Raw genomic sequence first — 113,401 nt, 5'->3', positions numbered from 1 at the left:
CCCGGCGGCGACCATCGGCCAGACCTGCGCGTCGGCGCCGACCGTGAAGTCGATGACGACGGGCTGGTCGTTGATCTCCATGGCCTGCCGGATGACCCGGTCGACGTCGTCCTTCGACTCGACGCGGAGCCCCACGCAGCCCATCGCCTCGGCGAGGAGCTTGAAGTCCGGGATCCGGTGCTTGTGGGTGCCCAGGTCGGTGTTGGAGTAGCGCTGCTCGTAGAACAGCGTCTGCCACTGCCGGACCATGCCGAGGTTGCCGTTGTTGATCACGGCGACCTTGATCGGGATGCCCTCGATCGCGCAGGTGGCCAGCTCCTGGTTGGTCATCTGGAAGCAGCCGTCGCCGTCGATGGCCCACACGACCTTGTCCGGCGCGCCGGCCTTGGCGCCCATCGCGGCCGGGACCGCGTAGCCCATGGTCCCGAGGCCGCCGGAGTTGAGCCAGGTGCGCGGGTTCTCGTACTTGACGAACTGCGCGGCCCACATCTGGTGCTGGCCGACACCCGCCGCGTACAGCGCCTCCGGGCCGGCGATGGCGCCGATCCGCTCGATGACGTACTGCGGCGACAGCGAGCCGTCGTCCGGCCAGTCGTAGCCCAGCGGGAAGGTGCTGCGCCAGTGGTCGAGCTGGGCCCACCAGGCCGTCAGGTCGGCGACCGTGGTCTCGCGCTCGGCCCGCACGGCCTCGACCAGCTCGGCGAGGATCTCCTTGCAGTCGCCGACGATCGGGACGTCCGCCCGCCGGTTCTTGCTGATCTCGGCCGGGTCGATGTCGGCGTGGACGATCTTCGCGTCGGGCGCGAAGGTCGACAGCTGGCCGGTGACCCGGTCGTCGAACCGGGCGCCGAGGGCGATGAGCAGGTCGGCCTTCTGCATGGCGCCGACCGCGGCGACCGTGCCGTGCATGCCGGGCATGCCCACGTGCTGCGGGTGGCTGTCCGGGAACGCCCCGCGCGCCATCAGCGTAGTGACCACCGGGATGTTCGTGAGCTCGGCGAGCTCGCGCAGCTCGGCCGAGGCCTCGGCCTTGAGCACGCCGCCGCCGACGTAGAGCACCGGCTTGCGGGCGCCGGCGACGAGCCGCGCGGCCTCGCGGATCTGCTTGCCGTGCGGCCGGGTGGTCGGCCGGTAGCCGGGCAGCTTGAGCTCCGGCGGCCACGAGAACGTGGTCTGGGCCTGCAGCGCGTCCTTGGAGATGTCCACCAGCACCGGGCCGGGTCGGCCCGTGGCGGCCAGGTGGAACGCCTCGGCGATCGCCCGCGGGATCTCCGCGGCGTCGGTCACCAGCATGTTGTGCTTGGTCACCGGCATGGTGATGCCGGTGATGTCGGCCTCCTGGAACGCGTCCGTGCCGATCAGCGGCCGGGCCACCTGGCCGGTGATGGCCACGACCGGCACCGAGTCCATGTGCGCGTCGGCGAGCGGGGTGATGAGGTTCGTGGCCCCCGGGCCCGAGGTCGCCATGCAGACCCCGACCCTGCCGGTGGCCTGCGCGTACCCGGTCGCGGCGTGCCCCGCGCCCTGCTCGTGCCGGACGAGGACGTGTCGCACGCTCGTCGAGTCCAGCAGCGGGTCGTAGGCCGGCAGGATCGCCCCGCCGGGGATCCCGAAGACGGTGTCGCACCCGATCGACTCGAGCGAGCGCACGAGCGACTGGGCTCCGGTCACCTGCTCCGGGCCGGATCGCGGCCCGGGCACGTCAGCGCGGTTCTCGGGACGCTGGCCGGGGGCGCCGTTCTGGCGGCCCGCGGGCGCTCCTGCGCGTCCCGGCGGCGGTGCCGGTTTGGGTCCCGGGGTGCCGGGACGGGGCGTGGCGGTGGTCATCTGCGCTGCCTCGCTGCTGTCGGTGCCGATGATCGGGGTGTGCCCTGGACATGAAAAAACCCCCGCCGCCTGGGCCAGGCGTGACGAGGGTGGCGCGTCGTTGTCCGAGTACTCGGGAGCTACTCAGGCGTGGACGCGCCTGGCAAGTACGAGAATTCGGAGGGCCGACATGGCGACGACGTTAACACGCACGCAGGAGCGGGCGTCAACCGGCTGGGACGGCCGCTCCCGCATCGTGGGAGAGGCGCCGGTCACGGGACCACACGGGAAGTGTCGGTGGGAGGTGCGACCATGGGGGACGTGAGCGGAGACAAGACCAGCAGGCCCGGCATCGCGGAGGGGCACGTCGCCTCGGCGGACAAGCTCGCCCCGAGGGCGGTGCCCACGCGGCTGTCGTTCCGCCGCTCGCCCCTGGCCCTCGCCGCCGCCGCGTTCTTCCTGGTGGCCGCGATCCCGTTCGCCTTCGGGGCGCCGTGGCTGTGGCTCGTCTACGTGCTGCCGCTCGCGTTCGCGTACTGGATCGTGCGGGTGCGCACGGTGGTCGACGCCGACTCGGTCACCGTTCGTCGTCTCCTCTCCGCGCAGCGCGTACCGTGGGCCGAGATCAGCTCGCTGCGGCTGGGCAAGAAATCCCGGGTCAGCGCGGTGCTGACGGACGGGACCGAGCTACCGCTGCCGACCGTCCACGTCCGCGACCTTCCCGCACTGGCCGCCGTCTCCGGCGGCAGGCTGCCCGACCCGGCACAGACCGAGGCCCGGACGCCGCCGGCCCGGACGCCGTCGGAGCCCCCGTCGACCCCTGAAAGGACCTGACCCCGATGCCGGCCCTCCGTTCGAGAGTCACCACGCACGGCCGCAACGCCGCCGGTGCGCGTTCCCTGTGGCGCGCCACCGGCATGGGCGACGACGACTTCGGCAAGCCGATCGTCGCCATCGCGAACTCCTACACCCAGTTCGTGCCCGGGCACGTGCACCTCAAGGACCTCGGCGACCTCGTCGCCTCGGCGATCCGCGAGGCCGGCGGCGTGCCCCGCGAGTTCAACACCATCGCGGTCGACGACGGCATCGCGATGGGCCACGGCGGCATGCTCTACTCGCTGCCCTCCCGCGAGATCATCTCCGACGCGGTCGAGTACATGGTCAACGGGCACGCGGCCGACGCGCTCGTCTGCATCTCGAACTGCGACAAGATCACCCCGGGCATGCTCAACGCCGCGATGCGGCTCAACATCCCCACCGTCTTCGTGTCCGGCGGGCCGATGGAGGCCGGCAAGGCGGTCGTCGTCGACGGGGTGGCGCACGCCCCCACCGACCTGATCACCGCGATCTCGGCGTCGGCCTCGTCGGCCGTCGACGAGGACGGGCTGTCGATCGTCGAGCGCTCGGCCTGCCCGACCTGCGGCTCCTGCTCCGGCATGTTCACCGCGAACTCGATGAACTGCCTCACCGAGGCGCTCGGGCTCTCGCTGCCCGGCAACGGCTCCACGCTGGCCACGCACGCCGCGCGCCGCGAGCTGTTCCTCGAGGCCGGCCGCACCGTGATGGCGCTGGCCAAGCGCTGGTACGAGAACGACGACGAGTCCGCGCTCCCGCGCAACATCGCCACCCGCGAGGCGTTCGAGAACGCCATGGCGCTCGACGTCGCGATGGGCGGCTCCACCAACACGGTGCTGCACATCCTGGCCGCGGCGCAGGAGGGCGAGATCGACTTCTCGCTCGCCGACATCGACGCGATCTCCCGCCGGGTGCCCTGCCTGGCCAAGGTCTCGCCGAACTCGGACTACCACATGGAGGACGTCCACCGGGCCGGCGGCATCCCCGCCATCCTGGGCGAGCTGTGGCGGGCCGGGCTGCTCAACGAGGGCGTGCACGCGGTCCACTCCCCCTCGCTGGAGCAGTGGCTCTCCGAGTGGGACATCCGCGCGGCCTCGCCGTCCGAGAAGGCCGTCGAGCTGTACCACGCCGCGCCGGGCGGGGTCCGGACCACCGAGGCGTTCTCCACCGAGAACCGCTGGTCGTCGCTGGACACCGACGCCGCCGGCGGCTGCATCCGCGACCGCGCGCACGCCTACACCGCCGACGGCGGGCTCGCCGTGCTGCGCGGCAACCTCTCCGAGGACGGCGCGGTGATCAAGACCGCCGGCATCCCGGAGGACATCTGGCGGTTCGAGGGCCCGGCACGGGTCGTCGAGAGCCAGGAGGAGGCCGTCTCGGTCATCCTCACCAAGCAGATCCAGCCCGGCGACGTCCTCGTGGTCCGCTACGAGGGCCCCGCCGGCGGGCCGGGCATGCAGGAGATGCTGCACCCGACCGCGTTCCTCAAGGGCGCGGGTCTGGGCGCGAAGTGCGCGCTGGTCACCGACGGACGCTTCTCCGGCGGGTCGAGCGGCATCTCCGTCGGGCACGTCGCGCCCGAGGCGGCGGCCGGCGGCGCGATCGGGCTGGTCGAGGACGGGGACCGGATCCTCATCGACGTCCGGGAGCGGACGCTGCAGATCCTGGTCGCCGACGAGGTGCTCGCCGAGCGCCGGGCCAAGATGGACGCCTCCGAGCGGCCGTGGACCCCCAAGGACCGCGACCGCGTGGTCTCCAAGGCCCTCCGCGCCTACGCCGCCATGGCCACCAGCGCGGACACCGGCGCCGTCCGCCACGTGCCGTAACCGCGTCCCGTTCGCATTATGGAACCATAACGCGCATTTCGACCGCTTTCGCGCGCGTTATGGTTCCATAATGCGCATTTCGACCAGCTCCGAGCGCGTTATGGAACCATAATGCGCTCGGGGGTGGCGGAATACACGCGTTATGGCTCCACGATGCTGGCGTAGGTTGCGAGGCATGACGCTTCCTTCGCGGACCCTCGGCTCCCTCACCGTCTCGGCCCAGGGGCTGGGCTGCATGGGCATGAGCCAGAGCTACGGCACCGGGGACGACGCCGAGTCGATCGCCACGATCCACCGCGCGCTCGACCTGGGCGTCACGTTGCTCGACACCGCGAACGTCTACGGCGCCGGGGCCAACGAGGAGCTCGTCGGCCGGGCGATCCGGGACCGCCGCGACGAGGTCGCGCTCGCCACCAAGTTCGGGATCGTCCGCGACGCCGAGGGCCGCCACGGCGCCCGCGGCGACGCCGCCTACGTCAAGCAGTGCTGCGACGAGTCCCTCGCCCGTCTCGGCGTGGACCACATCGACCTCTACTACCAGCACCGGGTCGACCCGGACACGCCGATCGAGGAGACCTGGGGCGCCCTCGCCGAGCTGGTCGCGGCGGGCAAGATCCGGTACGCCGGGATCTCCGAGGCGGGCGCAGCCACCATCCGGGCCGCGCACGCCGTGCACCCGGTCACCGCGCTGCAGAGCGAGTGGTCGCTCTGGACCCGCGACGTCGAGGGCGAGATCGAGTCGACCTGCGCGGAGCTGGGGATCGGGATCGTGCCCTTCTCCCCGCTCGGCCGGGGCTTCCTGACGGGCTCGATCACCTCGACCGCGCAGCTCGGCGAGAAGGACATGCGGGCCGGGCTGCCCCGCTTCAGCGAGGAGAACCTGGCCGCCAACCTCGCGATCGTCGAGACCGTGAAGACGCTGGCGGAGAAGCGCGGCGTCACGGCCGGGCAGCTCGCGCTGGCGTGGGTGCAGGCCAAGGGCGAGCACGTGGTGCCGATCCCGGGCACCAAGCGCCGTACCTACCTGGAGCAGAACGTCGAGGCCGCGACCCTGGAGCTCACGCCGGAGGAGGTCGGCGAGCTCGACGCCGTCGGCGCCGGGGTGGCGGGCGCCCGTTACCCGGAGCACCTCCAGCGCACCGTCGGTCGCTAGGGCTCCGTACGCGGTGGGCCGTGCTCCGGCACCACTCACCCCGCACAGGCGCGGAGCGCAGGACCGAGCCGGCCGAGGGACTCCGCGGCCGTCTCGGTCATCTCCGCGACCCGGTCCGCACCGAGGTGGTCGGCCGCGAACCCGAGGTACTGCACGTGGACATGGGCCCGCGCCCACTCCCGTTCGACGGCCGCGAGGGGGTCGGGCAGGGCGGGTGCCTCGGCGCGGTAGGCGGAGTCGTCGCCGCGGCCCTGGGCCTCGAGGACCGCGAGGTCGAGCCCGGCCGGAGCCGCCCGGGCGTTGCCCCAGTCGATCAGTGCGCCGCCCAGGATGTTGCCGCGGTGCGGGTCGCCGTGGCAGAGCGTGCGGGGCAGCAGGGCGAGCGCCGCCCCGATCCGCGGGTCGTGCGCCCACTCGGCCATCAGCCCGGCCGCACTCGCATACGCGGGCTCGCCGGTGCGGGCGGCACCGCCGCGCAACGGCACGAGGGTCCGCTCGCAGAGCGCGGCCCACCACGCGGCGTCGACCACGGGGATGGTGCGCGGCCGCTTGCGGAACCAGTGCCGGTGCACCCGGGCGAGGGTCCGCCAGACGTCCTCGGGCACCGGGTCGCCTTCGGCCGCGGGCTCCCCGTCGACCCAGGTCAGCACGAGCGGATCCGGGTGGAGCAGGCGCGGTGCGGCCACCCCCTCGACCACCGCGATCGCCCGCAGCGCGGCGACCTCGACCGGGGCCGCCGGCTTGACCACGACCGGCACCACCCGGTCCCCGACCCGCAGGTCGACGCGCTCGACGCCCTGCGCCACGTACCCGCCGGCGAGCGGGGTGCGGCCGACGATCTCCGCCGGGCCGCCCAGCCGTCGTCCGACGGCGGGGAGCCAGGCCGTCACCGCAGGCCGTACAGCACGCCCAGCGCGACCGCCACCCCGACCGCCAGGAACAACACGGCCCATGGCACCGGGCGGCGCTGCCAGGTCCGGCCGCTGTCCAGCGAGATCCGCCCGGCCCCGACGAACAGCAGGGCGGCGACGCCGGCACCGAGCGCGACGTCGAGCTCCAGGGCGTTCGGGGAGTCCGCGGCGAAGAACGGGCTCCCCCACTTGACCACGACCGCGCAGATCTTGACGGCGAGCAGTCCGGCCGCCGCCAGCGGCGTGAACAGCCCGACCACGAGCAGCGCGCCGAGGATCAGCTCGCCGAAGCCGAGCGCCCAGGCCAGCGTCGGGGCCTGCCGGAAGCCGAGGCCGGTCAGGATCGTCGTGGTCTCGCCGATTCCCCGGCCGCCCCACATCCCGAAGACCTTCTGCAGGCCGTGGGCCACGAAGATCCCGCCGACGCCGAGGCGCAGCAGCAGCATGCCGACGTCGGCCCCGCCGCTCCACGCGACCGGTCGTCGGTCGGTCTCCTGCTCCGGGGGCCGGGTCCCGCCGAGCGTGCCGATGTCGAACTGCCTGGTGGGGTCGGTCATGGCGCCGAGGGTATCCGCGCACGGCCCGCCCGAGGCGCCGCCGACCAGCGTGTTCACCAGGTTTCGCCCGGTGGGACCCGGGCATCCGACGGCCATGGCGGACACCAAGGACGGACCCGAGCTGCACCCGGACACCCAGAAGCTGGCCGAGGGCGCCAACTTCGCCGCGGTCGCGACCGTCTTCCCCAGCGGAATGATCCAGAACCACATGATCTGGTGCGGGATCAAGGACGGGAAGCTCGTGCTCAACACCGAGACGCACCGGGCGAAGGCGCGCAACGTCAGGCGGGACCCCCGGATCACGGTGCTGATCCGCGACGAGGACAACCCGTACCGGTACGCCGAGGTCCGCGGGCGCGTCACCGACATGACGACCGGCGACGAGGCACGCACCCACGTCGACGAGCTCTCGCAGAAGTACAACGGCCAGGACTACCCGCCCGACATGATCAAGAGCGAGCGGGTGATCCTCTGGATCACGCCCGAGCGGCAGACCGTCGTCGACCAGCGCAACGACGTCGGCACCGAGGACTGAGCGCCGGCACAGAGCCTGCCGCAGGAGCGGCTCGGGGCGGCCTCAGTAGCCGTTCCTCACCACGTTCGGCGGCTCCTCGCCGCGCGCGAAGTAGCCGAGCTGCTCGCGCATCACGCGAAAGGCGCGGGTCATCGCGGCGGGGACGCTGCCGCCCACGTGCGGGGTCAGCAGCAGCCCCGGTGCCTCCCACAGCGGGTGGCCCGCCGGGAGCGGCTCGGGGTCGGTGACGTCGAGCGCCGCCCGCAGCCGGCCGCTGCGCAGCTCCGCGAGCAGGGCGTCCGTGTCGGCGACGGGCCCGCGCGCGCCGTTGACCAGCACGGCGCCGTCGGGCATCGCGGCGAGGAAGTCCTTGTCGACCAGGCCGCGGGTCTCGTCCGTCAGCGGGACGATCACCACGCAGGCGTCGTGCTGCGGCAGCAGGTCGTGGACCTCGTCGATGCCGTGCACGCCCTCGCGTCGGCGCCGGCCCACCAGCGTGATCGTGACCTCGAACGGCTCGAGCCGGCGCACGAGGTTCTCCGCGACGTCGCCCGCCCCGACGATCAGCACGCGCTTGCCACCGAGCTCGTCGGTGACGTGCTGGCTCCACTCGCCGCGCTCCTGCGCCTGCACGAACCCCGGCAGCTCCCGGTACACCGCGAGGAGCACCGCGACGACCCACTCCGCCGTCGCACCGCCGTGCGCGCCCTTGCCGTCGGAGAGCAGGACGCCGTCGGGCAGCTTCCCGATCCAGGCCTCCGCGCCCGCCGTGAGCAGCTGCACGAGCCGGAGGTTCGGCAGCCGGTCCACGAGCTCCACGACCTTCCCCGTCGCGAGGAAGGGCGGCACCAGGACCTCGGCCTCCTCGGCGCCCGCCGGCAACGGCTGCTTCGGGTCGTACACCAGGGGGCGGAGGTTCGGCAGGTCGGCGAGGGCGTCGGCACCGCGCGGGTGCGGGACCAGGACCACGGTCATGGCGCCGACGCTACTCACCGGCCGCTCACCTCACCGCGCCTAGCCTGATCACGTGCGCCACCGCCCTCCCCGCCTGCGGCTCGCGCTGGTCGCCCTGATCGGCCTGCTCGGGCTCCTGGCGGGCTGCGCGAGCTTCCCGGACGAGGGCCCGCGGAACTGGCAGGAGAAGACGGAGGGGCAGGGCGAGCTGGGCGGCCCACCCTCGGTGCAGGAGGCGCCCGGGAGCGAGCCGGACGACCAGAACGGCGACGGCTCGCCGGATCCCGGCGCCCCGCAGGTCCCGTCGGGCTGCGACGACCCGGATCCCCAGGTCGTCGCCACCTGCCTGGACCCCGTGGGTGCGGTCGCGGTGCTGCCCAACGGCGTGTCCGCGCTGGTCGGTGAACGCGCGACCGGCCGGGTGCTGCGGGTCGAGCGCGGGAAGGACCCGGTGCTGGTCACCACCGTGCCGGTCGACACGGCCGGCGGCGGCGGGCTGACCGGGTTGGTGCTCTCCCCCAGCTACGAGGAGGACCAGCTCGTCTACGCGTACGCGACCACGCCGGAGGACAACCGGGTGCTCCGGCTCGCCCCGAACGAGCCGCCGAAGCCGGTGCTGACCGGGATCCCCAAGGGTCCGTCGGGCAACGGCGGCGCGCTCGGCACCGACGTCGGCAACACGCTGCTCGTCGCCACCGGCAACGCCGGCGACCCCGCCCCGCCGCCCACCGCGCTCAACGGCAAGGTCCTGCGGATCGACACCCTCGGCCGCCCCGCCGCGGCCAACCCGAACCCCGGCTCGCCGGTGCTGAGCACGGGCCTGGCCCAGCCGGGCGGGATCTGCACGGACCCCACCAGCGAGTCGGTGTGGGTGACGGACCGGGCGCCCTCGCGCGACGTGCTGTACCGGGTCGCGCCCGGCCCCCTCGGCCCCGCGGCGTGGACCTGGCCGGACCGGCCCGGCGTCGCGGGCTGCATGACCCAACCGGGCGTGGTCGCGGTCGCGCTGACCGGCGGGGCCGCGCTGTCGGTGCTGCGCCCGGCCGACGACGGCAGCTTCTCCGGCGCCCCCGAGACGCTCCTGATCAACGTCTACGGGCGCCTCAACGCCGCGACGCTCGGCTCGGACGGCCTGCTCTGGCTGGGCACGGTCAACAAGTCGGGCGGCAAGCCCGTGGCCAGCGACGACCGGGTCATCCGCATCCAGCCGCCCAGCGGGGGCGGGGCTTCCCGCGCCTGACCGCCACCGCGTGGGGTCCAGAATCAGTGATCACCGGACGGGCCGGTGTCCCACGAACCGCATCCCGAGCACCGCAGCAGCAAGATCACCAGTTGTGGACGCGGGGCGTCGATTTCCGACCCTTCCCGTCCCCGACCGACGATCATAGGCAGGGAAGTCGAGGAGCACGGGCACGGCAGCTGCGCCGGGGCGTGCGCGGGCTGCGGGTGCCCCACCCTCCGGCAACCGCGCCGATGGGTGGGGCACGCCGTGGACGGCTCGTGCGGGATCAGTGGTGCTCCGACACCGACCGACCACTCACGGGCAGCTCAGCTGCAGCGTTCGATGATCAGCTCGCGGACACGCTTGGCGTCGGCCTGGCCCTTGGTGGCCTTCATGACCGCGCCGACGATCGCGCCGGCGGCCTGGACCTTGCCGCCCTTGATCTTCTCGACGACGTCGGGCTGGGCCGCGAGGGCCTCGTCGACGGCGGCGATGAGGGCGCCGTCGTCGGACACGACCTTCAGGCCGCGGGACTCGACGACCTCGTCCGGCTCGCCCTCGTGGGCCAGCACGCCGTCGACCACCTGGCGGGCGAGCTTGTTGTTGAGGTCGCCGGCGGCCACCAGGGCGATCACCCGGGCGACCTGGGCCGGGGTGATCGGCAGCTCGGCCAGCTCCACGCCGCGGGTGTTGGCCTGCTGGGCCAGGTACGCGACCCACCAGGAGCGGGCCTCGCCGGCGGGCGCGCCCTCGGCGACCGTGGCCTCGATGAGCTCGAGCGCCCCGGCGTTGACCAGGTCGCGCAGCTCCTCGTCCGACAGGCCCCAGGCCTCCTGGATGCGCTTGCGGTGCTCCCAGGGCAGCTCGGGCAGCGTGCCGCGCAGCTCCTCGACCCACTCGGCGCTCGGCGCGATCGGGACCAGGTCGGGCTCCGGGAAGTACCGGTAGTCCTCCGAGGTCTCCTTGCGCCGGCCCGGCCGGGTGGTGCCGGACTGCTCCTCGAAGTGCCGGGTCTCCTGCACGATCACGCCGCCGCCGTCGAGCACGCCGGCCTGGCGCTGCATCTCGTACCGGACGGCCCGCTCGACCGACCGCAGCGAGTTGACGTTCTTGGTCTCGGTGCGGGTGCCCAGCACGCCGGAGCCGGTGGGCGAGAGCGACAGGTTGACGTCGCACCGCATGGAGCCCTGGTCCATCCGGACGTCCGAGACACCGAGCGACTTGATCAGGTCCCGCAGCTGCGTGACGTACGCGCGCGCCACCTCGGGCGCCCGGGCGCCGGTGCCCGGGATCATCTTCGTGACGATCTCGATCAGCGGCACACCGGCCCGGTTGTAGTCGAGCAGCGAGTACTCCGCACCGTGGATCCGGCCGTCCGCCCCGCCGACGTGCAGCGACTTGCCGGTGTCCTCCTCCATGTGCGCGCGCTCGATGCCGACGCGCACGACCTCGCCGTCCTCCAGCGTGACGTCCATCCAGCCGTTCACGGCGATCGGCTCGTCGTACTGCGAGGTCTGGAAGTTCTTGGGCATGTCCGGGTAGAAGTAGTTCTTCCGCGCGAACCGGCCCCACGGCGCGATCGAGCAGTTCAGTGCCAGCCCGATCCGGATCGCCGCCTCGACCGCGGACCGGTTGACCACGGGCAGCGAGCCGGGCAGGCCCAGGCACGTCGGGCAGACCTGGGTGTTGGGCTCGGCGCCGAAGTCGGTCGGGCAGCCGCAGAACATCTTCGTGTTGGTCGACAGCTCGACGTGCACCTCGAGCCCCAGCGTGGGCTCGTAGCCGGCCACGACGTCGTCGAAGTCGACCAGGGCGGGAGCGGTGGTTGTCACTTCGCGACCTCCGGGACGCGGGCGATCAGCGGCCCGCCCTCGTCGGCGTCGCGCGCGGCCTCGACGGCCGCGCCGACGCGGTACATCACGGCCTCGCCCAGCGCGGGCGCCATGACCTGCAGGCCGACCGGCAGGCCGTCCTCCTCCGCCAGCCCCGACGGCACCGACATGCCGGCGACGCCCGCGAGGTTGGTCGGGATGGTGGCGAGGTCGTTGAGGTACATCGCCAGCGGGTCGTCGACCTTCTCGCCGATCGGGAAGGCCGTGGTCGGCGCGGTGGGGCTGACCAGGACGTCCGCCTGCTCGAACGCGGCGGCGAAGTCCCGGCTGATCAGCGTGCGGACCTTCTGCGCCTGCCCGTAGTAGGCGTCGTAGTAGCCCGACGACAGGGCGTAGGTGCCCAGGATGATCCGGCGCTTGGCCTCGGGGCCGAACCCGGCCTCGCGGGTCGCGGCCATGACCTCCTCGGCCGACGCGCCCTTCTCGACGCGCAGGCCGTAGCGCATCGCGTCGAACCGCGCGAGGTTCGACGACACCTCGCTCGGCAGGATCAGGTAGTACGCCGCCAGCCCGTCCTCGAAGTGCGGGCAGGACACCTCGACGACCTCGGCGCCGAGCTTCTCCAGCCGGCGCAGCGCGGCCTCGAACGACGCCCGCACGCCGGGCTGGTAGCCCTCGCCGCCCAGCTCGCGCACCACGCCGACCCGGACGCCGGACAGGTCGCCCTGTGCCCCGATCCGCGCGGCCTCGACGACGGCCGGCACCGGCGCGTCGATCGAGGTGGAGTCGAGCGGGTCGTGACCGCCGATCACCTCGTGCAGCAGCGCCGCGTCGAGCACCGTGCGGGCGCACGGGCCGCCCTGGTCGAGCGAGGACGCGCAGGCCACGAGGCCGTAGCGGGACACCCCGCCGTAGGTCGGCTTGACGCCCACGGTGCCGGTGACGGCGGCGGGCTGGCGGATCGAGCCGCCGGTGTCCGTCCCGATCGCCAGCGGCGCCTCGAACGCGGCGAGCGCGGCCGCGGACCCGCCGCCGGACCCGCCGGGGATCCGGGAGAGGTCCCACGGGTTGCGGGTGGGCCCGTACGCCGAGTGCTCGGTGGAGGAGCCCATGGCGAACTCGTCCATGTTCGTCTTGCCCAGGATCGTGATCCCGGCGGCGCGCAGCCGGGCGGTGAGCGTGGCGTCGTACGGCGGGCGCCAGCCCTCGAGCATCTTCGACCCGCAGGTCGTGGGCATGTCCGTGGTGGTGAACACGTCCTTGAGCGCCAGCGGGACGCCGGCCAGCGGCGACGCGGGCGCGGTGCCCGCCTTGACGGCCTCGTCGACCAGGGCGGCGTTGGCCAGGGCGGCCTCGGCGCCGACGTGCAGGAACGCGTGCACCTCGCCGTCGACCTCGGCGATCCGGTCGAGGTGGGCCTGCGCGGCCTCGACGGCCGAGACCTCACCGGAGTGGATCTTCGCGGCCAGCTCGGCGGCGGTGAGGCGGATCAGGTCGCTCACTGCTCCTCCCCCAGGATCCGGGGCACGCGGAAGCGGCCCTCCTCGGCGGCGGGCGCACACGCGAGCGCCTGCTCCTGGCTCAGCCCGGGGCGCCGGACGTCGGGCCGGAAGACGTTCTGCAGCGGCACCGCGTGCGACGTCGGCGGGATGTCCTCGGCGGCCACCTCGCCCACCCGGGCGACGGCGCCGAGGATGACGTCGAGCTGGCCGGCGAACACGTCGAGCTCGTCGTCCGTGACGGCCAGCCGGGCCAGCCGGGCGAGGTGCGCGACCTCGTCCCGGGAGATGGCCCCCCTGGAATCGGGCCCTGCGACGGCAGGCCCAGAGTCGGCGGGCATGTCCCTCCTCGAGGAGACGGGTGCGGACCCGCAGCGGTACGCCGCGGTCCGTGGAAACTTCGGTCCCGAGCGGGGGCGCGCCTGGGGTCGGTCGGAGGGCACCTCGCCCGCTCGTCCACCAGTCTATTCGCGCCCACCGACACTCCGCCGACGGGTTTCGCCGCCACTGTCAACCCCCTGCGCCTGTCCCCGGCCGCCGCTGGTTTGGCAGGATCGACGGGAGGCGACGCCCCCGGCCGCGGCGGGTGGGCGCCGTCGTGTCGTGCAATCGGTCTCGAAGGAGGCGTGGCGGAGTGTCGTTCCTGCTCCGGGTGGTCCTGCCGGACAAGCCGGGCATCCTGGGCGCGGTCGCCACGGCCCTCGGCGACGCCGGGGCGGACATCCTGGGTGTCGACGTCGTCGAGCGCACGGACGGGCAGGCGGTCGACGACCTGGCCGTCGAGCTGCCGTCGGGGCGCCCCCCGGACGTCCTGATCACCGCGGCCGAGTCGGTGCCCGGGGTCCAGGTGGAGTCCGTGCGGCCGTCCAGCGGGCGGCTGGACACCCACCGCGAGCTCGAGCTGGTCGACGCGATCGCCTCCGACCCCGCGAACGGGCTGGCCCGGCTCGCCGAGGAGGTCCCCCGGTTGTTCCGGGCGGGCTGGGCGATCGTCGCCGTGCGCGAGGAGGGTCGCTCCTACCGGCTGGCCGACTCCTCGGCCGCGCCGGAGACGCGGGCGGGCGACCTGCCGTGGCTGCCGCTGGACAAGGCGATGATCGTCGACCCGGAGGTGCACTGGGTGCCCGAGCCGTGGAGTGCGCTCGACACCGAGCTGGCCGCCGCGCCGTTCGGCTCCTCGCTGCCTGCGAAGGCGCTGGTCGTCGGGCGTCCGGGCGGGCCGGCGTTCCGGCCGTCGGAGCTGGCCCGGCTGGCCCACCTCGCCGGCATCGTCGCGACGGTCCTCGGGTCCTGACGACCATGGACCGGCCCTGGGCGCGCGTCCCGTCGGCCGCCGGGAAGGCGCTGCGCCCCTACGTCGTGGGGGCGACCGACGAGATCATCGCCGAGGTCCGGGCGCAGGTCGCGGAGTACGCGCGGCCGCTGAAGGGCAACTTCGGCAACCGGATCACCCAGGGCGTCACGGTCGCCCTGGACCAGTTCGTCGGGCTGCTGGGCTCGGACACGGAGCTGCCGGACACCCGGATCTACGCCGAGCTGGGCCGCGTCGAGCACCGCGAGGGCCGCACGCTCGCCGCGCTGCAGAGCGCCTACCAGGTCGGCACGCGCACGGTCTGGCGGGCGGTCGGCGAGAGCCCGGTCGCCCGCGCCCTGCCCCCCGATGTGATCTTCGCGCTGGCCGAGGCGCTGTTCTCCTACGTCGAGCAGCTGTCCGCGGCGTCGGTCGCGGGCTGGGCCGAGGAGGAGGCCATGCGGGCCGGGTCCCTGCAGACCCGGCGGCAGGCCCTGGTCGAGGCGATGGTCGCGCGGCCGCCGGTCGAGCCGGCGGAGATCGAGAAGCTGGCCACCGCCGCGGGCTGGACCGTTCCCGCGCGGCTGGCGGCCCTCGTCGTCGACGACGCCGTGGAGGTGGCCGCCCGGGTCCCCGGCGCGGTTGCGGCCGACCTGGACCCCGCCGGGGTCGCGTTCGTGCCCGCGGTGCGCGAGGGGCTCGTCGAGCTGGTGCGGGCCGCGCTGCGGGACCGGGCGGCGGTGCTCGGCCCGGTGGTGCCGGCGGCCGAGGCGCACCGGTCGGCGGCGCGGGCACTGTCGGCCTGGCCGGCGCACGCGGCAGGGCTGCTCGCGCGGGACGGTGAGGCGCTGCTGCGGGCCGATACACACCTCGTCGAGCTGCTGCTGGTCGGGGCGCCCGACCTGGCGGCCGATCTGCGGGAGCGGGTCCTGGGGCCGGTGCAGGACATGCCCTCCGGCGCGGCGGCCCGGGCGCTGGAGACGCTGCGGGCCTGGCTCGACGCGCACGGCGACGTCACCACCGCGGCCGCGGCGCTGCACGTGCACCCGCAGACGGTGCGCTACCGCCTCGCCGGCCTCCGGGAGGTCTACGGCGAGGCGCTCGACGACCCCGTCCGACGCCTCGAGCTCACGGTCGGCCTCCGCGCCCTCGACCCGAAACCCTGACGCACTCCGGAACCATAACGCGCAATTCCAGCGGCCGAATCCGCACTATGGAACCATAACGCGCGATTCCAGGCGTCGAAGCCGCGTTATGGAACCATAACGCGGGAGACTTGGCCGGAAAATCGCGTTATGGTTCCATACTGCGAGGTCAAGCGGCGAGGCGGGCGGGGGCGACGCGGCGGACCGCCTTCCCGATCCGGCTGCGCGGGGTGGGCTTCGCCGCACCGTAGCGCTCGTGGCCGCCGGGGAAGGCCAGCCGGAGGATCTTGCGCCACACCTTCGCGTACTGCTTGGGCAGCGGCCCCGCGTTGTACGGCAGGCCGTAGCGCTCGCAGATGTCCCGCACACGCGGCGCGATCTCGGCGTAGCGGTTGCTGGGCAGGTCGGGGAAGAGGTGGTGCTCGATCTGGTGCGACAGGTTGCCGGTCATCAGGTGCATCGCCTTGCTGCCGGTCAGGTTGGCCGAGCCCAGCATCTGCCGGATGTACCACTCGCCCTGGGTCTCGCCCTCGAGTCGCTCCTCCTCGAAGGTCTCGGTGCCGTCCGGGAAGTGGCCGCAGAAGATCACCGCGTGCGACCAGACGTTGCGCACCGTGTTGGCGGTGAGGTTCGCGACGAGCGTCGACAGCGCCGACGGGCCGGAGAGCAGCGGGAACAGGACGTAGTCCTTGGCCGCCTGCTTGCCGATCTTCCGGAACGTGGCGGCAATCTGCGGCTTGGCCTCGGCCCAGGACTTCTCGCCGCTCTTGATCTTGTCGGTCTCGATGTCGTAGAGCGCGATCCCGTACTCGAAGATCAGCGACAACCCGACGTTCGTGAGCGGCTGCAGCAGGTGCGTGGGCCGCCACTCCTCCTCCGGCGTGATCCGCATGACCGTGTAGCCGAGGTCGCGGTCCTTGCCCCGGATGTTGGTGAAGGTGTGGTGCTCGTAGTTGTGCGAGCGCTTCCAGAACTCGGCCGGGTCGACGTGGTCCCAGTCCCAGGTCGTCGAGTGGATCTTCGGGTCCCGCATCCAGTCCCACTGGCCGTGCAGGATGTTGTGCCCGAGCTCCATGTTCTCGAGGATCTTCGCGACCGACAGCGCGGCCGTGCCGGCGATCCAGGCCGGCGGGAACTTCGAGAACAGCAGCAGGGCGCGGCCGCCGAACTCCAGCCCGCGCTGGGCACGGATCACCGCGTGGATGTAGCGCGCGTCGCGTTCGCCGCGGGAGGCGACGACCTCCTCGCGGATCGCGTCGAGCTCCGCGCCGAGCGCCTCGACCTGTTCGGCCGTGAGGTGCGCGGCGGCGGAGACCTTCTCCTCCCCGGTCCCGGGGACGATCTCGAGGGTGGTCCGGGTGTCGCGACGAAGCATGCGGTGTCTCTCCAGCTCAGCGGGGTCGTGAGTCGCAGGGGTGGGGCGCGCCCACGTCTACAGGTCGAGGGTGATGTCGCCGCTGGGAGCGGAGACGCAGGTGCGGACGGGCCGGCCGGGCTGGTCGGCGGCGTCGATCACCTCGCCGGACTGCAGATCGCGGACGGCGCCGGCCTGCAGCTTGCCGACGCAGGTGTGGCAGATGCCCATCCGGCAGCCGTTCGGCAGCAGGGCGCCGGCGGCCTCGCCGGCCAGCAGGACGGGGGTGTCGGGCTCCGCGTCGGCGACGAGACCGCTGGTGGCGAAGGTGATCCGTCCGCCGGTGCCGGCCGCGCTCCCGACGCGCTTCGGGGCGAACCGCTCGACGTGCAGCAGTTCCGGGTCGCCCGCCCGCTCCCAGTGCGTGGCGAGGGTGTCGAGGAACCCAGCGGGCCCGCAGGCCCAGGTCTCGCGGACGGCCCAGTCCGGCACGGCGTCGGCGAGGGCGTCGGGGGTGAGCCGGCCCTGCCCGGCCGTGTGCCGCTCGACGAGGCGCAGCCCGGTCCGCGCGGCCAGCCCGCGCAGCTCCGGCCCGAACACGACGTCGGCGGGCGTGCGGTCGCAGTGGACCAGGACCGCGCCGCACAGGTCGGCCGGGGCGAGCGCGCGCAGCATGCCCATCACGGGCGTGATGCCGCTGCCGGCGGTGACGAACAGCAGCTTCTCCGGCGTCGGCTCGGGGAGCGTGAACTCCCCCGCCGCCGGGCCGAGCCCGACGACGGTGCCGACGGGGGTGTCGTGGGCGAGGCGGCCGGACAGGACGCCGCCGGGGACCGCGGTGACCGCGACCGACAGCAGCGGATCGCCCGGCCGTGAGGTGACCGAGTAGGTCCGCCAGTGCCAGACGCCCGCGACCTGCAGCCCGATCCCGAGGTACTGGCCGGGCCGGTGCGGGGCGAACGAGGTGCCCGGTCGCAGCACGAGCGTGGTGGTGTCGGGGGTCTCGCGCACCACCTTCACCACGCGGGCGCGCGGCGCGGACCGCGACCACAGCGGGTTCAGGGTGCTCAGGACGTCGTCGGGCACCAAGGGCGTGATCAGCAGCCCGGCGGCGGCACGGACGCGCCGGGCCACGCGACTGTCCCGAAACCGGCTTGCGGAGCTCATGACGTCAACGGTAGAGATCACGGATCGGTCACGACCACGACCACGGCCACGGCGTGCGGCCGGTTTCTGTTGCCCGACCAACAACCTCGACGGACAGGAGTGAAGCCCGGTCCGGGCGGGAACCCCTGGGGTTTCCCGGTCGTTCGCCGCCGCTCAGACGCGGATGGCGAGCGCGGCGCGGACGAGGTCGTCGTTGCCCGTGGCGAGCCAGCCGTCCGGCCGGACCAGGACGTCCTCGAAGCCGATCCGGGTGTCGACGCCCATCCGCAGCGCGTACTCCAGCACCGGCCAGGCGCCGTCCTCCTCGCCGTGCAGCAGCACCGGCACGGGGAGCTGGCCGAGCGCCCGCACGATCCGGACCGCCTCCGCGACCGCGGTCTCCGGGTCCGACACCACGGTCGACTCGGCGAGCACGCGCACGGTCTTCGGCGGCACGCCGCTCTGCCGCAGGGTGACGGCGTCGCCGCTGGTCCACACGCCGAGCTCGACGCCGATGCCCACCGTCGCCGCCGCCCGGCAGACCTCCACCCAGCCCTTCTCGTGGACGTTGACCGAGCAGACGTCGGGCTTGCCCAGGCCGAGCCGGCCCCAGCTGAGCACGGCCTCGATCCGCAGGTTCGGGTCCGGCTGGATCCACCGCCCCGTGGTCACGCCGATCTCGACGCCCGGGGCCTCCTGGCGGATCAGCGCCACCGCGTCGCCCACGTGGACCGGGTCGATCGTCTCGTGGCCGAGCGGGTCCCGCGGGTGGACGTGCACGGAGCCGACGCCGAGGCGGGCGACCGCGCGGGCGTCGCGGGCGAGGTGCCGGGCGAGGACGGGCAGCGCCGGGTGCGCGTCCTCCGGACGCGAACCGTTCAGTACCGCCTGCAGCACCGTGCCCTCCTCCTTCTCCAGGATCCGCACCGCACCCCACGCCGGCACGAGACAGGGCGACGACCGGTCAGGCCCGTGCGGGGAGCGGAAGCCGCGAGCCTAGTCGGCCGCCGCTGCGGGTCCGCGCGGCCGGGCCGGGAGATCCCTCCAAGTGCTGACGCGTGTCACGATCCCGACGCGGCCTCGGCGTGTCGGGTGGCCTCCTCGGGGCCGCGGTCCAGCAGCACCCGGAAGCCTTCCTCGTCGAGCACCGGGACACCGAGCTCGACGGCCTTGTCGTACTTGGAGCCCGGGGCGTCGCCGGCGACGAGGAAGGCCGTCTTCTTCGAGACCGAGCCGGCCGCCCGGCCGCCCCGGGCCATGATCGCCTCCTTGGCCTCGTCCCGGGAGAAGTTCTCCATCGAGCCGGTGATCACGATCGACAGGCCCTCCAGCGTGCGCGGGACCGACTCGTCGACCTCGTCGACCATCTGCACCCCCGCGGCCCGCCACTTCGCGACGACCTCGCGGTGCCAGTCGACGGTGAACCAGTCCCGCACCGCGGCGGCGATCGTGGGGCCCACGCCCTCGACGCCGGCGATCGGCGCCAGCGCGGCGGCGACCGCCTTCGCCTGCGTGCGAGTCGCCGCTTTCTGGGCCTTCTCCGCCTCGGCGGCGAGGGCCTCGGGATCGGCGTCGTCGGTCGAGGTGTCGACAGAGGTCTCGGCAACGGTGTCGGCGGCCCTGTCGGCGGCCGTGTCGGCGGCGCTGTCCGCGGCGTCGGCGGGGACCGCCGGACCGTCGGACGAGTCCGGCTCCTCGGCGGCGGACCCGTCCGACGTGATCTCCACCCCGGCCTTCTCGGTCTCCTCCCACGCCGTGGCCGCGGCCTGCTCGATCGCGTCCATGGAGTGGAACTCGCGGGCCAGCGCCTGCGCGGCGGTGGGCCCGACGTGCCGTATCGACAGGCCGACCAGCACCCGCCACAGCGGCCGGTCCTTGGCCGCCTCCAGGTTCTGCAGCAGCTTGCGGCCGTTGGCCGACAGCGCCCCCGCCTTGGTGCGGAAGAGGTCGACCTGCAGCAGGTCCTCCTCGGTGAGGGCGAACACGTCGCCCTCGTCATGCACCACGCCGGACTTCAGCAGCGCCGTGGCGGCCTCGTAGCCCAGGCCCTCGATGTCGAACGACCCGCGGCCGGCCACGTGGAACAGCCGCTCCCGCAGCTGCGCGGGACAGGACCGGGCATTGGGGCAGCGCTGGTCGACGTCCCCCGCCTTCTGCCGCACCAGCTCCGTGCCGCACTCGGGGCAGTGCGTGGGCATGACGAACGCCCGCTCCTCGCCGGTGCGCACGTCCGTGACCGGGCCGAGCACCTCGGGGATCACGTCGCCCGCCTTGCGGATGACCACGCGGTCGCCGATCAGCACGCCCTTGCGGCGCACCTCGTCCTCGTTGTGCAGCGTGGCCATCGAGACCGTGGACCCCGCCACCAGCACGGGCTCCATGACCGCGAACGGGGTGACCCGCCCCGTCCGCCCGACGTTGACCTGGATGTCGAGGAGCCTGGTGAAGGCTTCCTCCGGCGGGTACTTGTAGGCGATCGCCCAGCGCGGCGCGCGGGAGGTGGCGCCGAGGCGACGCTGCAGGGCCACCTCGTCGACCTTCACGACCACGCCGTCGATCTCGTGCTCGATGTCGTGCCGGTGCTCGCCCCAGTACGCGACGTGCGCCACCACCTCGTCGATCGAGGTGAAGACGGTGGTGCGGGTGGAGACCGGCAGCCCCCACGCCTGCAGCGCCTCGTAGGAGTGCGACTGCGTGACCGGGGTGAAGCCCTTGCGCCGCCCCAGCCCGTGGCAGATCAGCCGCAGGTTGCGGGACGCGGTGACCCGCGGGTCCTTCTGCCGCAGCGAGCCGGCCGCGGTGTTGCGCGGGTTCGCGAAGGGCGGCTTTCCCGCCTCGACGAGCGCGGCGTTGAGCCGCTGGAAGTCCTCGAGCCGGAAGTACACCTCGCCGCGGACCTCGACGAGCTCGGGCACCGGGAACTCCTCGGTGCCGGTGAGCTTCTCGGGCACCTCCTCGAGGGTGCGCATGTTGAGCGTGATGTCCTCGCCCGTGCGTCCGTCCCCCCGGGTGAGCGCCCGGGTGAGCACCCCGTTCTCGTAGAGCAGGTTCACCGCGAGCCCGTCGATCTTCAGCTCGCACAGGTAGTGCAGGTCCGAGCCGACCTCGCGCACGGTGCGCTCCGCCCAGGCGCGCAGGTCCTCCTCGCTGAAGGCGTTGTCCAGGCTGAGCATGCGCTCGAGGTGGTCGTACGCGGTGAACTCGGTGGAGAACTTCCCGCCGACCTTCTGGGTGGGCGAGTCGGGGGTGCGGAGCCCCGGGTGCTCCTCCTCCAGCGCGACCAGCTCGCGCCACAGCGCGTCGAACTGGCCGTCCGAGACCACCGGCGCGTCGAGCACGTAGTAGCGGAACTGGTGGTCCGCGACCTCGGTGGCCAGCGCGGCGTGCCGCTCCCGCACGTCGTCGGGAACGGTGCTGGTCGGGGGGCTCACTGTCCGGTCCGGGCTCACGGGTGGCAGGTTAGTCGGCCCCACCGACAGATCCGTGCGAACTCAGCGTGCGGCGGCCGCCCACTCCCGCAGGGCGGCGGCGCGGATCTTGGTGCCGTTGGTCCCCGAGGTCGTCGGCATCGTCTCGATGACGTGCACCGTCTCCGGCACCTTGAACTTGGCCAGCCCCTCGGCGCACCAGGCCCGCAGCGCGGCCGGGTCCGGCGCGCTGCCCTCCTCGGGCACCACGAAACCGATCGCGACCGTGGCTCCCGAGGCGTCCGGGACGCCGACGACCTTCGCCGTGTGCACGTCCGGGTGGGCGGCCAGCCGGACCTCGATCTCCGCGGGGTCCACGAGGAAGCCGTGCAGCCGCAGGGCGTCGCCCATCCGGCAGACGTAGGCGAACACCCCGTCGTCGACGATCGTGCCCAGGTCGCCGGAGTGGAACCAGCCGTCGCGGGTGAAGGCGCCCGGGACCTCGGCCCCCAGGTAGGCGTCGACCACGTTGGGCCCGCGGAACTGCAGCTCGCCCTCGTGGCCGGGGGCGAGCACCTCCTCGGTGACCGGGTCGGCCACCCGCACCTCGATGCCGGGGTGGACGACGCGTCCGCCGCCGACCCAGCGGCCCGGCTCCGGCTCGTCGTCCGGCCAGTGGGAGGTGAGCGCGAACAGCTCCGACGAGCCGTAGACCCCGGAGGTGAGCGTGCCGAACTCGTCGCGCGCCCAGACGGCCAGCTCGCGGGAGCGGCCCTGGAAGTCCGCCACGCCCCACCAGCGCCAGGCCGAGAGGTCGCGCGGGCGCTCCCGCCACGCCTCGGCCAGCCGCAGCACCAGGTCGTCGCCGCCGACGACGTGCGTGACGCCGAGGGACTCCATGTCGTCGAGCACCGCGTCGGCCGAGAACACCGGCGCGAACACGCAGACCCCGCCGGCGGCCAGCGCGGCCATCGCCGTCTGGTAGCCGAACACCCCGGAGAGCGGCAGGGCGCAGAGCACGGGGTCGCCCTCGGCGATCCCGAGGGTCGCGGCGTCGGCGGCCGCGTGCGCCAGCACGCCGCTCGCGGAGTGCGCCGCGAGCTTGGGCATGCCGGTCGAGCCGGACGTCGTGAACGCCACGGCGAGGTCCGCGGGGTCCGAACCGGGCACCGTGCCGTCGATCGAGCCGTCGGTCAGGGTCGGCACCCACGCGCCGCCGCCGACGTCGGCGCCCGCCGGGTCCGGTGCCTCCCGGCCCGGGCCGGCGACGACCGCGACCGGCGGGGCGGGCCCGTCGCCGATCGCCTCCTTCAGCCGGCCGAGCAGGTCGAGCCCGTGGAAGTCGTGGGCCAGGGCGACGAGCTTCGGCCGGGCGCGCTCGAGGACGTGCCGGACCTCCTCCACGTTGTACCGGGTGTTGATCCCGATGACGTGCGCCCCGCGGGCCGCGACCCCGAACTGCCAGGCCAGCGCGTCGCTCCAGTTGGGCATCCACACGGCGACGCAGTCTCCGGCGCCGACCCCGCGGGTGCGCAGCTCCTCGGCCAGCGCGCCGGTGCGCCGCCACAGCTCGCCGCGGGTCACCGGGATCCGCTCGCCGGCCGGGCCCTTGTCCAGCACGACGACCGGGTCGGGGTCGCGCGCGGCGAGCCGGCCGAGCAGGTCCGGGAGGTCCCGCGGCACCGGGCCCGACGCCGGGAGCGGCGAGACGGGGTGCGGGGCGACGAGCGGCTCGCGCTCCTCGTCCGATCCGTCCGATCCGTTCGCTCCGTCCGCGACCACGCTCATGCCGCCACCTCGCTCCCGAGCTCCGCGAGCCAGCCCGCGAGCACGCCGTCGAAGCCCTCGATCTCCTCCATCGGATAGTGCCCGATCCCGTCGAGGACCGTGCACCGCGCGCCGGGGATCAGCGCGGCCGCCGCCCCGGTGCCGGCGGCCGGGACCCACAGGTCGTCGGCGCCGACGACGAGGTGCGCCGGGCAGGTGACCCCGCCGAGGCGCTCGCGCAGGTCGTGGGTCGTCCAGCCGATCAGGTCCGAGTTCGAGATCGCCGGGTCCTCGCGCCGGTGCATCGTCGCGATCAGCTCCGCCCGCTCCGCCGGCACCGAGCGCCCGACGACGGCGAGCGTCCCCAGGTAGGTCCGGTCCGTCCGGCTCGGGGCGGCGACGTCGGCCAGCTCGCGGCGCAGCCCGCGCTCCGAGGGCGTGCCCCCGGTCCAGGCGTTCGCCGCCATCGCCACGACGCCCGCCAGCCGGTCCGACGCGCGCGCGGCCAGATCCAGGGTGATCTTCCCGCCGATCGAGCAGCCGACGACGTACGGGCGGTCCAACCCCAGGGCGTCGATCAGCTCGAGGCACCAGGCGGCGTAGTCGCCCAGGTCGGTGACCGGGCCACCCGGCGCGGGCTCCGACCGGCCGTGCCCGGGCAGGTCCGGCACCACCACCCGGAAGCCGCGGGCGGCCAGCGCCGGGGCGACGTGGCGCCACTGCACCCCGCTCTGCCCCGCGGTGTGCAGGCACAGCACGGGAGCGTTCCCGCCCGGCCCGTGCTCCTCGACGAACGCCAGCGCGCCCGCGATGTCGACGTACCTCATGCGATCCCCCGGGCCGCGTCGACGATCAGGTGCAGGGCCTTCGTCAGACGCAGGTACTCGTAGCCGTTGCCGCGCATGCCGAACCGGCCGGACATCGCGAAGCGGGTGAACTCGTTGGTCGGGGCCGTGACCAGCTCGGTCCAGGTCAGCTCGTCGGCCTCGACGGTGAAGGTCGGGCCCAGCGCCGCGCGCCCGGCCACCTCGATGACCTTGCCGCGGTAGACCCGCAGGCACACCTCGTGCTCGCCGGCACGCAGCCCGATCGCCCCGTCCCAGGTGGCCAGCGACTCGGCGAAGGCCGGCGGCAGCGCGGCGACCAGCGCCTCGCCCCACGCGACGGTCCCGAACGCCCGGCCCACCGGGTCCGGGCCCGGCCCGGCCGCGTCGACCAGCGCCGACGTGGTGCCCTCCTGCACGGTGCGACCCTGCTCGTCGACCAGCCGCATGTGCCGGGTCACCACCCCGGCGTCGCCCTTGCGGGTGCGGCGGCAGCGCACCACCGTCATCTCCAGGCGGAGGGTGTCCCCGACCCGCACCGGCAGCCGGTAGCTCCAGTGCGTGTCCAGCAGCCCACGGATCGCCGACCCGTGCAGACCGAGGCCCTGCAACAGGCCCATCGCCACCGCGATGCCGAACGGCCCCTGCAGGATCCCGTCCGCCCCCGCGTGCAACGGGTGGTCGTCACCGGAGAGCCGGGTGAACTCCGCCAGGTCGGCGGCGGTGACGGTCCGGGGCGCGCTGGTGAAGCGCTCCCCGACCGTGAACTCCTCGAACCGGCGGCCCGGCCCGGTCCGGGTGTCGGGTCGCAGGACCTGGTCGGTCGTCACGCGAACCCCCTTCGTCGACGACGGTGTGCGGACGGCGGCACGAACGAACGTTCTTGCATGTTCGACGAAACCACCCGGCTGCACCCGTCGTCAAGCGCCGGGACTGCACTAGCCTGGGCGACATGAACGATCGTTCCTCGGTGCTCCTGGTCGCCGACACGGGGCGCGGGAACGAGGCCGCGATCCTCAACGCCGCGCTGGCCGCGTTCGGCGCGCAGGGGTTCAACGGCGCCTCGATGCGCGACGTCGCGAAACGCGCCGGCACCAGCCTGTCGAACCTCTACAACTACTTCCCCTCGAAGTCGCACCTGCTCGCCGAGGTGCTGCGGCACGCCAACACCGAGCTCGAGGCGCGGGTCCGGCGGGCGGTCGCCGACGCGGGCGACGACGCCACCTCCCGGATGCGCGAGGCGGTGCGCGCCTACGTCGGGTTCGTGGTGGACCAGCAGCTCGCGATGCTGGTCTCCACCGCCGAGGTGCGCTACCTGCAGGGCGAGGACCGAGCGCGGCTCGTGGCCGACCGCGACCGCACGCAGGCGATCTTCGGCGCCATCGTGGAGCAGGGCGTGGCGCACGGGGAGTTCCGCACGCCGCACGCCGCCGACGCCGCGCGCGCGATCCTGTCCATGGTCAACGCCGTCGCGACCTGGTACCGACCGGACGGCCGGCTCTCCCGGGGACAGCTCGCCGAGCAGCACGCCCGGTACGCGCTGGCCCTGCTCGAGGCACCGCTGCCGCACGTCTGACACCCCACCCCTTGTCCACCCGGGACACCGCGGTTACGGTAAGAACGATCGTTCGTACCGTCGCTCGCACCCCGCGGGCGACGCAGCCGCACCGTGGCGGAGGTTGCCGACATGTCCCCCGAGAAGCTCGACCGGGGGGAGCACACCGCTCCCCCGCGCATGGGAAGGCTCGCCGCGGCCGCGGTCTTCGCCACCACTCTCGAGTGGTTCGACTTCCTGATCTACGCGACGGCCGCCGCGCTCGTGCTCGGCCACCAGTTCTTCCCCTCGGCCAGCCCGGTCGCCGGCACGCTCGCCTCGTTCGCGACGTTCGCCGTCGGCTTCGTCGCCCGGCCGCTGGGCGGCATCATCGCCGGGCACGTGGGCGACCGGTTCGGCCGCAAGCCCCCGCTCGTCGTCGCGATGCTGGTCATGGGCCTCGCGACCACCGCGATCGGCGTGCTGCCGGGCTACGCCACCATCGGCGTCTGGGCGCCGATCCTGCTCGTGGTCGCGCGGCTGGTGCAGGGCCTGGGCGTCGGCGCGCAGTGGGGCGGCGCCGCGCTGCTGCTCACCGAGCACGCGCCGATCGAGCGCCGCGGGTTCTACGGCAGCCTCGTGCAGACCGGCGCGATCTTCGGCGCCGTGGCCGGCAACGTCTTCTTCCTGGTCATCACCGCCGTGACCACCCCGGAGCAGTTCGACTCGTGGGGCTGGCGGATCCCGTTCCTGTCCGGCCTGGTGCTGGTGCTGATCGGGATCTACGTGCAGCTCAAGATCGAGGACACCCCGGTGTTCCGCGAGCTGCAGCAGCGCTCGGTCGAGTCGAAGCGGGAGGCCGGGCTGCGCAAGGCGCCGCTGGTCCAGGCGGTCCGCCGGTACTGGAAGGAGATCCTGCAGGCCGCGGGCGCCTTCTTCGTGGTCAACGCGACCTTCTACATCCTCATCAGCGGCATGCTCGACTACGCGACCAAGACCGTCGGCATGTCCCGCACCTCGATCCTGTGGTGCGTGATGGGCGCCGGGCTGACCCAGGTCGTCACGATGCCCTTCTTCGGCGGGCTCACCGACCGCATGGGCACCCGCAAGAAGCTGTACCTGACCGGCACCGTGCTGATGGCGCTGTTCGCGTTCCCGATGTTCTGGATGGTGAACACCGGCTCCGTGCCGCTGGTCTTCCTGGCGCTGCTGATCGGCTTCACGATCCACGCCACGATGTACGGCCCGCAGGCCACGCTGTACGCCGAGATGTTCCCGGCCGACGTCCGGTACTCCGGCGCCTCGCTCGGCTACCAGTTCGCGTCGGTGTTCGCGGGCGGGCTCGCGCCGTTCATCATGACCGCGCTGCTGGCCGCGACGGGGGCCTCGTGGTCGGTGTCGCTCTACATCGTCGCGGGCGCGGCGGTCACCTTCATCGCCGTCGCGACGATCAAGGAGCGGTTCCGCCGGGACCTCTACGAGACGTCCGACGCCCCGGTGGCCGTCCCCGCCTCCTGACCCGGGCTCGCACGAACGGCGCTCCCACCCGGTGGGGGCGCCGTTCGCGTGCGGGCGGTCAGCGGCCCGTCTGCTCGGTGCCCGGCAGCTCGTCCGGGTCGGTGAACGCCCGGCCGAGGTCGCGGCTGAGCTCCATCGCCCGCCGTGCCCAGTCCGGGGTGGCCCGGGCCAGGCCGCCGGCCGGTGTCGGGACGGCCAGCTCGGCGAGCCGGGCCCGGTCGAACCCGAGCCGGTCGGCCAGGTCGAAGGCCCGCCGCGCCAGGGTCGCGGTCTCGAGCGGCTCGCCCGGGTCGCGAACGGGGACCAGACCGAGGAAGAGCGGCAGGCCGGCGTCCCACACCTCGCCGACGGCGTCGAGCGCCGCGGGCAGGGCGGTGTCGCCGGAGATCGACGGCCGGGTGGCGTCGATGCCGAGGGCGGCGGCGCCGACGTCGCGCAGGACCCGCAGCGGGGGACGGTCGCCCGGGACCCGCACCGTGACGGGCACCCGCAGCGCCGAGATCATGTCGCGCAACGTGTCCTGGGCCTCCGGCTCGGGCACCGCCCGCACCGTCCCGTAGCCCGACGCCGTGGGCAGGGCACCGGCCAGTACCGCGGCGAGGCGCGGCTCGTCGAGCTGGACGACGACGTGGGCGCCCGTCCGCTCCGCCACCTCCGCGACGTGCGCGCGCAGGCCCTCGGTGAGGCTCACGGCGAACTCCCGGACGGCCCCGCGGTCGGTGAGCACCCGGTGCCCGCTCGCCAGCTCGACCGACGCCGCGAGCGTCCAGGGGCCCACGACCTGCACCTTCACCCAGTCCGGCCGGGTCCGGTCGCAGGCCTCGTCGAGGGCGTCGAGGTCGGCGCGCAGCAGGTCGACGGCGCGGCGGTGGTCCTTGCCCGGGCGTGCGGTGACCCGCCAGGCCGTGGGCACGACCTCCACCGCCAGGTCGACGAGCAGACCCGCGGCCCGGCCGACCGGGTCCGCGCCGACGCCCCGGGCCGGCAGCTCCGGCAGGTGCGGCAGCAGCGGGAACTCCCCCGCGACGGTCGCGGCGGCCTCGCGCGGGTCGGTGCCGGGCAGCGAGCCCACGCCCGTCGCCGCACCCGCGGGCCACCGCTCGGTCGGGCCCTCCTCCTCGGGTTCCTCCGGGGCCGCGCTCACCTGGATGCGCGGCTCGGGGGCGACCGACTCCCCCGGGCGGGCGTCGCCCAGGCCGGCGGCGGCGAGGGCGGCGGCCAACGGGTCGTCCTCGGGTTCGGACTTCTCCTCGCCCAGGCCGGCGGCGGCAAGGAGGGCGGCCAGCGGGTCGTCGGGCGTGCTCACGGGGTCGAGTCTCACACTGCCGCCGGCGGCGTGCCGCGCCGGGCCCGGTATGCCGGGGACAAGGCGGACACGGTGCCGGGACGGGGCGGGGGCGGTGCAGGAACTGCGTACGGACCGGGGTCCTCAGGCCCTGCCCGGCGGCCGGCCGCGCGCCCATGCTCGCCCCGCGCGGGCGGCGCCGCCTCAGGGTTGGGGGACCTCATGGGCACATGGACGGGGATCCGGACGACGCGGCTGCTGGGGGCGGCGACGGCGGTCGCGGCGCTGGTCGGCGGGGTGGTCGCGTGCGCGGCCGGCCCGGCCCCCACCGCGGGCGCCGCGGAGGCCCCCGCCCCGCTCGACGCGACCTGCACGACCCTGGTGAAGATCGACGCCGTGCCCCCGCCCGCCGGTGATCCGTCGACACCCGACCCGGCCGCCGTGCGGGAGTGGGCCGGCCGGATCCTGCCGCTGATCGACTCCGCGGTCACGACTGCGCCCGCGGACGTGTGGCCCTCGCTGACCGCATTGCAGGGCGTGCTGCGGTCGACCGCGGCGACCGGGACCGCGGCCGCGACGGACGCCCCGGTCGTCGCGCGGAGCGTGAACGACTACGAGTCCTGGGCCTACGACCACTGCGGCTACCAGCAGGTCCAGGTCACGGCCACGGAGTACCGGCTCGACGGCGTCCCCGCGACGCTGCACCCGGGTCCGGCGGCGTTCCGGCTGACGAACCGGTCGACGGCGAACCTGTACCACGGTCTGCTGATCGTGCGGCCGAAGGACCAGGCCGTGACCGTCGCGCAGGTCGTGGCGACGGCGCCGGAGCAGCTGGCGCAGCAGGTGGACGTGGTTCCCGGTGCGACGACCGCGGCGCCCGGTCAGCAGGGCGGGATGCTGGTCGACCTGCCCGCGGGGCGCTACCTGGTGCTCTGCCCGCTCGGCAACGGCGACGGGCCGCCGCACCTCATGCGCGGCATGGTCGCCGAGGTGTCGGTGATCTGAACCGGGCTCACGCCGTCGCGGTGATGGTGGCCGAGCCGAGCACGACGTCGCCCCCCGGGTCCTCGCGGTAGAAGGCGACCGCCTGGCCGGGCGCGACCCCCCGGAGCGGCTCGGCGAGCTCGACGCGCACGCTGTCCGCCAGCGGCGTGACCTCGGCGGGTGCCGTGCCGCCGTGCGCCCGGACCTGGACGGTGCACGCGAACGGGCCGCCGGGCGCGGTGCCCGAGCACCAGACCGGGCGCCGGGCCTCGACGGTCCGGACCTCCAGCGCCGACCCGGGCCCGACCGTCACGGTGCCGCTGACCGGCTCGATCCCGAGCACGTACCGGGGGCGCCCGTCGGCGGCGGGCCGGTCGACGCCGAGGCCCTTGCGCTGGCCCACGGTGAAGCCGTGCACCCCGGCGTGGGCGCCGAGGACCTCCCCGGTCACCGCGTCGACGATCTCGCCGGGCCGCTCGCCGAGGCGCTCGCGCAGGAAGCCGCGGGTGTCGCCGTCGGGGATGAAGCAGATGTCGTGGCTGTCCGGCTTGGCCGCGGTGCGCAGCCCGAGCCGGGCGGCCTCTTCCCGGATCGCGGGCTTGCCGGTGTCGCCGACCGGGAACATCGCGTGCGCGAGCTGGTCGGCGCGCAGCACGGCGAGCACGTAGGACTGGTCCTTGCCCGCGTCCGTGGCCCGGCGCAGGACGCCCTGCTCGAGGCGGGCGTAGTGGCCGGTGCACACGGCGTCGAAGCCCAGCGCGAGCGCCCGGTCCAGCACCGCCGCGAACTTGATCTTCTCGTTGCAGCGCAGGCACGGGTTGGGCGTCTCGCCCGCCGCGTAGCTCGCGACGAAGTCCTCGACCACGTCCTCGGCGAACTCCTCCGACAGGTCCCACACGTAGTACGGGATCCCGAGCACGTCGGCGACACGGGCGGCATCGGCGGCGTCCTCGCGCGAGCAGCAGCCCCGGGAGCCGGAGCGCAGCGCGTCGCGCGTGCGGGAGAGCGCCAGGTGGACCCCGACCACCTCGTGCCCGGCCGCGACCGCCCGCGCCGCGGCGACCGAGGAGTCGACGCCGCCGGAGAGCGCCGCGAGAACCCTCATGAGCCCGGCACCCTCACGCGCTGCCGGCGGTTTCCCGCCGGCGCGTGCCGCCCGCGCTGGCCCGGCGGGCCCGCTCGACGACCTGACCGATGACGTCGACGACCGCGGCGACGTCGGCCTCGGTGGTGGTGTGTCCCATGGAGAAGCGCAGCGAACCGCGCGCCACCGCCTCGCTCGCGCCCATGGCCAGCAGGACGTGGCTGGGCTGGGCCACGCCGGAGGTGCACGCCGAGCCGGTGGAGCACTCGATGCCGTGCGCGTCGAGCAGCATGAGCAGGCTGTCGCCCTCGCAGCCGGGGAAGCTGAGGTGCGCGTTGCCCGGCAGGCGCGACGGGCCGCCGTCGATCACCGCCGTGCCCGGGTCGCCGTTGAGCGTGGCGTCGGGGACGACCGCGCGGATCCGGCTCACCAGCTCGTCCCGCAGGCCGGTGAGCACGGCCGCGCGGCGCGGGGCGTCGGCGACCGCCTTCTGCACCGCGGTGGCCAGCCCGAGGACCGCGGGCGTGTCGAGCGTGCCGGAGCGGACGTCGCGCTCCTGACCGCCCCCGTGCAGCAGCGGCACCATCCCGACCTCGCGGCCGAGCAGCAGCGCGCCCGCGCCGTAGGGGCCGCCGAGCTTGTGCCCGGTGAGGGTGAGGGCGTCGACCCCGCTGGCACCGAAGTCGATGGGCAGGATGCCGACGGCCTGCACCGCGTCGGTGTGCATCGGGACGCCGTACCCGTGCGCGACGGCGGCGAGCTCGCGGATCGGGTTGACCGTGCCGACCTCGTTGTTCGCCCACATCACCGAGACCAGCGCGGTGGCCTCGGGGGCCTCCTCGATCGCGGCGCGCAGCACCTCGGGGCGGACACGGCCGGCGGCGTCGACGGGGAGCAGGACCAGCTCGGCGCCCTCGTGCTCGACGAGCCACTCCGCCGACTCGAGCACGGCATGGTGCTCGATGGCCGAGACCAGCACCCGCGTCCGGCGGGCGTCGGCGGCGCGGCGGGCCCAGAAGAGGCCCTTGACCGCCAGGTTGTCGCTCTCCGTGCCGCCCGTGGTGAACACGACCTCCGACGGCCGGGCGCCGACCGCCGCGGCGATGCCCTCGCGGGACTCCTCGACCTCGCGCCGGGCGCGCCGGCCCGCGGAGTGCAACGACGACGCGTTCCCGGTGCGCGCCATGGCCTCTGCCATCACGGCGACGGCCTCGGGCACCATCGGGGTGGTGGCGGCGTGGTCCAGGTACGTCACGGCCGGGACCCCGCTCGACGTCGGGCTCCCGTGGCGGGCGCGGTCTCCTGGTCGCTCATCGCCGTTCAGGGTAGACGCCGGCCCGCGGCCCGGCCCTCCGGCGGGTGGGTACTACGCGGCCGCGACCGCGCGTTCGGCCCGGGCGGCGAGGGTGCGCCGGTCCCCCTCGGGCGCCAGCACGGGCAGCAGGGTGAGCGTGCAGTCCAGGCGCTCCAGCCGCAGGACGCGCAGCAGCGAGTCCCAGAGGGTCTCGTCGCCCACGAACGCGCCGGCGGTGGTGGGCCTGCCGTCGGGCAGCGCGAGGTCGATGCGGACGGGCCGGACCGGGCGGCCGGCGTCGAGCGCGGCCTGGAACGGGGCCCGCCGGAACGGGCCCGACGCCGAGCCGCACCAGGTCGTGCCCTCGGGGAAGACGCCGACGGTGGTGCCGGCGCGCAGGGCGGCCGCCGTGCCCGCGACGACGTCGGGGAGCCCGCGCAGGCCGGCACGGTCGACGAACAGGGCGCCGGTGCGGCGGGCGATCGCGCCGATCAGCGGCCAGTCGGCCACCTCGCGCTTCGCGATCATCCGGACCGGGGCGACGGCGCCGAGCGCCACGACGTCGATCCACGACAGGTGGTTGGCGACCACCAGCACCCCGCCGTGCCCGTCGCCGTGCCCGTAGGTGGTGCCCCGGATCCGGAGGCGGACGCCCGCGGCACGCAGCACGGCCCGGAACAGGCGCGGGTTCGGGCCGAGGAGCAGGACCGGCAGGGCGACGAGCAGGAGTGCCGTCAGCGCGGTGAGCCGGCGCGCCACGCGGAGGCCGGCCCTCCGATCGGCGCGGGGGCCGGCAACCGGGAGGCAGTCGGGCCCGCACGGCGAGCAGGGCGCCCAGGCCGGGCGGTCGGCGAGCGCCGGGAGGCCGGGGTGGGTGGGGTGGAGGGTCCGGAGCGCGGCGGCCGGGAGGGTGACGTCGCCGGCGGGGAGGGGCTCCGGAGGGCGGGGCGCCGCGCGGCGGATCCGCAGGGCCGTGGTCGGCGAGTCCGCGCGCGGCATGGTGCGGCGCGCGGTCCGCTCGCTCACTGCTCGCCCAGGAAGAAGCGGAGGTAGCGCTGGTCGGCGTGCTCGAGGCCGAGCAGGACGAGGAAGTCGGCGCAGCCGAAGGCGGGATCGTGGGCCGGTTCCCCGCACACCCAGGCGCCCAGCCGCAGGTAGCCGCGCAGCAGCGGCGGCAGGGCCGTTTTGCGGTGGCGGGTGGCGGCCTCGGCGTCCCACGGCCGGTGCGGCGTCACGCGGTACTCGGCCGGCGAGAGGTGCGAGGCGAAGACGGTGTCGCGGACCCCGGCGGCCAGCGCGCCGCCGTCGGCGAGCGGGACGCTCGCGCAGCCGGTCAGCCAGCGGTTGCCGGTGAGCAGCATGTACCGGGCGATCCCGGCCCACACCAGCCCCACGACGGCGCCCGCCCGGTGGTCGGGGTGCACACAGGAGCGCCCGGTCTCGACCAGCTCCGCCCGGATGGGGTCGAGGGCGGTGAGGTCGAACTCGCCGTCGGAGTACAGGCCGCCCGCGGCTCGCGCCCGGCGCGGCGGCAGCATCCGGTAGGTGCCGACGACCTCGCCGGTCGCGTCCTCCCGCACCACGAGGTGGTCGCAGAACTCGTCGAACCGGTCGGCGTCGAGGCCGGGACGCGGGCTGTCGAGCTGCGCGCCGAGCTCCCCGGCGAACACCCGGTGGCGGAGCCGCTGGGCGGCCTCGACGTCCGCGGAGTCGGTGGTCAGCAGCAGCGAGTAGCGCGTGGCCGCCGCCTCGGGCGTCCGGACCAGAACCTGGGATGAGGTCACGCATGCTTGGTATCGGCCGGGTCCGAACACGCACGCCATCGGCGGCGTCCCGCGCGTGAAGGCCCGGTGAACCTCGGCGCGGCGTCACACGGTCGGGTGGCGGCCCCGGGAACGGCGGCGGCCCCGCCCCGGGAGTGAGGGGGGCGGGGCCGCGCGCGCAGGTCCGCGCAGATCAGCTCTTGCGCTTGGTGACTTCCTCCTGCAGCTGCGGCGCGACCTTGAACAGGTCGCCCACCACGCCGAAGTCGGCGATCTCGAAGATCGGGGCCTCCGGGTCCTTGTTGACCGCGATGATCGTCTTCGAGGTCTGCATGCCCGCGCGGTGCTGGATCGCACCGGAGATGCCCAGCGCGATGTAGAGCTGCGGGGACACGGTCTTGCCGGTCTGCCCGACCTGGAACTGGTGCGGGTAGAAGCCCGAGTCCACCGCGGCACGCGAGGCGCCCACGGCGGCACCGAGGGAGTCGGCCAGCCCCTCGACCACGGAGAACTGCTCGGCCGACCCCACACCACGACCACCGGAGACAATGACGCTCGCCTCGGTCAGCTCCGGGCGGTCGCCGCCGGTGACCGGCTCGCGCGACTGCACCGTGGCGCTACGACCCGAGGCGGCCGGGACCTCGACGGTCTCCTCGGCACCGGCGCCGTCGGCCTGCTCGACCTCGACCGATCCCGGACGCAGGGTGATCACCGGGTGGGCGGTGTTGGCCTTGGCCTCGGCGATGAACGCCCCACCGAACACCGAGTGGGTCGCGCCCTCCGGAGAGACGCCCACGACGTCGCCGAGCAGCGCGGAGTTGGTGCGGATCGCCAGCCGGCCGGCGATCTCCTTGCCGTCGGCCGACACGCCGATCAGCACCGCCGCCGGGTCCTTGGACTCGACCAGCGAGGCCAGCACCGACACCTGCGGGGTCAGGAAGTCCGACGAGTCGGTCTCCGCCACGTAGATCTTCGCCGCGCCGTGGGCCTTGAGCCCCTCGGACAGCTTCCCGGCGGACCCGGCCGGGCCGACCACGACCGCGGACGGCTCGCCCAGCGCGCGGGCCGCGGTCAGCAGCTCGAACGTGCTCTTCTTGATCTCCCCGTCGAGATGGTCGACGAGGACCAGAACCTCAGCCATGTTCCTTGTGCCTCTTCTCGGAAGTCGTCTCTACGGGGTGGGTCAGATGAGCTTCTGGCCGACCAGGAACGCGGCGATCTTCTGCCCGCCGTCGCCCTCGTCGGTGACCTTCTCGCCCCCGGACTTCGGCGGCTTGGGCTGCGAGGAGGTCACCGTGGACGTGGCGTTGGCCAGCCCGACCTCGGAGGCGTCGATCCCGGCGTCGGCCAGGGTCAGCGTGGTGACCGGCTTCTTCTTCGCCGCCATGATCCCCTTGAACGACGGGTACCGCGGCTCGTTGATCTTCTCGTTCACCGAGACCACCGCGGGCAGCTCGGCGGTCAGCACGGTGACCCCGTCGTCGGTCTCCCGGCGCACCGTGACCGTCGCCCCGTCCACGGTCAGCTCGCGGGCGTGGGTCAGCGAGGGCAGCCCGAGCACGTCGGCCACCATCGCCGGGATCGCCCCGGTCCGCCCGTCCGAGGCCTCGTTCCCGGCCAGGACCAGGTCCACCTCGCCCAGGGTGCCGATCACCTTGGCCAGCGCCTTCGAGGTCTGGATCGCGCACGAGCCGTGCAGCGCCTCGTCCGACAGGTGCACCGCCTTGTCCGCACCCATGCTCAGCGCCTTGCGGATCGCGTCCGTAGCCCGGTCCGGGCCCATGGCCACGACGGTCACCGTGGAGTCGCCGGCCCCGTCGCCTTCCTTGAGCTGCAACGCCGACTCGATGGCGCGCTCGTTGATCTCGTCCAGCACCGCGTCCGTGGCGTCCCGGTCCAGGGTGTGGTCGCCCGAGGACAGTTTCCGCTCGGAGTAGGTGTCCGGCACCTGCTTGACCAGCACGACGATGTTCATCGGACCTCTTCGACCTCCTGCCGGTTGCGCGGCGGCCGCCCCCGCTCCTGCGAGGGGGCACCACGGCGTGTCGCCTGCCAAAACCTGCGTGCGAACCTAGCGTCGGCCCCGGCGGCGTGCGCCGTCGCGACGCGGGCGGGTGACGCCGGGTCGCCCCCGGGCTCCGTCCGCGGCCGGCACGACACCGCCCGGACCACCGGTCCGCCGGCCCCGCGCCGCCCGTGCCGCCCCGTGGATCGGGGCCCGCAGGGGCCGCGGCATGCCGTCTGACCTGGGCCCGATTGTTACCGTGCGGTATCCGAACAGCAAACGGCGCCCGGGGTGAGCCTGCTCACCAGACCCTTCACCAGCAGCGGTTCGGGCCCCGCGGAGTGACATTCCCCGCGTCGGAGCACGGGGCGCGACGGCCCCGTCCGGGGGTCCTGCGGCCCTAGGATCCCCGTGCCGGCCGGCTCCGCGCCGGCGGACGGGGGGACGGGGGTGCGCGCGTGCTGGTGACGGGCTTCGACGACCGCACGGGTCAGGGGTACGTCGTGCGGACCGGCTCCGACCTGGCCTCGGGCGACCGCGAGGAGGGCACCCGCGAGATCACGCACCAGGGCGTGACCGTGCTGCTGACGGACGGGCTCGCCCTCCTCCTCGACGACGCCCTCGCCCACCGCCCCGTCACCCGGCTCGGGTGGGGCGGGCCCGAGGTCCCCCTCACACTCGACGACCACACGTTGCTGGCCTGGCTGAACGAGTGCGTCGGCGGGATCGTCACCGTGTCCGGCGACCCCGGCCCCGACCCCCGGACCGCCCCGTGAGCACCTCCTCCCTCCCGCTGACCGGCGAGCGGACCGTGCCCGGGATCCCGGAGGAGAACTACTGGTTCCGGCGGCACGAGGCGGTGTACGCCGCGCTGGCCCCGCGGTGCGCCGGCGCGACCGTGCTCGAGGCGGGCTGCGGCGAGGGGTACGGCGCGGACCTGCTCGCAGGTGTCGCCGAGCGGGTCCTGGGGCTGGACTACGACGCACTCACGGCGGCGCACGTCGCCCGGCGCTACCCCCGCGTCGGGGTGGCGCGGGCCAACCTCGTCGCCCTGCCCGCCCCGGACGCCCGGTTCGACGCGGTGGTGTCGCTGCAGGTCGTCGAGCACCTGTGGGACCAGGGGCTGTTCCTGCGGGAGTGCCTGCGCGTGCTGCGGCCGGGCGGCCGGGCGCTGGTGTCCACGCCGAACCGGCTCACCTTCTCCCCCGGCCGCGACACCCCGCTCAACCCCTTCCACACCCGCGAGCTCGGGCCCGACGAGCTCGCCGACCTGGTGCGCGAGGCGGGGTTCACCGAGGTCGAGGTGTTCGGCCTGCACCACGGGCCGCGGCTGCGGGAGCTGGACGCGCGGCACGGCGGCTCGCTCGTCGACGCCCAGGTGGCCGTCGCGCTCGGGGGTGGGGCCTGGCCCGCGGACCTGCTCGCCGACGTCGCGTCGGTGACCGTCGACGACTTCCTCCTCACCCCGGACGACCTCGACGCGAGCCTCGACCTGCTGGTGACGGCGAGCCGCCCGTGAGGGGCACCTTCTGCCTGGTCCTGCACAGCCACCTCCCCTGGGTCGCGCACCACGGCCGGTGGCCGGTCGGCGAGGAGTGGCTCTCCCAGGCGTGGGCGCAGGCCTACCTGCCGCTGGCCGACGTGCTGCGCCGGCTCGCCGCGGAGGGCCGGCGGGACCTGCTGACCCTCGGCGTCACGCCCGTCCTGGCCGCGCAGCTCGACGACCCGCACTGCCTGAGCGCAGTACACACCTGGCTGGCGACCTGGCAGCTGCGGGCGCACGAGGCGGCCGGCCGGCTCCCCGAACTGGCCGCGTACGAGCACCGGCGCGCCGCCGCCGCCCTCGCCGAGTTCGAGGCGCACTGGCGCCACGGCGGCTCGCCGGTGTTCCGTTCCCTCGAGGGCGCCGTCGAACTGCTGGGTGGCCCGGCCACGCATCCCTTCGGCCCGCTGCTCGACCCGCGGGTCCGCGAGTTCGCGCTCGGGGCGGGCCTGTCCGACGCCCGGTGGCGGACCGGGGCGCCGCCGGCCGGGATCTGGGCGCCCGAGTGCGGCCACGCGCCCGGGATGGAGCAGGAGTACGCCGCGGCGGGCGTGACCCACTTCCTGGTCGACGGCCCGGCGCTGCACGGCGACACCGCCTTCGCCCGGCCCGTCGGCGACGGGGTGCACTGCCTCGGCCGCGACCTCGAGGTCACCTACCGCGTCTGGTCGCCGCGCAAGGGCTACCCCGGCCACCGCAGCTACCGCGACTTCCACACCTACGACCACGCGTCGGGGCTCAAGCCCGCCCGGGTCACCGGTCCCGACGTGCCGCCGCACGAGAAGGCGCCGTACTCCCCGGCCCGCGCCGCCGCCCAGGTCGAGCGCGACGCCGCGGACTTCGTCGAGGTCGTCGGGGCCCGGCTCGACGCCCTGCGGGAGACGCACGGCCGGCCCGCGCTGACCGTGGCCGCGTTCGACACCGAGCTGTTCGGGCACTGGTGGCACGAGGGCCCGGCCTGGCTGGAGGCCGTGCTGCGGGCGCTGCCCGCGGCCGGGGTGCGGGTGACGACGCTGCGCGGCGCGCTGGCCGACCCGGGTCTGGTCGGGGAGCCGGTCGAGCTGCCGCCCTCGTCCTGGGGTTCGGGCAAGGACTGGCGGGTGTGGGCCGGCGAGGCCGTCACCGATCTCGTTGAGCAGGGCGCACGGGTCCAGGAAGCGCTGCTCACCGCCGTCGGCAAGGGGCGGTCCTTCGCCCGGGACCCGCTCCTCGACGCCCTCGCCGAGCAGGCCCTGCTCGCCCTGTCCAGCGACTGGGCCTTCATGGTCACCACCGGCTCGACGGTCGACTACGCCCGCGGGCGCGCCCACCGGCACGCCGAGCGGGTGTTCGACCTGGCCCGTCTGCTCGACGAGGGCCGGCGCGAGGAGGCCGGCGCGCTCGTCGGCGGCTGGGAGCGGGCGCCCTTCGGGCACGTCGACGCCCGGCGGCTGCGGGTGTGAGCAGGTCCCCGGCTCAGCCCGAGGCCCGTGGATCCGGCTGCAGCGCCTGGTCGCGCAGGTCCGCGAACGAGCCGGCCAGGTAGGTCGAGTACGACGTGTCCGGCGAGTAGCCACCCTGCTCGTACCCACCGGTCAGCCCGACGACCTCCGGGCCGGCCGCGCCGGCGCGCAGCCAGGGGCCGCCGCTGGTCCCGTCCTCCAGCCCCGGGGCGGGCAGCACCAGCTGGGTCGGCGAGAACCGCTGTGTGACGCCGGAGCGGACCGTCGGGCCGTCGTCGGAGTCCGGGTAGCCGAGCGCGCGGACCGGGTCGCCCGCGCCGGGGTCGAAGGCGATCGGGAAGCCTCCGGTGACGTCCTCGACCGGCCCCGCGCCGTCGGCGGGCTCGACGGTCAGGAAGGCGACGTCGAAGTCGGGGTCGGCGTCGGCGAGGAACCGCGGGTCGACGGCGGCGCTCGTCACGGTCCACACGCCGGAGGGTCGGACGCCGTCGTGGTAGCCGGGCACGAACGCCATGCCGGTGCGCGCCGGCGTCCCGTCGCCGGCGGCCACGCAGTGCGCCGCGGTGAGCACGAGGTCCCCCGCGGGGCTGTCGACCACCGAGGCACTGCAGTAGTGGTCGCCGAGGTCGGTCGCCGGTCCGCTGAACAACGCGCCGACGGTGGCGGCCTCGGTCGGGGCGGGCCGTGGGGGCTCGGGGGCCGGGGCCGAGGCAGCAGGCAGAGCGGGCGCCGCGGCGCACCCGGACACGAGGACCACCGTCGTCAGCACGACCAGTGCCCCCGCGATGCCCCGCATACGCCTCCCCGATCGTTCCGGCGTGCAACATCAGCCTAACCGCGACCCTCGGACGGCCGATCACCACCCGGCGGCGGTCACCCGCCGGCCACCACCTGCCAGGATCCACCCCGATGCGTGTGCTGCTGGTGTCGTGGGAGTACCCGCCGGTCGTGGTCGGCGGGCTGGGCCGGCACGTGCACGCGCTGGCGCGCGAGCTCGCCGCGGCCGGGCACGAGCTCGTCGTCCTCACCCGGCAGCCGGCCGGGACGGACGCGGGCACCCACCCCACCACCGACCGGCGCACCGGCGGCATCCGGGTCCTGCGCGCCGCCGAGGACCCGGCGCACCTGGAGTTCGGGCGCGACATGGTGGCCTGGACGCTCGCGATGGGTCACACGCTGGTCCGCGCCGCGCTGACCCGGCTCGGCGGCTGGCGGCCCGACGTCGTGCACGCGCACGACTGGCTCGTCGCCCACCCCGCCACCACGCTGGCCGACGTGCTCGGCGCGCCCCTCGTCACCACCGTGCACGCCACCGAGGCGGGCCGGCACGCGGGCTGGCTCTCGGCCCCGCTGAACCGGCAGGTCCACTCGGTCGAGTGGGCGCTGGCGAACCGCGCCGACGCCGTCATCACCTGCTCGGCGGCGATGCGCGCCGAGGCGGCGCAGCTCTTCGACCTCGAACCCGCCGCGGTCCACGTGGTGCACAACGGTATCGACGCCCGCGGCTGGCGGCTCGGGCGCGAGCGGGCGGCCGCCGTGCGGGCGCGGTACGCGCCCGGGGACGCACCGCTGCTGCTGTTCGTCGGGCGGCTGGAGTACGAGAAGGGCGTGCAGGACCTGCTCGCCGCGCTGCCGCGGATCCGGCGCCGGCACCCCGGCACCCGGCTGCTGGTCGCGGGCACCGGCACCCAGCGCGACTTCCTGCGGTCCGAGGCGCGCCGGCACCGGGTGGGGCGCGCGGCGACCTTCACCGGCCACCTGCCCGACGGCGATCTCGCGGGCCTCCTCGCCGCCGCCGACGCCGTCGTGCTGCCCAGCCGGTACGAGCCGTTCGGGATCGTGGCCCTCGAGGCCGCGGCCGCCGGCGCCACGCTGGTCGCCGCGACCGCGGGCGGGCTCGGCGAGCTGGTCGCCGAGGGCGAGACGGGGTGGTCCTTCCCGCCCGGCGACGTCCCGGCCCTCGCCGGCGCCGTCGACCGCGCGCTCGCCGACCCGCGGGCCGCGGCCGGGCGGGCCCGCGCGGCGCGGGCACGGCTGCGCACCGACTTCTCCTGGCGCGGCATCGCCGCCCGCACCGCCGAGATCTACGCCGCCGCCCCGAACAAGGGTCCGCGGGAGCTGCCACGCCCGAAGATCCCGTCGGGCAACGTGCTCACACCCGCCTGAGCCGCCGCTCCACCGCCGCCCGCTGCTTGCGGGCCATGTCCGCCACCGCCGCCCGCTCGGCCGCCGCGGCCTCGTAGTCCTCCACCCGGTTCCGGACGACGCGGGCGGGCGCACCCACCGCGATCGAGTACTCCGGGATGTCCCCGCGCACGACCGCGTGCGCGCCGAGGACGCTGCCGCGTCCGACCCGCGAGCCGCGCAGCACGGAGACCTTCACCCCCATCCACGTGTCCGGCCCGATCCGGACCGGCGCCTTGACGATGCCCTGGTCCTTGATCGGGACGTGCACGTCCTCGGTCCGGTGGTCGAAGTCGGTCACGTAGACCCAGTCGGCGACGATCGACGCGGCCCCGATCTCGACGTCGAGGTAGCAGTTGACCGTGTTGTTGCGGCCGAGGACCACCTTGTCCCCGATCCGCATCGAGCCCTCGTGGCAGCGCAGCGAGTTGCCGTCGCCGATGTGGACCCAGCGGCCGATCTCCAGCCGCCCGTACCCGGGCCGGGCGACGATCTCGACGTCGCGCCCGAGGAACACCATGCCCCGCAGCACGACGTGCGGGTTCGCGACGCGGAAGCGCAGCAGCCGCCAGTAGCGGACCAGGTACCAGGGTGTCCAGGCGCGGTGCCGGAGCACCCAGCGCAGCGAGGCCACGGTGAGGAAGCGGACCTGCTCCGGGTCGCGGCGCCGGCGGGCCCGGCGCTCCCGGAACGGGGCGCCCCACATCGAGGTCATGGCCGACCCTAAACCGGCGCGCGCGTTTGCCCGGCGACCGGTCCGGGGAAGCACCGCGAGCGATCCGCCCACCCGAGCATCGGAGGTCCCATGACCGAGCGCACCGGCGACGCCCCCGGCGACGAGGGCGCGGACCACGCGCTGACCGGCGACGGGTCCGGCACGGCCCGCGGCGACTACGACCACGACGGCAACCCGCGCACCCCGGGCGACCGCCACGACGCCGGCGCCACCGACGACGCCGCCCGTGAGCTGGACCGCGAGAACGAGAGCGAGCCGACGCGCAGCGAATAGGCACGTCCTAGGGTCGGGGGGTGCCGACGCCGCTGATCCTCGACACCGACCCGGGCGTGGACGACGCCGTGGCCCTCGTCCTCGCCCTGCGCAGCCCCGAGCTCGACGTCCGGGCGGTCACGGCGACCTTCGGCAACGTCGGCCTCGAGCACACCCTGCCCAACGCGCGGCGGCTCGTCGCCCTCGCCGGGCGGCCGGACGTCCCGGTCGCCCGCGGCGCGGGCCGCCCGCTGGTGCACCCGCAGCGCGAACGCGCCGACCACTGGCACGGCGCCGACGGCCTGGGCGGGCGCGCGGGGGCGCTGCCGGACCTGGCCCCGCTCGACCCCCGCCCGGCCGTCGAGCTCATGGCCGACGTGCTGCGCGCCGCCACCGAGCCGGTCACGATCGCGGCGATCGGCCCGCTGACGAACTGCGCGGTGCTGCTCGCCGCCCATCCGGAGCTGACCGACCGCATCGGTCGATTCGTGATCATGGGCGGCTCGCTGCGGGGCGGCAACACCGCGGGTGCCGCGGAGTTCAACGTCTACGCCGATCCCGAGGCCGCGCACCGCGTCCTCACCCAGCCCGAGGTGCCCGTCACGCTCGTGCCGCTGGATCTCACGCTGCGCTGCGTCGCGGACGCGGACTGGGTCGCCGGGCTCGCCGCCGGCGGCCCCACCGGGGCCGTGCTCGCGGAGGTGATCGCGGCCTACCGGCTCGCGTTCCGCGAGCACTACGGCCGGGACGTCGTCGCCCTGCACGACGCCGTCGCGCTGATGGAGGCGATCCGGCCGGGCATCCTGCACACCACCCCGTTGCCACTGCTCGTGGCCTGCGATCTCGGCCCGGCGCGCGGGGTGGTGGTGCCCGACGGCCGCCCGGAGGCGCCCGGCCCCCCGGTCGCCGTCGCGCTGGACGCGGACGTCGAGGCCGTACTGGCCGACATCGCGGTGCGGCTGAAGGACTGACACCCCCGGCTCGATCGCACTCTCGGTGCCCGGACGGGCACGTTCTGCTCCGAAACGGTGATTCCGGGCGGCCGGGCTCCCGGAGCGCGCGTCCGCTCGGCATGATCCTCTTCTCGCGGAAGGGGGCCCGGGTGGAGCTGGCCGTACTCGTCGTCGGGGAGCCGGCCGTCCCCGGGGTCGCGGTGGTCGGCGCCGCCGCGCCGGCCGACGCCCTCGCCGCGGTCCGTGCCCTCCGGCCGCAGGTCGTGCTCGTCGACGCCGACGCCGGGCCCGCCGCGTTGCACGCCGTCGAGACCCTCGCCGCGGAGCTGCCCGAGCTCCCCGTCGTCGGGACGGGCACCGGGCCGGAGCTCGTGCTCGACGTCGTCCGGGCGGGTGCGACGGGGTACGTCCTGCGGAGCGACCCGGCCCTCGTCGAGGTCCTCCGCGCGGCGGCCGCGGGTGGGCCGGCGTTCGGCGAGGGGCTGGCCGAGCGGGCCCTCGACGCGGCCGCCCGTTCCGTCGGGGGCGCGGTGGACGCGGCACCCCGCCTCACCGAGCGGGAGTCCGAGGTGCTGCGGCTGGTGGTCGAGGGGCTCACCGCGCGCCAGATCGCGACCCGCCTCGTGCTGTCGCCGCGCACGGTGGAGAACCACATCCAGCGCACGCTGCGGAAGTTCGACGTGCCGGGGCGGGCCGCGCTCGTCCGGTACGCGATCGAGCACGGCCTCGCGTGAGCCGCCTCCTCGGCGGAGGGGGGTGACGCCCGCATCCGCCGGGCGGAGGTCAGTCGTCCGCGAGCCCCTGCTCGAGGGCGTAGCGGACGAGCTGGGAGCGGTTGTGCAGCTGCAGCTTGCGCAGGGTGTTCTGCACGTGGCTCTCGACGGTGCGGTGCGAGACCACGAGCCGCTCGCCGATCTGCTTCGCGGTGAGGCCCTTCGCGACCTGCCGCAGCACCTCGGTCTCGCGCTCGGTCAGCGCCGGCACCGCGGGCTCGCCCGCCGGGCGTTGCGCGAGGCGGCGGTACTCCCCGAGCACCAGTCCCGCGAGCCCGGGCGTGAAGACCGGGACGCCCCGGGCGGTGCGGTGCACCGCGTCGACCAGCTCCTCGGCGCTCGCCGACTTCACCAGGTAGCCGGTGGCGCCCGCCTTGAGCGCCTCCAGCACGTCCGCGTGCTCGCCGCTCGCCGAGAGCACGAGCACCCTGGTGTCCGGGAGCTTCCCGACGATCCCGGCGATCGCGTCGACCCCGGACGTCTCGCCGAGGTTGAGGTCCATGAGCACGACCTGCGGGCGCACGGCGGGGGCGATCCGGACGGCGGCGCCGGCGTCCGGCGCGGTGGCCACGACCTCGAGGCCGCGTTCGCCCAGGTCCCGGGCCACGCCCTCGCGCCAGATGGGGTGGTCGTCGACCACCATCACGGTCACGCTCACACGCTCTCCCTGCGCTCGTCCGCCCGGGTGGGGATCCGGATCGTCCACTCGGTGCCCCGGCCGGGTCCGGTGTCGAGGTCGAGGGTGCCGCCGAGCCCGGCGACGCGGCCGCGCATCGACTGCGCGACCCCGAGCCGGCCCTGCTCCTCCGCCTCCGCGAGCCGGCCGGCGGGGATGCCCGGGCCGTCGTCGCGCACGCTGATCTCGATCGCGCCGTCGAGCTCCTCGACGAGGACCCATGCCGGCGCCTCGGCGCCGACGTGCCGCTCGACGTTGGCCAGCGCGGCGCGCACCACGGCGTCGAGCTCCCCGACCGTCGCGGCCGGCAGCTCGACGGGGTGCGCCGGTGCCGACACCGTGACCCGGCCCGACGCCGAGGCCCGCAGCGTGGCCGCGAGATCGCGCCGTCCCGCGGCGTCGACCTGGGCGTTGCCGCTGGTCAGCAACGTGCGCAGGGCGACCTCCTGCTCCCCCGCCAGTGCGCCGAGCTCGGCCGCGGCCCCACCCAGTTCCGCCCCGCGGCGCCCGACGTGCGCGAGGACCTGCAGCACGCCGTCGTGCACGGCCCGGGCCAGCCGCTCCCGCTCCGCCGCGGCGGCCTCCTCGGCGACGGCCCGGCGCACCCGTTCGGCGGCCCGGCGCAACACGAGCGAGGCGTAGCCGACGGTGAGCCCGGCGAGCACGAGGATCTGGATGTCGTTGAGCTCGGTCAGGGTGGCCCGGGACTTGGCGAGCACCAGCGCCGCGGAGATCACCGCCGCGGCGACCACCCCGCCCGGGATGCGGTACGCCACCGCGCAGGCGAGCACCGCGCCGGAGGTCCAGATCGAGCCCATGCCGGGGACCGAGGCGTCGAGCTGGGCGTCGGTGACGATCAGCGGCGTGGTGAGCAAGATCCCCGCGCTGACCGCGAGGTCGGCCAGCGCGAGCGGCCCGCGCCGGTCCTCGAACCCGTCGCCGAGATACCCGCGGGCGAGCACCGCGGTCCACACCGTCATCACCGCGAGCACCAGCCCCGCGCCCCATGGCGACGCGTAGTCGGTCATGTGGAACGCCGCCACCCCGAGCACCGTCACCAGCGTGAGCACGCGGTAGACGACGACGCCGCGCCACAGCGGCTCGAGCGGGCGTTCCACGTCGATCAGTGTGGCGGGAACGGGGGCGGCGCGGAACACACGGCCCAGGCTGCCGGCCCGCCGGGCCCCGCCGGATCCGTAGTCCTACGGGGAGTCCTACCGGGCCTTGGTGCCGGAGATCAGGGCGTTGTAGAACCAGGCCCGCGGGACGACCCGGCCGAGCGCGGCGTCGAGCTTCGAGAGCCGCTGCCAGGAGTGGTAGGCGAACATCGCCCAGTTCCAGCCCAGCTTCCCGGGCGGGACGGCCGCCTCGAAGGTCCGCACCGGCCAGCCGAGCATCGCCGCGGTGAGCTCCTCGGTGACGGCGCGAACCTCACGGGCGCCGGCGCGCTCGGCCATCCGCTCCAGCTCGGCCGGGTCGAACGTGTGGATGTCGACGACGGCCTCGAGCGCGGCGGCGCGGCTGGACTCGTCGAGCTCGGCCTGCGGGCGTCGCCACCCCTGCAGCGGGCCGAGCTTCGTGACCGTGGTGGCCGCCTTCCACGTCCACCGGGACAGCCTGCGGGCGTAGGCGTCGCCGACGGTGGTGGGTTCGCCGGCGAACACGAACCGGCCGCCGGGCTCGAGCACCCGCAGCACCTCGCGCAACGCCTGCTCCACGTCGGGGATGTGGTGCAGCACCGCGTGCCCGACGACCAGGTCGAAGGTGTCGTCCGGGTACGGGATGGTCTCGGCGTCGGCCACCTTCCCGTCGACCGGGAGGCCCAGGTGCTCGGCGTTGCGCAGCGCGGCCTGCACCATGCCCGGCGAGAGGTCGGTGACCGACCCCTTCTCCGCGACCCCGGCCTGCATCAGGTTCAGCAGGAAGAAGCCGGTCCCGCAGCCCAGCTCCAGCGCGTGCCCGTACGGGCGGCCGTCCCAGCCGGTGGCCAGCCGGAAGCGGCCGGCGGCGTAGTCGATGCAGCGCTCGTCGTAGCTGATCGACCACTTCTCGTCGTACGTGCCCGCTTCCCAGTCGTGGTAGAGCACGTTGGCCAGCTTCGGGTCCTGCCACGCCGCCTCGACCTGCTCGGCGGTGGCGTGCGGGGTGGGCACCTGGTCCGTACTCATGGGTAGGGACCCTAGCGAGGGCGGGGACGGCCCGGGCGCGACCCCGCGCCCGGGCGGTCCGTCCGCTCAGCCCTGCAGGGCCGCCCTCAGGGTGGCGACGGCCTGGGCGAGCGCGGAGGTCGCCGCCCCGCTGGCGCGCAGGGTGTTCAGCGCGCTGCGCGACCGGCTGCACGCGCTGGTGCGGTCCATGGACGCGTACGCCGCGGCCGGACAGCGCTCCTAGCGCGGCTGCCCGACGACCACCCGCGGCGGCACGGGGACCCGCATCAGGTCCTCGGCGACCACGAGCTCGCCACCGAACACCTCCCGGGCCTCCGCCGCGAACCGCTCCGGTTCGGTGTAGCGCTGGGAGAAGTGCGTGAGCACGAGCGTGCGCACCCCGCAGTCGGCCGCGACGGCGGCGGCCTCGCGAGCGGTGAGGTGGCCGTAGGCGTGCGCGAGGTCGGCGTCCTCGTGCAGGAAGGTCGCCTCGATGACCAGCATGTCCGCGCCGTCGGCCAGGGCGTACACGCCGTCGCAGAGCCGGGTGTCCATGACGAACGCGAACACCTGGCCCGGGCGCGGCGCACTGACCTCCTCCAGCCGCACGCCGTCGAGCTCGCCGCGGGCCTGGAGCTCGCGCACGCGCGGGCCGGTGATGCCGGCGCGGGCGAGGGCCTCGGGCAGCATGCGGCGCCCGTCGGGCTCCACGAGCCGGTAGCCGAAGGCCTCGACGGGGTGCTCCAGGCGTCGGACCTCCAGGGTGCCGAGCTCGTCCCGGGCGACGACACCGTCCCGGTCGTGGGGATGTTCGCGCAGGTCCGCGCGCTCCCGGTAGGAGGTGGCGTACCGGAGCCGGGTGAAGTGCTCCTGGCCCGACGCGGGGAAGTGCGCGTGCACCGGGTGGGGGACGTCGTCGAGGGAGAGCCGCTGCACCACCCCGGGCACGCCGAGGCAGTGGTCGCCGTGCATGTGGGTCAGGCAGATCCGGGTCACGGCGCTCGCGGCGATGCCTGCGAACAGCATCTGGCGCTGGGTGCCTTCACCGGGGTCGAACAGCAACCCGCCGGAGGCGGAGCGTGCGGAGCCGACCATCGACCCGGAGGCGGAGCGTGCGGAGCCGACCATCGACGCCGCTCCCCATCGGAGCAGGTAGCCGTTGTGGTTGCGGGTGCGCGTCGGGGCCTGGCTCGCGGTCCCCAGCACCACCAGCTCGCGCTCCATCTGCACCTCCGGTGCGCGGGTGCGCGGTGCGCGGTGCCCGGCACCACGCACCGCGCACCGCGGCTCAGCGGCCGGTGAAGCTCGCCTTGCCGGGGCCGTTCTCCACGAAGGACTTCATCCCGATCGCGGCGTCGTCGCTGGCGAACACGCCCGCGAACAGCTCCGACTCGATGTCGAGGCCCGTGCGCAGGTCGGTGTCCAGGCCGCCGTCGATCGCCTTCTTCGCGGCGGCGTAGGCCAGGGCCGGCCCGGACGCGAACTGCGAGACGTACTCGACGGACCGGGAGTACACCTCGTCGGCCGGGACGACCTCGTCGACCAGCCCGATCGCCAGCGCCTCCTGGGCGTCGACGAACCGGCCGGTGTAGATGAGGTCCTTGGCGCGCGACGGCCCGATCAGCCGCGCGAGCCGCTGGGTCCCGCCGCCGCCGGGGAAGATGCCGAGCAGGATCTCCGGGAAGCCGAGCTTGGCGTTGTCGCCCGCGATGCGGCGGTCGGCGCCGAGCGCGACCTCGAGGCCACCGCCCAGGGCGTAGCCGGTGACCGCGGCGACCGTCGGCTTCGGGATGATCGAGAGCGCGCCGAGGCCGGCCGAGAGGGCGCGGGCCTGCGGGGCCATGTCCGAGTAGGACATGGTCGCCATCTCCTTGACGTCGGCGCCCGCCGCCAGCGTCTTCTCGCCGCCGTAGACGATCACGGCCCGGACGTCCGCCCTGGTCGCGGCCTCCTGCGCGACCTGCAGCAGCTCCGCCTGGACCTGCCGGTTGAGCGCGTTCATGGGCGGCCGGTCCAGCCGGATCGTGCCCACCCCGTTGTCGACCTCGAGCCTCACGAATTCCGTCACGCCCGGACCCTAACCCGGCGGGCGGGCCCGGTGGCCCGCCCGCTCACCCGACGGCCAGGGCCCCGCCCCTGCGGCGACGTCAGCGAAGCCAGGCGCTGTACCGGCCGCGGCGGCGCTGCACGGCGAGCGGCAGGCCGAAGGTCGCGGTGAGGTTCTCGTCGGTGAGGACGTCGTCGAGCAGCCCGGCGGCGACGACCTTCCCGTCGCGCAGCAGCAGACCGTGCGAGTACCCCGGCGGGATCTCCTCGACGTGGTGCGTGACCAGGACCGACGCCGGCGCCTCGGCGTCGAGCGCGAGGGTCGACAGCCGCGACACGAGGTCCTCGCGGCCGCCGAGGTCGAGACCGGCCGCGGGCTCGTCGAGCAGCAGGAGCTCGGGATCGGTCATCAGGGCGCGCGCGATCAGCACCCGCTTGCGCTCGCCCTCGGAGAGGGTGCGGTACTCGCGGTCGGCGAACCCGGCCATGCCGAGCTGCGCGAGCAGGTGCTCGGCGCGCTCGGTGTCCACCGCGTCGTAGCGCTCCCGCCAGCGGCCGAGCACGCCGTACCCGGCGCTGACCACGACGTCGGACACGACCTCGTCGCCCGGGATCCGGATGCCGAGGTTCGCCGAGGTCAGGCCGATGCGCGGGCGCAGCTCGAACACCGCGACCCGGCCCATCCGCTCGCCGAGGATCTCGACGGTGCCGGCCGTCGGGTGCATCTCGGCGGCGGCGAGGCGCAGCAGGGTGGTCTTGCCGGCGCCGTTGGGACCGAGGACGACCCAGCGCTCGTCGAGCTCGACCTGCCAGTCGACGGAGTCGAGCAGCACGGTCCTGCCGCGGCGGACGGAGACCCCGTCCATGTTGATCACGAGATCGGACAGATCGGGTGTGACGCTCTGCACGGAGGTTTCTGCGCCGGCGGGCGATCCGGGGGAACTCACCCCCTTATCCTCGCCGATCGTGCCTGTCTTCCCGTTGGGTGCCCACGTCGACGAGACCGGGGCGCGCTTCGCCGTCGCCTCGACCAGCGCCGACGCCGTCGAGGTGTGCCTCGTGGACGGTGCGCCCGGGGAGCTGGTCGAGCGGCGGGTGGAGCTGACCGAGCGGACCTTCGGGGTGTGGCACGGGCACGTGCCGGGCGTGCGGCCGGGGCAGCGCTACGGCTTCCGGGTGCACGGCCCGTACCGCCCGTGGGAGGGCCACCGGTTCAACCCGCACAAGATCCTCGTCGACCCGTACGCGCAGCGGATCACCGGCGACGTGACCGACCTGCGGGCCGCTCGCGGCTGGGTCGACGACCCGATGACCGGCCCGGCGAGCACGGTCGACTCGCTCGGCGCGGTGCCGTTGTCCGTGGTCGAGGCGCCCTTCGACGCGCCCCTGCCGCCGCGCCCCGACGTCCCGTGGTCCGAGACGGTCGTCGCCGAGCTGCACGTGAAGGGGTACACGGCGCGGCACCCGGACGTCCCGCCGGAGCTGCGCGGCACGTACCTGGGGCTGGCGCACCCTGCCGTCGTCGACCACCTGCTGCGGATCGGGGTCACCGCCGTCGAGCTGCTGCCGGTGTGCGCGAGCACCTCGGAGCCCGCCCTGCTCGAGCGCGGCGCCCGCAACTACTGGGGCTACTCCACGCTCGGCTTCCTCGCCCCGCACGGCGGCTACGCGAGCACGCCGGGCGCCGAGACCGCCGAGTTCCGGTCCATGGTCGACGCGCTGCACCGGGCGGGCATCGAGGTGATCCTCGACTTCGTCCCGAACCACACGTGCGAGGGCGGCGTCGGCGGCGTGACGCTCTCCTACCGCGGCCTCGACGCCCGCGCCTACTACTCGCTCGGCGGCCTGGGCCACGACGCCGACATCACCGGCACCGGCAACACGCTCGACGCCGGCTCCCCCACCGTGATCCGCCTGGTGTGCGACGCCATGCGGCACTGGGTCACCCGCTACGGCGTGGACGGCTTCCGCATCGACCTCGCCTCGGTGCTCGGCCGGCCGCACTCCGGCCCGTTCGACCCGAACTCCGCGCTGCTCACCGCGATCGCCCAGGACCCCGTGCTGTCGACCTGCAAGCTCATCGCCGAGCCGTGGGACGCCACCGGCGAGGGCTACCGGGTCGGCGGCTTCGGCGTCGCGTGGTCGGAGTGGAACGGCCGTTACCGCGACGCCGTGCGCGACTTCTTCCGCGGCCACGGACACATCGCCGAGCTGGCCTCCCGGGTGACCGGCAGCTCCGACCTGTACGCGCTGTCCGGGCGGCGGCCCTGGGCGTCGGTGAACTTCGTGACCGCGCACGACGGCTTCACCCTGCGTGACCTCGTCTCCTACGAGCGCAAGCACAACGAGGCCAACGGCGAGCAGAACCGCGACGGCACGGACGACAACCGCTCGCAGAACTTCGGCGTGGAGGGCGAGACGTCGTCGCCGGTCGTCCGGGCGCGGCGGCGGGCGACCGCGCGGGCCATGCTCGGCACGCTGCTGCTGTCGATCGGCACGCCGATGGTCCTCGGTGGCGACGAGCGCTGGCGGACCCAGCACGGCAACAACAACGCCTACTGCCTCGACGACGAGACCACCTGGGTCGACTGGTCCCCCGACGCGCTCGACCCGGGGGCGGCCGACGCGATGACCCGGTTCGTCGCACGGGTCGCGGCGATCCGGCGGTCCTCCCCCGCCCTGCACCGCGACCGCTTCCTCCGCGAGGAGGAGGTGCTGTGGTGGCACCCGTCGGGGCGCCAGCTGACCCGCGACGACTGGCACGACGCCCACGCCCGCTCCCTCGGCCTGCTCGCCGGCGAATGGGTGTTCCTGCTGCACGCGGGCACCACGGGTACGGCATGCGTCCTGCCGCGCGGCGGCTCGCCCCTCGTCCCGGTGCTCGACACCACCCAGGAGGACGGGATCCCGGCCACGGCGCGCCCCCTGCGGCCCGGGAGCACCATCACGCTCCCTCCGCACTCCCTCCTGCTCCTGCGACGCATCGCCGGCTGATCGTTCCCGCCGGACGGCCGTACCCGCGGGGCGAACGGCCGAACTTCGGCGCGTCCGAGTTTGTCCCTCCGAGTCCGTCGGGCATCCGCGGCCACCCCGCCGGCCATGGCGGGGCCGCGGCGGCGGATCCGCCGCGCGAGCGCAGGAGGACGTGTGGTGGAAACGGGACGGCACCTCGGCCGCGGGCTCGCGGTCGGGGCACTGGTCGGCGTGACCGGCAGGCTCCTCTTCGCACGCCGGCGGCCCGGCCCGACCTGGCTGATGCCGGTCGCCGCGGCGGGCGCGGCCCTGCTGGGAATGGTGGCGGCGGCGCGGGCGCCCCGCACGAGCGACGAGGAGCGGCACGATGGGTGACGGGACGGGGTCCTCGGACCTGGCCGACATCAGCGGCTACATCATGCTGGGCAGCAAGAAGCTGACGCTGCGCATCCGGGTCGAGGAGACGGGCGAGGCCCAGATCGACGCCGACCTGGCGGGTGAGGGCGGGGACGCCGCCGAGGAGCAGGCCTGGGCGACCGGCCCCGGGTCCGACCAGGACGGTGGGCAGGACCGCGGCGCCGACGGGGAGGCCACCCCGGACGAGCCGGAGGACGAGGTCTCGCCGGACGAGCTCGGGGACGAGGCCGAGGAGCCCGAGGGCGCGGGACGGTCCGACGTGGACAGCGCGCCCGAGGAGACCGACGAGTCCGACCGGTCCGCCGAGGACCTCGGGGACTCCGACGAGGACACGGAGGGCGCCGACGGCGAGGTCGGCGAGGAGGCCGAGTACGACGACGCGGGCGCCGAGGACGAGGGCGACTTCGACGAGGGCGAGGACGCCGACGAGGCCGACGAGGCCGACGAGCTCGAGGACGATGCCGACGAGGGCGACGAGCTCGAGGACGCCGAGGACGCCGAGGACGCCGAGGCAGACGAACTCGCCGACGACGAGTCCGACGAACTCGAGGACGAGGACTCGGAGGAGTTCGACGAGGACGAGGACGAGTACGAGGACGCCGACGAGGGCGACGAACTCGAGGACGATGCCGACGAGGGCGACGAGCTCGAGGACGACGCCGCCACCGACGAAGGCGGGCCCGCCGAGGACGAGGAGGCCGAGTACGACGACGAGGACGCAGACGAGGCCGAGGGCGACGAGCTCGAGGACGACGCCGCCACCGACGAGGGCGAGCCTGCCGAGGACGACGAGGCCGAGTACGACGACGAGGACGCAGACGAGGCCGAGGGCGACGAGCTCGAGGACGACGCCGCCACCGACGAGCGCGAGCCCGCCGAGGACGACGAGGCCGAGTACGACGACGAGGCCGGCGGCGAGGACGAGTACGACGAGGACGAGGACGCCGACGCCGACGCGTACGACGACGCCGACCAGGGCATCGACGACGCCGAGGACGACGACTCCGAGGCGGACGAGGCGGACGAGGCGGACGAGGCGGACGAGGACGACTCGGCCCGCGCCGAGTCGACCGGATCCGAGGACGACGGCGACACCGCCGACGCCGAGGACACCGACGGGGACGGCGCTGTCGATCGGGGCAGCCCGTCCGAGGACGAGCTGCGCGACCTCCTCGTCCATCGCGCCCGCCCCGCGCGCTCCGAGCGGGAGCGGGTGGCGTCGGACCGGGGGGCTCGCGCCTCCCGGACCACCCGCGGGGGGTCGTCGGGGCGGCGCAGCGGGCAGCAGCGCACCGCCCGCCGGCGTGGCGGCGGCGCGGAGGGTGCGAGCTGAGTCCACCGCGACTGGGCCGCCCGGCCGAAGCACGCCTGGGCCGACCGCTCGTTCTCGCTGGTCGGAGTGGACGCCGTCCGCGCGAGCGGGTGTGTCGGCCCGCGCGCTCGGGTACGTGCGCAGCACGCTTCACCGCGAGCGGGCGACGCCGCCCGCCGTCGACGAATGCGGAGGTGGTCCGTGGCCAGGCGCACCAGCGACCGTGATCGCGACTTCGCGCTCAGCCGCGTGATCGCGATCGTCAACGACAAGGGCGGGGTGGGCAAGACCTCCCTCGCCGCGAACCTGGGCGGGCAGTTCGCCGGCGCCGGCTACCGCACCCTGCTCCTCGACCTCAACCGCCAGGCCAACCTCGCCGACGACCTGGGCTATCGCGGCTCGGACATCGACGACGAGGGCGCCGGGCTGCTCGGCGCGATCGTCGCCGGGACACCGCTGCGGCCGGCGGAGGACGTCCGACCGCAGCTCGACGTCGTGTGCGGCGGCGCCCGCCTGGAGGACCTCACCCCGGTCATGGTGTCCCGGCTGCAGCACCACGGGCGCGAGGCGTTCCGGGTGCTGGGCGACGTGCTCGCCCCCGCGGCCGCCGGCTACGAGGTGGTGTTCATCGACTGCCCGCCGGAGTCGACCATCCTCACCGACCTCGCGCTGGCGTCGGCGCGCTGGGTGCTGATGCCCACGAAGTCCGATCTGGGCGGGCTCCTCGGCATGACGCTGGTCGCCGAGCGGTTCGCCCTCGCCCGCGAGATCAACGCCCGGCTCGGGCTGCTCGGTGTGGTGCTGTTCGCGACGGGCAGCCGCGCCCGCGCCGTCCAGGACGAGGCCCTCGCGGCGATCGACGAGGCCTTCGGCGGCTCCTCGCCCCGGTTCGAGACCACCATCCGGCACGCGGAGCGCACCGCCCAGGACGCGCGGCGCCTCGGCAAGCTCGCCCACGAGCTGGAGGTCGAGGCGGCCGCCCAGCCCGCCTGGTGGGAGGAGCTCCGTACGGGCAGCCGCACCCGGCGGATCTCCGCGACGGCCGCGAGCGTCGCGGGCGACTACCGCGCGCTCGGCATCGAGGTGCTCACCGCGCTGCAGGCCGCCGAGGACGCGGAGAAGACCGGGAAGTCCCGGCGTCCCCGTGCCGGGGCACGGCGGAAGGCCCGCGCGTGAACCGGCCGACCCGTGACCTGTCCTCGACGTTCGGGACCGCGGCCGCCGGCCTGCGTCCCGCGCGACGCCGGCGCCGGGCCGCGCGGGGGGACGACCGCGGGGAGACGCGGGCCGGCGCCGGACCACGACGGGACGACAGCGCGAACGACACGACCGACCGGGCCGACGACACCACCGGCCGGCCCGCGGACACCACGACCCCCGACACCGGGACCGCGGCCACCGACGACACCCCCGACGGTCTCACCGACGACGACGGCACCACCGCCGGCACCGACGAACCGGCCGGCACCGAGACGCACGCCGACGCCGACCACACCGACGACACCGACGACACGAGGAGCGGAGCGATCCCCACCGACGACAGGACCGACCACCGCACCCACTCCGACGCGAGCCGGGCGAACGGGCGCTCCCCGGCCCCGGCCGGGAGTCCCGTGGAGCGCAACGGCCGCCCGGAGCCGCGCCGCACCCGCACGCCGGGCCGTTCGGGAGCCCCGGACCGGCGGACTCGCCCACCCCGCCCCCGCTACGGCGAGGTGCGCCTGCGCGACGCCCGGCAACTGGACTTCCTGATCCTCGCCGTCGTCGAGGGCCGGCCGGAGAACGGACGCGTGGTGCACGAGACGCTCCGGAAGCGCAGCGACGGCGTGTTCCAGCCCTCGTTGCAGGGCACGTACCACCGGCTGCACCGGCTGAAGAACGACCGGCTGATCACCCTGGGGCCCGACAGGCGGCACTACCGGCTCACCCCGCTGGGCGAGCGCATCCTGGCCGCCCGCCGCCGCGAGTGGGCGGCCTTCGCGCACGGCGTCGACCGCATCGTGGGGTCCGCCGGCTCCTGACGCGGCAACCCGACCTGACGGCGTCGCACCGATGCGTCGCTCCAGGCGTTCGCAAGGAAGACGTCCGGAGTTCGAACGTTCCGCTGCCGGCCGTGGATCATGGGCGAGCACGGCTGCGCACGGCTGCGCACGGCTGCGCACGGCTGCGCACGGCAAGGACACCGGCGAGACCGATGACCACCCCGCGCTCCCCGGCGTAATCTTCCGACCATGCCGCGTTACGAGTTCCGCTGCCGCGAGTGCACCACGACCTTCGAGGTCGACCGCCCCATGGCCGCGGCCTCGGACCCCGCCGACTGCCCGCACGGCCACAGCGACACCGTCAAGCTGCTCTCGACCGTCTCGCTCGGCGGCCGCGCCGGCGCCGCACCGGCCATGGCCCCGACGGGTGGCGGGGGCGGTTGTTGCGGCGGGGCCTGCGGCTGCGGCTGAACCCGGCACCGGTCCACCGCGGCCGAGCGTCGGGCCGGCGAACCCCGGCCGGCCCGAACCCGGCCGGCCCGAACCCGGCCGACCGACCCGGGTGATCAGCGCGGATCAACGCGGGATCAGGGTGTTCTGCCGCGCCACGATCCACCAGCGCCCCTGCTCCCGCACCAGCACGTAGAGCGCGGACATCGTGTGGTCGAGGTCGATCGGCGCGCCCTCGGCGTCGACGGCGCGGGCCAGCTTGCGCACGAGGGCGACGTCCGGGCGCACGAAGGTGACGTCGTCGATCTCGTAGCGCGCGTACTGGTCCTTCAGGAACCCGGTCACCGCCTGCGCGTGCACCTCGCGCAGCGCGGCGAGGCCGGCGGTCGCGCGCCCGTTCACGCCCACGGCCACGGCGTTCGCGGCGAAGTGCCGGGTCATCAGCTCGGCGTCGTTGGTGTTCAGCCCCGTCTCGACGTCGGCGATCACCTGCCGGAGCGCCGCCAGGTCGGCGGTGTGGTCGGCGTCGTCGGAGAGGGAAGGAGCGGTGTCCACGGAGGTCATGCGGACACCCTCGGACCTCGACCCGACTCGAGGTCAACCCTCCCCGCACGCACGAACGGCACCCTCGCTCACCAGGGATGAGCGCGAGTGCCGTTCGTGCGTGCGGAACTAGCCTAGGCCAGGACGACCTTGCCCAGCTCGGCGGGCGAGGCCAGCAGCCGGTGCTGCGGGAGGACCCGGACGGTGTAGCCCGCCAGCCCGGCGTGCGGCAGCGGGACCACGGCCTCGAAGCGGTCCGCGCCGTCCGTGGCGCCGACGTGCTTCATCGCGACGCGGACCGTGTCGTCGAGCTCGTCCGCCTCGTCCACCCGGCCGACGATCGCCTCGACGATCACGTCGTCGGGCGAGAGCCCGCCGAGGTCGACCGCGGCCCGCACGGTCATGGGCGCCCCGACGACCGGGGTGTCCGGCAGCCCGGAAGCGTCGACCCCGGTGACCTGCACCTTCGTCCACGCGCTGTTCAGCTTCTCGCGGTAGGACGCGATCTCCTTCGCCCCGGCGAAGTCCGCGCCCGTGACCGTGCGGGCGGCCTCGGCGGCCGGCGCGTACCAGTCCTCGACGTACTCCCGGACCATCCGTGTGGCCTGGACCTGGGGGCGCAGCGTCTCCCAGGTGTGCCGGACCAGCGCGGTCCACTTCGGCGGCACGCCCGCGTCGCGCTCGTAGAACGCGGGTGCGACCTGCGTGGCGAGCAGCTCGTAGAGCGCCTGGGCCTCGAGGTCGTCGCGCTTGTGCGGGTCGTCGATGCCGTCGGCGGTGGGGATCGCCCAGCCGTTGCCCCCGTCGTAGAGCTCGTCCCACCAGCCGTCGCGGATGGAGAGGTTGAGCCCGCCGTTGAGCGCCGACTTCATGCCGGAGGTGCCGCAGGCCTCGAGCGGGCGCAGCGGGTTGTTCAGCCACACGTCGCAGCCCCAGTACAGGTAGCGGGCCATCGACATGTCGTAGTCCGGCAGGAACACGATGCGGTGCCGCACCGCGGGGTCGTCGGCGAACCGGACGATCTGCTGGATGAGCGCCTTGCCGCCGTCGTCGGCCGGGTGGGACTTGCCGGCGACGATGAGCTGCACCGGGCGGTGCGGGTCGAGCAGCAGGTCGCGCAGCCGGGCGGGGTCGCGCAGCATCAGCGTGAGCCGCTTGTAGGTCGGCACGCGCCGGGCGAAGCCGACGGTGAGCACGTCCGGGTCGAAGACGTGGTCGGTCCAGCCGAGCTCCGGGGTGGACGCCCCCCGCTCCAGCCAGGCGGCCCGCACGCGGCGGCGGACCTCGTCGACCAGCCGGGCGCGCAGGGCGTTGCGCAGGCCCCACAGCTCGGCGTCGCCGACGTGGTCCAGGGCGGAGGCGGAGCTCGCGGAGCCGGTGCCGGGCTCGCCGATCAGGGCGGCCACGTCCGGGGACTCCCAGGTGTGCCCGTGCACGCCGTTGGTGACCGAGCCGATCGGCACCTCCTCGGCGTCGAACCCGCGCCAGAGGCCGCCGAACATCCCGCGCGAGACCTCGCCGTGCAGCCGCGAGACGCCGTTGGCGCGCTGCGCGAGCCGCAGCCCCATGTGCGCCATGTTGAACATGGCCGGATCGTCCTCGGAGCCCATTGCGAGCAGCCGGTCGGTCGGCAGGCCGGGCAGCAGCGCGTCGGTGAGGTAGCGGCGCACCAGGTCGACCGGGAAGCGGTCGATGCCCGCCGGGACCGGGGTGTGCGTGGTGAACACGGTGCCGGAGCGGACCGCCGCCAGCGCCTGGTCGAAGTCGAGGCCCTTCGCCGAGCGGAGCTCGCGGATGCGCTCGAGACCGAGGAAGCCGGCATGGCCCTCGTTGGTGTGGAAGACCTCGGGCTCCGGGTGCCCGGTCGCGGCACAGTACGCGCGCACCGCCCGCACGCCGCCGACGCCGATCAGGATCTCCTGCTTGATGCGGTGGTCCTGGTCCCCGCCGTAGAGCCGGTCGGTGACGGTCCGCAGGTCGACGTCGTTGGCCTCGATGTCGGCGTCGAGCAGCAGCAGCGGCACCCGGCCGACGGCGGCCTGCCACACCCGCGCGGCGAGCGTGCGGCCCTCGGGCATGGCGACCTCGACGACGACCGGGGTCCCGGCGGTGTCCGTGAGCAGCTGCAGCGGCAGGCCCTGGGGGTCGAGGACGGGGTAGTGCTCGAGCTGCCAGCCGTCGAGGGAGAGCGACTGGCGGAAGTACCCGGACTGGTAGAGCAGCCCGACGCCGATCAGCGGCACCCCGAGGTCCGACGCGGCCTTGAGGTGGTCGCCGGCCAGCACGCCCAGGCCGCCGGAGTAGTTCGGCAGCACCTCGGAGACGCCGAACTCCATGGAGAAGTAGGCGATTCCGGCCGGCAAGCCCTCCTCGCCCTGGTACCAGCGGTCCTCGGTGAGGTAGCGCTCCAGGTCGGCGGCCAGGCCGGCGACGGTCGACACCAGCTCGGCGTCGTCGGCCAGCTCGGTCAGCCGCGCGGTCGGTATCTCGCCGAGCAGGCGCACGGGGTCCTCCCCCGACCGCTCCCACGCGTCGGGGTCGAGCGAGGCGAACAGCTCGCGGGTGGCCGGGTGCCAGCTCCACCGCAGGTTGGTCGCCAGGGTCTGCAGCGGGGCCAGCCGTTCCGGCAGCTGTGCTCGGACGGTGAAGCGGCGGAGGGCTCTCACGGGGGCGGAGACTAGTACGGGATCGGTACGGTGACCGATCCAGCAGCCACCCGCCCGGTACGGCCGCCCGTCGGCGGGGCCGCCCGCCGACCACGATCGGGTGGAGTCGGGCCGCCGCGCGGACGAGTGGCCCCGCAGGCCGCCGGCCCCGCTCGCGGTCACGCTGCGCAGCCGGATCGACCGCTCGCCGCGGACGGGTCGCCGGGCGGTCCCGACCGCTCGGTGAAGAGCGTGTGAACCCCTGCCGCCACGCCCGATCCCGTTACGCGCAGCGGTGGACGGGGTAGGTACGGTTGTGACGCACACGATGGCGGGGCTTCCGTGTGCGCAATCCGACGACGAACGCGGGGGTGCTGTCGATGACCGGTCGGCTCGGGATCGATGACGTCAGTCCCGCGGTGGGCGACGGCCGTCATCCCAGCAAGGCCGTGGTCGGCGAGGTGATCCCCGTCCGCGCCACGGTGTGGCGCGAGGGGCACGACGCCGTCGCCGCCAACGTGGTGTGGAAGCGGCTCGGCTCCACCGCGCAGGCCGAGCACGTGCGGATGCTGCCCGACGGGGTGGGCACGGACCGGTTCGTCGCCACCGTGGTGCCGGACGAGCCGGGCCTGTGGACCTTCCGCGTGGACGCCTGGAGCGACCCGTGGGCCACCTGGCGGCACGCCGTCGAGGCCAAGCTGAAGGCCAACCAGACCGCCGACGAGCTGGCCAACGACCTGGAGTCCGGCGCCCGGCTGCTGCAGCGCGTGGGCCGGCGGCCCAGCGAGCGCGCCAACCGGGACCTGCTCTTCGGCGCCGCCAACGCGCTGCGCGACACGGCGCTGCCGCTGCACGCCCGCGTCGCCCCGGCGCTCTTCCCGGCGGTCCACGCGATCATGACCGAGCGCCCGGTGCGCGAGCTGATCACCCGCGGCCGCACCCAGCAGGTCTACGTCGACCGCGAGCGCGCGCTGTTCGGCTCCTGGTACGAGTTCTTCCCCCGCTCCACCGGCGGGCGGGACGAGACCGGACGCGCGGTGCACGGCTCGTTCGTCACCGCGGCGAAGGAGCTCGACCGGGTCGCCGGGATGGGCTTCGACGTGGTGTACCTGCCGCCGATCCATCCGGTCGGCACGGTGCACCGCAAGGGCCGCAACAACTCCGTGCACGCCGAGCCCGGCGACGTCGGCTCCCCGTGGGCCATCGGCTCCGCCGACGGCGGGCACGACGCGATCGACCCGGAGCTCGGCACGATCGACGACTTCGACTCCTTCGTCGCCCGCGCCAAGGACCTGGGCATGGAGGTCGCGCTCGACTTCGCGCTGCAGTGCGCGCCGGACCACCCGTGGGTCGAGGCCCACCCGGAGTGGTTCACCGTGCGCCCGGACGGGTCGATCGCCTACGCGGAGAACCCGCCGAAGAAGTACCAGGACATCTACCCGATCAACTTCGACAACGACCCCGCCGGGCTCTACGCCGAGGCGCTGCGGGTCGTCCTGCACTGGGTCGAGCACGGGGTCCGGATCTTCCGGGTGGACAACCCGCACACCAAGCCGCCGAACTTCTGGCACTGGCTGATCTGGCAGGTCAAGGCCCGCCATCCGGACGTGCTGTTCCTGGCCGAGGCGTTCACCCGCCCGGCCCGGCTGTTCGGGCTCGCGCGGCTGGGCTTCACCCAGAGCTACACCTACTTCACCTGGCGCACGGAGAAGGAGGAGCTGACCGAGTTCGCGCTCATGCACGCCGAGCGCGCGGACGAGTGCCGGCCCAACCTCTTCGTCAACACCCCGGACATCCTCCACGAGTCGCTGCAGACCGGCGGCCCGGCGATGTTCGCGATCCGTGCCGTGTTGGCCGCGACCATGTCCCCGACCTGGGGCGTGTACTCCGGTTTCGAGCTGTTCGAGGGCACCCCGGTCAAGCCGGGCAGCGAGGAGTACCTCGACTCGGAGAAGTACGAGCTGCGCCCGCGGGACTTCCAGGCCGCGCTCAACGAGGGCCGCTCGCTCGAGCCGTTCCTCGGCCGGCTGAACGAGATCCGGCGCGGCCACCCGGCACTGCAGCAGCTGCGCGAGATCCACTTCCACGAGGTGGACAACCCCGAGCTGCTCGTCTACTCGAAGCGGGACCCGGCGAGCGGCGACGCGGTGATCGTGGTCGTCACGCTCAACTCGCACGAGGTGCGCGAGGGCATGGTCCGCCTCGACATGCCGGAGCTCGGCCTGGGGTGGAACGACGAGTTCACCGTGACCGACGAGATCACCGGGGACATCTTCCGCTGGCAGGAGCGCAACTACGTGCGGCTGCAGCCGCTGGAGAACGTCGCGCACATCCTGCGCGTGCACCGGGGCTGACCCCGCTCCTTCCCGACGACGCCCGTCCCGCAGCCGCGCGGGGCGGGCGTCGTCGCGTCCGGGGGAAGTTCCGGCAAAACCTGATATCACTTTGCTATGGTAGGCATGTCACGAAAGGAGCCCGCCATGTCCGACTCCCCCGCCCTCGCCCCGCCGCCCGACGTTCCCGAGATGCCGCAGCCGCACGTCGAGGAACGCCTGCTCACCGGAGCCGGCGGCTTCGGGATGCTGGCCGTGGTGCTGGTGCTCGTCCTCGGCGGCGTCGCGCTGCTCGCCCTCAGCGGCACGCTCGGCCCCGTCGGCACCGGGCTGGGCGCGTTCGCCCTGGTGGTCGGCCTGATCCTCGCGGGCGGGCTCACCGCCGTGGCGCCCGGCGAGGCCCGCGTGGTGCAGCTGTTCGGCCGCTACCTCGGCACGATCCGCACCAGCGGCTTCCGCTGGCTCAACCCGTTCACCCAGCGGCGCAAGATCTCCACCCGGATCCGCAACCACGAGACCGAGCTGGCCAAGGTCAACGACGCGGACGGCAACCCCATCGAGATCGCCGCGGTCGTCGTCTGGCAGGTCCGCGACACCGCGAAGGCGAGCTTCGAGGTCGACGACTTCGTGGAGTTCGTCGCGATCCAGTCCGAGACGGCGGTCCGGCACATCGCGACCAGCTACCCGTACGACAACCAGGGCGCGCCCGGACTGTCCCTGCGCGACAACGCCGACGAGATCACCGGACGGCTGTCGGCGGAGATCGCGGCGCGGGTCGAGTCGGCCGGCGTCGCCGTGATCGAGTCCCGCATCACCCGACTCTCCTACGCCCCCGAGATCGCCCAGGCGATGCTGCGCCGCCAGCAGGCCGGCGCGGTCGTCGCGGCCCGGGAGAAGATCGTCGAGGGCGCGGTGGGCATGGTCAAGCAGGCCCTCGACCGGCTCAGCGAGCAGGAGGTCGTCGACCTCGACGAGGAGCGCAAGGCCAGCATGGTCAGCAACCTCCTGGTGGTGCTCTGCGGCGACCGCGACACCCAGCCCGTCGTCAACACGGGCTCGCTCTACTCGTAACCGGATGCCCTCCGAGCGCAAGAAGATCCTGTTGCGCCTCGACCCGGCCGTGCACGACGCGCTCGTCCGGTGGGCCGACGACGAACTGCGCAGCACCAACGCCCAGATCGAGTTCCTGCTCCGCCGGGCGCTGGCCGACGCCGGCCGGCTGCCCGGGGCGGCGGCGCCGATGCGCCGGCCCGGACGGCCCCGCCGCGAGGAGCGGGAGACCGGCGAGCAGCCCGAGGCCTGACCCACCCGGTCCCGGAGGAGACCCACTGCTCGCGCTCGTGCTCGCGGAGGTCGCGGCGAGCGGGCGGCCCCGCACCTGGCAGCACTGGGTGCGCCACCGCGCGCGGCACGCCGGAGGCCTCGTGCGCGACCGGCTGGCGGCGTCCCGCCGGATCCGGGTGCAGCAGCGCCGGCTGCTCGGGATCTTCCCCGTCGACGACGTCACGGTGCGGGACACCCGGGCCGGGCGCCGGCTCCTCGACTCCGCCCGGGCCGCCCTGCAGGGCGCCCGGCCCGAGGGGATCGCCGAGGCCGACGCGGCCGCGGCCGCCGGCGCGGCGGCCGCCGGCGGCGGGTGACGCGGCACTCCCGCGGGAACCGGTGGTCCCGACCCGTTCCAGCCTGAGAAACCGGGCCGGCCCGGATAGAGTCCGCAACCGATGAGTGAGACGGTCGAGACGGACAGCGGCGAGCTCGTCGTCAACGAGCCGGAAGCCGAGGACTACGGGCACGCGCGCGCCCTCGAGGTCGACACCCAGTGGTTCAAGACGGCGGTCTTCTACGAGGTGCTCGTCCGCGCGTTCAACGACTCGAACCGGGACGGCTTCGGCGACCTGCGCGGGCTCACCGAGAAGCTGGACTACCTGCAGTGGCTGGGGGTGGACTGCCTCTGGCTGCCGCCCTTCTACGACTCCCCGTTGCGCGACGGCGGGTACGACATCCGCGACTTCCGCGCGGTGCTGCCGGAGTTCGGCACCGTCGAGGACTTCGTGGTGCTCATCGACGAGGCCCACAAGCGCGGGATCCGCGTGATCACGGACCTGGTCATGAACCACACGTCGGACCAGCACCCCTGGTTCGAGGCGTCCCGCCGCGACCCCGAGGGCCCGTACGGGGACTTCTTCGTGTGGTCGGACCACGACACGCGCTACCCCGAGGCCCGGATCATCTTCGTCGACACCGAGTCCTCGAACTGGACCTACGACCCGGTCCGCGGCCAGTTCTACTGGCACCGCTTCTTCTCCCACCAGCCGGACCTCAACTACGACAACCCGGCCGTGCAGGAGGCGATGATCGACGTCCTGCGCTTCTGGCTGGACCTCGGGATCGACGGGTTCCGGCTCGACGCCGTGCCCTACCTGTACGAGCGGGACGGCACGAACTGCGAGAACCTCACCGAGACGCACGCCTTCCTCAAACGCTGCCGCAAGGTGCTGGACGACGAGTACCCGGGCCGGGTCATGCTCGCCGAGGCCAACCAGTGGCCGTCGGACGTCGTGGAGTACTTCGGCGACCCCGAGGTCGGCGGCGACGAGTGCCACATGGCCTTCCACTTCCCGCTGATGCCGCGCATCTTCATGGCGGTGCGCCGGGAGAACCGCTTCCCGATCTCGGAGATCCTGGCCCAGACGCCGCCGATCCCCTCCGGCGCGCAGTGGGGCATCTTCCTGCGCAACCACGACGAGCTCACGCTCGAGATGGTCAGCGACGAAGAGCGCGACTACATGTACGCCGAGTACGCCAAGGACCCGCGGATGAAGGCGAACATCGGCATCCGCCGCCGGCTCGCCCCGCTGCTGGAGAACGACCGCAACCAGCTCGAGCTGTTCACCGCGCTGCTGCTGTCGCTGCCGGGCTCGCCGGTCCTGTACTACGGCGACGAGATCGGCATGGGCGACAACATCTGGCTCGGCGACCGCGACGCCGTCCGCAGCCCCATGCAGTGGACGCCGGACCGCAACGCCGGCTTCTCCATGGCCGACCCCGGCCGGCTCTACCTGCCGGTGATCATGGACCCGGTGTACGGCTACCAGGCGGTGAACGTCGAGGCGCAGTCGAACTCGTCGACCTCGCTGCTGCACTGGACCCGGCACATGATCGAGGTCCGCAAGCGCCACCACGCCTTCGGCCTCGGCGACTTCCACGAGCTCGGCGGGTCCAACCCGTCGGTGCTGGCCTACACCCGCACGCACGGCGACGACACGGTCCTGTGCGTGAACAACATGAGCCGGTTCCCGCAGCCGGTCGAGCTCGACCTCTCGGCCTGGGAGGGGCACATCCCGTGCGAGCTCACCGGCGGGGTGCCGTTCCCGCGGATCGGCCAGCTGCCGTTCCTGCTCACCCTGCCGGGGCACGGCTTCTACTGGTTCGCGATCAAGCCCGCGGAGGACACTGCATGACGGCGCTCGCCGAGGAGCTCCCGGCCCACCTGCCCGACTTCCTGGCCCGCCAGCGCTGGTTCCCGGCGAAGGGCAGGCCCGTCGAGTCCGTCGCGGTCGCCGGTTCCACCACGCTGCTCGGCGAGGGCGAGCTGCTCCTCGACCTGTGCCTGCTGCGGGTCACCTTCGCCGACGGCGGCGCTCCGGAGCACTACCAGCTGCTCGTCGGGCGGCGGTACCAGCCCGCACCGGACCTCGAGTACGCCACGATCGGCGCGGTCGGCGACCTGATCGCCTACGACGCGATGTGGGACCACGAGGCCACGGCCTTCCTGCTCGACTCGATCCGGGAGGGCCGCACGTACGGCGAGGTCCGGTTCGTGCCCGAGCCCGGCGTCGAGATCCCGGCCGGCGTGTCCGGCCGGATCCTCGGGGTGGAGCAGTCCAACACCTCGGTCGCCTACGGGGACAAGAGCATCTTCAAGCTGTTCCGCCGGGTGGCGCCCGGGGTGAACCCGGACCTCGAGCTGCACCGCGCGCTGCGTGCGGAGGGCAGTGAGCAGGTCGCGTCGCTGCAGGGCGCGGTGGAGGGCACGCTCGACGGGCAGCCGGCCACGCTCGGGATGCTGCAGGACTTCCTGTCGAACTCGGCCGAGGGCTGGGCCATGGCGCTGACCAGCGTGCGGGACCTGTTCGCCGAGGGCGACCTGTACGCGAACGAGGTGGGCGGCGACTTCGCCGGCGAGGCCCGGCGGCTCGGCGAGACGGTCGCGGTGGTGCACAAGGAGCTGGCCGCGGCACTGGGGACCGGCACCCGCGACGCGGACGAGCTGCGCGCCGCGCTCATCGCCCGGCTGACCGAGGCCGCGTCGCAGGTGCCGGCGCTGGGCGAGCACGTCGACGGCATCCGCGCGGTGTACGACGCGCTGACCGGGGAGGTCCCCACCCAGCGTGTGCACGGCGACCTGCACCTCGGCCAGACGCTGCGCACCCCGCGCGGCTGGCTGCTGATCGACTTCGAGGGCGAGCCCGCGGCCCCGCTCGCCGAGCGGACCCGGATGGACTCGCCGCTGCGCGACGTCGCCGGCATGCTGCGGTCCTTCGACTACGCCGTCTACCACCAGGTCCTGTCGACGGACGCGGACGAGCACGAGGAGCAGCAGCTCTTCCGCCGCGCCGACGAGTGGGCGGTGCGCAACCGCTCGGCGTTCTGCGACGGCTACGCGTTCGCCGCCGGCCGGGACCCGCGCGCGGAGGCCGCGGTGCTGCGCGCCTACGAGCTGGACAAGGCGGTCTACGAGGTCGTCTACGAGACCCGTTCCCGCCCCACGTGGGCCAGCATCCCGCTCACCTCGATCGCCCGGCTGGTCGAGGAGGCGCAGGAGAAGGGCGCGGACACCACCGACCCGGAGTCCGATCCGCAGGTCTCGCTCTAGTCGCGGCGAGAAAGGCCGTCGGACGAGGTTTGACGAAGGGCCGCAACCCGTTCGGCGGACCACAGTGGGCGCGTTCCGGGCGTCCGCAATAGGGTTCCCGGGTGGCACACGAGGACACCCGCACGATCGACCCCTGCCCCCCGGACCAGGCGACGACCGACAGGCTCCTGGGCGGTGCCCACCACAACCCGCACGGGGTGCTGGGCGCGCACCCGACGGCCGACGGCCGCACCGTCGTCCGCGTGCTGCGCCCGCACGCCGACGAGGTCTGGGTGCTGCGCAACGGTGATGCGGACGACGCACACCCGCTCGTCAAGGTGCACGACGCCGGCCTGTTCTCCGGCGTCGTCGACGGTCCGGGCGGCGACTACCGCATCCGCGTCCGCTACGGCGACCGCGTCGACGTCACGGACGACCCCTACCGCTGGCTGCCGACCCTCGGCGAGGTCGACCTCCACCTGATCGGCGAGGGCCGCCACGAGCGCCTCTGGGACGTGCTCGGCGCGCACGTGCGCACCTACGACACCGCGAACGGCCAGGTCACCGGTACCAGCTTCGCGGTCTGGGCACCCAACGCCCAGGGCGTGCGCGTGACCGGCGACTTCGACGGCTGGGCCGGCTGGGCGCACCCGATGCGCTCGCTCGGCAGCGCGGGCGTCTGGGAGATCTTCGTGCCCGACGTGGGCGTCGGGACGCGGTACAAGTACCGGATCCTGGGCCGCGACGGCGTGTGGCGCGACAAGGCCGACCCGCTCGCCTTCGCCACCGAGGTCCCGCCCGCCACCGCGTCCGTGGTCACCACCCGGGCCCACGAGTGGGGTGACGAGGAGTGGATGGCCGCGCGCGCCGTCCGCCAGCCGCACGCCGAGCCGATGAGCGTCTACGAGCTGCACCTCGGCTCGTGGCGGCAGGGCAACACCTACCGCGAGATCGCCGACCAGCTCGTCGAGTACCTGGACGAGACGGGCTTCACGCACGTCGAGCTGCTCCCGGTGGCCGAGCACCCGTTCGGTGGCTCCTGGGGCTACCAGGTCTCCGGCTACTACGCGCCGACCTCCCGCTTCGGCAGCCCGGACGACTTCCGGTACTTCGTCGACACGCTGCACCAGCACGGCTACGGCGTGATCGTCGACTGGGTGCCCGCGCACTTCCCGCGCGACGAGTGGGCGCTGGCCCGCTTCGACGGGTCCCCGCTCTACGAGCACGCCGACCCGCGCCGCGGCGAGCAGCCGGACTGGGGCACGCTCGTGTTCGACTTCGGCCGCCGGGAGGTGCGCAACTTCCTGGTGGCCAACGCGCTCTACTGGCTCGACGAGTTCCACATCGACGGCCTGCGGGTCGACGCCGTGGCCTCGATGCTCTACCTCGACTACTCCCGCCCGGACGGGCAGTGGCTGCCCAACCAGTACGGCGGACGGGAGAACCTCGAGGCCGTCTCCTTCCTGCAGGAGATGAACGCGACGGTCTACCGGGAGCACCCCGGCGTCGTCACGATCGCCGAGGAGTCCACCGCGTGGCCGGGCGTCACCCGGCCCACCTACATGGGCGGGCTGGGCTTCGGGTTCAAGTGGAACATGGGCTGGATGCACGACACGCTCGACTACATCGGGCGCGATCCCGTGCACCGCAGCTACCACCACAACCAGATGACCTTCTCGTTGATGTACGCCTTCAGCGAGAACTACGTGCTGCCGATCAGCCACGACGAGGTCGTGCACGGCAAGGGCTCGCTGTGGACCCGAATGCCGGGCGACGACTGGAACAAGGCGGCCAACGTCCGCGCGCTGCTCGCCTTCATGTGGGCGCACCCCGGCAAGCAGCTGCTGTTCATGGGCCAGGAGTTCGGCCAGGTCCGCGAGTGGTCCGAGGAGCGCTCGCTCGACTGGGACCTGCTCGCCGACCGGCTGCACGGCGGCATCAAGACCCTCGTCGGCGACCTCAACCGCACCTACCGCGAGCACCCGGCGCTGTGGACCGCGGACCACTCGCCCGAGGGCTTCTCGTGGATCGACGCCAACGACGCCGCCGGCAACGTGCTGAGCTTCCTGCGGCAGGGCACCGACCACGACGGTCGCCCGGCCGTGCTGGCCTGCATCGCCAACTTCTCCGGGCAGCCGAAGGAGAACTACCGCGTGGGCCTGCCGTTCGCCGGCCGCTGGCGCGAGCTCGTCAACACCGACGCGGAGAACTACGGAGGCTCCGGGGTGGGCAACCTCGGCACGGTCGAGGCGGAGCGGAGCGCGTGGCACGGGCGTCCGGCGTCGGCCGTGCTGCGACTGCCCCCGGCGGGCGTGCTGTGGCTGGTCCCGGAGGAGACCGGCGGCCCGGTGCACCCGAAGCGGCCCGTGCAGTCCGCCGCGACCGAGCCGGCCGTCGAGGCGCCGCCCGCCGGTGCCGCGCACACCCCGGACCTGGTACGGGGCGTGCAGCAGGAGGTCGGCCCGGCCGACGAGGACGTCCGGGACGCCTGACCCGGTCGCATCATGGTTCCCTACTGCGGCTCACCCGGCTGCTTTCCCGCGGTAGGGAACCATGATGCGATCAGGAGCCGGGTTTCCTCGCGTCATCGCTCCGTACTGCGGTCGGCGGCGCGGAGCAGCGTGATCCAGTAGGCCAGCAGGACGGCGCAGTAGAGGCTGCGGCCCACGGGCGTCCACGGGTCGTCCGGCGTCCAGAGGTCGCCCCACGAGACCGGGATCAGGGGCAACGTCAGCAGCGCGGCCGCCCAGGCACGGCGCACGCCGCCCGCGGCCGACGCCGCCACCACGACGAGCACGCCCGGCCACAGCAACAGCAGGTAGTTGTGCCAGGAGATCGGCGACATCAGCAGGCTCGCGGCGAGCACGGCCCACGGCGCGGTCCCGGCGGGGTCCACCGCGCCCGCCCGGGTGCGGCGCGCCAGCCACCCCAACGTGCCGATCAGCACGACCGCGCCGAGCACCGTCCCGACGGCCGACGGCAGGCCGAGCCGCAGCGCCTCGCCGGGCAGCGCGGCGTTGTCCAGGACGTCGGGCACGGGCTCGCCGAACCCGATCCGCAGCCACTCCAGGGCGCTCGCGGGGCCGGCCGCCAGCGCCCCCACCCCGGTGGCGACGACGGCGCCGCCGATCCCCGCCCAGAAGGGCCGCCAACGCTGCTGCACGGCCGGGAGCAGCAGGACCGGTGCGAGCGAGGGCTTGAGCGCGACCGTGACGCCGTAGAGCGCGGCGGCGAGCAGCGGGTGCCCGCGGCGCTCGGCGATCCAGCCGGCGACCAGCCCGACCAGCAGCAGCCCGTAGATCTGGCCCAGGTAGAGCGTGCCGTGCAGCGGCGACGACGCGAGCATCGCCAGCGTCGCGGCTGCCGTCCACCACCACGACAGCCGCAGCTCGCGACACACCACCAGCACCGCGCCGGCGATCAGCACGAGGGTGAGCGCGGCGAACACCCGGTACGCCAGCACCACGTCGAGGCCCGCGAGCGGGGCCAGCAACAGGCTGAGCAGGGGCGGGTTGAGGTTGCGCAGCTTCGCCGGCGTCGCGTAGATGTCGCCGCCCTGGGTCAGGGCGACGGCGGAGTGCCAGAAGGTGTCGAAGTCGGCGTGCAGCTCGCGCATGTCCGTCGACGACAGGCCGAGGACGAGCCAGTTGTGGTGCGTGGCGTGCAGGACGGCGGTCAGCGCGAGCGCCGCCACCGCCAGCACGACCGCGCCGACGCGGGCCGCCGGCCACCGCCGGGCCGGGGGCCGCGGCGGATCGGCGACGGGCTGCGGGCTGGTCGTCGACACGGCTGCCGACCGTAGTCGGCCGGGCCCGCGCCGGGCCGCCCGCCCCGCGCTCAGAAGAGCGCGCGGGCCAGGGCGCGACGGGCGGTGCTCACCCGTGGGTCGTCCGCGGGGAACAGCTCGAACAGCCCGACGAGGTGGCTGCGCACCTTCTCCCGGTCGTCGCCGAAGGTCCGGCCGACCGTGGCCACCAGGCGTTGGAAGGCCGACTCGGCCCGGTCCTGGGCGACCTCGGCGTCGGCCGCGGCGAGCTGGGCGTCGAGGTCGTCGGGGGCGGCGTCGGCCCGGTCGATGGCCGACGGGTCGGCCGCCTCGGCGCGGGCCAGGAAGCGGACCTGGGAGAGGGCGGCCTGCGCCATCTCGTTGGCCGGCTCCTGGTCGAGGATCCGCTGGTAGGCGGCCTCGGCCTCGGCGTAGTCCCCACGCTCGAGGGCGTCCTCGGCCTCGGTGAAGCGCGGGTCCTCCGGCTCCTCCTCCGGGACCGCGTCCCCGCCCGCGGCCGCCCGGCGCTCGCCCTCGGCGATCGCCGGCATGCGGTCGCGCAGGGCGTCGAGGATGCGGGCGATCCAGTCCTTGACCTGCGGCTCGGGCAGGGCGCCCTGGAACGCGTCGACCGGCTGGCCGGCGACGACCGCGACCACCATCGGGATCGACTGCACACCGAAGGCCTGCGCGATCCGCTGGTTGGCGTCGACGTCGACCTTCGCGAGGATCCAGGCGCCGCCGCTCGCGTTCGCCAGGCGCTCCAGGACCGGCGAGAGCTGCTTGCACGGCTCGCACCACGTGGCCCAGAGGTCGACGATCACCGGCACCTGCAGCGACGCCTCCAGCACGTCCTGCTGGAAGGTCTGCTCGGTGACGTCGATGACGTACCGGCCGCCGCCCGGCGCACCCGCCGGGGCCCCGCCCGGGGCGCCGCCCTGCGCGGCCGCCGCCTGCTGGCGGGCCGCGGCCTCGGAGCGGGCCTTCAGTGCGGAGAGGTCGACGGCGCCCGCCAACGCGGACGACAGGGCCGCCGTCTGAGCTGCCTGACGAGGATCGGGTCGCGACACGCCATCCATCCTGGCACGATCCTCACCCGCCCCGCCCGGCGCCCGCCCCACCGGCGCGCCGGGGCTCAGCCCGAGCCGGCCGACACGAGCGGGCGCATGCCCATCGGGTTCTGCTCGAGGAAGTCGCCGGCCGCGAGGACCCGCTCCACCAGCGGCCCGGCCAGCTCCACCAGGCGCTCGGCGCGGGCGTCGCCGAGGGCGCGCCAGGCCTCGTCGGCGAGGACGTCCGTGCGCGCCTCGACCTCGGCGCACAGCGCCCGGCCGGCGTCGGTCAGCCCGGTGTCGGCCACGGTCTCCCCGGCGCCCGGCTCGACGAGTCCGCGGTCGGCCAGCCGGGTCCGCGCGGTTTCCCACTCCTCGACGGTCCAGCCGCGCCGCTCGCGCAGCCAGTCGCCGGCCAGGCCCTGGGCGCCCGCGAACAGCACGAGCGCCTCGACGGGGTCGACGCCGGCGCCCACCAGGGCCGCGACGTGGCCGTCGCCGCGCTGCTCGCGCAGGATCGTCTGCGCCTGCCACAGGACGAGGTGCGGCGCGTCGGGCCAGGGCAGGGCGGCGTTGGCCGCGGCGAGGGCCCGGCCGGCCGTCGACGCCGCGGTCGCGGCCGCCCGGGCCAGCTCGGCCGCCTCCGCGATCCCCGCGGTGTCGACGTCGCCGAGCGCGCGACGCAGGGCGGCGTCGACCGCCGCGAGCCGGGCGTCGAGCAGCTGGGCGGGCGTGGCCACGGACCAGATCCCGGGTACGGAACGGGCGACGAAGCCCGGCGCGAAGTTGTAGAACAGCGCGGTCACCACCTCGGCCGGCACCGGGCCGAGGGGCGCGGCCCGCTGGCCGAAGTAGCCGCGCCAGAAGCCGCGCAGCCCCAGCGACTCCCCCGCCTCCCGCGCCTCCGGCGCGAAGTAGGTCACCGCGTGCAACGGCTCCAGGGCCCGCCACATCCGGCGCGCCCGGTGCTCACCGCCGGCGGCCTCCGGGCCGGTCACAGGGGTCGTCCCGGTCGTCATGGCGCCTCCCGTCGTCGATCTCCCCGCGACGGTAGGACGTCCGACCATCCCGGATCCAGGCCTCGAGGTTGCGCCGTTCCGGTGGCGGCGCGCACCCGCGGTTCCCGCCGGGGACGTGCCGATCACCGGACCGGCGGAGCACCAGCGGCGGCGCGCGGTCGTTGGCCCGGGAGAAGAGACGGCACGTCACCGGGCGTGCCCACCGGACGGATCCGCGCCGGGACCGTCCCCCGACCGGAGGATCTGATGAGCCAGGACAACCCCGTCGCCGACCGCCTGCTCGCGGAGGCGCGCAAGAAGACCGCCCGCCAGAAGAGCCCGGCCCTCGGCAAGATCGCGCTGGTCATCGGCATCATCGCGCTCGTCGCCAGCCCCGTCTCGATCGTCGGTTGGGTCGGCGGGCTGGCCGCGATCGGCGTCGGCATCGCCGCGGTGCGCAACCCGGACACCGCGAAGCTCGCCAAGATCGCGATGGGCCTCGGCTTCGCCGCGATCCTCGTCGGGGTGTTCTTCTTCACGCTCAACATCGCCTGACCGGGCCCGCGCGACGGCCGGCGGGGTCCTCCCCGCCGGTCGTCGGCGTTCCCGCCGGCCCCTACAGCCCGGTGAGCACGTCGGCCAGGGCGCCGGGGCGGGTGAGCATCGGGAAGTGCCCACCGGGCAGCTCGCGCACCTCGAAGCCCCGCGCGCCGGCGCGGCGCCGCGAGGTCTCCGGGTTCACCATCCGGTCGTCCGCGCAGATCACCGACACCGTCCGCACGGCCGGCCACGCGGTCAGCGGGGTGACCTCCTTGCCGATCACCCACGCCTGCGGGCGCAGGTCCGCGATCGCCGCCCGGACGGGCTCCGCCGCACCCAGCTCCTCGGCCACCCCGGCGTACAGGGACGCCTCGGCGGTCTCGGGAGACCAGCTCGTCGTCCCGCCCGGGCCGCGCTCCGGGCCCGGTCCGCGACCCGGGGCCATGATCGTGCGGTCCTCGCGGAGCAGGTCGTTGTGCGCCCGCCCGGGCTCGGGCAGCATCGCCGCGACCAGCACCAGGGCGTGCGTGCGCGCCCCGAGCTCCGCGGCGACCAGCGGCGCGGTGAGCCCGCCGAGCGAGTGCCCGACGACCACGACCGGCCCGTCGGCGGGCGCCGCGGCCAACGCCGCCGCGACGTACTCGCCGGCCCCGGCCTCCGGATCGTCGGCGGGCAGGTCCGGAGCCACCGACGCGCGGCCGCGGGCCCGCAGCTCCGCCTGCAGCGGCGCCCAGCTCGACCCGCGGTGCCAGGCCCCGTGGAGGAGCAGGAAGACCGGCTCAGCCATCCGTGCCGAGCGCCTTCTCGATCCGCTCCACCTTCGCGCTGAGCTGCCCGGTGTAGCCGGGACGGATGTCGGCCTTGAGCACGAGGCTCACCCGCGGGGACCGGGCCTGCACGGCCTCGACCGCGCGGCCCACCACGGCCATCGCCTCGTCCCAGGTCTCGGCCTCGATGGTGGTGAACATGGACGTCGTCTCGTTGGGCAGCCCGGACTCCCGGACCACGCGGACGGCCTCGGCGACGGCGTCGCCCACGCTGCCGTCGTCGGACGAGCTGCCGGACGGCGCGATGCTGAACGCTACGAGCATGCCGCCAGCCTGCCCCATGATCTCGGGCCGTGGGTGTCCGCCCTGCTAGCGTGCGTGGTCATGGCCGCGCGCGACCCGCTCCCCTTCGACCCGATCGACCGGGCGGCGGAGCTCTGGGCCGAGCGCATCGGCCCCTCGGACACCATGGCCGCCGTCACGAGCGTGATGCGGGTGCAGCAGATCCTGCTCTCCGCCGTCGACGCCGCGCTCAAGCCGCACAACCTCACCTTCGCCCGCTACGAGGCGCTGGTGCTGCTGAGCTTCTCGCGGGCGAAGAAGCTGCCGATGCGGGTGATGGGCGAGCGGCTGCAGCTGCACCCCACCAGCGTCACGAACATCGTCGACCGGCTGCAGGCCGACGGGCTGGTGCGCCGGACCCCGCACCCCACCGACCGGCGGGCGACGCTGGTCGAGATCACGCCGGACGGGCTGGAGCGGGTGGAGCAGGCCACCAAGTCCGTGACCGCCGTGGACTTCGGACTGGTCGGGCTCGACGCGCAGGGCAAGGCCCTGCTGTTCGACCTGCTCGGCCGCATCCGCGCCGCGTCCGGCGACTTCCGCTGAGCTACAGGCTCTCCAGCAGCTCGTCGGCGGCGCGGTAGGGGTCCAGCTCGCCGGCCACCACCTTCTCGGCCAGCGTCCCGAGCGCGCTGCCGCCGCGGACGTCGCCGAGCCGCGCGCGGACCTTCTCCAGCCCGATCGCCTCGATCTCGCTCTCCGCCCGCCGACGGCGCCGGCGCGGGCCCTCGCCGGAGGACTCCAGCCAGGCCCGGTGCTCGTCGATCGCCGCCGCGACCTTCGCGACGCCCTCGCCGCGGGCGGCGACCGTCCGGCACACCGGGGGCTTCCAGGCGTCGCGCCGCTCGCCGAGCGACATCATGTAGCGCAGGTCGCGCACGGTCTGGTCGGCGCCCTCGCGATCCGCCTTGTTGACCACGAACACGTCCGCGATCTCGAGGATCCCGGCCTTGGCGGCCTGCACGCCGTCGCCCATCCCGGGGGCGAGCAGCACGACCGTGGTGTCGGCGAGCGAGACGACGTCGACCTCGGACTGCCCCACCCCGACCGTCTCGACGAGCACGACGTCGCAGCCCGCGGCGTCGAGCACCCGCAGGGCCTGCGGGGTCGCCCAGGCCAGGCCGCCCAGGTGCCCCCGGGTGGCCATGGACCGGATGAACACGCCCTCGTCGACCGCGTGGTCGCCCATCCGGACCCGGTCGCCGAGCAGCGCACCGCCGGAGAAGGGCGACGACGGGTCGACCGCGAGCACGCCGACCCGCTTGCCCTGCTCGCGGAACGCGGTGACCAGCGCCGACGTGGTGGTGGACTTGCCGACGCCCGGCGAGCCCGTCAGGCCGACGACCTGCGCCCGCCCCGTGTGCGGGGCGAGCAGCGCGGCGACCTCCGGCAGGTCCGCCGAGCCGCTCTCGACGAGGGAGATCAGCCGGGCGACCGCGCGCTGCTGGCCCTCCAGCGCGCGGTCGACCAGCTCCTGCGGGGCCTGTGGGGACCGCCGGGACCGATGGGCCAAGGGATCAGGCCGGGACGCGGAGGATCAGCGCGTCGCCCTGCCCGCCGCCGCCGCACAACGCGGCCGCGCCGACCCCGCCGCCGCGGCGCTTGAGCTCCAGCGCCAGGTGCAGGGTGATCCGGGCGCCGGACATGCCGATCGGGTGGCCGAGCGCGATCGCGCCGCCGTTGACGTTGACCTTCTCCTCGTCGAGGCCCAGCTTGCGGGAGGAGACCAGGCCGACCGCCGCGAACGCCTCGTTGATCTCGACGAGGTCGAGCTCCTTGGGGTCGATGCCGTCCTTGGCGCAGGCCTTGGCGATGGCGTTGGCCGGCTGCTCGTGCAGGCTCGCGTCCGGCCCGGCGACCACGCCGTGCGCGCCGATCTCGGCCAGCCAGGTCAGACCCAGCTCCTCGGCCTTGGCCCTGCTCATCACGACGACCGCGCACGCGCCGTCGGAGATCTGCGACGACGACCCGGCGGTGATGGTGCCGTCGGCGGAGAAGGCCGGGCGCAGCTTCCCGAGGCTCTCGCCGGTGGTCTCGCCGCGCACGCCCTCGTCCTGCGCGAAGACGATCGGGTCGCCCTTGCGCTGCGGGATCTCGACGGGGGTGATCTCCTCGTCGAACACGCCGTTCTTCGCGGCCGCGGCGGCGCGCTGGTGCGAGCGGGCCGAGAAGGCGTCCTGGTCCTCCCGGGTCAGGTCGAAGCGGCTGTTGTACTTCTCCGTCGACGCGCCCATCGCGCACTGGTCGAAGGCGCAGAACAGGCCGTCGTACGACATGCTGTCGATCAGGGTCGCGTCGCCGAACTTCGTGCCCTCACGGGACTTCGGCAGCAGGTGCGGCGCCTGGGTCATCGACTCCTGGCCGCCCGCGACCACGATGTCGAACTCGCCGGCGCGGATGAGCTGGTCGGCCAGGGCGATCGCGTCGATGCCGGAGAGGCAGACCTTGTTGACGGTCAGCGCCGGGACGTCCATCGGGATGCCGGCGGCGACGGCGGCCTGCCGGGCCGGGATCTGGCCGGCGCCCGCGGTGAGCACCTGGCCCATGATCACGTACTCGACCTGCTCGGGGGCCACCCCGGCCTTCTCCAGGGCACCCTTGATCGCGAAGCCGCCGAGCTGCGCGCCCGAGAACCCCTTCAGCGACCCGAGCAGCCGGCCGACCGGCGTACGGGAACCAGCGACGATCACGGACTGCGCCACGACGACCTCCAGCAACTGCGTTGGCACACGGGAATCGGCTCGGACCATACCCGCCGGTCACAGGTGGGGAGACGGGCCGAACGGAGGGGGTGAGCAGCCACACACGGCGTCCGACCCGGCACCGAGCACTACATTCCGGGGCATGACGGCACAGACGGAATCGGCCCACGGCGCGCTCGGGTCCCTGCTGACCCAGATCGACCACGTCGGCATCGCGGTGGCCGACCTCGACGAGGCGATCGCCTGGTACCACGACGTGTTCGGGCTGGTGAACACGCACGAGGAGGTCAACGACGAGCAGGGCGTCCGCGAGGCGATGCTGGCCGCGCCCGGCGCCGACCCCGCCTCGTCGACCCGCATCCAGCTGCTGGCCCCGCTGCGCCCGGACTCCACGATCGCGAAGTTCCTCGACCGCAACGGACCCGGCCTCCAACAGCTCGCCTACCGGGTCACCGACATCGAGGCCGCGATGGAGGCGCTCGAGGCGAAGGGCCTGCGCCTGCTCTACCCGGAGCCGCGCCGCGGCACGGCCGGCTCGCGCATCAACTTCGTGCACCCGAAGGACGCGGGCGGCGTGCTCGTCGAGCTCGTGGAGCCGGCGGCCGGCGCGCACTGACCCGCGTGCCGGGCCCGACCCCCGGCTCCTGCCGGTCCGGTCTCCTGCAGCCCCTCCGATCAGGCGGTTTCCGCCCGGCCGGAGGGGCTGCTTCATTGATCCAGTCGGTGGGCTGCGTCACGATCGGCCCCATCGGAGCAGCGCACGGCCACAATGCCTCGGGTACCATACTGAGCGGTAACTGATCGGTATCCCAAGCAAGCCACACGACTCACGCCACCGGAGGCCAGGCCGTGCAGGAGATCCTCGACGCCATTCTCGCCGAGCGTTTCGACGCCGTCGGCGAGCTGCCAGTGCCGGACCACTACCAGGCGATCACCGTCCACGCCGACGAGACGGAGATGTTCGACGGCATCGCCACCCGCGACAAGGACCCGCGCAAGAGCCTGCACCTGGACACGGTGCCCACCCCCGAGCTCGGCCCGGGCGAGGCGATCGTGGCCGTGATGGCCAGCGCGATCAACTACAACACCGTCTGGACCTCGATCTTCGAGCCGGTGTCGACCTTCGGCTTCCTCAAGCGGTACGGGCGCGAGTCCGAGCTGGCCAAGCGGCACGACCTGCCGTACCACATCGTGGGGTCCGACCTGGCCGGCGTCGTGCTGAAGACGGGGCCCGGGGTCAACGCGTGGAAGCCCGGTGACCGGGTCGTCGCGCACTGCCTGTCCGTCGAGCTGGAGAGCCCCGACGGGCACAGCGACACGATGATGGACCCGCAGCAGCGGATCTGGGGCTTCGAGACCAACTTCGGCGGGCTCGCCCAGCTCGCGCTGGTCAAGTCCAACCAGCTCATGCCCAAGCCTGAGCACCTGACCTGGGAGGAGGCGGCGAGCCCCGGCCTGGTCAACTCCACCGCGTACCGCCAGCTGGTCTCCCGCAACGGCGCCGACATGAAGCAGGGCGACACCGTCCTGATCTGGGGTGCGAGCGGCGGGCTCGGCTCCTACGCCACCCAGTTCGCGCTCAACGGCGGCGCCACCCCGGTCTGCGTCGTCTCCTCGCCGGAGAAGGCGGAGATCTGCCGGGCCATGGGTGCCGAGCTGGTCATCGACCGCAACGCCGAGGGCTACCGGTTCTGGAAGGACCCGCAGACCCAGGACCCGAAGGAGTGGAAGCGCTTCGGGGCCAGGATTCGCGAGCTCACCGGCGGCGACGACCCGGACATCGTCTTCGAGCACCCGGGCCGGGAGACCTTCGGCGCGTCGGTCTACGTGGCGCGCAAGGGCGGCACGATCGTGACCTGCGCGTCGACGTCGGGCTACATGCACGAGTACGACAACCGGTACCTGTGGATGAACCTCAAGCGGATCGTGGGCTCGCACTTCGCGAACTACCGCGAGGCGTGGGAGGCGAACCGGCTGATCGACAAGGGCCTCGTCCACCCGACCGTCTCCAAGGTCTACTCGCTGGCCGACACCGGGCAGGCGGCGTACGACGTCCACCAGAACGCCCACCAGGGCAAGGTGGGCGTGCTCGCGCTCGCCCCCGAGGAGGGCCTCGGCGTGACGAACCCGGAGAAGCGGGCCAAGCACCTCGACGCGATCAACCGCTACCGCGGCGTCTGACGCGGGAGAACGGCTCCCTGACACGTCCGGGCCCGGCCCGGGCGCGTCACGGAGCCGTCTCGCGTTCTCGGGCGGCGTGGAGTCCTGCCGCCCTGATCCGAGCGCCCTCGCCTCCTCCTGCAAATGCGCCAGGGCCCCGGTCGGATCGGCCCGCGCCCGGACGGGTGACGGACCCCACGCGGGAGCGCGCGTGACGCTCCGCGAATGCGGTAGCCCGGTACGGTGACGCTCATGGTCGGTGAACCGGAGAACCCCCGCCCCGACGCCGGTGACCAGCCCACGGCCGGGTTCCGGGTCGTCCGCCGCGGCTACGACCAGGAGCAGGTCGACGGGCACCTGCACCGGATCGACGCGGACGTCCGACTGCTCGCCGCGGACCGCGACGCCGCCGTCATCCAGGTGACCCGGTTGACCCGCGAGCTCGACGAGACCCGCAGCCGGCTGGAGGCGACGCGCCAGCAGGTGCGCCGCCTGTCGGGGCCGCCGGACAGCGTCCAGGGCCTCAGCGAGCGGATGCGCTCGATGCTCCGGCTGGCCGAGGACGAGGTCGCCGAGACGCGGGCACGTGCCGACGCGGAGGTCACCCGGCTGCGCGCCGAGTGCGACCAGGAGCTGGCCGAGCGCCGGACGGACGCGGAGCGCCGCCGCGAGGCACTGCTCGCCGACGCCCGGAGCGAGGCGGAGCGGATCGTCGCCGAGGCGAAGGCCCTGCAGGCGCAGGCCGCGCAGGACAAGCTCGCCAACGACGAGGCGATCGCCGCCGCGGCCGCGGCCGCGGCCGCCGAGCGGGCGCAGGTCGAGGAGGACTTCCGGATCGCGATGGACCAGCGGCGCACCGAGACCCTCGGGGCGCTGCGGGCCGAGCGCACGGCGGCCGAGCAGGAGACCGCCCGGCTGCGTGCCGACGCCGACGAGTACGCCCGCACCACCCGCCGCACCGCCGACGAGCAGGCCGCGCGGATCGTCGCCGACGCCCGCGCCGAGGCCGACCGGCTCGTCCGCGAGGCCGAGCGCCGGGTCGCCGAGCTCACGGACCTGCGCGGCCGGGTCGCCGAGCAGCTCGCGCACGCCCGCGCAGCGCTGGTCGCGGACCTGGCCGCGCTGGGCCCGCTCGCCGACGAGGGCGCGCACACGGACGGGACACCGTCGGGCGAGGCCGCCGTGCCCGCCCAGGGGAGCGAGCAGTCCCGCCGCCCGCGGCCGCATCCGGCCCCGGCGCGGGCCTGAGCCGCACCCACCTGCGGCGCCCCGCGCACGCGTCGGAGCCCCCGCGCGGCGTGCCGTTCCGGTGTGCGGGCGTTCAGCGCGGCCGGCGCACGCCCGGGCGCCGGCGGCCGCGCGCGTTCCAGCACGGCAGGTGCCAGTGCCGGCGGTCCTCCACGCTGCCCCAGTCCCCCGTCGGCCAGGTCACCACGTGCCCCACGCCCGCCGGGATCAGCTGGTCGCAGCCCGGGCAGCGGTAGTCCTTCACCGACGACCCGCCGGGGACGTGCCGGACGGCCCACTCGCCGTCGGGCCCCGACTCGCCGCGGGTCACGATCCCCGACGACAGGGGTGCGGCGACGGGACGGCCCCGCCCTCGTTCCGAAGGGCGGGGCCGTCGACCGCGTGCCATGTGTCCGACCGTAACCGCCCCGGCACGGCCGCGCGGGCGGCGCCGGGGCGGGTCACAGCTCAGCGAGCGGTGTAGTCCCGGAAGCCCTGCCCGGTCTTGCGACCGAGCCGGCCCGCCGTGACCAGGTGCTCCAGCAGCGGGGCCGGGGCGAAGCCGGACTGACGGAACTCGGAGTACAGCGACTTCTCGATGGCCAGCGACACGTCGAGGCCGACCACGTCGAGCAGCTCGAACGGCCCCATCGGCAGCGCACAGCCGGTCTTCATGGCCGCGTCGATGTCGTCCGCCGTGGCGTAGTGCGCCTCCAGCATCTTCACCGCGTCGTTCAGGTACGGGAACAGCAGCGCGTTGACGATGAACCCGGCCCGGTCCCCGCACGAGACCGGCACCTTCTTGATCTTCTGGCAGAGCTCGAGGGCGGTGGCCGCGACCTCCGGGGCGGTGCTGATCGTGGACACCACCTCGACCAGCTTCATCACCGGCGCCGGGTTGAAGAAGTGCAGCCCGATCACGTCCGCCGGGCGGCTGGTGGCGGCGGCGCACTCCACCACCGGCAGCGACGACGTCGTGGTCGCCAGGATCGCGCCCGGCTTGCAGATCTCGTCGAGCGCGCCGAACACGGCCCGCTTGACCTCGAGCTCCTCGGCGATGGCCTCGACGACGAGGTCGACGTCGGCGAAGTCCTCCAGCGAGGTGGTGCCGGTGATCCGGCCGAGCGTGGCGTCCCGCTCCTCCTCGGTGAGCTTGCCGCGCACCACGGCCTTGTCCAGCGCCTTGCGGATCCCGCCGACCGACGCCTCGACCTTCGAGTCGCTGCGCCCGCGGACCACCACGTCGAAACCGGCCTGCGCGAACACCTGCACGATGCCGCTCGCCATGGTGCCCGTGCCGACCACCCCGACCCGCTGGACCTCGCGCGTCGAGACGTCCTCGGGCACGACCGAGCCCGGGGTCAGCGTGTCGGGTACGACCTTGCTGCTGTGCGGCTTCTCGTAGGTGTAGAAGCCGCGGCCGCTCTTCCGGCCCAGCAGCCCGGCGGTGATCATCTGCTTGAACACCGGCGCCGGGGCGTGCATGAGGTTGCGCGACTGCGCGTACATCGTCTCGAGGATCTCGTACGCGGTGTCGAGGCCGATCAGGTCGAGCAGCGCCAGCGGGCCCATCGGGTAGCCGCAGCCGTAGCGCATGGCGGCGTCGAGGTCCTCGCGGCTCGCGTAGCGGGACTCGTACATCCGCGCCGCGTGGTTGAGGTAGCCGAAGAGCAGCGCGTTCGCGATGAACCCGGCCCGGTCGCCGATGACGACCGGCACCTTGTCCAGCGTGGCGGCGAAGCCCTGCAGGTCCTCGATCACGTCCGGCTCGGTGACGACCGTGCGCACCAGCTCGACCAGCTTCTGCACCGGCGCCGGGTTGAAGAAGTGCATCCCGACGACCTTGCCCGGGCGGGCGGTGCGCACGGACAGCTCGGTGACCGAGAGCGACGACGTGTTCGACGCCAGGATCGTCTCCGGGCCGACGTGCTTGTCGACCTCGGCGAACACCGACGCCTTGAGCTGCAGCGACTCCGGCACCGCCTCGACGACCAGGTCGCACGGGGCCAGGTCGGCCAGCGACGTGGTCGTGGTGATCCGGCCGAGCAGCTCGCCCGCCTGCTCCTCGGTGAGCTTGCCGCGCTCGATCGCCCGCTTCGTCGAGGTCTCCAGGTGCGCCTTCCCGCGCTCGACGGCGGCCGCGTCCACCTCGGCGGCGATCACGTCCAGGCCGTTGCGGGCGAACACCTCCACGATGCCTGCGCCCATCGTGCCCAGGCCGACCACGCCGACCGTCCGGAACTCGCGTGCCACGCCGTTACCTCCCGCTGCCTCGAGGGTCTCTACCGAGCGGTAATCCTCTCATCCCCCGCTGCTTGGTAACCCACGCATGAGGCCGGGAACACCTCTCCGGACGGAGGGTCTACCGCCCGTGACGTGCCCGGACGAGCCCGAGGAGGGTGCTCATGTGCCTGGCGGTGCGGCTGAAGCTGGTGACCGGGACGGGCAGGGCGAACCGCTGCCGGGCCACCGCCTGGGGCCGGGTGAACTCGCGCAGGCCGTCCTCGCCGTGGATGCGGCCGAAGCCGGAGTCGCCGACCCCGCCGAACGGCAGCGACGGGATGCCCGCGAACGCGATCACGCCGTTGACGCTCACCATGCCGCAGCGCAGGCCCTCGGCGATCCGCTCGCCCTCCTTCGCCGAGCCGGTGAACACGCTGGCGCCCAGGCCGTAGCCGGTGCCGTTGGCCCGCCGGACCGCCTCGGCGACGTCCGGCACCCGGTTGACGACGACCAGTGGGCCGAACGTCTCCTCGGTGACGGCGGAGGAGTCCTCCGGAACGTCGACGATCACGACCGGCTCGACGAACGGCGGCCGCACCGAGTCCTCGCCACCGACGACGGCCCGGCCGCCCTTCTCCAGCGCGTCCCGCACGTGCCGGCGGACGACCTCGGTCTGCGACGCCATCGTCATCGGGCCGAACTGGGTGCCCGCGCGCAGCGCCCGCGCCTTGGCCACGAGGGCCGCCGTGAACTCCTCGGCGACGGACTCGACGACGTACACCCGCTCCACGCCGACGCAGGTCTGGCCGGCGTTGGACATCCCGCCCCAGACCGCGGCGTCGGCGGCGGCCTCGACGTCGGCACCCGCGTCGACGATCAGCGCGTCCTTGCCGCCGCACTCGATGAGGACCGGGGTGAGGGTCTCGGCGCAGGAGGCCATGACCCGCTTGCCGGTGGCCGTCGAGCCGGTGAAGGCGATCTTGCCGACGCCCGGGGCGCGGCAGAGCGCCGCGCCCGTCTCGCCGAACCCGGTCACGACCTCGAGCAGCGCCTTCTCGGGCACCGCGTCGGCCAGCGTGCGGGCGAGGACCTCGCCGACGCCCGGGGTGAGCTCGCTCGGCTTGAACACGACGGCATTGCCCGCGGCCAGCGCGTAGGCGATCGAGCCCATCGGCGTGAACACCGGGTAGTTCCACGGCCCGATCACGCCGACGACCCCGATCGGCGGGTAGCCCAGCGTGGCGGACTGGTTGGCGCCGAGCATGCCCGGCGAGACCTTCCGGCGGCCGAGCGTCTTCTTCGCGTGCTTCGCGGCCCAGTCGAGGTGGTCGACGGCGAGCACGAGCTCGAGCCGCGCGTCGTCGAGGGGCTTGCCGGTCTCGGCGGCGACCACGCCCGCGACCTCGTCCAGCCGCGCCACCAGCGCCTTCTTCCACGCCAGCAGCCGCTCGCGGCGGCCGTCGAAGCCCAGCCCGCGCCACCACCGCGCGGCCTCCTCGGCCCGGGCGACCGCCGCGAGCACGTCGGCCTCGCCGTGGACCGGGTGGGTGCCGACGACCTCTCCGGTCCGCGGGTCGAGCGACTCGAAGGTGTCGGTGCTGGTGCTGGCCGGAGCCTCGGTGCTGGCGGTCACGTCGGTCAGGGTAGGGCGGGCGCGAGGGGCCGCGTGTGCCTCCGGCGACCCGGGCGGACCATCCCCGCCGGCCCGCCCGGGGCGGGACGCGGCGCTGCGCAGACCCCTCCTCCGCACAGGGCCGCGCCCCCGATCCGCGCTCGGGACACGGATCCCGGCGAACCCGCGCGGACGCAAAACCTATAACGCGTTCCAGGTACTCCACAACGCGATTGAGCTGGGCTAACCTCCGCCGATGACCGAGAGGCGGCCCGGGCGGCGCGAGGAGCGCAACGCGGAGACGCGCCAGGCCATCCTGGGCGCCGCCGAGGAGCTGTTCTCGGCGCAGGGCTGGCAGGGCACGAGGATCACGGAGGTCGCCGCGCGCGCCGGGGTCGCCACCGCCACCTGCTACAACCACTTCGGCAGCAAGCACGCCCTGATCGGGCACCTCTTCGCCCCGCGCATCGCCGAGGCCGTCGCGCGGGTCGAGGGCCGGATCCGCGCCGGCGCGCAGGCGCACGAGATCGTCCGGGTCGCCGTCGGCGAGATGGTCCTGATGCTGAAGGTCCGGCGCACCCTCACGTTCGCGCTGTTCGCGGCGCTGCAGGAGGACGCGATCCGCAGCGACGGGCCGCCCCGCGGCCCGGACGACGTCCGCACGATCGCGCAGATCCCGCTGATCCTGGAGACGGCGCTGCGGCACGCCTCCGACGTGCTCGGGCTGGACCTCGACACCGACCGGACCGCCCGCTACCACACCAACGCCCTGCTCCTGCAGGTCCTGACCCGGCCGGACTCGACCGCCGGCGACATCGCCGACTTCGTCCTGCTCCAGCTGCGCGGGGCGCTGGTCCCGCCCTACGAGGCCTCAGAAGAGGCGGAGGTCCTTCGAGTCCAGGCCCCGTAGCGCGTCGTAGTCCACGGTCACGCAGCGGATCCCGCGGTCCTCGGCGAGCGTGCGCGCCTGCGGCTTGATCTGCTGCGCCGCGAACACCCCCGCCACCGGCCCGAGCAGCGGGTCGCGGTTCATCAGCTCCAGGTAGCGGGTCAGCTGCTCGACGCCGTCGATCTCCCCGCGCCGCTTGATCTCCACGGCGACGTGCCCGCCCGCGGTGTCGCGGCAGAGCAGGTCCACCGGGCCGATCGCCGTCATGTACTCGCGGCGGACCAGCGTCCAGCCGTCGCCGAAGGTCTCCGGGTGCGCCGCCAGCAGCTCCTGCAGGTGCGCCTCCACGCCGTCCTTCACCAGGCCGGGGTCCACGCCCAGCTCGTGCGAGGAGTCGTGCAGCACCTCGTCGATGGTGATGACGAGCGACTCGTCGGCCTTGTTGCGGACGGTCCAGACGCCCGGCTCCTCGGTGAGCCAGCACGGCGGACTCATCCAGTTGAGCGGCTTGTAGGCCCGGTCGTCGGCGTGCACGCTGACCGATCCGTCCGCCTTGACCAACAGCAGCCGCGGGGCCATCGGCAGGTGTGCGGTGAGCCGGCCGACGTAGTCCACCTGGCAGCGGGCGATGACGAGGCGCACGGCCCCTCACCCTAGAGGTGCGTTGCGCGCGGCCAGCGCCCGCCCGTGCTCGGCGAGTCGCGCCCGCAGCTCCGCGGGCTCCAGCGCCTCCACCTCTCCGCCCAGCGCCACGAGCTGGCCGGCGGCGACCTGGAGCGACTCGACGTCGAGCAGCACCTCGCGCCAGCCCTCGTCGTCGGGCTCGCCGGCCGCGGCGACGGCGGCGTGCGCGGCCTCGGGATCGGTGACGTGCGGCAGGGCCCGCAGCCCCACCGAGGAGAGCCGGATCCGCACCTTCTCCCGCAGCATCGACCCGGCGAACCGGGCGGCCGACTCCGCCCACCAGGCCGGCAGGTCGAAGTCCTCCGGCCGCGTGAAGGTCGCGTCGAGCGGCTCGGCCTCGGCGATCCGGGCGGCCCGGTAGGTGCGGACGTCGCCGTCCACCCCGGCCACGAGGTACCAGACGCCGGCCTTGAGCACGAGCCCGAGCGGCTCGATCTCCCGCCGCGCCCGGTGTGGCCCGTACGCGATCCGGACCCGGCGCTGCTCCCACAGCGCCTCGGCCAGCACGGCGAGGTGGGTGACCTCGGCGGGGTTCTGGAACCAGCCCGGCGCGTCGAGGTGCACCCGTTCGGCGACGACGCGGGCGTGCGCGCGCAGCTCCTCCGGCAGCGTCGCGAGGATCTTCGCCTGGGCCCCGGCCAGCGCGGTGCCCAGGCCGAGCTCGGCGAGCAGCTGCGGTGCGCCCAGGGTCAGCATGGCCGCGGCCTCGCGGGAGGTCAGGCCGTCGAGCCGGGTCCGCCAGCCCTCGACGAGCCGGATCCCGCCGCCCGGACCGGGCTCGGTCCAGATCGGCACGCCCACCTCGCTCAACGAGGCGACGTCCCGGTAGATCGTCCGTTCGGACACCTCGAGCTCGGCGGCCAGCTCGGCGGCGGTGGCCGCGCGGCGCCGCTGGAGCACGAAGAGCAGGGCCATCAGCCGGGACGCGCGCACGGCCCGATGGTCGCAGGTGGGAGGCTGACGCCGTGGAGACCCTCTCGACCCGGCAGGTCTACGCGAACAACTGGATGACCGTCCGGGAGGACGCCGTCCGCCGTCCCGACGGCTCGGACGGTGTCTACGGCGTGATCGACAAGCCCACCTACGCGCTGGTGATCCCCCGCGACGGCGACCGGCTGCACCTCGTGGAGCAGTTCCGCTACCCGATCGGCATGCGGCGCTGGGAGTTCCCGGCGGGCACCGCCCCCGACCGCGCCGCCCAGGACCCCGCCGAGCTGGCGGTGCGCGAGCTGGTCGAGGAGACCGGGCTGCGGGCGGGCCGGATGGAGAAGATCGGCACGCTCGACGTCGCCCCCGGCATGTCCAGCCAGCGCGGCCACGTCTACCTCGCCACCGAGCTCACCCCGGGCGAGGCGCAGCGCGAGCACACCGAGCAGGACATGCGGCAGGCGTGGTTCAGCACCACCGAGTTCGAGCGGATGATCGCGGGCGGCGAGATCACCGACGCCCAGTCCGTCGCCGCCTACATGCTGCTGGTCCTCCACGACCGCAGCACTATGGATCCATAGTGCACGTATCCGAGGCCTGCGATCGCGTTATGGAACCATAATGCAGAAATCGACGGCCAAAAACCGCGTTATGGTTCCATAGTGCGTCAGGTTCCGAGGCGGACGGGGAGGGCGGCGAGGCGGCGGGAGCCCGGGACCGGTTGCCACACCAGCTCCTCGGGCGGGACGGCGAGCTCGAGGGACGGGAACCGGGTGAACAACGCCCGCAGGGCCACCTCCCCCTCCTGCCGGGCCAGGGCGGCGCCGAGGCAGTAGTGCGCGCCGTGGCCGAACCCGACGTGCCCCTCGCCCCGCTCGGTCCGCCGCCCCACGTCGACCGTCTCCGGGTCGTCGAACTCGCGCGGGTCGCCGTTGGCGGACAGCAGGACCGGCTGCACGGCGGCGCCGGCCGGGATCTGCACCCCGCCGATCTCGACCGGTTCGGTCGCGTACCGCACGCGGACCAGGCTGACCGGGCCCCACAGGCGCATGAGCTCGTTGACCGCCGTCGGCCACAGGTCGGGCTCGGCCTGCAGCCGGGCCAGCTGACCGGGGTGGCTCAGCAGGGCGGCCACCGAGTTCGCGATCAGGTGCGCCGTCGTCTCGTGCCCGGCGAAGACCAGGGAGAGGACCATCGTGACCAGCTCGAACTCCGACAGCCGGTCCCCGTCCTCCTCCTGGGCGCGCAGCATGGCGCTCAGCAGGTCGTCGGCCGGCTCGGCGCGGCGCCGGGCGACCAGGTCGTGGATGTGGTCCACGGTCGCCCGGAGGGCCCCCGGGACGCGCTCGGGGTCGGCCGAGACCAGCTCCCGCCCCCAGACGTGCCAGTTCGGCCGGTCCGCCTCCGGGATCCCGACGAGCTCGCAGATCACCGTGATCGGCAGCGGGTAGGCGTAGGCCTCGACGAGGTCGACCGGCTGCTCCGCGACCGCCAGCTCCGCGAGCAGCCCCGTGGTGATCTCCTCGACGCGCGGGCGCAGGTCGCCGACGCGGCGCACGGTGAACGCCCGGGAGACGAGCTTGCGCAGCCGCGTGTGGTCGGCGCCGTCGGCGTCGATCACGCTGCGGGTCATGTACTCCGCGAGATCGGGCGTGATCCCGATGGCGGCCATCAGCTCCTTGCGCGCGTCCCGGCCGCCCGCGACGTTCGCGGGGTCGTTGACGAACCGCGGGTCGCTCAGCACGGCGCGGACGTCGGCATAGCGGGTCACGAGCCACAGCGGCGCCTCGTCCCCGCCCATCCCGAACCGGCTGCGCAACACGGGTGCCTGCTCGCGCAGGCGGCCGAACGCGTGCCAGGGGTCGGCGAGCAGTTCCGGGTCGGTGAGGGCGGGCGCGTCGAGCACGGCCATGGTGGTCACCTGGTTTCGCTCAGGGTGGGCATGTCGTCGAGCAGTGAGCGGAAGAGCGCCGCGCACTCCGCCGCACACTCGCGGGTGAGCGGTGCGCCGGGGATCTCCAGGGCGCTCCGCAGGGCGTGTTCGAGCAGGTCGGCACGCGCATCGGGATCCGTGGGACCGGGCGCGGTCGGCATGCCGTCGAGGAAGAAGAAGCCGGTCGTGACGGCGGAGAACAGGTGCATCTGCGCGTCGATCGGCAGGTCGGTGGGCATCCGGCCCGCCTCGCGCAGCAGCGAGAACCAGCGCCGGCCCACCTCGGTGCGCCGCGCCGTGAGATCGCCCAGCGCCGCGGCCGCCTCGTGCGCGAGCCGGCCCAGCACCTCCGGGTCGCCGAGGTAGAGCGGCCGGGTCACCGGGTCGTCGAGCAGCGCGCGGTAGATCGAGCGGACCGCCCGGGCGGGCAGCGCCTCGGCCGGATCGGCCTCCATCCGGTCCGCCATCCCCGCGGTCACGGTGCGGTGGCTGCGCATCAGGACCGCCAGGAAGAGCGCCTCCTTGGTGCGGAAGTGCAGGTAGACCGTGCCCTTCCCGATCCCCGCCCGGCGGGCGACCTCGTCGATCGTCACGCGCTGGTAGCCCCACCGGACCAGCAGGTCGGCCGCCGCGTCGAGGAGCCGGTCCTCCCGGGAGTCCCCGCCCGGTGACCCGGTGACTGGAAATGCCGATCCGGTCATGCGGTCACAGTAGACCCGTTCCCCCCGGTCGTCCAGCTACCGTGAGCCCATGGGTTACGAGCACCTCCTGGTCAAGGAGGACGGGGAGACCGTCCGCATCACGATGAACCGGCCGGAGCGCCGCAACGCCCTCTCCGAGGACCACCTCCGCGAGCTGCTCGACGCCTTCGAGACCGCCGGCAGCAGCGACGCGACCGGGATCGTGCTCGGGGCCGAGGGCAAGGCCTTCTCGGCGGGGCACGACTTCGCCGACGTCGCCGCGCGGGACCTCAAGGGCGTCCGTGAGCTGCTCACCCTGTGCACCGAGCTGATGCAGACCATCCAGGCGGTGCCGCAGGTGGTGGTCGCGAAGGTGCAGGCGATCGCGACGGCGGCCGGCTGCCAGCTCGTCGCCACGTGCGACCTGGCCGTCGCCGCCGAGTCCGCCGCCTTCGCCCTGCCCGGCGGCAAGGGCGGCTGGTTCTGTCACACCCCGGCGGTCCCGGTGGCGCGCAACGTCGGCCGCAAGCGGCTGATGGAGCTGGCCCTGACCGGCGACCCGATCGACGCCCGCACCGCCGCCGACTGGGGCCTGGTCAACTACGTCGTGCCCGACGTCGAGCTCGACGCGCGGACGGACGCGCTGCTCGCCCGGGCGACCCGGGGCAGCCGGTTCGGCAAGGAGGTCGGCAAGCAGACGCTCTACGCCCAGCTCGACCGCCCGGAGGCCGACGCCTACGCGATCGCCGTCGAGGTCATGGCCGCGATGTCGCAGTCCGCGGGGGCCAAGGAGGGCATGGCCTCGTTCCTCGAGAAGCGGCGCCCGGTCTGGCCCGACTAGCAGCAACCCGCCCCCGGGCCACTAGTCTTCGGCGCGATGCACCTGGTCTCCCGTCGATCGCTGCTCGCCGGGGCGGCCGCGCTCGGCGGCGCCGCCGCGCTGGCGGGATGCGGCTCGCGCGCGGCCTCGGCGCTGGAGCGCATGCGGGCCGACGGCGTGGCCCGCATCGGGATCGCGGGCGAGCGCCCCTACGGCTACTCGGCCACCGACGGCACCGTCACCGGCGAGGCGCCGGAGGTCGCGCGGGCCGTCCTGGCCGGGCTCGGGGTCGGCGGGATCGAGGCGATCCAGGTGCCCTTCGGCGGCCTGCTCGACGGGCTGCTCGCCGGGCAGTTCGACGTCGTCGCCGCGGGCACCACGATCACCCCGAGCCGGTGCGCGCGCGTCGCGTTCTCCCGGCCGGACTTCCTGGCCCCCGTCGCCTTCCTCGTCCCGGCGGGCAACCCTCACGGCATCCGGACGTTCGACGGCGTGCGGCGCGCGGGGATCGGCCTCGGCGTGCTGACCGGGTCGGCGGAGCAGGAGTACGCGCTCGCGGCGGGTGTCCCGGCGGAGGCGATCCGCACGTACGACGGGCAGAGCACGCTGTTCCGGGCCGTCGCCGGCGGTGACGTCCCGGCGGCCGCCCTCACCCGCATCTCCCTGCTCGACGAGCTGTCCCGCAACCCGGGCACGCCGCTGCAGGTCACCCCCGGCGTCGCCGCGACGGTCGACGGCGACGGCCGGAAGGTCTACCCGGTGGGCGCCTTCGCCTTCCGCCCCGGCGACGGGGACCTGCGCACGGCCTTCGACGCCGGCCTGGCCGAGCTGCAGGCCTCGGGCCGCTGGCTCGACGTCGTGCGGCCCTTCGGCTTCGGCGCCGAGAACGTCCCGCCCGCCGACCTCACCACCGAGGCGATCTGCGCAGGCAACCCGAGCGTGTGAGCGGCCGCCCGCGGGCCGGTGTCTCAGTGGTCCAGCACCGCATGCAGGAAGTCCTTGGTGCGTTGGTGGTCCGGGTCCGTGAAGAGCTTGTCCGGCGGCGCGTCCTCCAGCACCCGGCCGCCGTCGAACATCATCACGCGGTGCGAGAAGTCCCGTGCGAAGCCCATCTCGTGGGTCACGCACAGGATGGTGATGTCGGTGGACTCGCCGATGTCCTGCAACAGCTTCAGCACCCCGGTGACGAGCTCGGGGTCCAGCGCCGAGGTCACCTCGTCGAGGAGCAGGACGTCGGGCCGCATCGCCAGCGCGCGGGCGATGGCGACCCGCTGCTGCTGCCCGCCGGACAGCTGGGTGGGGTGGGCGTCGATCTTCTCCTTCAGCCCGACGAGGTCCAGCAGCTCCTCCGCCCGGGAGTTCGCCTCGGCCTTCGACAGCCCGAGCACCCGCGTCGGGCCCTCGATCAGGTTGCCCCGCACCGTCATGTTCGGGAACAGGTTGAACTGCTGGAAGACCATGCCGATGTGCTTGCGGACGTCGCGCAGGTACTTCTCCCGCGGGGGCGTGAGCTTGCCGCCGCGCAGCTCGTGGGACAGGTAGCGCCCGCCCACGGAGATCGTGCCCTCGTCGAGCTGTTCGAGGGTCATGAGCAGTCGCAGGATCGTCGTCTTGCCCGAGCCGGACGGGCCGATCAGCGTGACGTGCTCCCCCGGCGCCACGGTGAAGCTCAGGTCCTTGAGCACGACGTTCGACCCGAAGCGCTTCTCCACGCCGTCGAACACGATCATCGGCTCGGTGGTCGACCCGGGCGTCGACGCGGTGGTGTCAGGCGGCGGCACGGCGGCGCTCCAGTCGTCGGACCAGCATGGACGCCGGGTAGCTCAGCAGCAGGAAGAGCAGGCCGGCGATGGTGTAGGGCTCGGTGTAGCGGAAGGTCAGCGAGCCCAGCTCCCGCGCTTCGTTGACGACCTCGACCACGCCGATCGCCAGCAGCAGCGGGACCTCCTTGAACATCGAGATCACGTAGTTGCCCAGCGCCGGCAGCACGCGCGGGACCGCCTGGGGCAGGATGACCCCGGTCCACACCCGCAGGCGCGGCAGGGACAGCGCGGTGCACGCCTCCCACTGCCCCTTCGGGATCGCGTCGATGCCCGCGCGGTACACCTCGGAGGTGTACGTCGCGTAGTGGATGCCGAGCCCCACGACACCGACGACGAACGCGCTCAGCGTGATCCCGAACTGGGGCAGCACGAAGAACAGGAAGAAGACCTGCACCAGCAGCGGGGTCGAGCGCACGACCTCGACGAAGGCCCACAGCACCTGGTCGAGCACGGGGATGTGCAGCCGCCGCAGCACCGCGAACACCAGCCCGAGCAGGAGCGCGACCACCGAGCCGAGCACGGTGATCTCGATCGTCGTGACCAGCGCGAGGAGCAGGTCGGGCAGGATGTCGAACGCGTAGTTCCAGTCCCAGAGCGGCATCAGGACGCCACCCCCGCGGTCGCCTTCGCCGCCTGTCGCGCCGCGCGGGAGGGTCGGCGGCCCAGCCGGGCCGAGGCCACGCGCTCCAGCAGCCGCATGCCCAGGGTGATCAGACCGGCGAGGACCAGGTAGATCACGAACGTCACGCCGAAGATCAGCAGGGTGTCCGAGCCGTAGTTCGGGATCAGCACCTCCCGGGCCTGCCGGGTCACCTCGGGCACGGTGATCAGGGCGAGGATCGCCGTCGACTTGAGCAGCTGGATGAACAGGTTGTTGAAGGGCGGCAGCATCTCCACGAACGCCTGCGGGAAGATCACCCGCCGCATCCGCTGCGCCGGCGAGAGGCTGAGCGCGATCGCCCCCTCGTACTGGGCCCGCGGCACCGACCGGATCGCGCCGCGCACGATCTCGGCACCGTACGCGCCGTGGTTGAGCCCCAGCACCACGATGCCGGCGAAGAGCGGCAGCAGCTGGAAGCCCACCAGGACGGGCAGCACGAAGTAGATCCAGAACAGCTGGACCACCTCGGACGTGCCGCGGAAGCCCTCCACGTACACCCGGGTCACGCCCCGCACCGTGCGCGACGGCGAGAGCAGCAGCAGACCCGCGCCGAACGACAGGACGATCGTCAGCAGGACGCCCCCGAGCGTCGCGATCACGGTCTCGGGGATGCCGTCCCCGAGGACGGAGACGATCTGCGGGAGGTTGTCCACCGTGGCCCCGTGCCGACGCTCAGGCGGCCGCGCAGAGCTTCTCGGTCGTGACGTCCGCCCCCGGGAGATTGTCCTGACTGAACCCGAACGGTGTGACGATCGGCAACCACTGCCCGCTCTGGTGCAGCTTCGTCAGCTCGGTGTTGAAGGCGTTGACGAAGTCGGTGTCGGCCTTCCGGAACACGAAGGCACCGGCGGAGACGGTCTCCTTGCCGTCGATCGTGGGGAAGAAGCCCTTGGTCACCTCGACGTTCGCGCCCGGGTTCTTGGCGACGACGTCGTTGAGCGAGATGTTCGTCAGCGCCGCGGCGTCGGCCCGGTCCGAGGTCACGGCCTGCAGCAGCGTGTTCTGCGAGTCGAAGACCTGGATCTGGCTGTCCGGCACGCCGGCCTTCTGCGCGTACCCCTGCTCGACGGCGCCGCTGAGGACGGCGAGCCGGAGGTTCTTGTTCTTGATGTCGTCGAAGGTGGCGATGCCGTCGGGGTTGCCCTTCGGGACGAGGAAGGCCGTCGGCGCGGTGTAGTCCGGAGTGGAGAAGGCGGCGTTCTGGCAGCGCTGGGGGTTGATGAACATGCCGGCGGTGACCATGTCGAACTGGTTCGCGTTGAGCGCCGGGATGAGCGAGCCGAAGTCCACGGTGGTCGCCTGGATGTCGTTGATCCCCAGGTTCTTCAGCACCGCGCGGGCGACCTCCACCGACTCGCCGGTGACCTTGCCGCTGCTGTCGGTGAAACCGTACGGCGCCTCGTTGGCGATGCCGACCTTGATCGTGCCGGCGGACTTCGCGCGGTCGAGCGTGCCACCCGCGCCGGAACCACCGGTGCTGGTCTGTGTGCAGGCCGTCAGCAGCGCCGGGCCTCCGAGGGCGACGGCCCCCGCGATCGCGCTGCGGCGGAAGAACTCTCGGCGGGTCCAGGCGGATCCGGACATGGCAGGCACCCCTTCGGCTGTCGACGTCGTCGTCTCGAGCTGGCCGGCCCGCGCACACCCCCTGCGCCGGTGACCGGCAACGGAGATCGAACCTAGGTGGTCGATCATGCCCGGTCAAAGGCTGGCGGTGGTTACACACGGTCGTTACGTGACTGTGACGAACGGCCACGATGTGCGCCGACCGCCGGCCGAAGTGGCTTCGGAGAGTGACCGATGTGGCAGGCCGACGCAGGTGACCCGGCCGGTGCCGGACGGATACGGGAGGATCACCGCATGGCACTTCGCATCGCCGGCCTGCCCGTCCCGGGCCCCTCGGACCTGCTCGACGGGGCGCGGGCCGTCGCCGGGTGGACGGGCGAGGCGGTCGGCGTCGCGGCCGGGCTGCCGGAGCGGACCGTCGGGCTGCTCGACGAGGTCTCGACCCTGCTCGCGCGCGTCAACGGCATCGCGGGCCGGGTCGAGGGCCTGCTCGACCGTGTCGAGGGTGTCGCGGACCGGGCCGACGGGCTGATCGGCCGGGTCGACCTCGTCGCCGGCACGGCGGAGGGCCTGATCGCGCGTGTCGACCGCACCGCGGCCGACGCGACGGCGCTCATCACCCGGGTCGCCACGACCGCGTCCGACGCCGAAGGGCTCGTCACGCGCGTCCGTGCGGTGGCCGAGGAGGCCGAGGGGCTGGTCGCGGGGGTCCGCGGCACCGCGGGCACGGCCGACGAGCTCCTCACCCGGGTCGCCGGCACCGCCGAGTCGGCCGAGTCGCTCATCGACCGGGTCGCCGGCACTGCGGAGTCGGCCGAGTCGCTCATCGGCCGGGTCGGGAGCACGGCGGAGTCCGCCGAGGAGCTGATCACGCGCGTCTCGGGCACCGCCGGTTCGGCCGACGAGCTGATCACGCGGGTGGCCGGCACCGCCGAGTCCGCGGAGTCGCTGATCGACCGCGTCGGCGGCACCGCGGAGTCCGCCGAGTCACTCATCGGCCGCGTCGGCGGCACGGCCGCGTCCGCCGACGAGCTGATCACACGCGTCGCCGGGATCGCCGGCTCGGCCGAGGAGCTGATCACGCGGGTGACCACGACCGCCGCGTCGGCGGAGGATCTCGTCGCGCGGGTCGGCGGCGTGGCGGACGACGCCGAGCGCATCGTGGCCTCCGCCGGTTCCGTCGCCGACGAGGCCCGCACGATCGTCGCGGGCGCCGGCTCGGTCGCCGACGACGCCTCCGGCCTGGTCCAGCGGGCCGCCGGGGTGGCCGACCGCGCCGGTGAGCTCGTCGGGAACGCGTCCGGCCTCAGCGACCAGGCCGGCGCGCTGCTGGCGACCTACCGCCCCATCGCGGAGCGGGCCGCGCCGCTGGCCACGAAGTTCGTCGACGAGTTCTCCGAGGAGGAGCTGCAGGCGGCGATTCGCATGGTCGACCAGCTCCCGGCGCTCACCGAGCACCTGGAGTCGGACATCATGCCGATCCTCGCCACGCTCGACCGGGTCGGCCCGGACGTCCACGAGCTGCTCGAGGAGCTCAAGGACGTGCGGCAGGCCATCAACGGCATCCCCGGCTTCAGCTTCTTCCGCCGCCGCGGCGAGGAGCGCGAAGAGGCCTGACGCGGCCGGTTCGTCCCCGCCCGCCACGACACCCGCTCGCGCACGGCGTCCTGACGTGCTCCCACACCCGCGGAGTACGCCGCACAGGTCGTCGACCGGCTGCGTCCGGCCCGACGGGGTGTGCGGTCCGGGCGGGCGGGTCGGACGTGCTGCGTCGCAGCAGGTGTGCGACGTCCGGCCGCTCGTGATCCACGCCGCCCGCACCTCGTCGATCGGCCGTGCTCACGATCCGGGCGGACGGGGCCTCGCCCTGCGGGGCTGTCCCTGCCCGGATCGTGATCACGGGCCCGCGATCACCGGCCCGCGACACTGGGCCCGCGATCGCGGGCCCGCGATCACCGGCCCGCGATCATGGGCCCGCGATCATGGGCTCAGTCCAGCCCGTGCTCCCGGCGCACGAGCGAGACGATCTCGTCCATCATCTCGGTGAGCTGGTAGTCCTTCGGCGTGAAGACGGCGGCGACGCCCTTCTCCTTGAGCGCCTTGGCGTCCTCGGCCGGGATGATGCCGCCGACGATCACCGGCACGTCGTCGGCGCCCTGGGCGCGCAGGCCCTCGACGACCGCCGGCACGACCTCGAGGTGGGAGCCGGACAGCACCGACAGCCCGACGACGTGCACGCCCTCCTGCACCGCCGCCGCCACGATCTGGGCCGGGGTGAGACGGATGCCCTGGTAGACGACCTCGAAGCCGACGTCGCGGGCGCGGACGGCGACCTGCTCGGCGCCGTTGGAGTGCCCGTCGAGGCCCGGCTTGCCCACGAGCATGCGCAGCCGCGACCCCAACTCGTCGCCGGTCGCCCGGACCCGCTCGCGCACCTCTGCGATCTCCACGGCCGCCTCCCCCGAAGCGACGGCCGCCGACACCCCGGTCGGCGCCCGGAACTCCCCGAACACCTCGCGCAGCGCCCCGGCCCACTCGCCGGTGGTGACGCCCGCCTTCGCGCAGTCGATCGAGACCTGCATGAGGTTCTCGTCGGTCTTCGCCGCATCCTGCAGCTTCTTCAGCGCCTCGGAGACCGCGTTCTGGTCCCGCGAGGCCCGCCACTCCTTGATCGCGGCGATCGCGGCGGCCTCGGTCTCCGGGTCGACGGTCTCGATCGAGGCCGCACCCTCGGCTTGCAGGGGACTCGGCTCGGTGGTCTCGAACTTGTTGACCCCGACGACGACGTCCTCGCCGGACTCGATGCGGCGCCGGCGCTCGGCGAGCGAGGTGACCAGCTCGCCCTTCATGTAGCCGTTCTCGACGGCCGCGACCGCCCCGCCCATCTCCTGGACCCGGTCGATCTCGGCCTGTGCCGCCTCGACCAGCTCGGACACCTTCGCCTCGATCACGTGCGAGCCGTCGAAGATGTCCTCGTACTCGAGCAGGTCCGTCTCGTAGGCGAGCACCTGCTGCATGCGCAGGGCCCACTGCTGGTCCCACGGGCGGGGCAGGCCGAGCGCCTCGTTCCACGCGGGCAGCTGGATCGCGCGGGCGCGGGCGTCCTTCGAGAGGGTCACCGCGAGCATCTCCAGCACGATCCGCTGGACGTTGTTCTCCGGCTGGGCCTCGGTGAGCCCCAGCGAGTTGACCTGCACGCCGTAGCGCAGGCGCCGCTGCTTCGGGTTCTCCACGCCGTAGCGCTCGCGGGTGATGGTGTCCCACAGCCGGCCGAGGGCGCGCATCTTGCACATCTCCTCGACGAACCGCAGCCCGGCGTTGACGAAGAACGAGATCCGCCCGACGACGTCGCCGAACCGCTCCGGCGGCACCTGCCCGGAGTCGCGCACCGAGTCGAGCACGGCGATGGCGGTCGACAGCGAGTAGGCCAGCTCCTGCGCGGGCGTGGCGCCCGCCTCCTGCAGGTGGTAGCTGCAGATGTTGATCGGGTTCCACTTCGGGATCTCGGTGACCGACCAGGCCACCATGTCCGTGATCAGCCGCAGGCTCGGGGCCGGCGGGAACACGTACGTCCCGCGGGACAGGTACTCCTTGACGATGTCGTTCTGCGTGGTGCCGGCGAGCTTCGCGCGCACCTCGGCGTGGTCCAGCCCGGAGGCCTCGGCCTGCTCCTCGGCGACGGCGACGTAGAGCGCGAGCAGCCACATCGCGGGGGCGTTGATCGTCATCGAGGTGTTGGCCTCGGCGACCGGGATGCCGTCGAACAGCGTGCGCATGTCGCCGATGTGGCTGACCGGCACGCCGACCTTGCCGACCTCACCCCTGGCCAGCTCGTCGTCGGGGTCGTAGCCGGTCTGCGTCGGCAGGTCGAACGCGACGGACAGACCCGTCTGCCCCTTGGCGAGGTTGCGCCGGTAGAGCGCGTTGGACTTCTCCGCCGACGAGTGACCCGCGTAGGTCCGGATCACCCAGGGACGGTCGCGCTCTCGATCGGTCGGGTACGGCACCGGACACCTCCACGTCTCGCCACGCCAGCGGGGACCCCCGGATCGTACTGGCCGGTAGCCTCCGCCACCCCAGTCGAACGGGTCTCGTCACACCTGTCTGAGTGGAAAAGTACGCGACGTGCGCGGAAAAGTACGCATCCGAGGTGGCGGCCCGTCCGATCGGACGGGCCCTCAGACCCGGTGGTACTTCGCGTCGAAGAAGCAGAAGACGCCGTACGCCGCGATCCCCAACGCCACCAGACCCAGGAGCACGACGCCGAAGGGCTGAGCGGCGAGCGTCTTGAGCGCGCTGTCGAGGCCGTTGGCCTTGGCCGGGTCGAAGGTGACCGCCGCGGCGACGATCAGCGCACCCAGCACCCCGATCGCGAACCCCTTGGCGATGAACCCGACCTGCCCGGCGCGCACGTCGAGCGTCCGGGCGTGGGGGTCCGCCGCTGCCAGATCCTGGTCCTCGGTGAACTTCTTCTTCGCGCCGTGCCAGATCATCACGCCGCCGCCGATCACGACGCCCACGCCGATGATCCCGACGAGCACCTGCCCACCCGGGAGGCCCAGGACACCCGCGGTCGCCTTGCTGCCCCCGCCGCCCTGCGCGCTCCCCTGCACCGCGGCCCGCACGGTGAGGACGGCCAGTGCCGCGTAGACGACGGCCTGCCCGGCGCTGACCAGACGCTTGACGAGCTTCTTCTTCGCGTCGTCGACGTAGCCGAAGCCGAACAGCGCGGCGGAGAGCCGCCACAGCACCACGGCCACGAACCCGACGAACAGCACCCAGAGCAGCACCCGGCCGAACGGCTGCTGCGCGAGCGTGGTCACCGCGCCGCTCTGGTCGGCCTCCCCGCCGCCGCCCAGCGCGATCTGCAGCGCGAGCCACGCGATGAGCAGGTGCAGCACACCGTTGGCGGCGATCCCGACCCGCGCGCCCTTGCGCACGGGCTCGCTGCGGCCGGCCTGCGCGGCGTGCCGGTGCGCCCCGCGGGCCGCGGTGCCGACGGACCCGGCGACCTCACCCACCTTCTCGCCGACCGCGCCGGACGACGGGCCGCCCGAGGTCCCGCCCTGGTCCGACGACGGCGGGTCCGACGGCCGGTCCGGACTCCGCCCCGCCGCGTGCCTGCGCGAGAGGCGGGTCGAACGGTCCGGGCTGACGTCGGGCATGGGGACACCTCCGGCGGTCACGCATCCGGGTGAGGACTCACCCGAGGTGACGCGGACTGTCGCACGCCGGGAAGGATCCGGCATCCCGGACTGCTCCGTCGGGCGGAACCGTCGGGCGGAACCGCCGGGACTACCGCTCGGGGTCGGCCGACACCCGCCGGATGTCCGCCCCCAGCGAGGCCAGGTTCTCGACGAACCGCGGATAACCGCGGTCGATGTGGTCGACGTCCCAGACCTCGGTCACGCCGTCCGCACACAGCCCGGCGAGCACGAGCCCGGCGCCCGCCCGGATGTCGCTGGCCCACACCGGGGCGCTGGAGAGCCGCTCCACCCCGCGGACGACGGCGTGGTGACCGTCCGTGCGGGCGTCGGCCCCCAGCCGGACCATCTCGTCGACGAACCGGAAACGCGCCTCGAACACGTTCTCGGTGATCATCGAGGTGCCGTCGGCCACCGCGGACAACGCGATCGCCATGGGCTGCAGGTCCGTGGCGAAGCCCGGGTACGGCAACGTCACGAAGTCGACGGACCGGGGCCGGCCGGACATCGCCACCGAGAACTCGTCGACGCCGACGTGGGTCTCCGCGCCGGCACTGCGCAGCTTGTCCAGGACCAGCTCGAGGTGATGCGGGTCGACGCCGCGGACGGTGACCTCCCCGCGGGTCATCACCGCGGCGAACGCCCAGGTGGCGCCCACGATCCGGTCGCCGATCACGCGGTGGGTGGTCGGCTGCAGGCCGGGCACGCCGTGCACGGTCAGGGTCGACGAGCCGACGCCCTCGAGCTTCGCGCCCATCTGCTGCAGCATCACGCAGAGGTCGACGATCTCCGGCTCGCGCGCGGCGTTGTCGATGACGGTGGTGCCCTCCGCCAGCACGGCCGCCATGAGGATGTTCTCGGTGGCCCCGACACTCGGGAAGTCCAGCCAGATCTGCGCGCCGTGGAGGTCGTCGGCCTGGGCGACGACACGGCCGTGCTCGATCTCCGTGGTCGCGCCGAGCTTGCGCAACCCGTTGGCGTGCATGTCCAGCGGCCGCGACCCGATGGCGTCGCCGCCCGGCAGCGGGACGACGGCCTTGCGGCAGCGGGCCACCAGCGGCCCCAGCACACACACCGAGGCCCGCAGGCGCGACACCGAGCGGTAGTCCGCCTGGGCACCCGGCTCGGCGGGCACGTCGATGGTGACCCGGTCCCCCGCGACCTCCACCGTGCAGCCGAGGCTGCGCAGCACGTCCGCCATCAGCGGGACGTCGAGGATCTCGGGGCAGTTCGTGATCGTGGTCGTGCCCTCGGCCAGCAGCGCCGCCGCCATCAGCTTCAGCACGCTGTTCTTGGCCCCGACGACGTCGACCGTCCCGGACAGCCGGGCCCCGCCGCGGACCGCGAAATGCTCCGTCACGACGCCCGACGGTATCGGCTCGCGGCTCAGCTGCCGCCCTCGGGCCCACCCGGCCGCCAGAGCACGTCGCCGTCCGGGTTCGCGGCGCGGCAGAGGATGAACAGCAGGTCGGAGAGCCGGTTCAGGTACTTGGCCGTGAGCGGGTTCGTCCGCTCGGCGTCGGTCTCGAGGAGCGCCCAGACGCTGCGCTCCGCCCGCCGCGCGACCGTGCGGGCCACGTGCAGGTAGGCAGCGCCGGGCGTGCCGCCGGGAAGGATGAACGACGCCAGCTTGGGCAGCTCGGCGTTGAACTCGTCGCACCAGCCCTCGAGGCGGGTGACGTACTTCTCGTCGATCCGCAGCGGCGGATACCCAGGGTTCGGAACGATCGGCGCACAGAGGTCCGCGCCCACGTCGAACAGGTCGTTCTGCACCTGCCGCAGCGGCACCAGGAGCCGCTCCTCGAGCTGCCCGACGGTGACGGCGACGCCGACGGCCGCGTTGCACTCGTCCGTGTCGGCGTAGGCCGCGAGCCGGCGGTCGGTCTTCGGGACGCGGCTGAAGTCACCGAGCGCGGTGGTCCCGTCGTCGCCGGTCTTGGTGTAGATCCTGGTCAGGTGCACGGCCATGAGCCGAGCCTAACCCGGCGCGCATTAAGGAACCATACTGCGGCTCAGCGGCCGCAATCAGCGCATTATGGTTCCATAATGCGTCAAGGACGCCTCCGAAATCGCATTATGGTTCCCTGACGCGAGTGGTCAGCTGGCCTGCCGGTAACCGGTGCGGCCGGGTGGTGTGGCCTCGAGCCAGGCCAGGAAGCCGGTGAGGACGTCCCGGTCCATGGCCAGCTCGACGTCCTCGCCGTGGTCGCGGCAGCGCAACACCGCGGTGGCGTAGGGGATGGCGAAGGACTCCTCGGGCAACGGGGCCCGCCGGTCCACGATCTCGACCTCGGTGCGGTCGATGGCCACGGTCGGCCCCACCCGGAAGCTGGTGAGCCGGTACCAGGCGAACTGGTCCCCTCGGTAGCGCCCGACGCCGAAATGCCAGTCCGTGACGGCGAAGCGGCGGCGCAGACACAGGTCCACGCCGCCGCCCCGCATGAGTCGCACCCGCCGTACGGCGAGCCAGCCCAGCAGCAGACAGACGAGCAGCAGCACGGCCCCGACCACGATCGTCACGGTCCCGGCCACTGCTGCGTCGACGCTCCCGCCTGCTGTCCGGCCTACTGGCCCGCCGAGGCGGAGTCGGCCGCCCGCAGCCGTACCTCGGCGCGCAAGCGCGCCGCCGCGCCCTCCTCGTCGGAGGTGTCCGCGCGGTCGAGCGCCGCACGCGCCCGGCTCACGTCGATCTCGTCGGCGAGCTCGGCGAACTCGGCCAGGATCGACACGCGCTCGGGCGAGATCGACAGGAAGCCGCCGTGCACGGCCACGGTGAGCGGCGCGCCGTCCACCGGGTCGATCCGGACGACACCGGCCTCCTCGAGCTGCGCGAGCGTGGGCTCGTGGCCGGCCATGATGCCCAGCTCGCCCTCGGTGGTGCGGGCGAGCACGAAGCTCGCCTCGCCCGACCACAGCCGCCGCTCGACCGCGACCAGCTCCACCGTCATCTCAGCCATAGGGTCAGCCCTCGAGCTTCTTGCGGTTCTTGTCGAGGTCGTCCAGACCGCCGCAGAGGAAGAACGCCTGCTCGGGGACGTCGTCGAACTCGCCCTTGGCGATCTTGTCGAACGCCTCGATGGTCTCCTTGAGCGGGACCGTCGAGCCCGCCTGGCCGGTGAACTGCTCGGCGACCAGCAGGTTCTGCGACAGGAAGCGCTCGATCCGGCGGGCCCGGCCGACGAGCTGCTTGTCCTCCTCGGACAGCTCGTCGATGCCGAGGATCGCGATGATGTCCTGCAGGTCGTTGTACTTCTGCAGGATCCGCTTGACCTCGTTGGCGACGCGGAAGTGCTCGTCGCCGATGTACTGCGGGTCCAGGATCCGCGAGGTCGAGGTGAGCGGGTCCACCGCCGGGTAGATGCCCTTCTGCGAGATGGGGCGGGAGAGCTCCGTCGTCGCGTCCAGGTGGGCGAAGGTGGTGGCCGGCGCGGGGTCGGTGTAGTCGTCCGCGGGCACGTAGATCGCCTGCATCGAGGTGATCGAGCGGCCGCGGGTCGAGGTGATCCGCTCCTGCAGCTCGCCCATCTCGTCCGCCAGGGTCGGCTGGTAGCCCACCGCGGAGGGCATGCGGCCCAGCAGCGTGGAGACCTCGGAGCCGGCCTGGGTGAACCGGAAGATGTTGTCGATGAAGAGCAGCACGTCCTGATCCTGCTCGTCGCGGAAGTACTCCGCCATCGTCAGGGCCGAGAGGGCGACGCGCATACGCGTGCCCGGCGGCTCGTCCATCTGCCCGAACACCAGGGCGGTGTCGTTGATGACGCCGGACTCGGTCATCTCCGTGATGAGGTCGTTGCCCTCACGGGTGCGCTCGCCGACACCGGCGAACACCGACGTACCACCGAAGTTCTTGGCGACACGGGTGATCATCTCCTGGATGAGCACCGTCTTGCCCACGCCGGCGCCGCCGAACAGGCCGATCTTCCCACCCTGCACGTACGGGGTGAGCAGGTCGATGACCTTGATGCCGGTCTCCAGCATCTCGGTCTTGCCCTCGAGCTGGTCGAAGTTCGGCGCCTTGCGGTGGATGCTCCACAGGTCGCCGGTCGGCCTGAAGTCCTTGTCGTCCAGGCAGTCGCCGAGCGCGTTGAAGACGTGCCCCTTGACCTGGTCGCCGACCGGCACCGAGATCGGCCGGCCGAGGTCCTCGACCGTCTGGCCCCGGACGAGGCCGTCCGTCGGCTGCATGGAGATCGCACGGACCACGTTGTCGCCCAGGTGCAGGGCGACCTCCAGGGTCAGCGTCTTCGCCAGGTCGCCGAACTCCACCTTCACCTGGAGGGCGTTGTAGAGGTCCGGGACGGCGTTGCGCGGGAACTCGACGTCGACGACCGGGCCCGTGACCCGGACGACGCGGCCCGTTGTCGTGCCGGCGGCCGTGTTCTCAACGGTGGCGGTCATCAGCTCTCACTTCCTGCGCTGACGAGAGCGTCGGCGCCACCGACGATCTCGCTGATCTCCTGGGTGATCTGGGCCTGACGGGCCTGGTTGGCCTCCAGCGTCAGGGTACGGATGAGTTCGTTCGCGTTGTCCGTCGCGGCCTTCATGGCCCGCTGCCGGTTGGCCGACTCCGACGCCGCCGACTCGAGCAGCGCCGCGAACAACCGCGCCCCGACGTACTTCGGCAGGAGCGCGTCGAACAGGACGTCCGCACTCGGCTCGAAGGCGTAGAGCCGCGCCGGGCCGTCGTCGGAGCCCGGGCCCGACTCGCCGGGCCGGACACCGGTCGCGCCGCCGGTCTCCGTCTCCGACGTCGTGGCGTCGACCCCGGCCCCCTCGCCGGCGTACTCGACCTCCATCGGCGCCATCCGCCGCGCCTGCGGCACCTGGGTCACCATGTTGCGGAACTGCGTGTACACGAGGTGCAGCTCGTCGACGCCGCGGACGCCGTCCTCGCCCGCGCCGTCCGCAGAGTCGTCCCGGTCGTCGTCCGCGCCCGCCATGAACGCCTTGACCAGGGTGCGTGCCACCTCGGCGGCGTTCTCGTAGTTCGGCTGCTCCGAGAACCCGGTCCAGGAGGCCTCGATCTGCCGCCGGCGGAACCGGTAGTAGTTCACGCCCTTGCGCCCGACCACGTAGAGCACCGGCTCCTTGCCCTGGTCCCGCAGGAGCGCCTGGAGCTGCTCGGCCTCCTTGAGCACGTTGGCGTTGTAGCCGCCCGCCTGGCCACGGTCACTCGTCACGACGAGGACCGCGGCCCGCTTCGGGTTCTCCCGCTCGACGAGGAGGGGGTGGTCGAGCGCCGAGTTGCTGGCCAGCTCGGTGAGCGTGGCCGTCATCTGCTCGGCGTACGGCTTGGCCTCCTCGACCCGCGCCCGGGCCTTCGCGATCCGGGAGGTCGCGATGAGCTCCATCGCCCGCGTGATCTTCTTGATGGACTGCGTCGACCTGATCCGCCGCCGCAGCACACGGATCTGTGCCGCCATCGGTCCCTACCCGTCAGCTCGAAGCCGGCGCCGGCTTGTTGACCTTGACCGTCTCCTGGTCGACCTGGTCCTCGTCGAGGGCCTCGGCCTTCTCCTCCTTGACCACGGAGGAGCCGTCGGACGCGGTGAAGTTCTTCTTGAACTCGTCCACCAGGCCCTTGAGCCGGTCGACGTTCTCGTCCTTGAGCAGCCCGGTGTCCCGGATCTCCGCGAGGACGCCCTCGTGGTTGCGACGGACGTGGTCGAGGAACTCGCTCTCGAAGCGCGAGATGTCGGCGACCGGGACCGTGTCGAGCTGGCCGGAGGTGCCGAGCCAGATCGAGACGACCTCGTCCTCGACCGCGAACGGCGCGTACTGCGCCTGCTTGAGCAGCTCGACCAGGCGCTCACCGCGGCCCAGCGCGGCGGCCGACGCGGCGTCGAGGTCCGAACCGAAGGCGGCGAAGGCCTCCAGCTCGCGGTACTGGGACAGGTCCAGACGCAGGGAGCCGGACACCGAGCGCATCGCCTTGATCTGCGCCGAACCACCGACCCGGGAGACCGAGATGCCGACGTTGATCGCCGGCCGGACGCCCTGGTTGAACAGGTCCGACTCGAGGAAGACCTGGCCGTCGGTGATCGAGATGACGTTCGTCGGGATGTACGCCGACACGTCGTTGGCCTTGGTCTCGATGATCGGGAGGCCGGTCATCGAGCCCGCGCCGAGGTCGTTCGACAGCTTGGCGCAGCGCTCCAGCAGGCGGGAGTGCAGGTAGAAGACGTCGCCCGGGTAGGCCTCGCGGCCCGGCGGCCGGCGCAGCAGCAGCGAGATCGCGCGGTACGCCTCGGCCTGCTTGGACAGGTCGTCGAAGACGATGAGCACGTGGTTGCCGGCGTACATCCAGTGCTGGCCGAGGGCCGAGCCGGTGTACGGGGCGAGCCACTTGAAGCCGGCCGGGTCGGACGCCGGGGCCGCGACGATCGTCGTGTACTCGAGCGCGCCCGCGTCCTCCAGCGACTGCCGGATGCCGGCGATCGTGGAGCCCTTCTGGCCGATCGCGACGTAGATGCAGCGGACCTGCTTCTTGGGGTCGCCCGACTCCCAGTTCTGCCGCTGGTTGATGATCGTGTCGACGCAGACCGCGGTCTTGCCGGTCTTGCGGTCGCCGATGATCAGCTGGCGCTGGCCGCGGCCGATCGGGGTCATCGCGTCGATGGCCTTGATGCCGGTCTGCAGCGGCTCGCGGACCTCCTGGCGCTCCATCACGGAGGCGGCCTGGAGCTCCAGCACGCGGCGGGTCTCGGCCTCGATGTCGCCCAGGCCGTCGATCGGGGCGCCCAGCGGGTCGATGACCCGGCCCAGGAACTTGTCGCCGACCGGCACCGAGAGGATCTCGCCGGTCCGCTTGACCTGCTGGCCCTCCTCGATCCCGCCGTAGTCCCCCAGGATCACGGCGCCGATCTCCCGCGCGTCGAGGTTCAGCGCGACACCCCGCACGCCCCCCGCGAACTCGAGGAGCTCGTTGGTCATCGCCGAGGGCAGGCCCTCGACGTGGGCGATGCCGTCACCGGTGTCGGAGACGGTGCCCACCTCTTCGCGGGAGGTCCCGGTCTCCAGCGACGAGACGTAGCTGGAGATCGCACTCCGGATCTCCTCCGGGGAGATCGTCAGCTCTGTCATGGCTGTCGTCTGTTCCTTCTCTTCGAAAACGTGGGGCGGTCAGCTCGGGATCGACCGGCGGGCCGCGGCGAGCTTGCCGGACACGCTGCCGTCGATGACCTCGTCGCCGACCCTGATGACCATGCCGCCCAGCAGGCTCTCGTCGAGCTCCACCTGCACCGCGATGTCCCGGCCGTAGAGGCGGCCGAGAGAGGCGGTGAGCTGCTGCTCCTGGGCCTCGCTCAGGGCGACCGCCGTGCGCACGTAGGCGACCGAGCGGTTGCGCCGGGCCGCGGCGAGCTCGGACAGCTCCTCCGCGGCGACGTCGAGGTGCCGGGCCCGCGGGGTCCGCACCAGGTCCCGCAGAAGGGCCGCGGTGACCGGGTAGACCTTGGTGCCCAGCACCGAGTCCAGCAGCTGGACCCGCTTGTCGGCCGGCACGTCCGCGTCGGACAGCAGGGCCGTGAGCCGCGGCTCGCGCTCCAGGATCCGGCCGAACCGGAACAGCTGGTCCTCGACGTCGTCGAGGGCACGCTGCTTCTCGGCGGCGGCCAGCAGCGCGGTGCGGGCCAGCGACTCGGTCGCCTCGACCAGGTCGGCCGGTTCGGACCAGCGTGCCGCGACCAGGTCCCCGACGCTCTCGAGGGTGGCCGCCGCGACCTTGCCGCTCAGCACGCCGGTGGCCAGCCGGCTGCGCTGCTCCGACGTGGTGGCCGGGTCGGAGAGCGCCCGGCGCAGGCTGCGCTCGGCGACCAGCAGCCGGGTGACGGCGTAGAGCTCCTCGCCCAGCTTCTGCCGGTCACCCGCGGTGAGCGGGCCGAGCCGGGTCTCGAACCGCTGCGAGACCTCGCCCAGCGACTCACGGCTGGTGGCACCCAGGACGAGGGCCATCAGCTCGCCCCGGTCGTCTGGCGCAGGGCCATCGCGTCGAGCTCCGAGAGGAAGCTGTCGACGGTGGCCGACCGGCGCGACGGGTCGGCGAGCTCCGACCCGAGGATGCGCTCGGCCAGCTCGGCCGACAGACCGCCGATCTCACCGCGGAGCGACCGCTCCGCGGACTCGCGCAACGCCACGACCTGCTCCTCGGCACGCGCCCGGATCCGCGCGGCCTCGTCCTCGGCCTCGGTGCGCAGCTCGGCCTTGATCTGCTGGCCCTCGGACCGGGCGTCGTCGCGGATGCGCGCCGCCTCGTCCCGTGCACCCGCGAGCTGGTCCTCGTACCGCTTCTTCAGCGCAGCGGCCTCGGCCTGGGCCGACTCGGCCCGTTTGAGGCCCCCCTCGATCTGGTCCGTGCGCTCCGCATACATCTTCTCGAACTGCGGGAACACGGTCTTCGCGAGGATCCAGACCAGCAGCCCGAACGCGACGAGACCGACGATGATCTCGGCAAGGTGCGGGACGAGCGGGTTCAACTCCTCCGCAGCAAGTGTGCTCATGGGTGTCTGCTCCTCCGCCTACGACCCGTTTCCGGGGTTCGTCAGGCGCCGAGGGCGAACGCGAGCACCAGGCCCAGAATCGCGAGGGCCTCGGAGAGGGCGAAGCCGATGAACGCGATGCCCTGGAGCTGGCCGCGGGCCTCCGGCTGACGCGCCACGCCGTTGATGAAGGCGGCGAAGACGATGCCGACGCCGATACCGGGGCCGATGGCGGACAGGCCGTAGCCGATCGTGTTCAGGTTGCCGCTGATCATTTCCGCTTTCCTTTCGATCCGGGTCCGCGGCCGTCCCGCGGTTCCGAAGGGTCTCTGGGTGGGACTCGACGGGACCTAGTGGTCGTCCGCGAGGACGGTGCCGATGTACGACGCCGTGAGCATGACGAAGATGTACGCCTGGATGACCTGGACGAACGCCTCGAAGAAGGTGAAGACGATCGCCATCAGGAAGGCGAACGGGGACAACACCTTCAGCTGCCAGTCGCCCGCCTCGAACAGCATGTACTCGCCACCGAGGGTGAAGAGCAGCAGCAGGAGGTGCCCGGCGAACATGTTGCCGAAGAGCCGCAGCGACAGGGTGACCGGCCGCAGGATCAGGTTCGACAGGAACTCGATCGGCGTGAGGATGATCCGCACCCACCAGGGGACGTCCGGCGGCCAGGTCGACAGGCGGATGTACCCGCCGAACCCGTGCTTGCGGATGCCCGCGTACGTGAAGACGACGTACACGAGCCCGGCCAGCGCGTAGGGCACGCCCGGGTGCGCGAAGGTGGGGAACTGGATGATCGGAATGATCCCGAACAGGTTGTTCACCAGGATGAAGGCGAACAGCGCGGTCAGGAACGGGACGTACTTGAGGAACTCGCGACCGCCGATCATGTCCCGGGCGATCGAGTTGCGGACGATGCCGTGGAACGCCTCGCCGAGGAACTGCGTCTTCCCCGGGACGAGCGCGGGCTTGCGCACGGCCACGAGGAAGAACGCGACGATGATGATCGCCGCGAGCACGAGCTCCAGGACCGGCTTGGTCACGGTCCCGAAGACCGGGGGCAGCTGGAAGTCCTCGACCCCCGGGGACTCGAACCCCGGTGCCGGGGCGGTGGCCGTCGTGGTCACCCAATGCTCCTTTCGGTTCCGCCGTCCGGGGAGCCGGAACCTACGGAATCGAGACGATCAGGACTTAACGTACCTGACGTAGATCAAGTACATCGAGGCCGCCGTACCGACCAGCAGGCCGGCCACGGTGAAGCCCCGTAGGTCGAACAGTTCGTCCACCCCCCAGCCGATGCCCCCGAAGAGGAGGATTCCGGTCAGGAGATGCGACAGAGCGGTCCAGGCCTCGCCGGGCGGCGGCGTGTTCCCCGGCGACCCGGGTCCGCCGCTCGCCTTGTGCGGCCGTTCCTGCTCCATCACGACGGACCCTATCAGCCGGGTTACGGCTCACTTACCCGGTACGACCTGCCGCGACGGCCCCCGGCGGCCCGATCCTTACCCTCCGGCACGCCGATGGCCGCCCGACGTCGCTCTATCGCCTGTAGAAGTTCCGGGAGCGTGTGACGCACGTCGCCCTGAGAGCGCCATCACGGACATCTCGGACAGCCCGGACAGGATCCGCAACTTCACCCGTTCAGCCCAACGAGTGAGGGCCTGCAGGGTCGCCGCGTGCCGGGCGGACCTCGTCAGACGTCGACGGACGGGGCCTTCGCGCGCACGAACCCGACGACCTCGCCGGCGATCCAGCCAAGGGTGACGCCGAGGAGGCTGAACGCGAAGGTCTGGTTGTCGAACAAGGTCGTGCCCCGGAAGACGATGAGGAAGACCAGGAGGATCACGAACTTGCCGGCGAAGGACGCCATCGCGCCCACCATGACGCCGCCGGGTGTCGCGCGGGCGGTCCCCTTCATCACCGCGGTGCCGATGAACCCGAGGCCGAGCCCGATCACCACCCCGAGCAGACCGCCGATCAGCCCGGGGACGCCGCGCAGCAGCACCGACAGCACGATGGCGACCACGCTGACCGCGACACCACCGACGATCGCGGCCTTCTGCATGGCGGCCGCCAGCCGCAGCACGGTGCGGACATGCGGCTGCTCCTGGGCGGCGGGGGCGGGGTCCGGGTTCTCGCTCATGGTCACTCCTCGTCGGCCGGGCGGGCCGCTCGTGTCAGGTCCGCCCCGTGGCTCGTGGCGGGGCGCCGGGAGGGGGCGGCCCCGCGGACCCGGCCCGCCGCGCGGTGCGGGCGCGCGGCACGGCGGTGGCGAGCACCGCCACGCCCAGGCCGAGCGCGACCGCCCACAGCACGAAGGCCGGGTCGTCGATCAGGGCGAGCGCCACCGCGCCGAACGCGAGGATGCCCGCCCACAGGTAGATCAGGAGCACCGCGCGCCGCTGGCTGTGCCCGATCTCCAGCAGCCGATGGTGCAGGTGCATCTTGTCAGGCGAGAAGGGACTCATCCCGGCCCGGGTACGCCGGACGACCGCCATGAGCAGGTCGAGCAGCGGCACGAACACCACCGCGGCCAGCACGATCAGCGGCGCGAAGAGCGCCAGGACGTCCGTGCCGTCGGTCGTCGTGGTGATCGGGATCTTGCCCGACGCGCTCGTCGTCGCGGCGGCGAGCATCAGCCCGATCAGCATGGAGCCGGAGTCGCCCATGAAGATGCGGGCCGGGTTGAAGTTGTGCGGCAGGAACCCCAGGCAGGCCCCGGCCAGCACGGAGGCCATCAGGGCGGGCGGGTAGGCGGCCGCGTCGTTGCCGTTCTCGCGGACCAGGCCGATCGCGAACGCGCAGGTCGCGGTGGCGGCGATCAGGCCGATGCCGGCGGCGAGCCCGTCGAGGCCGTCGACGAAGTTCATCGCGTTGACCAGGGCGACGGTCAGGACCACCGTGAGCACGACGCCCTGCTCGGGGCCCAGCGACAGGATCGAGCCGGAGATCCCGGTGCCGCCCCCGCCCCACGGGATCCAGAACACCGAGAACTGCACGCCGAACAGCACCAGGACGCCGGCCGCGGTGACCTGGCCGGCCGCCTTGGTGATGGCGTCGAGCTCGAAGCGGTCGTCCAGGGCGCCCACCGCGACCAGCAGCGCGGCCGCGAGCAGCACGCCCTGGACGTCGCGCGAGTAGTCGAACGCCAGGCGCAGCGCCGGGAGCTGGGCGGCGAGTCCGATGCCGGCGAGCACGCCCGCGAACATCGCCAGCCCGCCCCAGCGCGGCGTCGGCGTGACGTGGACGTCCCGGCCGCGGGGCCAGGCCACGGCGCCGAGCCGCAGCGCCAGCACCCGCACCAGGCCGACCAGCAGGAACGTCACGACGGCGGCGGCCAGCCCGACCAGCAGGTACTCCCGGATCGGGAGGCCCAACCCGAAGGAGGACTGGCCGTACGAGGACTGGGCGAGCACCACCGCGTGCGCCCGGGCCGGGTCAGCCGCGCGGGTAGGCGGGGGCGCGGGAGACCAGCGCGGAGACGGCCTCCGCGACGTCCGCCAGCTCGCGGTCGCCCGCCGTGGTGCCGTGCTCGGCCTTGACCGCGCGCGCCAGCAGCGAGGCGATCTCGGCCATGTCCGACTCGACCATGCCCTGCGTGGTCGTGCTGGGCGAACCCACGCGGATGCCCGAGGGCTTCATCGGCGGGGCCGGATCGTACGGGATCGCGTTCTTGTTCAGCGTGATGCGGGCGAGGTCGCAGCGGGCCTCGGCCTCGCCGCCGGTGACACCGATGGGACGCAGGTCGATCAGCGCGAGGTGCGTGTCGGTGCCGCCGGAGACGGCGCGCATCCCCTCCGCCTCGAGGCCCTTCGCCAGCGCCTGCGCGTTGGCGATGACCTGGTTCGCGTAGGCCTGGTAGGCGGGCTGCGCCGCCTCCTTCATCGCGACGGCCTTCGCCGCCACCGAGTGCATCAGCGGGCCGCCCTGGGAGAACGGGAAGACGGCCTTGTCGATCGCCTTCGCGTGCTCCTCGCGGCTGAGGATCATGCCGCCGCGCGGGCCGCGCAGGACCTTGTGCGTGGTCGCGGTGACGACGTCGGCGAACGGCACCGGCGACGGGATCGCCTTGCCCGCGACCAGGCCGATGAAGTGCGCGGCGTCGACCATCAGCTTGGCGCCGACCTCGTCGGCGATCTCGCGGAACCGGGCGAAGTCGATCAGCCGCGGGTAGGCGGTGGCGCCCGCGATGATGATCTTCGGCTTGTGCTCCAGCGCCAGGTCGCGGACCTGGTCGTAGTCGATGAGCTCGGAGTCCTCGCGCACCGTGTAGGACACGGCGTGGAACCAGAGGCCGGAGAAGTTGACCTTGGAGCCGTGGGTGAGGTGCCCACCCTGCTTGAGGTCCATGGCCAGCACGGTGTCGCCCGGCTTGGCGAAGGCCGCGTAGGCGGCGAGGTTCGCGCTGGCGCCGGAGTGCGGCTGGAGGTTCACGTGCTCGGCGCCGAACAGCGCCTTGGTGCGCGCGTTGCCGATCTCCTCGGCGCGGTCCACCACCTGGCAGCCGCCGTAGTAGCGGCGGCCGGGGTAGCCCTCGGCGTACTTGTTCGAGAGCGTGGACCCCAGCGCCGCGAGGACGGCCGGGCTGGTGAGGTTCTCGCTGGCGATCAGCTGCAGTCCGCCGCGGAGGCGCTCCAGCTCGTCGAGGACGACGCCGGCGATCTCCGGGTCCTCCTGCTGCAGGGCTCCGAAGTCCGGGCCCCAGAACGGCACGTCCTGACCGGGGGCGTTCTCGCTGTGCGCACTCACGGTGCACCAGGCTACCTGCGGTTCCTCCCTGTCCGTCGAGGACCCGCTCGGACCGCCGGGCAGCTCTGCGGAGCGTCACCACGCCGTACACGGACCGTGCGATGCCGGACTTCTTTCGGATCGGTGCTCGCCGATGTGGACACCGCTCCACTCCGCTGGGAGACTGCTGTGCATGACCTCCCCCCGCTCCGCGCCCCGCACGGCCCGCGAGCGCGTCCGCGCGCAGCTCACCGCCGAGATCGTCGACGTCGCCCGCACGCACCTGGCCACCGCGGGCGCGGCGGCGCTGTCGCTGCGGGCCGTCGCGCGCGAGCTGGGGATGGTGTCGTCGGCGGTCTACCGGTACTTCCCCAGCCGGGACGACCTGCTCACCAGGCTCATCGTCGAGGGGTACGACGCGCTGGGCGAGGCCGTCGAGCTCGCCGAGGCCGCCGCCCCCCGCGAGGACCTCCTCGGCCGCTGGCACGCCGCCTGCGGGGCGGCCCGCAGCTGGGCGCTGGCCCATCCGCACGAGTACGCGCTGCTCTACGGCTCCCCCGTGCCCGGCTACTCGGCGCCGCAGGACACGATCGCCCCCGCCGGCCGGGTCGCGATCGTGCTCGCGCGGGTGGTGTCGGACGGCCTCGCATCCGGGGCGGTGGCTCCCCCACCCGGAGACGACGCGCAGGTCATGGCCCCCGGCCTGCTGGGCGAGCTCGGCCTCCCGGACGACACCGGGCTCGGCGGGCGCCTGGTGCTGGCCTGGTCGAGCCTCTTCGGCGCCATCGGCTTCGAGCTCTTCGGCCACACCCACAACGTCGTCGTGGCGCACGAGGAGCACTTCCGCTCCGTCACCACGCGCCTCGCCGCAGAAGTGGGCCTGCCGGCGTGAACCGGGACCTCAGCGCTGTCCGATCATGAATCGGCCGCTCCGACGTCCCGGTTCGTCAGCCGAGGGGGACGTCCTGGCCCACGACCTCGCTGACCTGGGCACGGGTGACCGCGCCCTCGCGGAGGATGCGCGGCTGCTTGCCCGTCAGGTCGACGATCGTGGAGGCGACCGGGTCGCCGCTCGGGCCGCCGTCGAGGTAGAGCGCGACGGAGGAGGCGAGCTGGTCGAGGGCCTCCGCGGCGGTGCTGGCGGGCGGCCGGCCGGAGATGTTCGCGCTGGACACGGCCATGGGGCCGACCTCGCGGAGCAGCTCCAGCGCCACCGGGTGCAGCGGCATCCGCAGCATCACGGTGCCCTTGGTGGAGCCGAGGTCCCACGACAGCGACGGCGCGTGCGGCAGCACGAGGGACAGCCCGCCGGGCCAGAACGCCTCGATCAGGGAGCGGGCGGTGGCGGGGACGCCGAGGACCAGGCCGTCGATCGTGGACCACGAGCCGACCAGCACCGGCACCGGCATGTCCGGGCCGCGGTGCTTCGCGGCGAGCAGGCTGCGGACCGCGGTCGAGGAGAAGGCGTCGCAGCCCAGGCCGTACACGGTGTCCGTCGGCAGCACGACGAGCTGCCCGGCCCGCACGGCGCGCGCGGCGGCGGCCAGCCCCTCGATGCGGGCGTCGGGGTCGGAGCAGTCGTAGACGGGAACGGCCGGAGCAGTCACGACCGGCACCCTACGACCGCGCCCCGCACGCCCCGCCCGCGCCCCCGTGACAGGCGGCAACTCCCGACTCGCGCTGCCGCAAGTCCCGACTCGCGCTGTCAGAACTCGCGACTCGCGCTGTCAGAACTCGCGACTCGCGCTGCCAGAACTCGCGACTCGCGCTGCCAGAACTCGCGACTCGCGCTGCCAGAACTCGCGACTCGCGCTGCCGGAAGTCCCGA

General features: G+C 73.7%; 109 protein-coding genes (1 of these 109 cut by a window edge). 41 read left to right on the top strand and 68 right to left on the bottom strand.

Going from position 1 to position 113,401, the window contains the following annotated elements; genetic code table 11:
- Positions 1-1,827: the 5' portion of an acetolactate synthase large subunit gene (locus LWC35_RS14220; RefSeq protein ID WP_232870584.1), read on the bottom strand. Its footprint begins 129 nt before the window's first position; only the first 1,827 of its 1,956 coding nucleotides appear in the window; it begins with the start codon at positions 1,825-1,827; the stop codon falls past the left edge of the window.
- A gap of 300 nt (positions 1,828-2,127) precedes the next feature.
- On the opposite strand from LWC35_RS14220, the gene LWC35_RS14215 reads away from it, so the two are divergent.
- The 3 genes from LWC35_RS14215 (at position 2,128) to LWC35_RS14205 (ending at position 5,640) form a co-directional block, all read left to right on the top strand.
- The gene (locus LWC35_RS14215; protein ID WP_232870583.1) at positions 2,128-2,640 is read left to right on the top strand and encodes a PH domain-containing protein; all 513 of its coding nucleotides are present in this window, start codon (positions 2,128-2,130) and stop codon (positions 2,638-2,640) included.
- A 5-nt stretch (positions 2,641-2,645) separates the two neighbouring features.
- Positions 2,646-4,487 carry a dihydroxy-acid dehydratase gene (gene ilvD / locus LWC35_RS14210; RefSeq protein WP_232870582.1) on the top strand — a complete coding sequence of 614 codons (1,842 nt, stop codon included), beginning with the start codon at positions 2,646-2,648 and terminating at the stop codon, positions 4,485-4,487.
- A 175-nt stretch (positions 4,488-4,662) separates the two neighbouring features.
- Positions 4,663-5,640 (top strand): aldo/keto reductase, encoded by a 978-nt coding sequence (locus tag LWC35_RS14205; protein ID WP_232870581.1) that lies wholly within the window; start codon positions 4,663-4,665, stop codon positions 5,638-5,640.
- A 35-nt stretch (positions 5,641-5,675) separates the two neighbouring features.
- Here the strand turns inward: LWC35_RS14205 and LWC35_RS14200 are convergent, their stop codons facing one another.
- Both LWC35_RS14200 and LWC35_RS14195 read right to left on the bottom strand, forming a co-directional pair.
- The gene (locus LWC35_RS14200) at positions 5,676-6,530 is read right to left on the bottom strand and encodes a phosphotransferase (RefSeq protein ID WP_232870580.1); all 855 of its coding nucleotides are present in this window, start codon (positions 6,528-6,530) and stop codon (positions 5,676-5,678) included.
- Positions 6,527-7,108 carry a DoxX family protein gene (locus tag LWC35_RS14195; RefSeq protein ID WP_232870579.1) on the bottom strand — a complete coding sequence of 194 codons (582 nt, stop codon included), beginning with the start codon at positions 7,106-7,108 and terminating at the stop codon, positions 6,527-6,529. The genes LWC35_RS14200 and LWC35_RS14195 overlap by 4 nt, the downstream gene beginning before the upstream one ends.
- A gap of 94 nt (positions 7,109-7,202) precedes the next feature.
- On the opposite strand from LWC35_RS14195, the gene LWC35_RS14190 reads away from it, so the two are divergent.
- Positions 7,203-7,643, top strand: coding sequence for a PPOX class F420-dependent oxidoreductase (locus LWC35_RS14190; RefSeq protein ID WP_232870578.1), 441 nt, complete (start codon positions 7,203-7,205; stop codon positions 7,641-7,643).
- Between the two features lie 42 nt (positions 7,644-7,685).
- Here LWC35_RS14190 and LWC35_RS14185 read toward each other — a convergent pair whose 3' ends face one another.
- Complete coding sequence (locus LWC35_RS14185; RefSeq protein WP_232870577.1) at positions 7,686-8,597, bottom strand: 2-hydroxyacid dehydrogenase; 912 nt, start codon at positions 8,595-8,597, stop codon at positions 7,686-7,688.
- Positions 8,598-8,649: 52 nt separating this feature from the next.
- Here LWC35_RS14185 and LWC35_RS14180 point away from each other — a divergent pair, with 52 nt between their 5' ends.
- Positions 8,650-9,816: a PQQ-dependent sugar dehydrogenase gene (locus LWC35_RS14180; protein WP_232870576.1), complete on the top strand. Its 1,167-nt coding sequence runs from the start codon at positions 8,650-8,652 to the stop codon at positions 9,814-9,816.
- A gap of 308 nt (positions 9,817-10,124) precedes the next feature.
- On the opposite strand, the gene gatB is transcribed toward LWC35_RS14180, so the two are convergent.
- Genes gatB through gatC form a run of 3 tightly spaced genes read right to left on the bottom strand, consistent with a single transcriptional unit; the run spans position 10,125 to position 13,470 of the window.
- The gene (gatB, locus tag LWC35_RS14175) at positions 10,125-11,630 is read right to left on the bottom strand and encodes an Asp-tRNA(Asn)/Glu-tRNA(Gln) amidotransferase subunit GatB (protein ID WP_232870575.1); all 1,506 of its coding nucleotides are present in this window, start codon (positions 11,628-11,630) and stop codon (positions 10,125-10,127) included.
- On the bottom strand, positions 11,627-13,132 hold the full coding sequence (gatA, locus tag LWC35_RS14170) for an Asp-tRNA(Asn)/Glu-tRNA(Gln) amidotransferase subunit GatA (protein WP_232870574.1): 1,506 nt from the start codon (positions 13,130-13,132) through the stop codon (positions 11,627-11,629). Before gatA ends, gatB begins: the two co-directional genes overlap by 4 nt.
- Positions 13,129-13,470 (bottom strand): Asp-tRNA(Asn)/Glu-tRNA(Gln) amidotransferase subunit GatC, encoded by a 342-nt coding sequence (gatC, locus tag LWC35_RS14165; protein WP_232870573.1) that lies wholly within the window; start codon positions 13,468-13,470, stop codon positions 13,129-13,131. Before gatC ends, gatA begins: the two co-directional genes overlap by 4 nt.
- A gap of 293 nt (positions 13,471-13,763) precedes the next feature.
- Between gatC and LWC35_RS14160 the strand changes: the two genes are divergently transcribed.
- Together LWC35_RS14160 and LWC35_RS14155 are read left to right on the top strand one after the other, a co-directional pair.
- Positions 13,764-14,423, top strand: a complete 660-nt coding sequence (locus LWC35_RS14160; protein WP_232870572.1) for an ACT domain-containing protein — start codon at positions 13,764-13,766, stop codon at positions 14,421-14,423.
- A 5-nt stretch (positions 14,424-14,428) separates the two neighbouring features.
- The gene (locus tag LWC35_RS14155) at positions 14,429-15,586 is read left to right on the top strand and encodes a PucR family transcriptional regulator (RefSeq protein WP_232870571.1); all 1,158 of its coding nucleotides are present in this window, start codon (positions 14,429-14,431) and stop codon (positions 15,584-15,586) included.
- 148 nt (positions 15,587-15,734) lie between these two features.
- Here LWC35_RS14155 and LWC35_RS14150 read toward each other — a convergent pair whose 3' ends face one another.
- The 7 genes from LWC35_RS14150 to LWC35_RS14120 all read right to left on the bottom strand — a co-directional run bounded on the left by LWC35_RS14150 (position 15,735) and on the right by LWC35_RS14120 (position 24,893).
- The gene (locus tag LWC35_RS14150; protein WP_232870570.1) at positions 15,735-16,940 is read right to left on the bottom strand and encodes a fatty acid desaturase family protein; all 1,206 of its coding nucleotides are present in this window, start codon (positions 16,938-16,940) and stop codon (positions 15,735-15,737) included.
- A 57-nt stretch (positions 16,941-16,997) separates the two neighbouring features.
- Positions 16,998-18,086 carry a ferredoxin reductase gene (locus LWC35_RS14145; protein WP_232870569.1) on the bottom strand — a complete coding sequence of 363 codons (1,089 nt, stop codon included), beginning with the start codon at positions 18,084-18,086 and terminating at the stop codon, positions 16,998-17,000.
- 153 nt (positions 18,087-18,239) lie between these two features.
- Positions 18,240-18,992, bottom strand: coding sequence for a 3-keto-5-aminohexanoate cleavage protein (locus tag LWC35_RS14140; protein ID WP_232870568.1), 753 nt, complete (start codon positions 18,990-18,992; stop codon positions 18,240-18,242).
- Positions 18,993-19,126: 134 nt separating this feature from the next.
- The gene (ligA, locus tag LWC35_RS14135) at positions 19,127-21,514 is read right to left on the bottom strand and encodes an NAD-dependent DNA ligase LigA (RefSeq protein ID WP_232870567.1); all 2,388 of its coding nucleotides are present in this window, start codon (positions 21,512-21,514) and stop codon (positions 19,127-19,129) included.
- A gap of 42 nt (positions 21,515-21,556) precedes the next feature.
- Complete coding sequence (locus LWC35_RS14130; RefSeq protein ID WP_232870566.1) at positions 21,557-23,260, bottom strand: AMP-binding protein; 1,704 nt, start codon at positions 23,258-23,260, stop codon at positions 21,557-21,559.
- Positions 23,257-24,066 (bottom strand): alpha/beta fold hydrolase, encoded by an 810-nt coding sequence (locus LWC35_RS14125; RefSeq protein WP_232870565.1) that lies wholly within the window; start codon positions 24,064-24,066, stop codon positions 23,257-23,259. Before LWC35_RS14125 ends, LWC35_RS14130 begins: the two co-directional genes overlap by 4 nt.
- The gene (locus LWC35_RS14120; RefSeq protein WP_232870564.1) at positions 24,063-24,893 is read right to left on the bottom strand and encodes a MaoC/PaaZ C-terminal domain-containing protein; all 831 of its coding nucleotides are present in this window, start codon (positions 24,891-24,893) and stop codon (positions 24,063-24,065) included. Before LWC35_RS14120 ends, LWC35_RS14125 begins: the two co-directional genes overlap by 4 nt.
- A gap of 122 nt (positions 24,894-25,015) precedes the next feature.
- On the opposite strand from LWC35_RS14120, the gene LWC35_RS14115 reads away from it, so the two are divergent.
- Together LWC35_RS14115 and LWC35_RS14110 are read left to right on the top strand one after the other, a co-directional pair.
- Positions 25,016-25,639: a TetR/AcrR family transcriptional regulator gene (locus LWC35_RS14115; protein ID WP_232870563.1), complete on the top strand. Its 624-nt coding sequence runs from the start codon at positions 25,016-25,018 to the stop codon at positions 25,637-25,639.
- 111 nt (positions 25,640-25,750) lie between these two features.
- On the top strand, positions 25,751-27,115 hold the full coding sequence (locus LWC35_RS14110) for an MFS transporter (protein ID WP_232870562.1): 1,365 nt from the start codon (positions 25,751-25,753) through the stop codon (positions 27,113-27,115).
- Positions 27,116-27,173: 58 nt separating this feature from the next.
- Here the strand turns inward: LWC35_RS14110 and LWC35_RS14105 are convergent, their stop codons facing one another.
- Positions 27,174-28,259 carry a uroporphyrinogen decarboxylase/cobalamine-independent methonine synthase family protein gene (locus tag LWC35_RS14105; RefSeq protein WP_232870598.1) on the bottom strand — a complete coding sequence of 362 codons (1,086 nt, stop codon included), beginning with the start codon at positions 28,257-28,259 and terminating at the stop codon, positions 27,174-27,176.
- Positions 28,260-28,622: 363 nt separating this feature from the next.
- On the opposite strand from LWC35_RS14105, the gene LWC35_RS14100 reads away from it, so the two are divergent.
- Positions 28,623-29,405: a hypothetical protein gene (locus LWC35_RS14100; RefSeq protein ID WP_232870561.1), complete on the top strand. Its 783-nt coding sequence runs from the start codon at positions 28,623-28,625 to the stop codon at positions 29,403-29,405.
- 7 nt (positions 29,406-29,412) lie between these two features.
- Here LWC35_RS14100 and mnmA read toward each other — a convergent pair whose 3' ends face one another.
- From mnmA to LWC35_RS14070, 6 genes are all read right to left on the bottom strand, one after another.
- Positions 29,413-30,489, bottom strand: a complete 1,077-nt coding sequence (gene mnmA / locus LWC35_RS14095) for a tRNA 2-thiouridine(34) synthase MnmA (RefSeq protein WP_232870560.1) — start codon at positions 30,487-30,489, stop codon at positions 29,413-29,415.
- Between the two features lie 13 nt (positions 30,490-30,502).
- Complete coding sequence (locus tag LWC35_RS14090; protein ID WP_269804130.1) at positions 30,503-31,714, bottom strand: cysteine desulfurase family protein; 1,212 nt, start codon at positions 31,712-31,714, stop codon at positions 30,503-30,505.
- A 120-nt stretch (positions 31,715-31,834) separates the two neighbouring features.
- The gene (locus LWC35_RS14085; RefSeq protein WP_232870558.1) at positions 31,835-32,788 is read right to left on the bottom strand and encodes a lysophospholipid acyltransferase family protein; all 954 of its coding nucleotides are present in this window, start codon (positions 32,786-32,788) and stop codon (positions 31,835-31,837) included.
- Positions 32,785-33,546, bottom strand: a complete 762-nt coding sequence (locus LWC35_RS14080) for a GNAT family N-acetyltransferase (protein ID WP_232870557.1) — start codon at positions 33,544-33,546, stop codon at positions 32,785-32,787. Before LWC35_RS14080 ends, LWC35_RS14085 begins: the two co-directional genes overlap by 4 nt.
- A 172-nt stretch (positions 33,547-33,718) precedes the next feature.
- A complete protein-coding gene (locus tag LWC35_RS14075; RefSeq protein WP_232870556.1) occupies positions 33,719-34,666 on the bottom strand; it encodes an electron transfer flavoprotein subunit alpha/FixB family protein in 948 nt (315 codons plus the stop codon).
- 42 nt (positions 34,667-34,708) lie between these two features.
- The gene (locus LWC35_RS14070) at positions 34,709-35,500 is read right to left on the bottom strand and encodes an electron transfer flavoprotein subunit beta/FixA family protein (RefSeq protein ID WP_232870555.1); all 792 of its coding nucleotides are present in this window, start codon (positions 35,498-35,500) and stop codon (positions 34,709-34,711) included.
- 488 nt (positions 35,501-35,988) lie between these two features.
- Between LWC35_RS14070 and LWC35_RS14065 the strand changes: the two genes are divergently transcribed.
- From LWC35_RS14065 to LWC35_RS14055, 3 genes are read left to right on the top strand one after another with little or no spacing between them, the layout of a single operon-like run.
- Complete coding sequence (locus LWC35_RS14065; RefSeq protein ID WP_232870554.1) at positions 35,989-36,306, top strand: hypothetical protein; 318 nt, start codon at positions 35,989-35,991, stop codon at positions 36,304-36,306.
- Complete coding sequence (locus LWC35_RS14060) at positions 36,303-37,049, top strand: class I SAM-dependent methyltransferase (protein WP_232870553.1); 747 nt, start codon at positions 36,303-36,305, stop codon at positions 37,047-37,049. Before LWC35_RS14065 ends, LWC35_RS14060 begins: the two co-directional genes overlap by 4 nt.
- Positions 37,046-38,515, top strand: a complete 1,470-nt coding sequence (locus tag LWC35_RS14055) for a 1,4-alpha-glucan branching protein domain-containing protein (protein ID WP_232870552.1) — start codon at positions 37,046-37,048, stop codon at positions 38,513-38,515. The genes LWC35_RS14060 and LWC35_RS14055 overlap by 4 nt, the downstream gene beginning before the upstream one ends.
- Before the next feature lie 13 nt (positions 38,516-38,528).
- Here the strand turns inward: LWC35_RS14055 and LWC35_RS14050 are convergent, their stop codons facing one another.
- Positions 38,529-39,311, bottom strand: a complete 783-nt coding sequence (locus tag LWC35_RS14050; RefSeq protein ID WP_232870551.1) for a trypsin-like serine peptidase — start codon at positions 39,309-39,311, stop codon at positions 38,529-38,531.
- Between the two features lie 113 nt (positions 39,312-39,424).
- Here LWC35_RS14050 and LWC35_RS14045 point away from each other — a divergent pair, with 113 nt between their 5' ends.
- The gene (locus LWC35_RS14045; RefSeq protein WP_232870550.1) at positions 39,425-40,681 is read left to right on the top strand and encodes a glycosyltransferase family 4 protein; all 1,257 of its coding nucleotides are present in this window, start codon (positions 39,425-39,427) and stop codon (positions 40,679-40,681) included.
- Here LWC35_RS14045 and LWC35_RS14040 read toward each other — a convergent pair.
- Positions 40,668-41,414: an acyltransferase gene (locus LWC35_RS14040; protein WP_232870549.1), complete on the bottom strand. Its 747-nt coding sequence runs from the start codon at positions 41,412-41,414 to the stop codon at positions 40,668-40,670. The two genes, LWC35_RS14045 and LWC35_RS14040, sit on opposite strands and share 14 nt — an antisense overlap.
- 90 nt (positions 41,415-41,504) lie before the next feature.
- On the opposite strand from LWC35_RS14040, the gene LWC35_RS14035 reads away from it, so the two are divergent.
- The 3 genes from LWC35_RS14035 (at position 41,505) to LWC35_RS14025 (ending at position 43,374) form a co-directional block, all read left to right on the top strand.
- Positions 41,505-41,708, top strand: a complete 204-nt coding sequence (locus LWC35_RS14035) for a hypothetical protein (RefSeq protein WP_232870548.1) — start codon at positions 41,505-41,507, stop codon at positions 41,706-41,708.
- 20 nt (positions 41,709-41,728) lie between these two features.
- Positions 41,729-42,658: a nucleoside hydrolase gene (locus LWC35_RS14030; protein WP_232870547.1), complete on the top strand. Its 930-nt coding sequence runs from the start codon at positions 41,729-41,731 to the stop codon at positions 42,656-42,658.
- A 131-nt stretch (positions 42,659-42,789) separates the two neighbouring features.
- Positions 42,790-43,374: a response regulator transcription factor gene (locus LWC35_RS14025; protein WP_232870546.1), complete on the top strand. Its 585-nt coding sequence runs from the start codon at positions 42,790-42,792 to the stop codon at positions 43,372-43,374.
- A 49-nt stretch (positions 43,375-43,423) separates the two neighbouring features.
- On the opposite strand, the gene LWC35_RS14020 is transcribed toward LWC35_RS14025, so the two are convergent.
- The 7 genes from LWC35_RS14020 to LWC35_RS13995 form a co-directional block, all read right to left on the bottom strand.
- Positions 43,424-44,056 (bottom strand): response regulator, encoded by a 633-nt coding sequence (locus tag LWC35_RS14020; protein WP_269804123.1) that lies wholly within the window; start codon positions 44,054-44,056, stop codon positions 43,424-43,426.
- 11 nt (positions 44,057-44,067) lie between these two features.
- Positions 44,068-45,207, bottom strand: a complete 1,140-nt coding sequence (gene macS, locus LWC35_RS14015) for a MacS family sensor histidine kinase (RefSeq protein ID WP_232870544.1) — start codon at positions 45,205-45,207, stop codon at positions 44,068-44,070.
- A gap of 96 nt (positions 45,208-45,303) precedes the next feature.
- A complete protein-coding gene (locus LWC35_RS14010; RefSeq protein ID WP_232870543.1) occupies positions 45,304-46,257 on the bottom strand; it encodes a class I SAM-dependent methyltransferase in 954 nt (317 codons plus the stop codon).
- A 66-nt stretch (positions 46,258-46,323) separates the two neighbouring features.
- The gene (locus tag LWC35_RS39220; RefSeq protein ID WP_269804103.1) at positions 46,324-46,446 is read right to left on the bottom strand and encodes a hypothetical protein; all 123 of its coding nucleotides are present in this window, start codon (positions 46,444-46,446) and stop codon (positions 46,324-46,326) included.
- Positions 46,447-46,476: 30 nt separating this feature from the next.
- Complete coding sequence (locus LWC35_RS14005) at positions 46,477-47,460, bottom strand: ribonuclease Z (protein WP_232870542.1); 984 nt, start codon at positions 47,458-47,460, stop codon at positions 46,477-46,479.
- A gap of 64 nt (positions 47,461-47,524) precedes the next feature.
- Entirely contained in the window at positions 47,525-48,304 is a 780-nt protein-coding gene (locus tag LWC35_RS14000) for an enoyl-CoA hydratase/isomerase family protein (RefSeq protein ID WP_232870541.1), read from the bottom strand.
- Between the two features lie 79 nt (positions 48,305-48,383).
- Positions 48,384-49,148 carry an ABC transporter ATP-binding protein gene (locus LWC35_RS13995; protein ID WP_232870597.1) on the bottom strand — a complete coding sequence of 255 codons (765 nt, stop codon included), beginning with the start codon at positions 49,146-49,148 and terminating at the stop codon, positions 48,384-48,386.
- 100 nt (positions 49,149-49,248) lie between these two features.
- On the opposite strand from LWC35_RS13995, the gene glgX reads away from it, so the two are divergent.
- The 6 genes from glgX (at position 49,249) to LWC35_RS13965 (ending at position 55,437) form a co-directional block, all read left to right on the top strand.
- Positions 49,249-51,276, top strand: a complete 2,028-nt coding sequence (gene glgX / locus LWC35_RS13990; RefSeq protein ID WP_232870540.1) for a glycogen debranching protein GlgX — start codon at positions 49,249-49,251, stop codon at positions 51,274-51,276.
- 156 nt (positions 51,277-51,432) lie between these two features.
- Entirely contained in the window at positions 51,433-51,630 is a 198-nt protein-coding gene (locus LWC35_RS13985) for a hypothetical protein (protein ID WP_232870539.1), read from the top strand.
- Positions 51,623-53,005, top strand: a complete 1,383-nt coding sequence (locus LWC35_RS13980) for a hypothetical protein (RefSeq protein WP_232870538.1) — start codon at positions 51,623-51,625, stop codon at positions 53,003-53,005. Before LWC35_RS13985 ends, LWC35_RS13980 begins: the two co-directional genes overlap by 8 nt.
- 180 nt (positions 53,006-53,185) lie before the next feature.
- Complete coding sequence (locus LWC35_RS13975) at positions 53,186-54,160, top strand: ParA family protein (RefSeq protein ID WP_232870537.1); 975 nt, start codon at positions 53,186-53,188, stop codon at positions 54,158-54,160.
- Positions 54,157-55,005 carry a PadR family transcriptional regulator gene (locus LWC35_RS40260; RefSeq protein ID WP_232870536.1) on the top strand — a complete coding sequence of 283 codons (849 nt, stop codon included), beginning with the start codon at positions 54,157-54,159 and terminating at the stop codon, positions 55,003-55,005. Before LWC35_RS13975 ends, LWC35_RS40260 begins: the two co-directional genes overlap by 4 nt.
- 210 nt (positions 55,006-55,215) lie before the next feature.
- Positions 55,216-55,437, top strand: a complete 222-nt coding sequence (locus LWC35_RS13965; RefSeq protein ID WP_232870535.1) for a zinc ribbon domain-containing protein — start codon at positions 55,216-55,218, stop codon at positions 55,435-55,437.
- 105 nt (positions 55,438-55,542) lie between these two features.
- Here LWC35_RS13965 and LWC35_RS13960 read toward each other — a convergent pair whose 3' ends face one another.
- Together LWC35_RS13960 and glgP are read right to left on the bottom strand one after the other, a co-directional pair.
- On the bottom strand, positions 55,543-55,980 hold the full coding sequence (locus LWC35_RS13960; RefSeq protein ID WP_232870534.1) for an SgcJ/EcaC family oxidoreductase: 438 nt from the start codon (positions 55,978-55,980) through the stop codon (positions 55,543-55,545).
- 113 nt (positions 55,981-56,093) lie between these two features.
- Entirely contained in the window at positions 56,094-58,625 is a 2,532-nt protein-coding gene (gene glgP / locus LWC35_RS13955; protein WP_232870533.1) for an alpha-glucan family phosphorylase, read from the bottom strand.
- Positions 58,626-58,984: 359 nt separating this feature from the next.
- Between glgP and LWC35_RS13950 the strand changes: the two genes are divergently transcribed.
- The 7 genes from LWC35_RS13950 to glgB all read left to right on the top strand — a co-directional run bounded on the left by LWC35_RS13950 (position 58,985) and on the right by glgB (position 68,284).
- Positions 58,985-60,958, top strand: coding sequence for an alpha-1,4-glucan--maltose-1-phosphate maltosyltransferase (locus LWC35_RS13950; protein WP_232870532.1), 1,974 nt, complete (start codon positions 58,985-58,987; stop codon positions 60,956-60,958).
- A gap of 126 nt (positions 60,959-61,084) precedes the next feature.
- Positions 61,085-62,008, top strand: a complete 924-nt coding sequence (locus LWC35_RS13945; RefSeq protein ID WP_232870531.1) for an SPFH domain-containing protein — start codon at positions 61,085-61,087, stop codon at positions 62,006-62,008.
- Positions 62,009-62,012: 4 nt separating this feature from the next.
- A complete protein-coding gene (locus tag LWC35_RS13940) occupies positions 62,013-62,240 on the top strand; it encodes a type II toxin-antitoxin system antitoxin (protein ID WP_232870530.1) in 228 nt (75 codons plus the stop codon).
- A 37-nt stretch (positions 62,241-62,277) separates the two neighbouring features.
- Complete coding sequence (locus tag LWC35_RS13935; protein ID WP_232870529.1) at positions 62,278-62,577, top strand: GPP34 family phosphoprotein; 300 nt, start codon at positions 62,278-62,280, stop codon at positions 62,575-62,577.
- Positions 62,578-62,658: 81 nt separating this feature from the next.
- Entirely contained in the window at positions 62,659-64,398 is a 1,740-nt protein-coding gene (gene treS, locus LWC35_RS13930; protein WP_232870528.1) for a maltose alpha-D-glucosyltransferase, read from the top strand.
- Positions 64,395-65,813 (top strand): maltokinase N-terminal cap-like domain-containing protein, encoded by a 1,419-nt coding sequence (locus tag LWC35_RS13925; RefSeq protein ID WP_232870527.1) that lies wholly within the window; start codon positions 64,395-64,397, stop codon positions 65,811-65,813. Before treS ends, LWC35_RS13925 begins: the two co-directional genes overlap by 4 nt.
- Before the next feature lie 101 nt (positions 65,814-65,914).
- A complete protein-coding gene (gene glgB, locus LWC35_RS13920) occupies positions 65,915-68,284 on the top strand; it encodes a 1,4-alpha-glucan branching protein GlgB (protein WP_232870526.1) in 2,370 nt (789 codons plus the stop codon).
- Positions 68,285-68,376: 92 nt separating this feature from the next.
- On the opposite strand, the gene LWC35_RS13915 is transcribed toward glgB, so the two are convergent.
- From LWC35_RS13915 to LWC35_RS13905, 3 genes are read right to left on the bottom strand one after another with little or no spacing between them, the layout of a single operon-like run.
- On the bottom strand, positions 68,377-69,579 hold the full coding sequence (locus LWC35_RS13915) for a glycosyltransferase family 87 protein (RefSeq protein ID WP_232870525.1): 1,203 nt from the start codon (positions 69,577-69,579) through the stop codon (positions 68,377-68,379).
- A gap of 50 nt (positions 69,580-69,629) precedes the next feature.
- Positions 69,630-70,637 (bottom strand): tetratricopeptide repeat protein, encoded by a 1,008-nt coding sequence (locus LWC35_RS13910; RefSeq protein WP_232870524.1) that lies wholly within the window; start codon positions 70,635-70,637, stop codon positions 69,630-69,632.
- A 56-nt stretch (positions 70,638-70,693) separates the two neighbouring features.
- Positions 70,694-71,629 (bottom strand): SCO6745 family protein, encoded by a 936-nt coding sequence (locus LWC35_RS13905; protein WP_232870523.1) that lies wholly within the window; start codon positions 71,627-71,629, stop codon positions 70,694-70,696.
- A gap of 246 nt (positions 71,630-71,875) precedes the next feature.
- On the opposite strand from LWC35_RS13905, the gene LWC35_RS13900 reads away from it, so the two are divergent.
- Positions 71,876-72,163 (top strand): hypothetical protein, encoded by a 288-nt coding sequence (locus LWC35_RS13900; protein WP_232870522.1) that lies wholly within the window; start codon positions 71,876-71,878, stop codon positions 72,161-72,163.
- Positions 72,164-72,224: 61 nt separating this feature from the next.
- On the opposite strand, the gene LWC35_RS13895 is transcribed toward LWC35_RS13900, so the two are convergent.
- Both LWC35_RS13895 and LWC35_RS13890 read right to left on the bottom strand, forming a co-directional pair.
- Positions 72,225-72,935, bottom strand: a complete 711-nt coding sequence (locus tag LWC35_RS13895) for an alpha/beta fold hydrolase (RefSeq protein WP_232870521.1) — start codon at positions 72,933-72,935, stop codon at positions 72,225-72,227.
- Positions 72,928-73,239 (bottom strand): thiamine-binding protein, encoded by a 312-nt coding sequence (locus tag LWC35_RS13890; RefSeq protein WP_232870520.1) that lies wholly within the window; start codon positions 73,237-73,239, stop codon positions 72,928-72,930. Before LWC35_RS13890 ends, LWC35_RS13895 begins: the two co-directional genes overlap by 8 nt.
- A 60-nt stretch (positions 73,240-73,299) precedes the next feature.
- Here LWC35_RS13890 and LWC35_RS13885 point away from each other — a divergent pair, with 60 nt between their 5' ends.
- Entirely contained in the window at positions 73,300-73,803 is a 504-nt protein-coding gene (locus tag LWC35_RS13885; RefSeq protein ID WP_232870519.1) for a MarR family winged helix-turn-helix transcriptional regulator, read from the top strand.
- Position 73,804: 1 nt separating this feature from the next.
- Here LWC35_RS13885 and meaB read toward each other — a convergent pair whose 3' ends face one another.
- The gene (gene meaB, locus LWC35_RS13880) at positions 73,805-74,770 is read right to left on the bottom strand and encodes a methylmalonyl Co-A mutase-associated GTPase MeaB (protein WP_232870518.1); all 966 of its coding nucleotides are present in this window, start codon (positions 74,768-74,770) and stop codon (positions 73,805-73,807) included.
- A 4-nt stretch (positions 74,771-74,774) separates the two neighbouring features.
- On the bottom strand, positions 74,775-75,959 hold the full coding sequence (locus tag LWC35_RS13875) for an acetyl-CoA C-acetyltransferase (protein WP_232870596.1): 1,185 nt from the start codon (positions 75,957-75,959) through the stop codon (positions 74,775-74,777).
- Between the two features lie 142 nt (positions 75,960-76,101).
- Here LWC35_RS13875 and mce point away from each other — a divergent pair, with 142 nt between their 5' ends.
- The 3 genes from mce (at position 76,102) to LWC35_RS13860 (ending at position 79,367) form a co-directional block, all read left to right on the top strand.
- Positions 76,102-76,575 carry a methylmalonyl-CoA epimerase gene (gene mce / locus LWC35_RS13870; protein WP_232870517.1) on the top strand — a complete coding sequence of 158 codons (474 nt, stop codon included), beginning with the start codon at positions 76,102-76,104 and terminating at the stop codon, positions 76,573-76,575.
- Between the two features lie 233 nt (positions 76,576-76,808).
- Positions 76,809-78,140, top strand: a complete 1,332-nt coding sequence (gene ccrA / locus LWC35_RS13865) for a crotonyl-CoA carboxylase/reductase (RefSeq protein WP_232870516.1) — start codon at positions 76,809-76,811, stop codon at positions 78,138-78,140.
- A 231-nt stretch (positions 78,141-78,371) separates the two neighbouring features.
- Positions 78,372-79,367: a coiled-coil domain-containing protein gene (locus LWC35_RS13860; protein WP_232870515.1), complete on the top strand. Its 996-nt coding sequence runs from the start codon at positions 78,372-78,374 to the stop codon at positions 79,365-79,367.
- 73 nt (positions 79,368-79,440) lie between these two features.
- Here the strand turns inward: LWC35_RS13860 and LWC35_RS13855 are convergent, their stop codons facing one another.
- From LWC35_RS13855 to LWC35_RS13845, 3 genes are all read right to left on the bottom strand, one after another.
- Entirely contained in the window at positions 79,441-79,677 is a 237-nt protein-coding gene (locus tag LWC35_RS13855; RefSeq protein WP_372463042.1) for an Rv1322 family protein, read from the bottom strand.
- Positions 79,678-79,814: 137 nt separating this feature from the next.
- Positions 79,815-81,599 (bottom strand): 3-hydroxyacyl-CoA dehydrogenase family protein, encoded by a 1,785-nt coding sequence (locus LWC35_RS13850; RefSeq protein WP_232870513.1) that lies wholly within the window; start codon positions 81,597-81,599, stop codon positions 79,815-79,817.
- 109 nt (positions 81,600-81,708) lie between these two features.
- Complete coding sequence (locus tag LWC35_RS13845) at positions 81,709-83,202, bottom strand: aldehyde dehydrogenase family protein (RefSeq protein ID WP_232870512.1); 1,494 nt, start codon at positions 83,200-83,202, stop codon at positions 81,709-81,711.
- A 235-nt stretch (positions 83,203-83,437) separates the two neighbouring features.
- Here LWC35_RS13845 and LWC35_RS13840 point away from each other — a divergent pair, with 235 nt between their 5' ends.
- On the top strand, positions 83,438-84,091 hold the full coding sequence (locus tag LWC35_RS13840) for a TetR/AcrR family transcriptional regulator (RefSeq protein WP_232870511.1): 654 nt from the start codon (positions 83,438-83,440) through the stop codon (positions 84,089-84,091).
- Here LWC35_RS13840 and nucS read toward each other — a convergent pair.
- Complete coding sequence (nucS, locus tag LWC35_RS13835) at positions 84,053-84,712, bottom strand: endonuclease NucS (protein ID WP_232870510.1); 660 nt, start codon at positions 84,710-84,712, stop codon at positions 84,053-84,055. The two genes, LWC35_RS13840 and nucS, sit on opposite strands and share 39 nt — an antisense overlap.
- Before the next feature lie 6 nt (positions 84,713-84,718).
- Positions 84,719-85,687 carry a helix-turn-helix transcriptional regulator gene (locus tag LWC35_RS13830; protein WP_232870509.1) on the bottom strand — a complete coding sequence of 323 codons (969 nt, stop codon included), beginning with the start codon at positions 85,685-85,687 and terminating at the stop codon, positions 84,719-84,721.
- Positions 85,688-85,719: 32 nt separating this feature from the next.
- Between LWC35_RS13830 and LWC35_RS13825 the strand changes: the two genes are divergently transcribed.
- On the top strand, positions 85,720-86,262 hold the full coding sequence (locus tag LWC35_RS13825; RefSeq protein ID WP_232870508.1) for an NUDIX domain-containing protein: 543 nt from the start codon (positions 85,720-85,722) through the stop codon (positions 86,260-86,262).
- An 86-nt stretch (positions 86,263-86,348) separates the two neighbouring features.
- Here the strand turns inward: LWC35_RS13825 and LWC35_RS13820 are convergent, their stop codons facing one another.
- Both LWC35_RS13820 and LWC35_RS13815 read right to left on the bottom strand, forming a co-directional pair.
- Positions 86,349-87,593 carry a cytochrome P450 family protein gene (locus LWC35_RS13820; protein WP_232870507.1) on the bottom strand — a complete coding sequence of 415 codons (1,245 nt, stop codon included), beginning with the start codon at positions 87,591-87,593 and terminating at the stop codon, positions 86,349-86,351.
- Between the two features lie 5 nt (positions 87,594-87,598).
- Positions 87,599-88,315 carry a TetR/AcrR family transcriptional regulator gene (locus LWC35_RS13815; RefSeq protein ID WP_232870506.1) on the bottom strand — a complete coding sequence of 239 codons (717 nt, stop codon included), beginning with the start codon at positions 88,313-88,315 and terminating at the stop codon, positions 87,599-87,601.
- A gap of 49 nt (positions 88,316-88,364) precedes the next feature.
- On the opposite strand from LWC35_RS13815, the gene LWC35_RS13810 reads away from it, so the two are divergent.
- Complete coding sequence (locus tag LWC35_RS13810) at positions 88,365-89,135, top strand: enoyl-CoA hydratase-related protein (protein WP_232870505.1); 771 nt, start codon at positions 88,365-88,367, stop codon at positions 89,133-89,135.
- Between the two features lie 36 nt (positions 89,136-89,171).
- Positions 89,172-90,059 (top strand): ectoine/hydroxyectoine ABC transporter substrate-binding protein EhuB, encoded by an 888-nt coding sequence (gene ehuB, locus LWC35_RS13805; RefSeq protein WP_232870504.1) that lies wholly within the window; start codon positions 89,172-89,174, stop codon positions 90,057-90,059.
- Positions 90,060-90,082: 23 nt separating this feature from the next.
- On the opposite strand, the gene LWC35_RS13800 is transcribed toward ehuB (LWC35_RS13805), so the two are convergent.
- The 4 genes from LWC35_RS13800 to ehuB (LWC35_RS13785) are packed head-to-tail and all read right to left on the bottom strand — an operon-like array spanning position 90,083 to position 93,182.
- Positions 90,083-90,844 carry an amino acid ABC transporter ATP-binding protein gene (locus tag LWC35_RS13800; protein ID WP_232870595.1) on the bottom strand — a complete coding sequence of 254 codons (762 nt, stop codon included), beginning with the start codon at positions 90,842-90,844 and terminating at the stop codon, positions 90,083-90,085.
- 37 nt (positions 90,845-90,881) lie between these two features.
- The gene (gene ehuD, locus LWC35_RS13795) at positions 90,882-91,538 is read right to left on the bottom strand and encodes an ectoine/hydroxyectoine ABC transporter permease subunit EhuD (RefSeq protein ID WP_232870503.1); all 657 of its coding nucleotides are present in this window, start codon (positions 91,536-91,538) and stop codon (positions 90,882-90,884) included.
- On the bottom strand, positions 91,538-92,251 hold the full coding sequence (gene ehuC, locus LWC35_RS13790) for an ectoine/hydroxyectoine ABC transporter permease subunit EhuC (protein WP_232870502.1): 714 nt from the start codon (positions 92,249-92,251) through the stop codon (positions 91,538-91,540). The genes ehuD and ehuC overlap by 1 nt, the downstream gene beginning before the upstream one ends.
- Before the next feature lie 19 nt (positions 92,252-92,270).
- Complete coding sequence (ehuB, locus tag LWC35_RS13785) at positions 92,271-93,182, bottom strand: ectoine/hydroxyectoine ABC transporter substrate-binding protein EhuB (protein ID WP_232870501.1); 912 nt, start codon at positions 93,180-93,182, stop codon at positions 92,271-92,273.
- A gap of 273 nt (positions 93,183-93,455) precedes the next feature.
- On the opposite strand from ehuB (LWC35_RS13785), the gene LWC35_RS13780 reads away from it, so the two are divergent.
- Positions 93,456-94,778, top strand: coding sequence for a hypothetical protein (locus LWC35_RS13780; protein WP_232870500.1), 1,323 nt, complete (start codon positions 93,456-93,458; stop codon positions 94,776-94,778).
- 371 nt (positions 94,779-95,149) lie between these two features.
- On the opposite strand, the gene LWC35_RS13775 is transcribed toward LWC35_RS13780, so the two are convergent.
- The 17 genes from LWC35_RS13775 to glyA all read right to left on the bottom strand — a co-directional run bounded on the left by LWC35_RS13775 (position 95,150) and on the right by glyA (position 111,558).
- Positions 95,150-97,168 carry an ethylmalonyl-CoA mutase gene (locus LWC35_RS13775; RefSeq protein WP_232870499.1) on the bottom strand — a complete coding sequence of 673 codons (2,019 nt, stop codon included), beginning with the start codon at positions 97,166-97,168 and terminating at the stop codon, positions 95,150-95,152.
- A gap of 171 nt (positions 97,169-97,339) precedes the next feature.
- On the bottom strand, positions 97,340-98,326 hold the full coding sequence (locus LWC35_RS13770) for a DUF1206 domain-containing protein (RefSeq protein ID WP_232870498.1): 987 nt from the start codon (positions 98,324-98,326) through the stop codon (positions 97,340-97,342).
- Positions 98,327-98,456: 130 nt separating this feature from the next.
- Positions 98,457-99,725 carry a UDP-N-acetylglucosamine 1-carboxyvinyltransferase gene (gene murA / locus LWC35_RS13765; RefSeq protein ID WP_232870497.1) on the bottom strand — a complete coding sequence of 423 codons (1,269 nt, stop codon included), beginning with the start codon at positions 99,723-99,725 and terminating at the stop codon, positions 98,457-98,459.
- Between the two features lie 26 nt (positions 99,726-99,751).
- The gene (locus LWC35_RS13760; RefSeq protein ID WP_232870496.1) at positions 99,752-100,333 is read right to left on the bottom strand and encodes a cob(I)yrinic acid a,c-diamide adenosyltransferase; all 582 of its coding nucleotides are present in this window, start codon (positions 100,331-100,333) and stop codon (positions 99,752-99,754) included.
- A gap of 129 nt (positions 100,334-100,462) precedes the next feature.
- Positions 100,463-100,897, bottom strand: a complete 435-nt coding sequence (locus tag LWC35_RS13755; protein WP_232870495.1) for a DUF2550 domain-containing protein — start codon at positions 100,895-100,897, stop codon at positions 100,463-100,465.
- A gap of 32 nt (positions 100,898-100,929) precedes the next feature.
- Positions 100,930-101,322, bottom strand: coding sequence for a F0F1 ATP synthase subunit epsilon (locus LWC35_RS13750; protein ID WP_232870494.1), 393 nt, complete (start codon positions 101,320-101,322; stop codon positions 100,930-100,932).
- Positions 101,323-101,326: 4 nt separating this feature from the next.
- Positions 101,327-102,763, bottom strand: coding sequence for a F0F1 ATP synthase subunit beta (atpD, locus tag LWC35_RS13745; RefSeq protein ID WP_232870493.1), 1,437 nt, complete (start codon positions 102,761-102,763; stop codon positions 101,327-101,329).
- Positions 102,763-103,788: a F0F1 ATP synthase subunit gamma gene (locus tag LWC35_RS13740; RefSeq protein WP_232870492.1), complete on the bottom strand. Its 1,026-nt coding sequence runs from the start codon at positions 103,786-103,788 to the stop codon at positions 102,763-102,765. The genes atpD and LWC35_RS13740 overlap by 1 nt, the downstream gene beginning before the upstream one ends.
- Before the next feature lie 13 nt (positions 103,789-103,801).
- Complete coding sequence (gene atpA, locus LWC35_RS13735) at positions 103,802-105,448, bottom strand: F0F1 ATP synthase subunit alpha (RefSeq protein ID WP_232870491.1); 1,647 nt, start codon at positions 105,446-105,448, stop codon at positions 103,802-103,804.
- 39 nt (positions 105,449-105,487) lie between these two features.
- Positions 105,488-106,318: a F0F1 ATP synthase subunit delta gene (locus tag LWC35_RS13730; RefSeq protein WP_232870490.1), complete on the bottom strand. Its 831-nt coding sequence runs from the start codon at positions 106,316-106,318 to the stop codon at positions 105,488-105,490.
- Entirely contained in the window at positions 106,318-106,863 is a 546-nt protein-coding gene (locus LWC35_RS13725; RefSeq protein WP_232870489.1) for a F0F1 ATP synthase subunit B, read from the bottom strand. Before LWC35_RS13725 ends, LWC35_RS13730 begins: the two co-directional genes overlap by 1 nt.
- Before the next feature lie 41 nt (positions 106,864-106,904).
- Positions 106,905-107,117 (bottom strand): ATP synthase F0 subunit C, encoded by a 213-nt coding sequence (atpE, locus tag LWC35_RS13720; protein ID WP_232870488.1) that lies wholly within the window; start codon positions 107,115-107,117, stop codon positions 106,905-106,907.
- Positions 107,118-107,192: 75 nt separating this feature from the next.
- Complete coding sequence (gene atpB, locus LWC35_RS13715) at positions 107,193-107,975, bottom strand: F0F1 ATP synthase subunit A (RefSeq protein WP_232870487.1); 783 nt, start codon at positions 107,973-107,975, stop codon at positions 107,193-107,195.
- 57 nt (positions 107,976-108,032) lie between these two features.
- Positions 108,033-108,269, bottom strand: a complete 237-nt coding sequence (locus LWC35_RS13710) for an AtpZ/AtpI family protein (RefSeq protein WP_232870486.1) — start codon at positions 108,267-108,269, stop codon at positions 108,033-108,035.
- 269 nt (positions 108,270-108,538) lie between these two features.
- Positions 108,539-108,988, bottom strand: a complete 450-nt coding sequence (locus LWC35_RS13705) for a Cg1360 family ATP-synthase-associated protein (protein WP_232870485.1) — start codon at positions 108,986-108,988, stop codon at positions 108,539-108,541.
- A gap of 34 nt (positions 108,989-109,022) precedes the next feature.
- Positions 109,023-110,261, bottom strand: a complete 1,239-nt coding sequence (locus LWC35_RS13700; protein ID WP_232870594.1) for a glycosyltransferase family 4 protein — start codon at positions 110,259-110,261, stop codon at positions 109,023-109,025.
- A 22-nt stretch (positions 110,262-110,283) separates the two neighbouring features.
- A complete protein-coding gene (gene glyA, locus LWC35_RS13695; RefSeq protein ID WP_232870593.1) occupies positions 110,284-111,558 on the bottom strand; it encodes a serine hydroxymethyltransferase in 1,275 nt (424 codons plus the stop codon).
- A gap of 208 nt (positions 111,559-111,766) precedes the next feature.
- Here glyA and LWC35_RS13690 point away from each other — a divergent pair, with 208 nt between their 5' ends.
- Positions 111,767-112,465, top strand: a complete 699-nt coding sequence (locus tag LWC35_RS13690; protein ID WP_232870484.1) for a TetR/AcrR family transcriptional regulator — start codon at positions 111,767-111,769, stop codon at positions 112,463-112,465.
- A 55-nt stretch (positions 112,466-112,520) separates the two neighbouring features.
- On the opposite strand, the gene LWC35_RS13685 is transcribed toward LWC35_RS13690, so the two are convergent.
- Positions 112,521-113,180: an L-threonylcarbamoyladenylate synthase gene (locus LWC35_RS13685; RefSeq protein ID WP_232870483.1), complete on the bottom strand. Its 660-nt coding sequence runs from the start codon at positions 113,178-113,180 to the stop codon at positions 112,521-112,523.
- Between the last annotated feature and the right edge of the window lie 221 nt (positions 113,181-113,401).

This window comes from Pseudonocardia kujensis (assembly GCF_021283305.1).
GTDB lineage: Bacteria > Actinomycetota > Actinomycetes > Mycobacteriales > Pseudonocardiaceae > Pseudonocardia > Pseudonocardia kujensis.
This window is presented reverse-complemented; position numbering and strand designations above follow the sequence as displayed.

Coding starts and splice junctions, on each gene's coding strand:
- ilvD (WP_232870582.1), top strand. CDS start 2,646: ATGCCGGCCCTCCGTTCGAGAGTCACCACGCACGGCCGCAACGCCGCC.
- LWC35_RS14205 (WP_232870581.1), top strand. CDS start 4,663: ATGACGCTTCCTTCGCGGACCCTCGGCTCCCTCACCGTCTCGGCCCAG.
- LWC35_RS14195 (WP_232870579.1), bottom strand. CDS start 7,108: ATGACCGACCCCACCAGGCAGTTCGACATCGGCACGCTCGGCGGGACC.
- LWC35_RS14190 (WP_232870578.1), top strand. CDS start 7,203: ATGGCGGACACCAAGGACGGACCCGAGCTGCACCCGGACACCCAGAAG.
- LWC35_RS14185 (WP_232870577.1), bottom strand. CDS start 8,597: ATGACCGTGGTCCTGGTCCCGCACCCGCGCGGTGCCGACGCCCTCGCC.
- gatC (WP_232870573.1), bottom strand. CDS start 13,470: ATGCCCGCCGACTCTGGGCCTGCCGTCGCAGGGCCCGATTCCAGGGGG.
- LWC35_RS14155 (WP_232870571.1), top strand. CDS start 14,429: ATGGACCGGCCCTGGGCGCGCGTCCCGTCGGCCGCCGGGAAGGCGCTG.
- LWC35_RS14150 (WP_232870570.1), bottom strand. CDS start 16,940: ATGCTTCGTCGCGACACCCGGACCACCCTCGAGATCGTCCCCGGGACC.
- LWC35_RS14145 (WP_232870569.1), bottom strand. CDS start 18,086: ATGAGCTCCGCAAGCCGGTTTCGGGACAGTCGCGTGGCCCGGCGCGTC.
- LWC35_RS14130 (WP_232870566.1), bottom strand. CDS start 23,260: ATGAGCGTGGTCGCGGACGGAGCGAACGGATCGGACGGATCGGACGAG.
- LWC35_RS14125 (WP_232870565.1), bottom strand. CDS start 24,066: ATGAGGTACGTCGACATCGCGGGCGCGCTGGCGTTCGTCGAGGAGCAC.
- LWC35_RS14115 (WP_232870563.1), top strand. CDS start 25,016: ATGAACGATCGTTCCTCGGTGCTCCTGGTCGCCGACACGGGGCGCGGG.
- LWC35_RS14110 (WP_232870562.1), top strand. CDS start 25,751: ATGTCCCCCGAGAAGCTCGACCGGGGGGAGCACACCGCTCCCCCGCGC.
- LWC35_RS14100 (WP_232870561.1), top strand. CDS start 28,623: ATGGGCACATGGACGGGGATCCGGACGACGCGGCTGCTGGGGGCGGCG.
- mnmA (WP_232870560.1), bottom strand. CDS start 30,489: ATGAGGGTTCTCGCGGCGCTCTCCGGCGGCGTCGACTCCTCGGTCGCC.
- LWC35_RS14075 (WP_232870556.1), bottom strand. CDS start 34,666: ATGGCTGAGGTTCTGGTCCTCGTCGACCATCTCGACGGGGAGATCAAG.
- LWC35_RS14070 (WP_232870555.1), bottom strand. CDS start 35,500: ATGAACATCGTCGTGCTGGTCAAGCAGGTGCCGGACACCTACTCCGAG.
- LWC35_RS14050 (WP_232870551.1), bottom strand. CDS start 39,311: ATGCGGGGCATCGCGGGGGCACTGGTCGTGCTGACGACGGTGGTCCTC.
- LWC35_RS14045 (WP_232870550.1), top strand. CDS start 39,425: ATGCGTGTGCTGCTGGTGTCGTGGGAGTACCCGCCGGTCGTGGTCGGC.
- LWC35_RS14040 (WP_232870549.1), bottom strand. CDS start 41,414: ATGACCTCGATGTGGGGCGCCCCGTTCCGGGAGCGCCGGGCCCGCCGG.
- LWC35_RS14035 (WP_232870548.1), top strand. CDS start 41,505: ATGACCGAGCGCACCGGCGACGCCCCCGGCGACGAGGGCGCGGACCAC.
- LWC35_RS14020 (WP_269804123.1), bottom strand. CDS start 44,056: ATGGTGGTCGACGACCACCCCATCTGGCGCGAGGGCGTGGCCCGGGAC.
- LWC35_RS14010 (WP_232870543.1), bottom strand. CDS start 46,257: ATGAGTACGGACCAGGTGCCCACCCCGCACGCCACCGCCGAGCAGGTC.
- LWC35_RS39220 (WP_269804103.1), bottom strand. CDS start 46,446: ATGGACCGCACCAGCGCGTGCAGCCGGTCGCGCAGCGCGCTGAACACC.
- LWC35_RS14005 (WP_232870542.1), bottom strand. CDS start 47,460: ATGGAGCGCGAGCTGGTGGTGCTGGGGACCGCGAGCCAGGCCCCGACG.
- LWC35_RS13995 (WP_232870597.1), bottom strand. CDS start 49,148: ATGGACGGGGTCTCCGTCCGCCGCGGCAGGACCGTGCTGCTCGACTCC.
- LWC35_RS13980 (WP_232870538.1), top strand. CDS start 51,623: ATGGGTGACGGGACGGGGTCCTCGGACCTGGCCGACATCAGCGGCTAC.
- LWC35_RS13965 (WP_232870535.1), top strand. CDS start 55,216: ATGCCGCGTTACGAGTTCCGCTGCCGCGAGTGCACCACGACCTTCGAG.
- LWC35_RS13960 (WP_232870534.1), bottom strand. CDS start 55,980: ATGACCTCCGTGGACACCGCTCCTTCCCTCTCCGACGACGCCGACCAC.
- LWC35_RS13950 (WP_232870532.1), top strand. CDS start 58,985: ATGACCGGTCGGCTCGGGATCGATGACGTCAGTCCCGCGGTGGGCGAC.
- LWC35_RS13945 (WP_232870531.1), top strand. CDS start 61,085: ATGTCCGACTCCCCCGCCCTCGCCCCGCCGCCCGACGTTCCCGAGATG.
- LWC35_RS13940 (WP_232870530.1), top strand. CDS start 62,013: ATGCCCTCCGAGCGCAAGAAGATCCTGTTGCGCCTCGACCCGGCCGTG.
- treS (WP_232870528.1), top strand. CDS start 62,659: ATGAGTGAGACGGTCGAGACGGACAGCGGCGAGCTCGTCGTCAACGAG.
- LWC35_RS13925 (WP_232870527.1), top strand. CDS start 64,395: ATGACGGCGCTCGCCGAGGAGCTCCCGGCCCACCTGCCCGACTTCCTG.
- LWC35_RS13910 (WP_232870524.1), bottom strand. CDS start 70,637: ATGGATGGCGTGTCGCGACCCGATCCTCGTCAGGCAGCTCAGACGGCG.
- LWC35_RS13905 (WP_232870523.1), bottom strand. CDS start 71,629: ATGACGACCGGGACGACCCCTGTGACCGGCCCGGAGGCCGCCGGCGGT.
- LWC35_RS13900 (WP_232870522.1), top strand. CDS start 71,876: ATGAGCCAGGACAACCCCGTCGCCGACCGCCTGCTCGCGGAGGCGCGC.
- LWC35_RS13895 (WP_232870521.1), bottom strand. CDS start 72,935: ATGGCTGAGCCGGTCTTCCTGCTCCTCCACGGGGCCTGGCACCGCGGG.
- LWC35_RS13890 (WP_232870520.1), bottom strand. CDS start 73,239: ATGCTCGTAGCGTTCAGCATCGCGCCGTCCGGCAGCTCGTCCGACGAC.
- LWC35_RS13885 (WP_232870519.1), top strand. CDS start 73,300: ATGGCCGCGCGCGACCCGCTCCCCTTCGACCCGATCGACCGGGCGGCG.
- mce (WP_232870517.1), top strand. CDS start 76,102: ATGACGGCACAGACGGAATCGGCCCACGGCGCGCTCGGGTCCCTGCTG.
- LWC35_RS13860 (WP_232870515.1), top strand. CDS start 78,372: ATGGTCGGTGAACCGGAGAACCCCCGCCCCGACGCCGGTGACCAGCCC.
- LWC35_RS13840 (WP_232870511.1), top strand. CDS start 83,438: ATGACCGAGAGGCGGCCCGGGCGGCGCGAGGAGCGCAACGCGGAGACG.
- LWC35_RS13820 (WP_232870507.1), bottom strand. CDS start 87,593: ATGGCCGTGCTCGACGCGCCCGCCCTCACCGACCCGGAACTGCTCGCC.
- LWC35_RS13815 (WP_232870506.1), bottom strand. CDS start 88,315: ATGACCGGATCGGCATTTCCAGTCACCGGGTCACCGGGCGGGGACTCC.
- LWC35_RS13810 (WP_232870505.1), top strand. CDS start 88,365: ATGGGTTACGAGCACCTCCTGGTCAAGGAGGACGGGGAGACCGTCCGC.
- ehuB (WP_232870504.1), top strand. CDS start 89,172: ATGCACCTGGTCTCCCGTCGATCGCTGCTCGCCGGGGCGGCCGCGCTC.
- LWC35_RS13800 (WP_232870595.1), bottom strand. CDS start 90,844: ATGATCGTGTTCGACGGCGTGGAGAAGCGCTTCGGGTCGAACGTCGTG.
- ehuD (WP_232870503.1), bottom strand. CDS start 91,538: ATGCCGCTCTGGGACTGGAACTACGCGTTCGACATCCTGCCCGACCTG.
- ehuB (WP_232870501.1), bottom strand. CDS start 93,182: ATGTCCGGATCCGCCTGGACCCGCCGAGAGTTCTTCCGCCGCAGCGCG.
- LWC35_RS13780 (WP_232870500.1), top strand. CDS start 93,456: ATGGCACTTCGCATCGCCGGCCTGCCCGTCCCGGGCCCCTCGGACCTG.
- LWC35_RS13770 (WP_232870498.1), bottom strand. CDS start 98,326: ATGCCCGACGTCAGCCCGGACCGTTCGACCCGCCTCTCGCGCAGGCAC.
- LWC35_RS13760 (WP_232870496.1), bottom strand. CDS start 100,333: ATGGCCGTGCACCTGACCAGGATCTACACCAAGACCGGCGACGACGGG.
- LWC35_RS13750 (WP_232870494.1), bottom strand. CDS start 101,322: ATGGCTGAGATGACGGTGGAGCTGGTCGCGGTCGAGCGGCGGCTGTGG.
- atpD (WP_232870493.1), bottom strand. CDS start 102,763: ATGACCGCCACCGTTGAGAACACGGCCGCCGGCACGACAACGGGCCGC.
- LWC35_RS13740 (WP_232870492.1), bottom strand. CDS start 103,788: ATGGCGGCACAGATCCGTGTGCTGCGGCGGCGGATCAGGTCGACGCAG.
- atpA (WP_232870491.1), bottom strand. CDS start 105,448: ATGACAGAGCTGACGATCTCCCCGGAGGAGATCCGGAGTGCGATCTCC.
- LWC35_RS13730 (WP_232870490.1), bottom strand. CDS start 106,318: ATGGCCCTCGTCCTGGGTGCCACCAGCCGTGAGTCGCTGGGCGAGGTC.
- LWC35_RS13725 (WP_232870489.1), bottom strand. CDS start 106,863: ATGAGCACACTTGCTGCGGAGGAGTTGAACCCGCTCGTCCCGCACCTT.
- atpE (WP_232870488.1), bottom strand. CDS start 107,117: ATGATCAGCGGCAACCTGAACACGATCGGCTACGGCCTGTCCGCCATC.
- LWC35_RS13710 (WP_232870486.1), bottom strand. CDS start 108,269: ATGGAGCAGGAACGGCCGCACAAGGCGAGCGGCGGACCCGGGTCGCCG.
- LWC35_RS13705 (WP_232870485.1), bottom strand. CDS start 108,988: ATGAGCGAGAACCCGGACCCCGCCCCCGCCGCCCAGGAGCAGCCGCAT.
- LWC35_RS13690 (WP_232870484.1), top strand. CDS start 111,767: ATGACCTCCCCCCGCTCCGCGCCCCGCACGGCCCGCGAGCGCGTCCGC.